Raw genomic sequence first — 112845 nt, forward strand, 5'->3', positions numbered from 1 at the left:
GAGAATCCTACCGCCGACGCTCACCGCAGTTCCCGCGCGATCGCTCGGGCCGCGCGGCGAGCCTGCTTCGCCGCGAACCCGATCTGCGACGGCCTGGGCACGAACCCGATGAAACGCAACCTCTCGGCGGCCGGCTTTTCACCGGTGGCGTGCGGCCAACCTCGCTCGTCCAGTACGCCGAGGTGCCCGACCAGCTTTTCGAGTTCTTGGCGGAACCCCGTCGCGCAGACCATCGCCTCCGGGTCGATTCGCATCCCGTCCACCAGCCACACGCTGTCCGCGTCGAGTGACTCGACTCCGCGAACGACCTCGATGGACCTGTCTCGGATCGCGGCGATGAGCTCCTTGTCGACGATCGCCGGTGCCACGCCGAGGCGGGCGCTGCGGGCGAAGATCCCCTCGTCGGGGATCGGTAATCCGAACTCGCGCAGGTCGCCGATGCTCCTCTTCCGGCCGAACCGAGCGATTGCGTCCGCGATAGGGACCGGGGCATGGTAGAGCGGCGTTGCGATGAAGTCTCCCGGTATGCCACCAGGTCCCTGGCGGAGCATGATGTTCGGCGGCGTGCGAGCCGAAAGCCAGACCTTTGCCGCGCCTCCGGTGGCGAGGTCGTAGGCAATTTCCATGCCCGAGCAGCCCGCTCCCACCACGAGGACCCGTTTCCCGTTGTACGGCGAGGGATTCCGGTACTGCGAGGAATGAACCAGTGCACCCCGCCAGTCCCCGCGTCCGGGCCAGTCCGGGACGAAGGGCTCATGATCGAAGCCGGTCGCGACCACCACCTCGGCAGCGTCGACCGAACCGGCAGCGGTGGTCAACCGCCAGCGCCCGTCAGTTCGGTCGAGCCGTTCCACCGGGCAGCCCAGGCGCAGTTCGATCCCGTCCGCGCGTGCGTGCCGCTCGAGATGCTCGATCACCTGTTCCCGCGTGGGAAAGGTCGGTGTGCCCTGCTTGTAGGGGCGGTTCGGCAGATGGGAGAATTGCCTGCCGGTGTTCAGTCGCAGCCGGTCATAACGAGAGTGCCACGACGAACCGACTTGGTCGGCTCGGTCGATCAGCAACGGGTTGATGCCACGGTCGGCGAGGGCCACCGCCGCCGCGACCCCGGAGGTGCCGGCACCGACGATTGCGACTTGATGCTCGCTCATCGTGTGCTCCTTGGGTGTTGTCTTGTTTCATGCGGTTTCGGCGACAATGACGCTCATCGTGCCGGTGAGCGAGCGATGGTCGCGGTAGCGCCAGCCAGTGTCCTGCAGCCAGGCGATGCCTTCGTCGACGCTGTAGACGTCGCCGTGTTCGAGGTGGACCGCGAATTCGCCCGCCATCAGGGCGGCCGCGACCGGCTGGGTGTGGGTGGGGTCGGTCCAGAACTCGGCAATCAGCAGCGTGGCGCCGGGTGCGGCGACGTCGCGAATGCGGTGTAGCAGCGCACGATTCTGCTCCGGTGACCAGTAATGCGCCAGGTTCGCGACCAGGAAGGCGTCGTATCCGGCGGGCAGCGGGTCGGCCCCTGCGTCGCCGGCGCATACGTCGATTCGCCCCTCCAGCCCGACCGACGCGATGCGGTCCTGCGCGGTCTGGGCAACCGCCGGCAGCTCGAACACGGTCGCGCTCAGTTGCGGGCAGTGGCGCGCCACCGCGATGGACCAGGAGCCGGTGCCGCCGCCGATGTCGAGGAGTCGACGATTGCCGGACAGATCGACCGTGTCCGGCAGGGCGAGCGAGGGGCCGGCCGAAAACGCCTCGATACCGATCGAGGCGATGGGTTGCAGGGCGGCTTCGAGGTCGAAGATCTGGTGTTTCGGCCCGCGGGCTAGTGCGTCGGCCAGATCTTCCCACGCCGGGAAGCTGATCTTGTCCCAGAACCGCAGCAGCGGACGCAGGTCGGCGGGCGATCCGCCGGCGAGGAACGCGGCCGCCGTCTCGGTATTGACGTACTGTTCGCCTCGGCGTTCGAGCATACCCAGCGCGACCATGGCGTCGGCGCTGATCCGGGTGGCTCGGGCAGTAAGCCCGGTGCGGGCGGCCAGGCCACGCAGGTCGGTGGGGCCCTCGCCCAACGCCTCGAACAAACCGAGTTCGCTGGCGGCGAAGAGGTGTTTGGCGGCCATGAACCCGGACGCCAGCTGCATGATCGGCTCCGGGTTAGGCAGGTCGTGGTCGGTTTCGGCGGAGGTATGGGCTGTCATCGTCATGAAACCAGCGTCGTTGTTGTCGGTTCTGCGTCATATCCCTGAATCCTGGGGAATTCACCCAGATTTCTGGGGTAGGCAGCCCTAACCTGCTGCGATACACTTCGGACATGGCGCAGAGCTTGCTGCCACGCGTCCGCGATCAAATCTCGCGTGCCGTCGCCGACCAGCTGGACTGGGTGGGGTACAGCGCGCGAATGAGCGAGGCCCTGCGCACGGTGATCCCACATGACCGCTGCTGCTGGCACACCGTCGACCCGGGCACCATCCTGTTCACCGGCAGCGTGAACCGGAACGTTGGGTGTTCCGGATCCTGGTTGGCGCACTACGAATACGAGGTCGAGGACGTCGACAAGTGGGCGTTTCTTGCGCACAGTGGCCGCCTGGCGGGTGCACTCAGTCTGGATACCCACGGAGATTTGTCCCGCAGTGCACGGCACCGTTCGCACGAGGCGTACGGAATCGGCGACGAGCTGCGGGTCTCCCTGGTGTCGGACGGGGTCTATTGGGGTGCAGCGGCATTCCTGCGCGATGCGGGCGCGCCGTGGTACACCGCCGAGCACGTCCGCGCAATCGCCGCGCTGGCGCCCGCGCTCGCTACCGGTCTGCGACGTTCGATGCTCCACGAGGTCGAGGTCGCCGTGACGACCGTGGACTACGGCCCCGGCGTGGTGGTCTTCGACGCCGCGGGCGACCCGGAATCGGTCTCACCCGCCGCGGAACGCTGGATCGACGAAATTGTCGAGGTCCCGGCGCCGTCGACGCCGTTCGAATCGAAGGTCGTGCAGGCCATCGCGGCCAGGGCGCGGGCGATCGAACCGGGCACCGATCCGCTGGAACTTGCCGCGCGCTCGCGGGTACGCACGCGATCCGGCGCCTGGCTGTTGCTGTACGGGACCAGGCTTTCCGGCGTCGAAGACGGACGCACTGCCGTCATCATCCAACCCGCGACGCCGCATGAGATCGCGCCCGTCATTGCCATGGCCTACGGACTGTCCCAACGCGAATGCCATCTCACTGCGCTGTGCGTCCAAGGGCGATCGACAAGGGAGATGGCGCACGCAATGTCGTTATCCGTCTACACAATTCAAGACCACATGAAGTCGATCTTCGACAAGACCGGGGTGCGCAGCCGCGGGGAACTGGTGGGGCAGATATTCCTCGAGCACTACGCGCCACGCTGGGAGCTTGCGGCATCCCCGCCAACCGGATGGTGGGCGAAGGGCATCAACTGAATTCGCCGAACTCTCAGCTGTGCGTATCTGCTTCACGACCAATGGCGCGCCAACCAAGAAGGTTCACCGCCCGAACCATCTCTCCTTCCACGACGCCGGCGCTCACCGACAGTGTGCCGTCGACCAGGAAGGTGCCCCTCGCACATTCTGTCGCCGCCGCAGCGAACGGAGGTGGCCCCGATTCCCTCAGTTCGTCCTGCAAGCCCAATCCCAATTCACACGACCAACGGCGGCTCCGCGAGTCCGGCAGGCAGCGCCATAGCGGTCGACGTCGGCCTGGGTCGCCTCGGCGAGTGTGTGATGGTAACAAGGCGCGCCGCTGAAGGGGTAGCGCCACGATCATTGCGGCATGTAAGACAACACCCACAATGCTGGTGGAATGGGCGCCGCGTGACGGCGTTCCTGGGAGTCGGGCCTCGGACTACGCTGTGACTGCGTCTTACTTCGAAAGCGTCGAATGCGTCATCGGATGCAACTCCGCCTAGTTTGCGCCTTACACGTCGCGGGCGTTCGACACGAGTTGATGGACGTCCTGATCGGTGGCGCCGAGCCCGAAGCTGATGATCCGTTCGGGGTGGATGCGAATGGTCGGTCCGCCGAGATCGTTCGCCTGGGCGGCATCGGCGTCGAGGGCCTCGGCGCGTCCGCGGATTTCGACGCAGCGCACCCGCCACGGATCGACCGACGGCACGTCGTCCACGACGAACGCCACCTTCCCGTTGTCGGCGACGTTGCGGAACTTGCGGCTCGCCGCCATGTTGTAGCCCTGGATGTCGATCGTGGACGTGCCGGCGTTGTAGTGAAAGCCGACGGGACTGACCTGCAAGGTTCCATTCGGCTGGACCGTCGCGAGCCGGCCCAGGCGTTGTGACGCCAGATACTCGAGTTCCTGCGCAGTGAAGGACATGAATTCACGCTAGAACCTGAACGGGGCTCGAGGTCAAGGATCCGGGACGTTCCTCAGCCGAGATCGTCGACTGCGCGCCGCGCTTCCTCGACGCGCAGCTCCGCCGCGTCGAGGTCTCGTTCCCCCCGGTGCACCGCCTCCGCCGAAGCCTTCTCCGCGTTCCGCGTGAACTGCCGCTCCTGCTCGGCGTGTTCGAGTTCGGCGCGCAGTTCCTCGATCCGGTGGTCGATCTCCGTCAGCGTCGACCGCGCCTTCTCCAGTTCCGTTCTCGCGTCCGTCAGTTCACCGCGGACCTCCTCGGCCCGGGACGTGACTTCCGCCAGTTCGGCCTCGGCCGCCGCGCGTTCGGCGTCGCGGTCCCGCTCCACCGGCTTCTTCTTCGCCTTCTTCCCCGGCTTGTCGGCCGGGGGCGCGGTGGCGGGTTCGGACGTCGAGGTCTTCTTCGCGGTCTTTCCCTGGACGACGGAGAGTCCGGCCGGACCGAAACCGCTGTAGCTCGCCGCCGTCACGACCCGGCCACGCCGCACCTGTTCGGCGGTCTCGGCGTCGGCGAGTGCCGCGTGCAGCGTCTGACCGACATCCCGCAGGGCGTCCTCCCCGACCGTCCGGCCTCGCTCGGCGGCGAGTTCACCGGCCTTGCGCGCCAACGCCCGCACCACCTGCTGCCGCTGCGTGTTCAGCCGCCGAAGGTCCGGGCCGGACAGGTGTCGCTGCGCGTCGCGGAGGGCTTCACCGAGAGTGAGGAGCGCGTCGACCTCGTCGGGGAGCTCGCGGGCGAGCAGATTGACGAGCCAGCCGACGACCGTCGGCTTCCGCAGCTTCCCGATCTCGGTCGCCAGCGCGCGGTCCTTGTTCTCCCGCGCCGCAGTCACCTGCGCGGTGCGCGCCTCGACGAACTCACCGGGGTCGAGGCCGTACAGTTCGTCGGCGACGTCGTCGAGGGTCACGGCCCAATACTTGCACCGTGACCGCTCCGTTCGTGCCGACTCGGGTCAGACCAGTCGTTCGGCCGCGGCCGCGATTCGTTCGTCGCTGGCCGTGAGCGCGATGCGCACGTGGGTGCCGCCGCCGGGACCGTAGAACTCCCCCGGCGCCACGAGAATGCCCCGCTCGGCGAACCACTCGACGGTGTCCCGGCAGGCTTCGCCGCGCGTCGCCCACAGGTACAGCCCGGCTTCGGAGTTGTCGACGGTGAATCCGGCGCCGCGCACCGCTGCGAGAAGGATCTCGCGGCGACGGCGGTACCGCTCACGCTGCTCGTTCTCGTGGTCGTCGTCGCTGAGCGCGGCGGTCATCGCAGACTGGATCGGCAACGGCACCATCATGCCCGCGTGCTTGCGGACCTCGAGAAGTTCGGCCACCAACGCCGGGTCACCGGTGACGAACCCCGCGCGGTAACTCGCGAGGTTGGACGTCTTCGACAACGAGTGCACCGCGAGGAGCCCGGTGAGATCGCCGTCGTTCACCCGCTCGTCGAGGATCGAGAGGGCTTCACCTTCCCAGGTCAACCCCAGGTAGCACTCGTCGGACGCCACGATGGCGCCGCGGCGACGCGCCCAGTCGACCACCTTGCGCAGATGCTCGAGACCGAGCACCTTGCCGGTGGGGTTGGACGGCGAGTTCACGAAGATCAGCGACGCACCCTCCGGACCGAGCCGGTTGAGACCGTCGGCCCGGATCACCCGCGCACCCGCGAGGAGCGCACCGACCTCGTAGGTCGGGTACGCCAGCTCCGGGATGACCACCAGGTCGTCGGCGCCGAGCCCGAGAAGGCGTGGCAGCCAGGCGATGAGCTCCTTCGTGCCGATCGCGGGCAGCACCGCAGCCGGATCGATGCCGGTGATTCCGTAGCGGCGGCGCAGCGCCTCCACCGCGGCGTTACGCAGCTCCTCGGTGCCGTGCGTCGTCGGATATCCCGGAACCGCGGCGACCGAGGTCAGCGCGTCCTGGATGATCGGGGCGACCGCATCGACGGGGGTCCCCACCGACAGGTTGACGATGCCACCCGGGTGGGCGAAGGCTTTCGCCTTCGCCGACTCGAGCGAGTCCCACGGAAAGTCGGGAAGTGCTGTGGCTACCGGGATACGAGGCACACCTAGTCCTCGCCCATGGGGGGCAGAGCCTTGACGAACGGCGGGTCGTAGTCGACCTTGCCCAGCTTCGCCGCGCCGCCGGGAGAACCGAGGTCGTCGAAGAAGTCGACGTTCGCGGCGATGTAGCCGTTCCACTGGTCCGGGACGTCGTCTTCGTAGAAGATGGCTTCGACGGGGCAGACGGGTTCACAGGCGCCGCAGTCCACGCATTCGTCCGGATGGATGTAGAGCATCCGCCCGCCCTCGTAGATGCAGTCGACAGGGCATTCCTCGATACACGCCTTGTCCAACACATCCACGCACGGTTCAGCAATCGTGTAGGGCACTGCCGCTCTCCCTGCCTTTCTGACACGAGTAGGCACGAGGTACGGGCTGCTTGTACCCCGCGGAAGAAACTATTATCGCCTGCCCGGCGGACCTCTCTGCGGTGAGGGTTACCTGACCCGGCGTACCGCCGCGGGCAGCGGCGCGTGGAACGCGATCCACTGCTCGCCCTGTTTCGCCGCTCTCACCAGCGCGCCCCGTTCGCCGAGATACCCGGCCACCACACCGACCACCGGGATGTTGCCCAGCAGCGAGTAGGTCGAGCCCGGCCCGGGACGCTTGTCGAGTTCGTCACTGAGCGCGCGCACCGTGCGGGCAGTGCGCCACAGCGCGCCGATCAGCCCGAACGGGCGCCACACGGACGCGCCGTCCGCCGAATCGGATCGCGTCGTGTCGGCGAGCACCGCGTCCGTCTCACGCCGGCAGAGCACGGACGCCAGCAGGTCCACCTGGTCGGACCGATTCGTCACGTCGTGCTCCCGGGCGACGGCGACGAGAACGACCGCCTGATTCGCGAACCCGAGCACGTCCTGGATCGGGAGCCGATTGAGAAGCACCCCGAACATGCCCGGGAATGCGACCGCGATCGTGTTCAGCGCGCCGATCCGCGTCACCCACCACCGTGCCCGCTCGTCGTCGCTCGCCTTCTCCCACGACGCCGTCCCCGGGAACTGCACGGTGTCGAGAACCCAGGCGATCCCGTCGAGCAGCGCCTCCGCGGCGCCCCGGTCCTCCGCTGTCGGGGTGAACGTCCGGCTCTTGATACCGAACGGATCCGTGAGGGCCAGATCGAGCACGGGATTGATGCCCCGGGCAGCGCGATCCAGGATGCCGACGACCGTGTCGTCGCCCAGCCGATCCGTCTCGCTCATGCCGCCGGTGTCCTTCCCTCGCGTCGGGCGTGTGTGGTGGTGCGTTCGCGTGCCGGGCGGCCGATTCCCTCGGCGATGGCCCGCAGTTCCTCGACGGTCTTCTCGGATCCGTGCTCCGAACCCGCCATCCGGGAGATGGTCTCCTCCATCAGGGTGCCGCCGAGGTCGTTGGCGCCGCCCTGCAACATCACCTGGGTACCCGTGACCCCCAGCTTGACCCAGCTGGTCTGGATGTTCGGGATCCGCCCGTGCAGCATGATCCGGGCCAGGGCGTGGACGGCCCGGTTGTCACGGTTGGTCGGGCCCGGACGCGACGCGCCCGCCAGATACAGCGGCGCGCTCTGATGCACGAAGGGCAGCGGGACGAACTCGGTGAATCCGCCTGTCCGGTCCTGGATTCCGCGCAGCACCCGCAGATGCCCGACCCAGTGCTTCGGGTTGTCGACGTGCCCGTACATCATCGTCGAACTCGACCGCAGACCCAGCTCGTGCGCCGTGGTCACCACCTCGATCCAGGTGGCGGTGGGCAGCTTCCCCTTGGTGAGCACCCAGCGCACCTCGTCGTCGAGGATTTCCGCGGCCGTGCCCGGAATGGTGTCCAGACCCGCCTCGCGCAGTTCCGTCAGCCAGTCCCGGATGCTCTGCCCACCGCGGGAGGCGCCGTTGACGATCTCCATCGGGGAGAACGCGTGCACGTGCATCGACGGCACCCGCTTCTTCACCGCGCGCACCAGATCGGCGTACCCGGTGACCGGGAGCTCCGGGTCGATGCCACCCTGCATGCAGATCTCGGTCGCGCCCGCGACGTGCGCCTCCCAGGCCCGGTCCGCGACCTCGTCGGTGGACAGGGTGAACGCGTCCGCGTCGCCCTTGCGCTGCGCGAACGCGCAGAAGCGGCAGCCGGTGTAGCAGATGTTGGTGAAGTTGATGTTCCGGTTCACCACATAGGTCACCTCGTCGCCGACGGCGTCCTTGCGGAGCGCATCCGCCAGCGCCACCATCGCCTCGAGCCCCGGACCCTCCGCCGTCGCCAACGCCAGATATTCGTCGTCGGTGCAGCCCGCCGGATCGCGCTCGGCGCTGCGCAGCGCCGCGAGGACGTCCGTGTCCACCCGCACCGGGCCGCTCAACTCCAGCACCTGCTCGCGGACGGTCTCCCAGTCCCCGAACGCGCTGCCGAGGTCGCTGCGCGTCTCGGTGTTGCGGCCGTCGGTGTCGATCTCGGTGTTCAGATCCACCCGGCCCGTCGACTCCCAGGACTCGTCCGGCTCCTGCCACGGCAACCCGACCGGCTTCGTGTCGAGCTTGGCCAGCCCGGTGTGCGGGTCCGCGAGGGCCTGCACGTGCCCGGTGATCCGCGGGTCGATCCAGGGCGAGCCGGCCAGCACGAACTGCGGCTGCGCCGCCGTGCGCTCGGTGAGCTCGAACCCGGCCTCCGCGGTGATCTCGGCCAGGGTGTCCAGGTTCGGCCACGGCCGCTCCGGGTTCACGTGGTCCGGGGTCAGCGGCGACACACCACCCCAGTCGTCGACACCCGCACCCAGCAATGCCAGGCACTCGGTGTTCGACACCAGGTTGGGCGGCGACTGGATGCGCATCCCCGGGCCGAGCAGCAACCGGGACACGGCGATGGTCGCGAGGAACTCCTCGAGACCCGCGTCCGGGGCATCGCGCATCGCGGTGTCGGGCTTGGCGAGGAAGTTCTGGACGATCACTTCCTGAACGTGGCCGAACGCCTTGTGCGACTTGCGGATCGCCATGATCGACTCCGCCCGTTCCCGCACGGTCTCGCCGATACCCACCAGAATGCCCGTCGTGAACGGCACACTCAGCCGTCCGGCGTCGGTGAGCGTGCGCAACCGCACCGCCGGATCCTTGTCGGGGCTGCCGTAGTGGCACTCGCCCTTGTCGGTGAACAACCGGGTGGACGTCGTCTCGAGCATCATGCCCATCGAGGGAGCCACCGGCTTGAGTCGGGAGATCTCCTCCCAGCTCATCACACCCGGGTTCAGGTGCGGCAGCAGCCCGGTCTCCTCGAGCACCCGGATCGACATCGCACGCAGGTAGTCCAGCGTCGAATCGTAGCCCCGCTCGTCCAGCCACTGCTTGGCCTCCGGCCACCGATCCTCGGGGCGGTCACCGAGGGTGAAGAGGGCTTCCTTGCAGCCCAATTCGGCGCCCTGCCGGGCGATCTCCAGCACCTCGTCCGGTTCCAGATACGCGCCGCGCCCCTCGGCCCGCAACTTGCCGGGCACGGTGACGAACGTGCAGTAGTGGCACTTGTCCCGGCACAACCGCGTCAGCGGAATGAACACCTTACGCGAGTACGTGACAGCCTTGGGTCTGCCCGCCGCCAGCAACCCGGCATCCCGGACCTTCGCCGCCGACGAACACAGATCGGCCAAGTCGTCGCCGCGGGCCTGCAGCAGGGTCGTCGCCTCGTCCACGTTCAGAGTGGCGCCGTCGCGGGCACGTCGCAGCACCCGCCGCATGGCGGAGGCGGAGGGGGCCACTTCCTGCGCAGAGGCGCCGGACGGAGCTGGTGCCGGAACACCGGGCATGGGAAGCATCGTGGGCCGGCCGGATTCTTCACCTGAATGGGTCACCCAGCGATCATGCGCCATCGACGACGGCTACTGCCACCCAGACTCCCGCGAACCGTGCGGATCGCTATTCGCGGGGGTAGTCCTCGTCGACCGGAACCGCCCGGCTCTGTTCGGCCACGTCCGCCTCGTTCACCTCCAGTGACGACACTTCTTCGACCTCGTCGGAACTGTCGTCGTCCACGGCGAGTTCCTGCTCGAGCCGGTCTGCCTCGGGAACCTCCGGAGAATCGGCCGCATCGAATGACGTCATGTCTGCGCTCCTTTGACTTCGGGGGGTTCTCCCACGATAGGTCGGTTCTCGACAGAATGCCGGGGCACGGCCAAAGTAGGGGCATGAGTGTGCCCACCACCGTCACGATGGCGGACCCGCTGTGGCGGCCCAGCCCCAAGGCCAAGCAACTGTGGGCGATCAACGCCGCCCTGCTCTGGCTTCCGCTGTTCGTCGTGCAAGTCGTCGCTCTCGTCTTCCACTGGTGGCCCGTGTGGGTGCACGTCACGGTCCTCGCGGTCACCGTCGTGCTCGCGGTCCTCCACGTCGCCGTCGTCCCGCTCTGGCGGTACCGGGTGCACCGCTGGGAGATCAGCGATACCGCGGTCTACACCCGCAGCGGTTGGTTCACCCAGGAACGACGCATCGCGCCCATCTCCCGCATCCAGACCGTCGACACCGAACGCGGACCCATCGACCGCATGCTCGGGCTGGCGACCGTCACCGTCACGACGGCGTCGTCCGCCGGTGCCGTCAAGATCTCCGCCCTCGATCAGGACACCGCCGACCGCACCGTCGCGCGGCTCACCGAGATCGCGGGCACCAATGTCGGTGACGCCACATGAGTGCGGCACCGGAACCGGGAATCGCTCCCCCCATCGCGCACGGCGAGGCTGCGGTCGCCGCCGAGGAGGAACAGCCCTGGTTGCGCCTGGACCGCCGGATGCTGCTCGTCCACCCCGTCAACGAGATCGTCAAACTGCTGCCCGTATTGCTGATTTCGCTGGTGATCGGCACCCAGAGCGGCAACCACGTGTGGAGTCTCGTCGCCATCGTCGTGTTCGTGGTGTTCGGCATCTCGCGCTGGTTCACGACGAGCTACCGCATCGGCCCGGTCCACGTGCAACTGCGGCAGGGCCTGTTCCGCACACGCCTGCTGTCGGTACCGCGCAACCGCATCCGGTCCGTCGACGTGGAGGCGGGGGTCCTGCATCGCCTGCTCGGGCTGTCGATCGTGCGCATCGGCACCGGCCAGCAGGTGGGTTCCAAACCCGACGCGGCGAAGTTCGAACTCAACGCCCTCTCCACCGGACTGGTTCCCGACCTGCGGGCCGCGCTCCTCGCCCGGCAGCCCTCTCCCGACGTCGAGCCGACCGCGGTCGCGCGGGAGCCAGCGGTCACCGAGATCGGCCACTGGACACCGGCCTGGGTCCGCTACGCCCCGTTCTCGGTGACGGGCGTGGTGACCATCGCGGCGATCGTCGGTCTCGCGTTCCAGTACGGGATCGGCGCGAAGATCGCCCGCTCGTCGACGGTGGCCGAAGGCATCGAATCCGCTGAGCGCGTCGGGATCGCGATCGCCGTCGTCGTCGGGATCGTCGTCCTCCTGATCGCCGCCAGCGCCCTGGCGTGCATCCGGTACCTCCTGACGTACGGCAACATGACGCTGACGGACAACGGCCGCACCCTGCACGTCAGCCACGGCCTGCTGAAGACCCGCCAGACCACCCTGGACCGCGCCCGCCTCCGTGGGACGACCCTCAAGGAACCGCTCCTCCTCCGGCTCGCCGGCGGCGCCCGACTGGATGCCGTCATGACCGGCGTCAGCGCCGAGAGACGGGAGTCGTCGCTCCTGCTCCCCCAGGCCCCGCGTGCGGAAGCGGAGCGGGTGATGGCCACCGTCATCAACGACCACCGTCAGGCCGCGGTCCCGCTCACCCAGCACGGCCCGGTCGCCCAGCGGCGGCGCTACACGCGGGCCCTGATTCCCGCCGAGATCGCGCTCGCCGTCGCCCTGGTCTTCGTGATCCTCGATCGGCCCGTGTTCTGGGCCGCGTGGGCCGCGATCGTCGCGCTCGCCGTCGGCGGTGTGCTGCTGGCGTGGGACCGGTACCGCGGCCTCGGCCATGCGGTGCTCCCCGGGTGGCTGATCACCCGCAGCGGCTCCCTCGACCGCGCCCGGGACAGCCTCGAAGCCGACGGGATCATCGGGTGGACCGTCCGGCAGACATTCTTCCAGCGGCGGGCCGGGGTGGCGACCATCATCGCCGCCACACCCGCAGGCACCGGAAAATACCTGGTGATCGATCTGCCTGCCGACCAGGCGTGGTCGCTCGTCGAGTCGGTGACACCCGGCGGAGGTGACGTGTGGGCGCGGCGCTGACCGACATCGCCGGTCTCGACGCCCAGCTGATCGAATGCCGAGCCTGCCCCCGCCTCGTCGAGTGGCGGGAAACGGTCGCACGCGAGAAGCGCGCGTCGTTCCGCGACGAAACCTACTGGGGACGTCCGGTTCCCGGATTCGGTCCACCCGACGCGTCCCTGCTGATCGTCGGTCTCGCCCCCGCCGCCCACGGCGCGAACCGCACCGGGCGCATGTTCACCGGCGACCGCAGCGGCGACTTCCTCTACGCCGCACTCCACGCCGTGGGACTCGCAAGCCAGCCCACCGCCACCCACATCGGCGACGGCCTCGAACTGTTCGGCGTCCGCATCACGTCCCCGGTGCACTGCGCACCGCCCGCGAACAAGCCCACCCCGGACGAACGCGACACCTGCCGCCACTGGCTCGACGCCGAACTGCGCATCCTGCAACCCCACCTGCGGTCGGTGATCGTGCTCGGCGGATTCGGCTGGCAGTCGCTGCTCCCCGTCCTCGACGACGCCGGCTGGGCCGTCCCCCGGCCACGACCCAAGTTCGGGCACGGCGCGCACGTCGAACTCCCCGGCGCCGAACGTCCCCTGCACCTGTTCGGCTGCTACCACGTCAGCCAGCAGAACACCTTCACCGGCCGCCTCACCCCCGCCATGCTCGAGTCGGTGCTGTCCGAGGCCGCCCGCGTCGCCGGCTTGATCGGGTGACCACACCTCGGGGGGCGAACGGTACATCCGACCTGCCTGAAGCGCCGAAGGTGCCGTTCACCCCAGCTACCGCCGGTTCGGGAGTTCCTCGATGATGTATTTGGCCATGCTGCCGAGCCGGGGGCGGGCGGGTTGCATGGTGTCGACGCCGAGGGCGGTGAGGGGCGAGGCGGTCACCGAGCCGACGCAGACGGGTGCGACCGGACCTGCGAATGCGTGCAGGAGGGGCTCGACGCGGTCGGTGTCCTTCGCGGTGCTGAGGAGCGACGACACGGCGGGTGCGCTGGTGAAGGTGACGGCGTCGACCTCGGCTCGGATGATCTGGTCGAGCAGTGTGAGCAGCGGCTGCTGGTTCTCGGGTCTGATCCACCGGTACACCGACACGGCCGTCGTCTCGGCCCCGGCGCCGGCGAGGGAGACGCTCAGGTCGGTCATCGGTTCCCATTCGGTGATGGTGCCGTGCAACTGGACCGCGACTCGTCGACCGCGCACACCCTCGGCGACGAGGTGTTGGTGCACCTCTTCGGACGATTCGGTTTCCGGCGACCACTCCTCGCGCAGGCCGACCCCGCGGACGGCGCCCTTCGCCTTGGGACCGCGGGTGATGATCCGCGCCGATTGCAGGGCGGCGAGCAGTGCGTCCTCCTCGTGCCAGGCCCGCGCCGCGTCCAGCCATCCGCGGAATCCGACGGCGGTGCTGACGACGAGTAGGTCCGGCGGCGACGCGATGATGTCGGCGGTGCGGGACCGCAGATCGGTGTCGTCGACGAGCGGCAGCACGTGGATGGCCGGTGTGTGGACGATGGCGGCCCCGTGCCGTTCGAGGAGCGTGATGAACTCGGCGGCCCGGCGTTCGGCGGTGACGGCGATGGTCAGTCCGGAAAGTTCGTCGTTCGACATTCTCCCAGTGTGACGGACGAATCGCACTAAGCTGCCCACATGATCACTGCTGTGCACACATTGGTCTACGCCGACGACGCCGAGGCGGCCCGCGACTTCTTCCGCGACGTGCTCGGCTGGTCACACGTCGACGCGGGCGGCGGTTGGCTGATTTTCCGCACCGGACCGTCCGAGATGGGTGTGCACCCCACCTCGGACGATCGGGGCGGTGAGCCGTGGTCGACGCGGCCGCACCACGAGATCTCCCTGATGTGCGACGACATCGAGTCGACCGTCGCGGAACTCGAGGCCAAGGGTGCCGAGTTCACCCGCGGAATCCGCGACGACGGGTACGGCCTCACCACGTCCGTGAAGATTCCCGGTGCGGGCGAGATGATGCTGTACCAGCCTCGGCACCCGGTGGCGTTCGAGCGTTAGGCCTTCGCCTGCGCGCTGCTGCGCGCCGCATTGGCCTGTTCGCCCGCCTTCGGGTCGGTCTCCGATTGTTTCTTCCCGACACCGTCGGCGATCCGATCGCCGAGGGTCTTGTCGACGTTGCGCCAGTACTCGAACGCCTTCGCCAGAACCGGTTCGCTGACGCCGTTCAGCAGATGGCCGACGATGTTGTCCACCAAGCGGTCCCGGGCGGCGTCGTCGAGCACTTCACGGACCATCGTCCCGGCCTGACCCCAGTCGTCGTCCTCCCTGTGGAGCGCGTACGGCGAGCGGACCATGTCGCCGGCGCTGTACCAGGTGGCGGTCTCCCCCACCTGCGACGGGTCGGCGTGCGGGCCGCCCTTGGAATTCGGCACGTAGACCGGATCCCCGGGGTTGTGGTGCCGCATGTTGCCGTCCTTCGAGTACGAGCGGACGGGCACGTGCGGCCTGTTGACGGGCAGCTCCTTGTAATTGGCGCCGATCCGGTAGCGGTGGGCGTCCGGGTAGGAGAACAGTCGGCCGATCAGCATCTTGTCCGGGCTCGGGCCGATGCCGGGGACCAGGTTGCTGGGCTCGAACGCGGCCTGTTCGATCTCACAGTGGTAGTCCGTGGGGTTGCGGTCGAGCGTCATCCGGCCGACGGGGATCAGCGGGTAGTCGCTGTGCGGCCACACCTTGGTGAGGTCGAACGGGTTGAACCGGTAGTCGTCGGCATCCGCGAACGGCATGATCTGCATGTTCAAGGTCCAGCTCGGGTACTCGCCGCCCTCGATGTGCTCCCACAGGTCTCGCGTGTGGTAATCGGTGTCCATGGACGCCATCTGGTCGCCCTCGTGCTGCGTGAAGAACTCGATGCCCTGGTCGGTCTTGAAGTGGTACTTCACCCAGAACTTGTCGCCGGCGGCGTTCACCCACATGTACGTGTGGCTGGAGTACCCGTTCATGTGCCGCCAGGTGCGCGGGATGCCGCGGTCGCCCATGAGCCACGTGACCTGGTGCGCCGACTCCGGGGACAACGTCCAGAAGTCCCACTGCATGTCGTGGTCGCGGAGGTTGTTGTCGGCACGTCGCTTCTGCGAGCGGATGAAGTCTTGGAACTTCATCGGGTCGCGCACGAAGAAAACAGGTGTGTTGTTCCCGACCATGTCGTAGTTGCCCTGGTCGGTGTAGAACTTCACGGCGAATCCACGTGGGTCGCGCCACGTGTCCGGGCTGCCGCGCTCGCCGGCCACGGACGAGAACCTGATCAGCAGGTCCGTCTTCTTGCCGGGTTGGAATAGATCGGCTTTCGTGTAGGCGGAGACATCTTCGGTAACTTCGAACCGTCCGAACGCCCCGCCTCCCTTGGCGTGCGGTTGGCGCTCCGCAACGCGTTCGCGGTTGAACTGGGCCATCTTCTCGATCAGATAGTGATCCTGGAGCAGGATCGGCCCGTCCGTCCCGATCGTGAGCGAGTGCTCGTCACTCGGTACCGGGATGCCGGCGTCGTCGGTCGTGAAGTTCTGATCTGTCATCGCGGTGCTCCTTCAGCAGACTGCTGGTCGCTACCGCGTACCCTCGCCCACCGTCGGTGAAACAGATCCGAACGCCGCCTTCGCGCTGACTTTCCACAGGTAGACCGCCGCCGGGACCAGCGATCCGATCAGGAGCAGGAGCGTCCAGGCGGACGCGAGCATGAGCACGTCGCCGCCCGGACCGCCGAACATGCAGAGCAGGAAACCGAACCCCCACCCCGTGAGCGGCAGCACTCCCGTGCCCACCCGGCCGGTCGTCGACCTGGCTGCGATCACCAGCGCCAGGTTGGCGACCGCGGCGGCGAGGATGCTGATCGGGAACGGCGTGGCGCCGAGGTAGGTGGGCAGGAAGAGCACCGAGAGGACGGCGCACAGAAAACCGTCGAACACCAGCAGCGCGAGGGTGACCCTCCCCGGAACATCGAGGTGCCCGGGTTTCGCTGCGGTGCCGACGGTCATGTGTCAATAGTGGATCAGGCGACGGGCGGGTAGCCCAGCAGGGTCAGCAAATGGCTCTGCATGTCGGCGAATCCGTACAGCACGCTGTAGTACAGGTCGTGCTGGGCCGGCCACGACGGCCGGAGCGTATCGACGAACGCGACGATGGCGTTCTGAACATCCCAGTTGTACATCTATCGCCTCTCCTGACGGGTGTCACGCGGACTCGACCGGGGCCGCTGCGTGACGTGGGCCACAGTGTAATACGTAAGGCTCGTCACAGATACCTGCAGTCAGTGACCGATGCCACCGAAGAGGTCCCGCTCCCTGCCGTCGGCGTCCCGCTCCCCGGCGGCGCCGCGGACCAGCACGAAGTGTTCCTCCGCCAGAATCGGCTGTGCGATGTCGTTGGAGAGCGCGTACTCGGTGCCGCTCGGCGCCACCGTCACCTGGGTGGCGTGCGCCGACAGCGCTTCCTTCTTCGCGTCGAGCACGCCCCGCACGTCGATCACCGTCGTCACGTCCGCGTCCGGGACGCTCGGCAACTCGCCGGGCTCCGGCAACCGCCAGCCGTCGGGGATGTCTTCGATACGGCAGATTCCCGACTCGAGCGCGCTCGCCTCGGTCACCGTCCAGTACAGCTTCGCGACCTCCCACGGTTCGCCGCAGTCCGGGTACTGCGCCGAACCCGCCGCCTCGACGGCCGCGGTGGTGACCGTGTGCACCTGGATGTGGTCGGGGTGCCCGTACCCGCCGTCCGGGTCGTAGGTGACCACGACGTGCGGCCGCAGTTCCCGGATGACGGCCACCATCGCGGCGGTCACGGAGTCGCGGTCGGCGTTGACGAAGGCGCGCGGGTTGGCTGCCGACGCCGTGCCCGCCATGCCGGAATCACGGAAGTGCCCCGCCCCCGACAGGAACCGCGGCCTTCCCGCACCGAGACACGACAGCGCGGACGTCAGTTCGCCGATCCGGAAACCGCCGAGCTGATCGGCGGCGTCGGCGACCAGCTGCGCCCACTCGTCGCCGATCACCTCGCCTTCCTCGCCGAGCGTGCACGTCAGGACGTGAACGTCGGCGCCCTCGGCGGCGTAGCGGGCGATGGTGCCGCCGGTGGTGAGGGTCTCGTCGTCGGGATGGGCATGAACCAGCAGAAGTCGCCGCTCACTCATTCCTTGATCCTGCTCCAGTCCGCTGCGTCACTGAATATTCCGACCGGCACGGCCCCCGACAGCGACACCCCGTCGACGCCGGGTCCCGCCGCGACGAGTGTGCGGTCCTGCATGATCGGTAGCACCGCGGCCAGATCCCACAGTTTGCGGTCGGCGTCGGCGAGAGCTTGCGGCACATCACCGACCCCCCGCAGCGCGGCGTCGATGGACGGCTGAAGGGTGGGGTCGCAGACTCCCGACAGATTCGACGGGGCCTCGGCCTCCGCAACCGAATCACGTTCGGGGTCGGCGGTTTCGGTGTTCGGCTGCGTTGCCGCGACCACTGCGGGCGGGCAACTGTGACGGGAGGCCAGCGCCGTCGCCGGGTCGGATCCGGCGCGCGACCAACCCACGACCGCCCCGATCTCACCCTTGCTCAGCGACTCCCCGTACAACTCCTCGGCGGGCAGCGACGTCACGGTGGCGTCGACACCGGCGCCGCGCAACTGGTCGGCGGCCGTGTTGGCGACCGCGCTGGCGGTGTCGTCACCCTCGGGTGTCCCGATGGCGAGCGTCAGCGGGACGCCGTCGCGGACGAGCCGGGTCGACGGCGCCACGCCTGTGGGAACGACGGTGCCCGTGGAAGTTTCGGCGACGTATCCGTACTCGGCCAGCTGCGCGAGCACCTGTTCGCGGCCCGGCCGTGCGGGTGCGGTCGCGGTGTAACCGGGATCGGAGGGGGCGTAGACCTGCGAGCGCGCCGGGACCGCCGCCGCCTCACTGCCGGCGCCGACGACGGCGAGCAGGTCGGTGTCCAGCAGCTCCAGAAGACTCTTCCGCACCCGGACGTCCGCGAGTTCGGGAACCCGGCCGTTCAGCGTGAGGTCGAGTCCGCGCGGTTGGAAAGACGAACCCGTCCGCACCGTCGGGATCGCCGCCAGCTGGGCGGAAGTGGCTGTGCCCCCGTGAATCTGGACGATATGCGTGTCGTTGTTGCGCATCGAGTCGGCGAGCTGCGACGGGGTGCCGTCGCGGCGCATCAGGATCTGGTCGGGCGTCGCCGGTTTGTCCCAGAACCGGTCGTTGCGTTCGAGCAGGATCTCGTCGCGTCCGCGGTCGATCGACTTGATGTGGAAGTGCCCGCCCGACACCGGGATGTTCTCGGACAGTCCGGTCGCGAAGCCGCCGGGGGAATCCTTGATGAGATGCGACGGCAGCAGGTCGGTGAAGAGTTCACGCCACGCCGGGTAGGCGGCCTTCATGACGACGCTGACCGTCTTGCCGCCACCGGACGACCTGACGTCCTCGATCAGCTCGTAGCCTGCGGGGTCGACCACGCCGGGGGCACTGATCATCTGCTGCCACAGATAGCGGAAGTCCTCGGCGGCGATGGGCGCGCCGTCGGACCACTGCGCCTCGTTCCGCAGCTGGTACGTGACGGTGAACGGTTCCTGCGACGTGACGTCCGCGGAGATCACCAGCGAGGCGTCGGGAATCCAGGTGCTGCCGCCTGGGCGGGCAGTATCGGGCACCGGCCGGAACGGGCTCGGCAGCACGAGGGCGCTGACCGCGGAATTCGCCGGCGACTGGTCCGACAGGAGGTGCGGGTTGAATCCGCTGCCCACGTCGTCGATGGCGACGACGACGGGCTGCTTCTCGGTCGGCGACACCGTCGGCTTGGGGCTGTCGGTGCTCTCGACCGGCGGGGGCGGATCGGCGGTGCACGACGTGAGCATCGCCGTCGACACTGCCAGCAGGAGCGCGGTCACCGCCGCACCGTTCCCGCGCCTACGGCCCCGTACTCCTCGAACTCTCGCGAGTCGACCCCCAGCAACCACCGCGCCGCCTTTCCTCAGAGATACCGGAAGGCTCCGGAAACCCACGAGCGAATGTACCTTCGGCCGGCGATCGACCGAAGGTACATTCGCCCGGTTGTGTATGACGTGGTCGGACGTGCCGACTACAGAGCAGCCTTGTCGCGGGCCTTGGAGCGTGAACGCTCACGGGCACGGTCGGTGGCCGACAAGTGCACCTTGCGCACGCGCACGACCTCCGGGGTGACCTCCACGCACTCGTCGCCGGCGCAGAACTCCATCGCGCCTTCGAGCTCGAGCTTGATGGGCTTGGCGAGGGTCTCCATCACGTCGGCGGAGGACTGACGCATGTTGGTCAGCTTCTTCTCGCGGGTGACGTTGATGTCGAGGTCCTCCTGGCGCGGGTTGATGCCCACGACCATGCCCTCGTAGGTGTCGGCGCCGGGCTCGACGAAGAACGTTCCGCGATCGGCGAGCTGGATCATCGCGAACGGGGTGACCGAACCGGTGCGGTCCGAGACGAGCGAGCCGGTGTGGCGGGCGCGGATCTCACCGGCCCACGGCGCGTAGCCGTGGAACACGGCGTTCGCGATGCCGGTGCCGCGGGTCTCGGTGAGGAAGTCGGTGCGGAAGCCGATCAGGCCGCGCGACGGGACGATGAATTCCATCCGGACCCAGCCCGCGCCGTGGTTGGCCATCTGCACCATCTTGCCCTTGCGGTTGGCGAGGAGCTGGGTGATGGCGCCGAGGTACTCCTCGGGACTGTCGATGGTGAGCTCTTCGAAGGGCTCGTGCACCTTGCCGTCGACCTGACGGGTGACCACCTGCGGCTTGCCGACGGTCAGCTCGAAGCCCTCGCGGCGCATCTGCTCGACCAGGATGGCGAGCGCGAGCTCACCACGGCCCTGAACCTCCCAGGCGTCGGGGCGACCGATGTCGAGGACCTTGAGCGAGACGTTTCCGACGAGTTCCTGGTCGAGACGCGACTTCACCATGCGGGCGGTCAGCTTGTGTCCGCTGACCCGGCCGACGAGCGGTGAGGTGTTGGTGCCGATGGTCACCGAGATGGCGGGCTGGTCGACGGTGATCCGCGGCAGCGGGACCGGGTTCTCCAGGTCGGCGAGGGTGTCGCCGATCATGATGTCGGGGAAACCGGCGACGGCGACGATGTCACCGGCGACGGCCTTCTCGGCGGGCTGACGCTCGACGCCCTTGGTGGCGAGCAGTTCGGTGATCTTGGCCTTGGTGACGACGGGCTCGCCGTCCACCTCGCGACACCAGGAGACGGTCTGGCCCTTGGTCAGCTCGCCGTTGTGGATACGGACCAGGGCGAGGCGGCCGAGGAACGCGGAGGCGTCGAGGTTGGTGACGTGGGCCTGCAGCGGCGCGTCGACGTTGCCCTTGGGTGCGGGCACGTAGTTGAGGAGCACCTCGAACAGGGCGTCGAGGTTCTCGGCGTCCGGTGCGTGACCGTTCTCGGGCTGAACCTTGGACGCCTTGCCCTCGCGGCCCGAGGCGTACAGAACGGGAAGGTCGAGGGCGAGCTCGGCGGCTTCCGCGGCCTCGTCGTCGAGGTCGGACGCCAGGTCGAGCAGCAGGTCGTGGCTCTCGGAGACGACCTCTTCGATGCGGGCGTCGGGACGGTCGGTCTTGTTGACCACGAGGATGACGGGCAGCGACGCGGCGAGCGCCTTGCGCAGCACGAAGCGGGTCTGGGGCAGCGGGCCCTCGGATGCGTCGACGAGCAGGACGACACCGTCGACCATGGACAGGCCGCGCTCGACCTCGCCACCGAAGTCGGCGTGACCGGGGGTGTCGATGACGTTGATGACCGTGACACTGCCGTCGGCGTGATGCTTGTGGACGGCGGTGTTCTTCGCGAGGATGGTGATGCCCTTCTCGCGTTCGAGGTCGCCGGAGTCCATGACGCGATCGACCAGTTCGGCGCGCTCCTCGAATGCCCCCGACTGACGCAACATGGCGTCGACGAGAGTGGTCTTGCCGTGGTCGACGTGTGCGACGATGGCAACGTTACGGAAGCTGGTGATGGTCACGCGGTGGCTCTCCTGGCTGAGTTGATTCGGCCACGCGAAAGTTCCCTCGCACGGCTTTCTGGCGGCCGCCTTGTCATCTCGATTCAGAATCCTCGTCGAGGCGATGGTAAATCGCCCAGTGCAGGCATCGCGGCCACGTGAATACTACCCGCCCGAGCGGCTACTTCGCGCATCGCCGGCTGCCCGAGCCCTGCCCGACCAGCGTAAAGTGATCTGCGCCACGTCGAAATTCGGCCCGAATCGCGCGTGGGTCGGGGCCGAAAGCTGAGGGGACGCTAACCTGGGTGGAGCCGGCGATACCGGTGTTCCCCGTAGTAGGAAGGCCGAGCCGAGTATGGGCAAGGTGAAGGCCAGCAAGGTCTCGGGTCTCAAGCCGAAGAAGAAGTGCTGCCGCAGCAAGACGCGCTGCATCAAGTGCCCGGTGGTCATCATGCGCATGAAGAAGCTCGAGAACGAGGGCGCGTCCAAGAAGGAACTGAAGAAGGGGCTCAAGAAGGCCCGCGCGGCCTGAGGTCAGCCCCACCCGTTCAGGTGCAGCCGCAGGTCCGGCACCCACCCGCGGTCGTTGCCGACGAGGTCGATCTCCCCCAGTTCCCGTCCGTCCACCCACCGCAGGTCAGCGTGGTCGAGCGCGACGGGTGTTCCCGACACCAGTTCCACCCGGTACGCGCGGAGCACTCGGCCGTCGGGCAGCGGCACGTCGTCGCCGATCCGGTCGCCGCCCGACACCTCGATCCCGAGTTCTTCCCGCAGTTCGCGGCGCAGCGCGTCCTCGGCGGTCTCCCCCGCCTCCGCCTTGCCGCCGGGCAGCTCCCACAGTCCCGCGAGTTCCGGTGGCCGCGTCCGCTGCGCGAGCAACAGCCGGCCGTCGACGATGATCGCGGCCGCCACCACCTCTCCGGCGTGGTCGACAGGCCTTGCACGTTCCACTGGCACCGCACCATCATGGGGTATGGCCGAGTTGCTGTCAGACGGAGAGATCGACACCGCGCTCGCAGAACTGCCCGGGTGGCGGCGGGCGGGTGATTCCCTCGTCCGCACCGTCGAGTCGCCGAGTTTCCCCGAAGCCGTCGAGCTGGTCCGGAAGGTCGCGGAGGCGGCGGAGGCCGCGAACCACCATCCGGACATCGACATCAGGTGGCGCAAGGTCACCTACACGCTGTCGACGCATTCCGCGGGCGGGCTCACGCAGCTGGATCTGGATCTTGCTGCGCAGATCGACTCACTGGCGGGCTGACCGGGGCGGCGGCCACGGCACGCTTCGGGCGGCGCCCGGCGTAGGCCACCCATGCGTAGACACCGAACGCGCCGACCACGTCGACCGTGCCCAGCCACGCGAGTACCGCGGGCCGGGAGATCAGCCAGATCGAGTCCTGGAAGAAGCTGAGCACCCACGGCACGCCGATGAGGGTGGTGACGAGCCAGTATCCGGCGAGGATCCGGGTGCCCAGCATCGATCCGTAGGGGCCGTGCAGCAGCCAGATCAGCATCGGAATGACCCACACCCAGTGGTGTGACCACGAGATCGGTGAGACGAGCAGCCCCAGGAGCTCGACGATGACGAGGGTGCCGAGCCGATCGTCCCGGGCGATCGCCCGCCAGGCCAGGACGGCGAGGACCACCGTGACCGCCACGGCCAGCAGCCAGAGGGCGCCCGTCTCGACGTCGTACCCGAGCAGCCGCGACAACGCGCCGCGCAGGGACTGATTCCACACCGAGCCGACCGGCCCGATGCGGTCGGCGTCGCCGAGCAGGTGGGTGAAGTACTCCCGCGCCTCCGAGCCGATCAGGAGATAGCTGACTCCGACGGTCGCGGCGAACGCGACACCCGAGAAGACCGCGGCCTTCCATCGGCGCTGCATCAGGAAGTAGAGGCCGGTGATCGCGGGGGTCAGCTTGATCCCGGCGGCGAAACCGACGAGCGCACCGGACAGCCACCACCGGGAGCTGCGGACCGCGGTCATCACGAGCAGCGCGAGGAACACGTTGATCTGGCCGTAGTCCAGCGTGGTGCGCACCGGTTCCACCCACACCCCCACCGTGGTCCACAGCACCGCGACCGCCCGCCAGTGTGGGCTGCGCGCGGCGTCACCGAGCACGAGCCCGAGGCTCATGCGCGCCAGCGCGTACAGGGCGAGGATGGTGAGCAGTTGCCAGCCGACCCCGACCAGCGGGAACGGCAGGTAGTGCAGGGGAAAGAAGACCAGCGCGGCGAACGGCGGGTAGGTGAACGGCAGTGGAAAGTCCGGTGTCACTTCCGAATAGGTGAAGTCGTAGAGACTGCCACCGCGGAGCGCCTCGGAACCGTCGACGTAGACGTGCAGGTCGACGAGATTCATCCCGTTGGGACTCAACAGCGTCCACGCCATTCGCCCGAGCACCGACAGCACGAGAAGTACAGGCGCGCACCGTAACAGGCCGTGCAGGGCGGACGCTCCCCGGGACGACGTGGGAGAACGCTCGGATGACGGGTCGTCGGAGGCTGCTCCGTCGTCGGACGCTGCATGGTCGGACACAGTGTGGTGCTCTCCCCGTGAGGTGTGTAGATGTCTCAGCCGATCCCGAAACGGTCCCGCACAGCGTAGACGGCGCCCGCCGCGGACCCCGAGGTGTCCGTAGCCGCGCGTAACAGTTGCATCACCAATCACACGAACCACACGTGCCACAAGCTATGGTCACCGGAAGATCACCGTCGGGGTCTGTATGCCATACACTCCCACCGGGATGCCGCAGCTATCGGTGAACGAACTCGTGAGCTGTACAACCCGGGGGCGCTGTACATAGAGTGACCCCCCGAGCCGTCAGACGTGGATTGAGTTGTCGTCCACGCTGTTATGACTAAGGATGGGGAGACTGTGCTTCGAACCCGAGGTATGCGCAGAGCAGTAACTGCTCTCGCTGTTGCCGCAGCAGCCGCAATGGCAGTGCCGGCCCAGGCGAATGCGCAGCCGACGCCGCCGCCCGTGCCCGAAGGCATCCCCGTGGAGATGCTCGCATCGTTCGCACCCGCGATCATCGGCGCAGCCGCTGGTACCGAAGACATCGCCGCAGGACCTCAGGACGCGATCCTGGACCAGGCCCGCATCCTCCTCGAGTCCCCCGGCATCCCGCCGGAGCTCAAGTCCACTCTCGAGCGCGTCATCACGTTCCTCGACGGCAGCGGCGGCGGCGGCCCCGAGATCCCGCAGGAGAACGCACCCGTCATCGCGCAGTTCCTCTACCCGACGATCGGCAAGGGCTGCATCGGAGAGGGCGCCGACTCCGTGGGCACCGCACTCGCGGTCCCCGGTCCGGCCCAGCTGCCCCCGCCCGGACCCAAGGCAGGTCAGGCCGGTTTCGTGTTCACCGCCCTCGGAACCAGTTCCGTTGCCGCCGAACAGCCCGAGCCGCTGACCGTGACGTGGATCAACCTGGACAACCAGCGCCGCGCCACCCAGAACCTCACCAACGAGGCCAAGATCAACCCCGACGGACCGGCAACCCTGTCGGCGATCGCGGACACCGGCCCCGGCCGCGTCCTCGCGGTCGTGTCGGGTGGACTGACCACGCAGAAAGAGGGCGCCGCGCCGATCACGTGCAGCTTCCTCCCTACCGTCGGCATGTTCCAGGTCGCGTAACTCCTCACAGCTGACGAGTGAAGGGCCCTCCGGAAAATTCGGAAGGGCCCTTCACTCACGTCTGCACCGGTTCACTGTTTGCCGACGGCACCACCGTGGTAGACCGAGGAATGCCCTCGACGCATCACACACCCGACCACTCACTGCGATCGCGACACGCCCGGCGTTCGATACTGTCGATCCGTTCGGAAGGGTCGATTCTCTCGATCGGCTCCGCCTACTCCATCCTGTCCATCGGGAGTGTCGGCTCAGTGCTCTCGATCGGGTCGGTCGGGTCGGCTGGCTCGGCACTGAGCACCGCCTCGTTCGCCAGCCTCGGGTCTGCGCTGTCGGGGCTGTCGCGGTGGTCCCTGATGTCCTGGAGGGGGTGGCACGACTCGCCGCCGGAACACCCTCACCTCACGGTCATCGCCGAGGAACCGGACCTCGCCCGGGACGCGACCGCGCACGTCCAGTCCTGACTCGGTCCGGTCAGGACGTCCGCCCGGTGCGCGGCCAGGAGTTGCCGTCGTACTTCTCGATTTCGCCGTTGAATTTCGTCAGCAGCCGGCGCAGCTCGCCCCGGTCGTGGTCGCTCCACTCGGCGATGATGCGCTCGACGCCTTTTCGGCCCAGCGCCCGGTCGGCGTGAAGCTGTTCGAGCCCAAGCGCGGTGGCCTCGACCTTGCGGGCCATTCCCCCGTCCGGGTCGGGGACGCGCTCGACGAGGCCGCGCTTCAGCAAGGCGCCGATCTGCCGGTTGATCGTCGAGATGTCGAGCCGGAAGGCCTCGGCGAGCTGTTTCAGGCTGAGCGGATGTTCCAGTTCCAGTCGTCCGAGGAGGAGGTAGGCGGAACGGTCGAGTTGGAATCCCGCCCGTTGCGCATGGGCGTGATAGCGCGACAGCAATGTCAATTCGTTCTCGACAGCAGCCGCCACCTCGTCGCGTTCGGACACCGACACCTCCCGTAGTTACCGTCATTCTGCCCGAGGCATTATTGTGCACCATACACAAGATGTGTAGCGTGCACATCCCGATCAGGACCCGTTGACGAACAGCGCGGTGTAGAGGACCGAGGCGACGGTGTACACGAAATTGACGAGCAGCTCCATGGGAGAACCTCCGGGTTCCAGAGTGAAAAGAGTGACAACAGGTAATCGGAGTTGCGCCGAGGAGCGTTTCACGCCGTCCCATCCACCGGAAAATGCCCCACCCACGAACTGAAACGTGTTCTTATTTCCGGAGGCGCTCGCACTCGGGTGCCGGACGAGAGAAGGGGATGCACACATGCCGTGGAGTCGTGCCGAGCTCGAAGAGGCCTTCGCGCACTACCAGCGAACCGTCAGCCGCTGCGTCGAACTCGGAGACTGGAACGGCTTCGCCGACCTCTTCACGGAGGACGCCGTGTACGTCGAGCACGCCTTCGGACACTTCGGCGGACGCGAGGCCATTCGGAAATGGGTCACGCGCACCATGTCGGCCTTCCCCGGTAGCCGGATGACCGCGTTCCCGGCGAACTGGTACGTGATCGACGAGGACCGCGGATGGGTCATCTGCGAGATCGACAACCCCATGGAGGATCCCGGCGACGGTTCGGAGCACGCCGCAGCGAACATCACGATCCTGCACTACGCCGGCGACAACCTGTGGTCGCGTGAGGAAGACGCGTACAACCCGATGAATTTCCTCGCCGCGGCCAAGAAGTGGTGTCGCGCAGCGGAAGCCGCCGGCACGCTACCCGACGACGCCCGGGAGTGGCTCACGAGGATGGGCGGGCAACCGGCGGCCTAGCGGTCACCACTGGCCGTAGTCGGGCTTGAGGATGTCGTTGAGATCGATACCGATCCCGTCGACGTTGCTCGCGTCGATCTCGTACTGGTGCAGGTGCGCCGACGGGTGGACGTACCCCTCGGGTGTGCCCCAGTCGTGCTGCCAGTACCACGACCCGAGGCCGGCGAGCACCGCCAGATCCAGCGTCGTGGAGTTGGCGTAGATGCCGGTGTTCGCCTTGCCGACCACCGACTCCCACCCGGCGAGGTACGGGGCGATCATGGTGAGGAAATCGGCGGGCGTGGGATTGTCGTCGATGGACGCGTAGATGGGTCGATCCTCGGAACCTCCTGCGGCGAGATGCAATTCGAGCCCACGCTCCGCGTGCCGCTTGCCCGCCTCGAGACCGCCGCGCCAATCGGCCGTCGGACCCTTGCCGAACTGATAGCACGAGACGACCGACAGTCCGGCGTCGAGCAACGCCTGCGCCTCGTCGGCGAGCATCGGCTTGCCTTCCATCCATTCGGCGCCGGGACGGCGGTCGGACACGTAGCGGATGGCGCCGGCATAACCGGCCTCGAGGATGGCGTCCGCCGACGGCACCCCACCGGCGTAGTCGATCAGGATGCCGAGACTGTCCGCCTTCGCGACGGCGACCGAGGACGTGGTGGACGTGAGCGCCGCGATCCCGGCCACGGCGGATCCCGCTGCCGCGTACCGGAACAGGTCTCTCCGAGAAATCTGCACTGTGGCCCCCATATCCGATCGGTCGCGCTCCGGCGTGTCTCCGACATTCACTCTCGCTCAGTCGGTATGTTGTCCGGTTTGCATTCCACCACACTCACACGGGTCCCGCCAGCCACTTGGACTACATCCGTCACATCGGACACTCGCGACCCGCGCGGCGCAACGCGTCAGCGGAAGAACACCGCAGCCTGCTCGGCCAGATCGAGTGCCCCCTGCGGCAGGATTCCGAGCACCACCGTCACCACCACTCCGACGGCGATGGCCGCGGCGGTGAACATGCTGGGCACCACGATCGTCGGGGCGTCGCTCTGCGGCTCCGAGAAGAACATCAGGACGATGACGCGGACGTAGAAGAACGCCGCGATCGCGCTGCTGACGACACCGACGAGGACGAGCGGAACGGCACCGCCCTCGATGGCGGCCTGGAAGACCGCGAACTTGCTGACGAACCCACTCGTCAGCGGGATTCCGGCGAATGCGAGCAGGAACAGTGCGAAGACCCCGCCGACCAGTGGCGAACGCCGACCCAGCCCCGCCCACCGCGACAGGTCCGTCGCCTCGCCCCGGCTGTCCCGCACCAGGGTGACGACGGCGAACGCGCCGAGTGTGCTGAATCCGTATGCCAGGAGGTAGAACATCGTGGACGACAGACCCGCCCGGTTGGCCGCGATCAGACCGGTGAGGATGAAGCCGGCGTGCGCGACCGACGAGTACGCGAGCATCCGCTTGACGTCGTTCTGCGTGACGGCCATGACCGCACCGACCACCATGGTGAGGATGGCGACGCCCCACATCACGGGCCGCCAGTCTGCGCGCAGGTCGGGCAGAGCCACGTAGAAGATGCGCAGCATCGCGCCGACGGCCGCGACCTTGGTGGCCGCCGCCATGAAGGCGGTGATCGGAGTCGGCGCACCCTGATAGACGTCGGGAATCCACGAGTGGAACGGGACGGCGCCGATCTTGAACAGCAGGCCCACCGACAGGAGCGCGGTACCGATCAGCGCCAAAGTCTTGTCGTCGGCGCCCCGGGCGAGCGCGTCCGCGATCCGCGGCAACTCGACGGTGCCCGCGTAGCCGTACAGCAAGGCCACACCGAACAGGAAGAATGCCGACGAGAACGCCCCGAGCAGAAAGTATTTGAGGGCGGCCTCCTGCGACAGGAGACGGCGACGCCGCGCCAGCCCGCACAGCAGATACAGGGGCAGCGAGAGCACCTCGAGCGCGACGAACATGGTGAGGAGGTCGTTGGACGCCGGGAACAGGAGCATCCCGCCGACCGCGAACAGGGTGAGGGGAAAGACCTCGGTATGCCCCGGGGCGTTCTTGGTGGCCTCCCATTCGGCGACACTGCCGGGGACGGCGAACGCCTGCGGGGTGAAGGCGTCGGTTCCGCCTTCCGGCTCGGCTCCGCTCGCGGCCGTGACCTCCGCGGTCGCCACTCGGACCCCACTGTCGACGCTCCGCTCGGCGATCAGCAGGATCGCGGGTATCGAGATCAGCAGGATCGTCCCCTGAAGGAACAGCGTCGGACCGTCGACGGCCACCGCGCCCCCGACTGCGGAGTCGCGGGTCCCGGCGAGCATGACGACGGCCACGAACGCGGCGGTGAGTCCCCCGAGCGCGAGGACGAGATGGCTCGAGTAGCGGCCGCGCCGGGGCAGGAACGCCTCGACGAGCACACCGGCGACGGCCACACCGAACACGATCAACATGGGTGCCAGCTGACCGTATTCGATGTCCGGCGCTCGCAGCGTCGTGGACTGGGCGAGTACGAGTTCGGAGGTACTCATCGGTGTGTGCCTCCCTCTGGGTCCTGCCCGGCGACGGTGGGTGCAGGATCGTGCTGACCGACGGTGACGAGGACGTGGCCCACCGCGGGGGTGATGACGTCCAGCACGGGCTTGGGGTAGACGCCGAGGACGAGCAGCAGGGCGATCAGCGGTGCCACCACCGCGATCTCACGGCGCACGAGATCGCGGACGGTCTCGTTGCCCTCCTTCAGCGGCCCGGTCATCATCCGCTGATAGAGCCACAGCACGTAGATCGCGGCGAGGACGAGCGCGAAAGTCGCGACCACGGCAGCGATCTGGTAGCGCGAGAACGTGCCCACCAGGACGAGGAACTCGCTGATGAACGGTGCCAGCCCCGGCAGCGACAGCGTTGCGAGGCCCGCCACGAGGAACGTCCCGGCCATCACCGGCGCGACCTTCTGCACGCCGCCGTAGTCGGCGATGAGGCGGGTGCCGCGCCGCGACACCAGGAACCCCGCGATCAGGAACAACGCCGCGGTCGAGATGCCGTGGTTGACCATGTACAGCGTCGAACCGGCCTGTCCCTGGCTCGTCATGGCGAAGATGCCGAGAATGATGAACCCGAAGTGCGAGATCGACGTGTAGGCGATCAGTCGCATCACGTCGGTCTGACCGATAGCCAGTACCGCGCCGTAGATGATTCCGATTACCGCCAGCACCGTGACGAACGGAGCGAAGTACGCGGACGCCTCCGGGAACATCTGCAGGCAGTACCGCAGCATGCCGAACGTCCCGACCTTGTCCACCACGGCCATCATGAGCACCGCACTCGCAGGGGTGGCTTCCACCGCGGCGCCCGGCAGCCACGTGTGGAACGGCCACAACGGCGCCTTGACCGCGAACGCGAACATGAAACCGAGGAACAGTGCCTTCAGCACGCCGGGGTCGGCGTCCAGCCCTTCGGCGACGATCACCCGGAAGTCGAAGGTGCCGCCGCCCAAGACGTCCTGACGCGCCGTCACCACGTACACCCCGATGACCGCGGCGAGCATGATCAGGCCGCCGAACAGGTTGTAGAGCAGGAACTTCACCGCGGCGTACGACCTCCCCACCCCGCCGAATCCTCCGATCAGGAAGTACATCGGGATGAGCATGGCCTCGAAGAAGATGTAGAAGAGCAGGACGTCGAGGGCGGTGAACGACACGATCACCATCGCCTCGACCATCAGCGTCAGCGCCACGTACGTGTGGGCCATCCGCCGCTGCCCGTAGTCGGGCGCGGTGTCACCGTCGTTCCACCCCGCCAGCAACAGCAGCGGCACCAGAACGGTGGTGAGGAGCACCAGGACGAGCGCTATTCCGTCCAGGCCCAGGATGTACCGGGTGCCGAACGCCGGGATCCAGGCGTGGGATTCCACGAACTGGTACTGCTCGCCGGTCGGATCGAACCGGATCGCCAGCACGACTGCCAGACACAGCACCACCACGGACACGCCCACGGCGACGGATTTCGCGAGGGCGCGCTTGTGGACGGGCAATGCCAGGACCACACCGGCGCCGACGAGTGGCAGTACCCAGAGGGCGGTCAGCCACGGGAAGCCGCTCACCACAGCCTCACCAGCATCGTGGCGACCAGGAGGGCCGCACCCGCGAACATGAACAGCGCGTACGACCGGACGAACCCGGTCTGCAGGCGCCGCACCCGCATCGACGTTCCGCCGACGAGCGCGGCGAACCCGTTGACGGCACCGTCGACGCCGCTGCCGTCGACGGTCACGAGTGTTCGCGTCAGTTCCTGCCCGGGACGCATCAGCGCCGCCTCGTTGAACGCGTCGCCGTACAGGTCCTTCCGGGCCGCAACAGTGAACGCGGTGACGTCGGCAGGCGCGACCTCGGGGATCGGCTGCCGGGCGTACTGCCGGTAGGCCACCGCGACTCCCGCGAGCACCACCACCAGCGTGAGTGCGGTGATCGCCCACACGGGCAGGGCGGGCTCGCCGTGGTGGGCACCGACCACCGGTTCCAGCCAGTGCTGCAGGGAGGAGCCGACGGCGAGTAGGGCGCCGGCGGCGACCGAGCCCACCGCGAGCAGGATCATCGGCACCGTCATCACCCCTGGCGATTCGTGTGGGTCGGCGACGGGAACATCCCCCTTTTCGTCGCCCGCCCCGGAAGCCCACCGCGGTTGTCCGAAGAAGGTCATCAGCATCACCCTGGTCATGTAGAAGGCGGTGAGTCCCGCGCCGAGCAACGTGACCGTTCCGAGGACGACGCCCTGGACGCCCTCGGCGGCGAACGCCGCTTCGATGATCTTGTCCTTGGAGAAGAAGCCGGAGAACGGCGGAATCCCGATGATGGCCAGGTATCCCAGCCCGAACGTGACGAACGTGATCGGCATGACGGTGCGCAGACCGCCGTAGCGGCGCATGTTCACCTCGTCGTTCATGCCGTGCATCACCGAGCCTGCGCCGAGGAACAGGCCGGCTTTGAAGAAGCCGTGGGTGAGCAGCAGCATGATCGCGAACGCGTACCCGGCCGGTCCCAGACCGGCGGCCAGCACCATGTACCCGATCTGGCTCATCGTGGAGGCCGCCAGCGCCTTCTTGATGTCGTCCTTCGCGCAGCCGATGATCGCGCCGAACAGCAGGGTCACCGCCCCGACGATCACCACGGCTAGCTGGGCATTCGGGGCCAGGTCGAAGATCGCGTTGGACCGGACGATCAGATACACACCCGCCGTGACCATGGTCGCGGCGTGGATGAGCGCCGACACCGGTGTCGGGCCCTCCATCGCGTCACCGAGCCAGGACTGCAACGGGACCTGCGCCGATTTGCCGCAGGCGGCGAGCAGCAGCGCGAGCCCGATCGCGGTGAGCACCCCCTCGCTGGCGGCGTCGGCACGCGTGAACACGTCGGCGAATTCGATCGAGCCGAAAGTCGAGAACATGATCATGATCGCGAGGACCAGGCCCATGTCGCCGACGCGGTTGACCACGAACGCCTTCTTCGCGGCCGCCGCCGCGGACGGCTTGTACTGCCAGAACCCGATGAGCAGGTACGAGGCGAGACCGACGCCCTCCCAGCCGACGTACAGGCCCAGGAAGTTGTCGGCCAGCACCAGCAGCAGCATCGCCGCGAGGAACAGGTTGAGGTAGGCGAAGAATCGCCTGCGCTCCGGATCGTGCGCCATGTAGCCGACCGAGTAGATGTGGATCAGCGAACCCACCCCGGTGATCAGCAGAACGAAGCACACGGACAGCTGGTCGAGTTGGAGACCGAAATCCACCTGGAGTTCGCCGACCGGCACCCAGCTGAACAGGGTCTGGTGCACGACCCGCTCGGCGGCGTCCCTGCCCAGCATGTCGACGAAGAAGACGACGCCGAGCGCGAAGGAGACCAATGCCGTCGCGCAGCCGAGGAGATGGCCCCACGCATCGCTGCGGCGGCCCGCCAGCAGGAGCACGGCGGCGCCGAGTAGGGGCAGAACCGGCAGCAGCCACACGGCCGACGAGAGCGTTCCGCTCATGCCGCACCGCCGATCGGGGCGTCGTCGTCGGGCAAAGTCACCTTCTCGAGGATGTGCGTCATCGGGGACCCGTCAGTTCTTGAGGAGGTTGGCGTCGTCGACGGAAGCCGAACGGCGGGAACGGAATATGGTCATGATGATCGCCAGACCGACCACGACCTCGGCGGCCGCGACGACCATCGTGAAGAACGCGAAGACCTGACCGTCGAGGTTGCCGTGCATCCGGGCGAACGTCACGAACGCCAGATTCGAGGCGTTGAGCATCAGTTCGATGCACATGAACACGATGATCGCGTTGCGCCGGATCAGCACCCCGGCCGCACCGATCGTGAACAGCAGCGCCGACAGGTAGAGATAGTTCTCGGGGTTCATCGCCGACCCTCCTCGTCTGTCGCACCGGGTTCGGGAGTCGCGACGTCCGCGGTGCCCAGCGCCCGCGCGGGCAGGCTCGGCCGCCGTTCGAGCGACCGGCTGACGGACAGCTCGGAGAATGTGCCGTCGGGCAGCAACGCCGGTATGTCGACCGCGTTGTGCCGCGCGTACACACCCGGACTGGGCAGCGGTGTGACCCGGGCCCCCTCGCGGACGCGGTCCTGGGACAGCTCGCGCTGGTCCTTCCGCCGCTCGAAACGCTCCCGGTGGGCCAGCACCATCGCACCGATGGTCGCGGTGATCAGCAACGCGCCGGTGAGTTCGAAAGCCCACACGTACCGGACGAACACGAGTTCGGCCAGCCCCTCGACGTTGCCTCCCGCGTTGGCCTGATCGAGACCGGTGAACGCGGAGACGGACGCACTGCCGATGCCGCCGATCAGCAGGAGTCCGAATCCCAGCCCCGCCGCGATCGCGGCCACCCGCTGACCGCGGAGGTTCTCGACGAGGGATTCGGAGGAATCGACACCGATGAGCATGAGCACGAACAGGAACAGCATCATGACCGCGCCGGTATACACCACGATCTGTACGACACCGAGGAAGAGCGCGCCCTGGGCTATGTAGAACACGGCCAGGATGATCATGGTCGTCGCGAGGAAGATCGCCGAGTAGACGGCCTTGGTTGCGCTGACCACCCCGAGCGCGCCGATCACAGCCACGGTCGCGAGGACCCAGAACTGCACACCCTCGCCCGTCGAGGTCTGGGTGAAGGGTTCCGCGACCAGTTGGACCGCGGACGGCACCGTGTTCACCACGTCGGCTCTCCTCCCGCGATCACGGCCTGTCCCCCGCCGTGTCCTCGACCTCGGACTCGTCCTGAGCCGCAGCCGCCGCTCCCCCGGTCACCGTGCCGCGGTAATAGTCCTCGGCGGTGGTGCCCGGGGCCATCGGGTGCGGCGACTCGACCATGCCGGGCTCGAGCGGGGCCAGCAGCCGATCCTTCTCGTAGATCAGGCCGGCCCGGTTGTCGTCGGCCATCTCGTACTCGTTGGTCATGGTCAGCGCCCGCGTCGGGCACGCCTCGATGCACAGCCCGCACCCGATGCAGCGCAGGTAGTTGATCTGGTACACCTGGCCGTACCGCTCGCCGGGCGAGAAGCGTTCCTCGTCCGTGTTGTCGGCGCCCTCCACGTAGATGGCGTCGGCGGGGCACGCCCAGGCACACAGTTCGCACCCGATGCACTTCTCCAACCCGTCCGCGTAACGGTTGAGCTGGTGCCTGCCGTGGTAGCGGGCCGCCGTCGGCACCTTCTCCTCCGGGTAGAACTCGGTATTCGATTTCTTGAACATCGTCGAGAAGGTCACGCCGAAACCCGCTATGGGGCCGAGGAATTTAGTCATCGCTGTTCTCCTGGGTCGATCCGGTGGAGTGCGCGCCGGTGACGGAGACGGGCGTGCGCCGGAACGCAGGCAGCGTCTGACCCGGCATCGGAGGAACCGGGTATCCACCGGCCATGGGGTCGAACGGTTCGAGTGTCTCCGGGGACAGTTCGGCGCGTCCGCGCGGCTCGACCGGCTTCTCGGCTGCGCGAACGCGACCCGGGCGCAGCCGCTTCCACAACAGCACCACCACGACGAGGGCCACGACGAGGCCCGCGACGACGAGCGCGATCGTCCGGGCGTCGTACCCCTCGTTGCGGAAGGCCCGGACGGTGGCGACGATCATGACCCACACCAGCGAGATCGGGATGAGGATCTTCCAGCCGAGACCCATGAATTGGTCGTACCGCAGCCTGGGCAGCGTGGCGCGCAGCCAGACGAACACGAACAGGAAGCCCCAGACCTTCAGCGTGAACCACAGCACCGGCCACCACCCGGAATTCGCGCCGTCCCACAGGCTCAGCGGGAACGGGGCGTGCCAGCCGCCGAGGAACAGCGTGGTGGCGAGCGCCGAGACCGTCACCATGTTCACGTACTCGGCGAGCATGAACATCGCGAAGCTCAGCGAGGAGTACTCGGTGTGGAACCCGCCGACCAGTTCGCCTTCGGCCTCGGGCAGGTCGAACGGCGCCCGGTTGGTCTCGCCGACCATCGACGTGACGTAGATGAGGAACGACGGCAGCAGCAGGAAGACGTACCAGGTGTGTTCCTGGGCGGCGACGATGCCCGACGTGGACATCGTTCCGGCGTCCAGGAAGACGGCCGCGAACGACAACGCCATCGCGATCTCGTACGAGATCACCTGCGCCGTCGAGCGCAGCCCTCCCAGCAACGGGTACGTGGAGCCGGACGCCCAGCCGGCGAGGACGATGCCGTAGACGCCGATCGACGTGGCCGCGAGGACGTAGAGGACGGCCACCGGGAGGTCCGTCAGCTGTAGTGGCGTGTAGTGCCCGAAGATCGACACCGCCGGGCCGAACGGGATCACGGCGAACGCCATGAACGCAGGTACCGCGGCGATGACCGGCGCCAGGATGTAGATCGGCTTGTCCACACCCTTCGGGACGATCCCCTCCTTCAGCGCGAGCTTGATGCCGTCGGCGAGACTCTGCAACATTCCCCGCGGGCCCACCCGGTTCGGGCCGACGCGCATCTGCATCCACGCCATGACCTTGCGTTCGGCCAGGATCGTCAGAAGCGGGGTGAGGACGAGGAACACGAAGATGGCCAGGGCCTTGCCGAGCACCAGCCACCACGGGTCGTGCCCGAACAGCGCCGGGTCGGGGTAGACGCCCTCGATCGTCACAGCGGACCTCCCGGAACCATCCCGTTGGTGCCGGCCGCCCGGCGGACGTTCACGACGTCCCCCGCCCGGGCAGCCAGTTGCGGGTAGACAGCCGATCCGGGCGAGTTGAGCGGCAGCCACACCACTCGATCCGGCATGTCGGTGATCACCAACGGCAGGGTGACGGCGCCCCGTTCCGTCGTCACGGTGACCGGATCTCCGTCACCGGCACCCGACTCGGCCGCCGAGGCCGCGGACATCCGCACGACCGGCGTCCGGGCAGTGCCCGCCAGGTGCGGTTCCCCGTCCTGCAGTCGTCCCGAGTCGAGCAGCATCCGCCAGGTGGCGAGCACCGCCTCCCCCGGCCCGGGTTCCCGCCGCGGCGGTTGCGGGTGGCCGGGCGGATCCGGGAAGTCACCGTCCCAGGCGCCGAGCCTCTCCAGTTCGCGCCGTGCGGTCGCGGCGTCCGGAAGACCCAGCGGAACACCCATTTCGCCGGCGATCGCGTGCAGCACCCGCTGATCGGGCATCGACCCGGTGGCGCGGAGGGCGGCGTCGAAATCGCGTGCGCGCCCTTCCCAGTCGAGGAAGGTGCCCGGCTTCTCCATGACCGGTGCGATGGGGAACACCACGTCCGCGCGCTCGCTGATCGCACTGTGCCGCAGTTCCAGACTCACCACGAAACCTGCCGTCGCGACGGCGGCCAACGCGGCCTGCGGGTCGGGGAGATCGTCGGCCTCGACACCGCCGATCAGGAGCGCCCCCAGCGTCTTCGCCTCGGCCGCGGCGAGGATGCCCGCGGTATCCCGGCCTGCCGTCTCCGGCAGGTCTGCGACGTTCCACACCGACGCGACCTGCCGCCGCGCCTCCGGATCGTCCACCGGTCGGCCACCCGGGAGCAGTCCGGGCAGCGCGCCCGCCTCGAGCGCACCGCGTTCGCCGGCCCGTCGCGGCACCCAGGCCAGCCGGGCCCCGGTCTCGTCGGCCAGCCGGACCGCTGCAGACAGGGCCCCCGGCACCCCGGCGAGTCGTTCCCCGACCACGATGACCGCACCCGGCCTGCGCAACAGCTCGGTGACACCGGAGTCCAGATCACCCGTGCGGAGTCCGTCGAGGACCTCCGCCTCCGCATTCGGCGCGGACCGGAGCAGCCGGCCGGACGTCTTCTCCAGGCCACGGGATGTGTACGGCGCGATCGAGTAGACCGGAACGGCCTTCGCCCGCGCGGCCTTGCGCAGGCGGAGGAAGACGATCGGTGATTCCTCCTCCGGCTCGAACGCGGCGAGAAGGACGACCGGCGCGGCGTCGAGATCGTCGTACGTGACCGCGAGTCGCTGTCCCGCCACCCGGGCGGCCAGGAACTCGGCCTCCTCGCCGGAGTGCGCGCGACTGCGGAAGTCGATGTCGTTGGTGCCGAGCGCTGTTCGCGCGAACTTCGCGTAGGCGTAGGCGTCCTCCCATGTCGACCGGCCCCCGACCAGAACACCCGCGTTGCCCCGCGCGGCGGCCAATCCCCGCGCCGCGACGGCCAGGGCCTCGGACCAGGAGGCGGGTGCCAGCGTGCCGTCGTCGCCGCGGACCAACGGGGCGGTGATCCGGTCGCGCTCGGTGGCGTAGGCGAATGCCCACCGCCCCTTGTCGCAATTCCACTCCTCGTTGACCTCGGGATCGTCGCCCGCCAACCGGCGCAGCACCTTCCCCCGCCGGTGATCGGTGCGCTGGGCGCACCCGCTCGCGCAGTGCTCGCAGACGCCGGGGCTGGAGACCAGGTCGAACGGGCGGGCCCGGAACCGGTACGCCGAACCCGTCAGCGCACCCACCGGGCAGATCTGGACGGTGTTGCCGGAGAAGTACGACTCGAACGGTTCCTTCGCGTAGATCCCGACCTGCTGCAGCGCGCCCCGTTCCATGAGTTCGATGAACGGGTCGCCGGCGACCTGCTGCGAGAACCGGGTACACCGCGCGCACAACACACACCGCTCGCGGTCCAGCAGGACCTCCGTGGACAGCGGAATCGGTTTGGGGAACGTGCGTTTGACCTCCCCGAAGCGCGACTCCGCGCGCCCGTTGGACATCGCCTGATTCTGCAGGGGGCACTCGCCGCCCTTGTCGCACACCGGGCAGTCCAGGGGATGGTTGATCAGCAGCAACTCCATCACACCCTTCTGCGCCTTGTCGGCGACGGGCGACGTGAGCTGGGTGTGGACGACCATGCCGTCGGTGACGGTCGTGGTGCAGGAAGCGAGCGGCTTGCGCTGCCCCTCCACGTCGACGAGGCACTGACGGCAGGCGCCGACCGGATCGAGCAGCGGGTGGTCGCAAAACCTCGGGATCTGAATGCCGATCATCTCCGCGGCACGAATCACCAACGTGCCCTTGGGAACACTGACCTCGACACCGTCGATGACAACGCTCACTGCGTCAGGGCTCGCTCCGCTCGCGGGCACCGGGGCTTTCACGCCCGCCCTTCCCTCGTCGCTCATTCGCTGCGCCCCCTCGCTCCTCGGTCCAGAACGCGCGGCCTCCGCGCCGTAACATCGCTCGCTACGCTCGCTGGCTTCATGCGTGTACTCCCGCCATGAGCGTGGACTGATGCGGGTCGAACGGGCAGCCGCCCTGCTCGAAGTGTGCGAGGTACTCGTCGCGGAAGTACTTGATGGAAGACATGATCGGGCTGGCCGCACCGTCACCGAGAGCGCAGAACGACTTGCCGAGAATGTTGTCGGCGATGTCGAGCAGCTTCTCCAGATCGGCGTCGGTCCCCTCCCCTCGCTCGAGCCGCTCCAGGATCTGCACCAGCCAATAGGTGCCTTCCCGGCAGGGCGTGCACTTGCCACAAGACTCGTGCGCATAAAACTCGGTCCAGCGCAGCACGGCACGCACCACGCACGTGGTCTCGTCGAAGATCTGCAAAGCCTTGGTGCCCAACATCGACCCGGCGGCCCCCACACCCTCGTAGTCGAGGGCGACGTCGAGGTGCTCGTCGGTGAAGATCGGTGTCGAGGAACCGCCCGGAGTCCAGAACTTCAACCGGTGCCCGGCGCGGACTCCACCCGCGTACTCGAGCAACTCCCGCAGGGTGATTCCGAGCGGGGCCTCGTACTGTCCGGGCTTCGTCACGTGCCCGGACAGGGAATACAGGGTGAAGCCGGGCGACTTCTCGCTGCCCATCGACCGGAACCACTCGATGCCGTTCACGATGATCGGCGGGACGCTCGCAATCGACTCGACGTTGTTGACGACGGTCGGTGACGCGTAGAGACCGGCCACCGCGGGGAACGGCGGACGCAACCGAGGCTGACCGCGGCGACCCTCCAGCGAATCGAGCAGCGCCGTCTCCTCCCCGCAGATGTACGCCCCCGCACCCGCATGCACGACCAGTTCGAGGTCGAAACCGCTGCCCAGGATGTTCGTGCCGAGGTAGCCCGCCGCATACGCCTCCGCGACCGCGGCCTGCAGCCGGCGCAGCACCGGCACCACCTCACCGCGCACATAGATGAAGGCGTGCCCTGCGCGGATCGCGTACGCCGCGATGATGACGCCCTCGACGAGCGCGTGCGGCGTCGCCAGCATGAGCGGCATGTCCTTGCAGGTGCCGGGTTCCGACTCGTCGGCATTGACCACGAGGTAGTGCGGCTTGTCGTCGCCCTGCGGGATGAACGACCATTTCATCCCGGTCGGGAACCCGGCACCACCACGACCCCGCAGTCCGGCCTCCTTGACGGTCGAGATGACCTCGTCCGGGTCCATGCGCAGCGCCTTCTGCAGGCCCTCGTACCCGTCGTGGCGACGGTACGTGTCGAGGGTCCACGACTCGGGCTCGTCCCAGTAGCGGCTCAGGACAGGGGTCAGCGGCATGTCAGTCTCCCTTTCGACCCGGGTCGGTGGCCGCCGGATCCGTCTCCGAGGTGGACCGCTCCGCAGGCACCGTCGCGGACGGGGCAGGCGCCGGCTGGTCCTTCGCCGATTCCGCCGCCACCGGCTCGGTGTTCCGCGACGACGGCTCCGGGATCAGCGACGTCTCCGCCGGATCCGGCGCCGTCATGCCCCGTTCGTGCGCCACACGCAGGCCGGCCAGTGTGGCGTCGCCCGCGGTGCCGCCCTCTGCCGACGCGCCGGGACGCTCGTCGGGGAACCCGGCGAGAATGCGGGCCGTCTCCCGGAACGTGCACAGCGCCGCACCGCGGCTCGGCGACACCCGCTCCCCCGAACGCAGGGAATCGACGAGTGATCGAGCCGACTCCGGGGTCTGATTGTCGAAGAACTCCCAGTTGACCATCACCACCGGGGCGTAATCGCACGCCGCATTGCACTCGATGTGCTCCAGCGTCACCTTGCCGTCCTCGGACGTGCCACCGTGCGGCAGGTCGAGATGCTCCTCCAGCGCGGCGAGGATCGCGTCGCCGCCCATGATCGCGCACAACGTGTTGGTGCACACTCCGACGTAGTAGTCGCCCGTCGGGTCGCGCCGGTACATCGAATAGAAGGTCGCCACCGCAGCCACCTCCGCGCCGGTCAACCCGAGCCGGCCGGCACAGAACTCGATCCCCGCCGGCGTTATACACCCGTCCTCCGCCTGCACCAGATGCAGCAGCGGCAGCAGCGCGGACCGCGAATTCGGGTAACGCCCGATGACGACGTCGGCATCGGCGTCCAGCCGCGCACCGACCTCCGGCGGATACTCCTCACGCGCACCCGGCCGCACCAACAGCCCGTTCTCCTCCGGCCGGGGTCCGAACTCGATGAAGACTTGTGCGCTTCGGCTCGCTACGCTCGCGGGTCCCTGGGCTTGGTCGTGCGCTCTTCCCTCGATACTCACTCGCTGCGCTCCCTCGCTCCTCGATCCAGACCACACGGCCCACCCACCGAGCTCCTTGGCAGGGGCCTCATCGGTCCACGCCCCCCATCACCGGATCGATGCTCGCAACCGCCGCAATGACATCCGCAACCATGCCGCCCTCACACGTAGCCGCCACCGACTGCAGGTTCGTGAACGACGGATCCCGGAAATGCACCCGGAACGGGCGGGTGCCGCCGTCGCTCACCATGTGCACACCGAGCTCACCCCGCGGCGACTCCACCGCCACATACACCTGCCCCGGCGGCACCCGGAAACCCTCCGTCACCAACTTGAAGTGATGAATCAGCGACTCCATCGAAGAGTCCATGATCTCGCGGACGTGCCCGGGCGAATTACCCAGACCGTCGGGACCCAACGTCAGATCCGCCGGCCACGCGATCTTTTTGTCCTCCGCCATGATCGGGCCCGGTCGCAACTTGTCGAGGCACTGCTCGACGATCTTCAGCGACTCCTTCATCTCGTCGACCCGGATCAAATAGCGGCCGTACGCGTCACACCCCGTATCGGTACTGACGTCGAACTCGTAGTTCTCGTAACCGCAATACGGCTGCGACTTCCGCAGATCGTGCGGCAGACCCGTCGCCCGCAGCATCGGACCCGTGATACCGAGCGCCATGCACCCCGTGAGATCGAGATACCCGATACCCTGCGTACGCCCCTTCCAGATGCGGTTGTCGTTGAGCAGATTCTCCATGTCCCGCAGCCGTTCCGGCATCAACGCGAGCAACTCGCGCACCTTCTCCACCGCACCCTCCGGCAGATCCTGCGACAACCCGCCCGGCCGGATATACGCATGATTCATGCGGAGACCCGTGATCATCTCGAACACGTCCAGAACCAGCTCACGTTCCCGGAAACCGAACAACATCGCCGTGACCGCCCCCAACTCCATACCACCCGTGGCCAACGCCACCAGATGCGAGGAGATGCGGTTGAGCTCCATCAACATCACCCGGATGACACTCGCCCGCTCCGGCACCTCATCCGTGATGTCCAGCAACTTCTCCACACCGAGGCAATACGCCGTCTCGTTGAAGAACGGCGACAGGTAATCCATCCGCGTCACGAACGTCACGCCCTGCGTCCACGTCCGGTACTCGAGGTTCTTCTCGATCCCCGTATGCAGATAACCGATACCGCACCGGGCCTCCGTGACCGTCTCACCCTCGATCTCCAAGATGAGCCGCAACACCCCATGCGTCGACGGATGCTGCGGACCCATATTGACGACGATCCGCTCCTCGGCGCCCTCCGAACCCGCATCACCCGACGACGCCTTCACCGCATCGACGACCTCGTCCCAATCCTGACCGGCGACAGTGAAAACCGTGTCCTCGCTCATCAGTTGTACCCCCGCCGCTCGTCCGGCGGCGCGATCTCCGCGCCCTTGTACTCGACGGGAATGCCGCCGAGCGGATAATCCTTCCGCTGCGGATGACCCGGCCAGTCATCCGGCATCTCGATCCGGGTCAACGACGGATGACCATCGAACACGATCCCGAAGAAGTCGTACGTCTCCCGCTCGTGCCAATCATTCGTCGGATACACCTCGTACAACGACGGGATGTGCGGATCCGCATCCGGTGCCGCCACCTCCAAACGAATCCGACGATTGTGCGTGATCGACAACAACGGATACACCGCATGCAACTCCCGGCCCGCATCCTGCGGGAAATGCACACCATTCACACCCAGACACATCTCGAACCGCAGATCCGGCTCATCACGCAATGCCCGCGCCACCAACGGCAAAAACTCCCGCCGCACACCGAACGTCACCTCACCCCGAAACACCACAACCGACTCGATCGCCACCTCGAAACCCACACCCGAGTCCGCCAACGCCGCCCCCAGCCCATCCGCGACCTCGTCGAAATACCCGCCATACGGCCGCGGCGTACTTCCCGGCAACAACACCGGACGCACCAACCGCCCATACCCCGACGTATCCCCACTACCCCGCACCCCGAACAGTCCCTTGCGCACACCGATCTGTTCTGTAACTCGGCTCGCTTTGCTCGCGGGTGCCGGGGCTTGGTCGTGCGGTCTTCCTTCGTCACTCACTCGCTACGCTCCCTCGCTCCTCGGTCCAGACCGCACGGCCCCGGCACCAACCGCTCGGTTCGCTTCGCTCCCTCGAACCACGGCCCGGCTCCAACCTGCCCGGTTCGCTTCGCTCCCTCGTTTCCGCGCCGGTCATCTCAGGAGGCCCTTCATCTGGATGGTGGGGGTGGCGGCCAGCGCCGCCTGCTCCGCCGCCCGCGCCACCTCCTCGCGATGAACGCCGAGCGGCATCTGCTGGATCTTCTCGTGCAAGGTGAGGATCGCGTTCAGCAACATCTCCGGCCGCGGCGGGCACCCCGGCAGATAGATGTCCACCGGCACGATGTGGTCGACGCCTTGCACGATCGCGTAGTTGTTGAACATGCCGCCCGACGACGCGCAGACGCCCATCGCCAGCACCCACTTCGGCTCGACCATCTGGTCGTAGATCTGCCGCAGCACCGGCGCCATCTTCTGGCTCACCCGGCCGGCCACGATCATCAGGTCCGCCTGCCGCGGCGACGCCCGGAACGCCTCCATGCCGAAACGGGCGATGTCGAAGCGTCCGCCTGCGGTGGCCATCATCTCGATCGCGCAGCAGGCGAGCCCGAAACTCGCCGGCCACAGCGAGCCCTTGCGGACATAGCCCGCGAGCCCTTCGACCGTGGTCAGCAGGAAGCCACTCGGCAGCTTCTCCTCGATGCCCATATCCGACTCTTCTCTTCCGACTTAGCTTTTGGATCGCTGACGGGACCGATCAGTCCCAACTGAGACCGCCACGCCGCCACTCGTACGCGTAGGCGACGGAGACGTTGAAGATGAACAGGGCCATGGCCCCGAGACCGAAGAAGCCGAGAGCATCGAAGTGAACTGCCCACGGATAGAGGAACACGATCTCGATGTCGAAAATGATGAAGAGCATGGCCGTCAGGTAATACTTCACCGGGATGCGGCCGGCACCCAGAGGCGAGAGTGTCGGCTCGATGCCGCACTCGTAGGCGTCGAGCTTGGCACGGTTGTAGCGCCTCGGACCGACGATCCTCGCCACGATCACGGAGAAGACCGCGAACGCGACCGCAATCGCCCCGAGCACGAGGATCGGCACATAGACATTCATGCCGTCTCAGCTCCCCTCTTCCCGAGCCTGTCCGCCCGATTCCCGGACGGTCGTTTCCGAAGCTACGCTCTTGTGAGTTATGCCACAGCGTACAAGGGAAGTCGTCGAGCCCGGTCGATTTGACCGTGCGAGTTCCAGGCGATCTCGAAGCACGGAAAACCCCTGCGGCACAGGCGCTCGATGCACCTTCACGCGGCGGGAAACGGAGTCAGGCGAGCCTAAGCTGAGAGGCGGGTGCGCAGCAGCGCTATGACCGCTTCGGACAACCGGATCGGGTCGAGCGGGTGCGGCACCGCGGCCTCGGCCCGCGACCAGGTGGCCAGCCAGGCGTCGTCCGGGCGGCCGGTCAGGACCAGGATCGGGGGGCAGTCGTCGATCTCGTCCTTCAACTGCTTCGCGATCCCCATCCCGCCCGCGGGCACCGCTTCCCCATCGAGGACGGCAAGGTCGATACCGCCGGCATCCATCTGCCGGATCACCACGGCTGCGGTCGCCACCTCGACGTACTCCAACTTCGGAAGGTCGGGGTGCGGACGCGTCCCCAGCGCCAGAACGACCTTCTGGCGGGTGTTCGCATCGTCGCTGTAGACGAGGACACGCAACCGATCAGGACGGCTGGTGTGGGCGGTCGCGTCGGTCACGGACCCGATGCTACCGGTACCCCGCCCTCCAGACCGGCGGCTCGCGTCGATCGAAAAACGGCGCGTCGACATCGAATTGGTTCCACCGGCGGCGCGAGCGGCCCGGCTACAGCTTCTCGGCGATGGCGAGCGCCGTCGAGCCGAGCTTCGGCAGGCGGAGATCGGCGATGGGGGTCAGCATGTTGCCGAGCCGGTTGGTGACGAAGGCGATCGACAGCCCGGAGTCGGCGTCGGCGAACGCACCCGACCCACCCAACCCGTAGTGCCCGAAAGTATTCGACGGCTGCCTGCGACGTGCCACCATCCCCGCGTGGTAGCCGAGCCGCCAGTTCATCGGAATGCCCAGGACGTAGTCGCGGGCCGTCGTCTGCACCTGACTCAGCTGCGCCACGACGTCCGGTGGGAGGAACTCCCCACCGCCGACGGTTCCGCCGTTCGCCAGCGCCCCGTACATCCGCGCCAGCGCGCGGGCGCTGAACACGCCGTTCCACCCGGGCATCACGCTGTCGTGGATCGCGGGGTTGCGGACGAGGGCATCGAATCCGGCGGGCATGCCGGCGTCGGCCACGTTGCGCAGACCGGGCAGCCGCGACATCGCGAACGACGTGGCACCCCACGGAACGCCGAACGGGTTGATGTGCGGGAAGGTCCTCGCGATCCGGGCACGCTCGGCCGGCGGCACCTCGTACCAGAACTCCTTCACCCCGAGCGGTTCGGCGACCTCGGTGCGGACCAGTTCCGTGAAGGGTTTCCCGGCCGCGCGGGACGTCAGTTCGGCGACGAGCGAACCGAACGTCACCGCGTGATAGCCGGGGACCTTCAGCCGCCGCTGATCCGGGGTTGCCGCGGCCAGTGCGGCGCTGACCAGGGAATGGTCCATCAGACTCAGCGGTCCGGGCACGAGCCCGCGTACCCGGTGCAGCCCGGCGCGATGCGACAGCAGTTCGCGCACCGTGATCTCGTCCTTGCCCTCGGCGGCGAACTCGGGCCAGTACTGCGCCACCGGCGTGTCGTAGTCGACGATCCCGCGTCCCGCGAGACGGTGCAGCACGGTGGACGCGACACCCTTGCCGGTGGAGAACGTGAGGGTGACGGTGTCGTCCTGCCAGAACGTGTCGCGGCTGGCCCATCCTGCCCACACGTCGACGACCGGTTCACCGTGGAGATAGACGGCCAGCGCGCCGCCGCCCTGGCTGCTGTCGTGGAAAAGTCGGAAGAACTGGTCGACGAGCATCCCGAAGCGACGGTCCGCGAGCATCCCGGCGGGCGGCCGTGCCCTGTGGCCCTTCAACGGCCACGGCGCCGTGGTCGTCATTACGACTTCCCTCGATCGTCTTTCACGTCAGCGACATGTGTATTTAACTTCCTCTTTACACACGAGAAGACGGTGTCGGCACCGCTTCAGGGCCTGCGTGATCGCTTCGTGGCCATACCGCAACGGGAAAGAGTGTCCGGGCGCCGGGTAGGTGACCCGGCGCTCATCATTTCGGCTCCAGCGAGTGGAAATAATCGGACCTGACCTCGACGTCCTCGACGAGACGCGTGGTGGTCTGGACACCCAGTGAATGCTCCTTCAACAGGTCGCACAGCCGGTCGCCGTCGATGAGGTCGATCGGCGGCGCACCGTCCCTCTTGGACTCCGTGCGGGCGTCACCGGTGAAGGTTCCGGTGGTGATGAGCAGGCCCTTCTCGCCGCGGCCCGCCATCGCGCCGCGGAAATCGCGCACCGCACCCGCCCCGACGCTGCCGCTGTAGCGCTTGCACTGGAAGAACACGGGGAAACTGAGCAGCGACAACTGGTACACGCCGAGTCCCTCGATGTCCCCGTCGCCGCCGCGACCGGTGACGGATGCGCTCGAGAACCCGGCCTCCCGCAGCAACCGCTGAGTCAGCCGCTCGAACGCGGGCGGCGACATCTTCAGGACCGTGTCGAGCAGGAGGTCCTTCCAGTCGGCGTCGTTCTCGGCCTCGGCGATGTTGGCATCCGGTTCGTCGTTGCGTCGGGACGCCGCCTTCGCCGATTTGCGGGCAGCATTCTTCTTGCGGTTCTCGGCGGAGAACTCGGCGTGCAGGGGGCGGATCTCGCTCTCGGCGACCTCGCGGCCCTTCTCCGTCACGCTCCACACCCCGCGCCGGCTGTTCGTGAGCAGACCCATCCCCTTGAGGTAGGTGCGTGCCCACGCCAAGCGGTACTCGATCTCGGTGCTCGGACCGTCACCGTGCAGCACCCCCTGCACGTCGGACGAAAGTCCTTCTCGCTCAACGACGGCGCTGTCGAGTTCCTCGTTGGACGCCGAACCACCGAGAGCAATGGCAGCCTGAAGCGCTGGCCAGAGGAGGTCGACGTACTGAGGAACGTGAACAGTCATGGCCACAAGCATGCCGGAATCCACCCGGCCCTCCACACACGGACCCCGATCCGATCATCCCGGGGCGAGCCGAGCCTCCGCGCGGTTCTCGAGCTGCGCCCGGTAGATCGTCTTCCCCGATCGGCGCACGATGAGATAGGCGAGGCCGACGGCGATCATCCCCGGCACCAGCACACCGACGCTTCCCGTCATCTCCGCGACCATCAGCATCACCGCGAGCGGCGCGCGGGCGATGCTCCCGAAGCAGGCCATCATTCCGACGATGACGAAGGGCGCCGGATTGTCGGGGACGCCCGGGGCGATCGGTTCCAGCAGTCGCCACACCGCGGCGCCGGTGAACGCCCCGATCACCATTCCCGGTCCGAAGATGCCGCCCGATCCCCCCGAGCCGATGGACAGCGACGTCGCGAGGATCTTCGCGAACGGCAACAGCAGCACCACCCACAACGGGATGGCAGTGAGGTCGCCGCGGGCCATCGACTGCTGGATCCAGCCGTAACCGCTGCCCAGCACCTCCGGCAACACGAGCGCCATCAGCCCGACGAGCAGCCCGCCGACCGCCGGTTTGACGATCCGGCTGCCGGGCAGACGGTGGGTGAGATCGACGGCCGTGTAGAACGTCCCGCTGTACAGCAATCCGATCAGGCCGCCGAGCACACCGATGAGCGCGAACCACACCAGCTGGACCGGGGTGTCGAAGACGTAGTCCTGAGCGGCATACCCGAACAGTGGACCGAAACCGAGGAAGCTGCCGAACACGGTGTAGCTGACGATCGACGTGACCAGCGCCGGCACGAGCACCTCGAAATCGAAGTCTTCCTTGTAGGGAATCGTGCAGCACAACACCGCGCCGCCGAGCGGGGCCCCGAAGATCGCGCCGATGCCGGAGCCGATCCCGATCGCCACGGCGATCCGACCGTCCCGTGGGGACAGGTCCAGCCTGCGGGCGAGAAGCGATCCGAAACCCGCCGAGATCTGCGCGGTGGGTCCCTCGCGACCGCCGGACCCGCCGGACCCGATCGTGATCGCGGACGCGACCAGCTTCACGAGCACGACGCGGACACGGATCATCCGAGGGTCCCGGTGAACGGCGTCGATCGCCGCGTCGGTGCCGTGCCCCTCGGCCTCCGGCGCCAGCGTGAACACGATGATGCCCGACACCAGACCACCCAGGCACACCACGAGCGGGATCGCCCACGGTCTCGTGAACTCCCGGCTGCCGACCGCCCCACCATCGCCCGCCGCAGTGGGCGGGGTGTAGCCCCCGATGCCGACGATCAGCAGTTGCGTCGCCTCCCTCAGCGCGACGTAGAACACGACCGCTCCGAGCCCGGCGACGATCCCGATCACGACGCCGAGAACCAGCCATTTGCGGGTGTAACCCGAAGTCCGGATCCACTTTCCGGCTGACGTCCCGATCGACCGCAGAGCCCTCGACCCGGGCGCCACCCGGATCACTCCAGCTTTCCGAAGACCGTCCGACCCTCCAGGATCGTGGCGAGCACCTCGAGGTCCGCGATGTCGTCGGGATCCACCAGCAGTGGATTGGCCGACAACACGACGAGATCGGCGTGCATACCGGGGACGATCGCCCCGATGGCGTCCTCACTCCGGAGGTGCCACGCCGAGTTGATCGTCTCGGCCCGCAGGGCGTCCGGGACGGAGATCCGTTCCTCGGGAGCGAGCACACGTCCCGACCGGGTGCGGCGGGTGACGGCGTCGGCGATGTTGCGCAGCGGGTTTGTCGGGGTGACCGGGCCGTCGTTGTGGAACGAGATCCGCTGCCCCGCCTTGATCGCGGAACCTGCAGCCGCCCAACGTGCTCCGCGCTCGGGACCGAACAGATCGTCGACGAGGACGTCGCCCCAGTAGTAGAGGTGGTCGACGAAAATGCTGCACGTGACGCCGAGTTCGGTCGCTCGGCGGAACTGGTCCGGGGTCATCGCACCGACGTGCTCGAGCCGGAGCCGGTGATCTTCACGTGGGGAGTCGGCCAGCATCCGCTCCCATGCATCGAGCACCAGGGTGACCGCGCCGTCGCCGTTGGCGTGACAGGAGATCTGCCAGCCTTTCTCGAAGTACGGCTTGCTGATCTCGAGAATCTCGTCCGTCGTGTAATTGGCCTCACCACGCGTTCCGGCGAGGCCGAGCGACCGGGTGACGTCCGTGTCGAGGTACGGAAAGCTGGTGGCGGCGTTGCCCACCCACGGCGAGCCGTCCGACCAGATCTTGATGCCCACCTGGCGCAGCAGGTCGTTTCCGACTCCGGGTGACACGTCCGTGGCGCGCTCCGGGTTCGACATCTCGTACAGCCGCAGCCGGGTGGTGAGAGCGCCGGACCGCGCGAACGCGGTCAGGGCGCTACGGAAGCGTGGGTCGAACGCCATCTCACTGGCGGTGGTGATCCCTGCCGCGTTCATCCGCGCGCATTCCGCGGCGAGGAGCTCCGGGAGCCGGGTGCTGGCGCCGGCGAGGATCGTGGCGGCCACTGCCATCACTGCGGGCGCCTCGAACGCCGAACCGTCCAGTTCACCCGACTCGTCGCGGCCGAAACTACCGCCCTCGGGGTCCGGCGTGTCCTTGGTCAATCCGGAATCCCGCGCGGCGACGTCGTTGAAGTAGGCCACGTGGCCGGTGTTGTGCAGGATCACCAGGGACGTGTCGGGAGCGATCGAATTGAGCCATTCACGGGTCGGTTCGGGCAGTCCCTTCTGGAGCAGGGGATCCCAGCCGTTGAGGACGGCGCCGTCGGGGTGTTCGTCGACGGCGCGGCGCACGGCGTCGACCACCTCCCCCGCATCGGCGATGGTCACCGGCCTGATGTCCACCACCGGTTCGCCGAGCAACACCGCGGAGTTCAGCGGGTGGCCGTGCGCCTCGATGAAGCCCGGGAGTATGCATGCGCGGTGCAGGTCGACCGTGATCGTTGCCGGTCCGATCAGCGGGAACACCGCGGAATCGTTGCCGACGGCGGCGATCCGCCCGTCGCGCACCGCGACTGCCCGAGCGCGTGGCGCGGCGTCGTTCATGGTGACCACGTCACCGAACAGCACCAGATCGGCAGGTTTTCCGTCGTTCGTGCCCATCAGTGCACCCTCCCGTCAGACCGGGCGTGGGCGAGAGCCCACGCGCCGGCAGCGAGTGTCGACTGTGACTTCAGATTACAACTACACAGCAGGCCGTACGCAGGAATAGTGCGTAACCAAGATCAGTTGCAGACAGGCATGACCGAAACACCGCTACCCGTGGACGGGCTCTTCGAGTCGTTCGCCGTCAAATCTCTCCGGCTACGGAACCGCTTCGCGATGGCACCCATGACCAGAGCTTTCTCCCCCGGCGGCGTTCCCGGGGACGATGTGGCGGCGTACTACCGCCGACGCGCGGCGGGCGGGGTCGGACTCGTCATCACAGAGGGCACGTACATTCCCGACCCGGCCGCCGGATCGCACACCCGGGTGCCGGTCCTCTACGGGCGGGACAGCCTTGCGGGCTGGAAATCGGTGGTGGACGCGGTCCACGACGAGGGCGGGCAGATCATCCCGCAGCTGTGGCATCTGGGCGTCGAACGCGGCCCGCAGCCCCGCATGAATCCGGACGTGATCACCGCCAGCCCGTCCGGACTCGCCCTGGACGGGACCCACCTGGGACGCGAATTCACCGCGTCCGATCTCGACGCGCTGCGCGAGGCCTGGGTGGCGGCCGCCGTCAACGCGCGCGACGTGGGCTTCGACGGCATCGAACTGCACGGGGCGCACGGCTACCTCCTCGACCAGTTCCTGTGGGATCGGACGAACGTCCGCTCCGACGGCTACGGCGGATCCCTCGAGGCCCGCACCCGATTCCCCGTCGAGGTGGTTGCAGCGATTCGCGAGGCCGTCGGCGAGGACTTCGCGATGGTCTACCGCTTCAGCCAGTGGAAGTCGAACCACTACGACTCGCGGATCGCGCAGTCCCCCGACGAACTCGCGGCCGTGCTCGCACCCCTCGTCGACGCCGGTGTCGACGTGCTGCACCCCTCCACCCGCAGGCACTGGGAACCTGCCTTCCCCGAGCTGGCCGGTGACGACGGGGAACTCGGTCTGGCGGGTTGGACCAAACGGCTGACCGGACTACCCACCATCACGGTCGGTTCGGTGGGTCTCGACGACGTGTTCACGACGGCCTTCACCTCGGACGGCGCGTCGAACACCGCCGGTATCGACCGCCTGCTCGCGCAGTACGAGAACGGCGAGTTCGATCTCGTGGCCGTCGGCCGCGCACTGCTGTCCGATCCCGAGTGGGTGCTCAAACTCCGCGAAGGCAGAACCGCCGAGCACATCCCGTACAGCAACGAGCACCGGGCGGTCCTGCACTGACCGGGCCGGTCAGCTGTCCTCGACGGTGATCTTCGCCTGATCGACGTTGACACCTTCGGGCGGGTTGGCCGTTCCGTCGACCGAGATGCGGCCCTTGTCGACGCCCTGCGCTTCGAGCGCGTTGGCGACGGCCTGGGCGCGCTGATCGGCGAGTAGTTCGGCGGCCGCTTCGTCCGAGTTGGTGGCGTACGCCTCGATCTCGATCTTGCTGTCGCCGGCCTTCATCGCGGCGGCCACCGCCTTGATCGTCACGTCCGAGACGGCGTTGAGCTCGGCGGTTCCCGACTCGAATCCGATCGGGACCGCCGCGATGGCCGAGTTGATCGCGTTCTGGGTGGCCTCGCGCGCGGTGTTGACGGCGGACGACGCCGTGGCTTGCACGCTGCTGATCGCGCCCTCCACCCGTTCGGACGCCGACGAGGTCGTCGTGGTCGCGATCGGGGCCTCGTTCGAGTCGTCGGAACAGCCGGCGGCGCCGAGCAGCGCGATGGCCGCGACCGCGATACCGGTGACGATTGTCTTGCGCATGATGGATTCCCCTATACGTCGGTATGTCCGGAAGGCGCTACACGTCGTGGGACGAGGATAGCCCCGCCGACGCTCGTCGACGGCGGTATTCGGGCAGTGTCCCGGCTCCCACATCGTGGGATCCGAGTCGTCGGATGTGAATCCGGACACGGGCTTCTCACCTGGTCGGAACCCGGTAATTCAGCCCGCGTTTCATTTCGGTTAAACCTTCGGATTGCGATCTCATTTCAATAACGGTAGGAATGAATCCGGCGCCCGCTCAGCGCCGACATAAATGCCCACAACCGAGCAAGGAGTTAAAAGCATGGATCTCGCCTTCCTGTCCGAATTCTTCTCCGCCTTCTCCGACCTCGCCGGTGCCCTGGACTTCTTCTCGGGTTCCGCCGATGCATTGGGCGGTGGCGCAGACGCCGCAACCGCGGCCTCGGCCACGATTGGCTAGCATTTCCGCTGGCACAAGACTTGAACACCCGAGACGGGGTTCGCACGCTCCAGGCGCGCGAACCCCGTCACGGCGTTGCGGGCGCCCTTCGATCGACTCAATCACGTATCTATCACGACGAGTAATCCCAGGGTGAACATGTTCATTATCCGCGTCACCAGCATTTTCGCCGGAATTGGTCGGGCGACCAATTGAGCCGAGCGTCGAAGATCAGGTTTTCCGCTTCACGGTTGATTTATTCTCGAAATAATCGACTGCACTGCATATTCTCGACACTTCCGTAACACGCGCACATCTCAGTGCACATGCGTACACTCAAATTTCGTGACCGATGCGCAGATTAGACGCCGCTCCGAGGTACGGGCCCTCGCCCGGCTGGCCCTCGAGGAAATCGGAGGCGCCGCCACCGGCATCGGCAGCATCCACCGCGCGATCTCGGATCGCGTCTTCGCCGGCGTCCGGCTCGGCGTCGGCTCCCACGCCCTTCCTGCCAAGCTGCTCCACGACGAGATCTCGGGCGCCGTGTACGCACTTGTCGCCGACACCGCGCGTCTCGGCGGCTCCCTCGCAGGTCGGTTCTTCGACCTCCCGTCGTCGGAGAACCTCGCCCCGTCCCAGACACGCCGCGGAGCCCAGGCCATCGCCGCGATCCAGGGGCTGATCGGTGACGTATTGGAAGCCGAGGGATCGCCGCTCGCCGAACCCCTGGCGATACGGGTGAACGGTGTCGCGCTCGCGCCGGACAGATCCGCGCTCGCCGACGCCTTCCCGCACGCCGGCGGCCGCATCGTCGTCTTCCTGCACGGACTCGTCGAGACCGAGGACGCGTGGGCGCTGGGCCGCCGTCCCACCTACGGTGAACGGCTCGGAACCGACCTGGGGTACACGGCGCTACAGATCCGGTACAACTCCGGCAGGCACATCTCGGGCAACGGCAGGAGCCTGTCCGAACTTCTGGACGCGGTCACCGAGAACTGGCCGGTCGAGGTCGAGTCGATCGCACTCGTCGGGCATTCCATGGGAGGCCTCGTGGCCCGCAGCGCCTGCCGGATCGCCTTCCTCGACGACCGGCCGTGGGTGGACCGGGTTCGGCACGTCGTGAGTCTCGGCTCACCCCACCTCGGCGCCCCGTTGGAGCAGGCCGTCCACTATGCGAGTGCCGGCCTGGCCGCACTGCCGGAGACGCGTGCGATCTCCGGGCTCCTGCGCAGAAGGAGCGCCGGCATCCGGGATCTGAACCAGGGTTCACTCGTCGACGAGGACTGGCGCGATCGCGATCCGGACGCACTCCGCGCCGCGGCGTGCAGCGAGGTCCCACTCCTCGACGGCGTGACGTACTACTTCGTCTCCGCGACCATCACGCGCAGCCCGAGGCATCCGCTGGGTCGCCTGCTCGGCGACGGCATGGTGCTCGTGCCGAGCGCGTCCGGCCGGAACAGGACGCGGATGATCGGCTTCCGCGCCGAGCACGGCATGCACCTCGCGCCCGCGAACCATTTCACGATGCTCAACCACGAGTCGGTGTACGAGAAGCTGCTCGAATGGCTGGGCACGCCGCAAGCCGGCTGACGTCCGGACTCAGGCCATGGTCGTGTGCCACACGATGGCGGCGGCGAGCGCGCCCGCACCGTTCAGTGACCAGTGCAGCGCGATGGGCGCGATCAGACTGCCGCTGCGGCGGCGGAGCCAGGTGAACACGACGCCCGCGGCGGCGGTGGCGACGACCGCCCCCAGGATGCCCAGCACCTGACCGGCAACCCCGCCTCCGAGGAACCCGGACAGCCCCTTGTTACCCGACGTCAGTCCCAGCGACGACGCGATGTGCCAGAGACCGAACATCAGCGATCCGGCCGCGAACACGCCACGTGCGCCGTAGACCCGGCCGAGGGTGCCCTGCAGCACGCCGCGGAACGCGAGCTCCTCGGGGATGACGGTCTGCAACGGGATGACGATCATCGACGCGACGAGCGCACCGGACAGGGTGGCGTACCGGTCGGCCATGAAGAAGGGGCGGGTGATCGGCAGGGCCGCGCCGATCGCCACGACGCCGATCACGAGTCCCATCGCCGCCAGCGCGTACAACGAACCCTTTCGCCAGTGCCGGGGCGAGAGCCCCAGTTCGACCCAGCCGAGTCCGCGGCGGCGGGTGAGCACGAGCAGCACGACAGCGGCGATGGGAACGGTGGCGATGCTCGCCCACGCGGTGGTGAAGTGTGCGATCAGATTCGTGGTCACGAGGACGACCACCACGATCGCGATGTCGAGGTAGGCATGCAGCACGGGCCGCTTCGCGCGTGCACCGGACGTCTCGCCGTCGACAGCTCCGGCGTACTGGACTTCAAGGGTCATTCGGCCGGCCGATCTGGTTCGTGAACACGCATCAAGTCAAGTGTACGGATTCGTCTGTGAAACCTCTGTGAGCCACGCCACTGCGCAGGTCGAAGCATGCCCCCGCGTCACAGGGCCGCCGGAGCCCGCGTCTAGCCTGGATACGAACTTCACACAACCCGCTGTCCAGGAGATAGAATGGCCGACTTCCTCTACGAGGACTTGCTGCCCATCGGTGAGGACCCCACCGAATATCGGCTGCTGACCACCGAGGGGGTGTCGACCGTCGAAGGACCCGACGGCCGCACCTTCCTGTCCGTCGAGCCCGAGGCGCTGCGCCTGCTCACCGAGACCGCACTCCACGACATCTCGCACTACCTGCGCAGCGACCATCTGACGCAGCTCGCGAGCATCCTCGACGACCCCGAGGCATCGGGCAACGACAAGTTCGTGGCACTGGATCTGCTCAAGAACGCCAACATCTCCGCGGCCGGCGTGCTGCCGATGTGCCAGGACACCGGCACCGCGATCGTCATGGGCAAGCGCGGCCAGCACGTCCTCACCCCCGGCGACGACGAGAAGGCCATCGCCCGGGGCGTCTACGATGCCTACACCCGGCTCAACCTGCGGTACTCGCAGAACGCGCCGATCACGATGTGGGACGAGAAGAACACCGGAAGCAACCTCCCCGCCCAGATCGAGCTCTACGCCGACACGGCGACCGGCCACGAGAACGCCTACAAGTTCCTGTACATGGCCAAGGGCGGCGGCAGCGCCAACAAGTCCTACCTGTTCCAGGAGACCAAGGCGATCCTGAACCCGGACGGCATGATGCGGTTCCTCGAGGAGAAGATCCGCGCCCTCGGCACCGCAGCCTGCCCGCCGTACCACCTCGCGATCGTCGTCGGCGGCACGTCCGCGGAGTTCGCGCTCAAGACGGCCAAGTACGCGTCCGCGCACTACCTCGACGAACTCCCCAACGAGGGAGCGATCACGGGCCGCGGCTTCCGCGACCTGGAACTCGAGGAGAAGGTGCTCGAGCTGACCCGTCAGATCGGCATCGGCGCACAGTTCGGCGGCAAGTACTTCTGCCACGACGTCCGCGTCATCCGCCTGCCCCGCCACGGCGCGTCACTGCCCGTCGCTCTCGCCGTGTCCTGCTCGGCGGACCGCCAGGCCAAGGCGAAGATCACCCCCGAGGGCGTCTTCCTCGAGCAGCTCGAATTCAACCCCGGCCGGTTCCTCCCCGAGGTCACCGACGCCCAACTCGACGCCGAGACCGACGGCGTCTCCGGCACCGGCAAGGGCGCCGCCGTGAAGATCGACCTCACCAAGCCGATGCCGGAGATCCTCGCCGAGCTGTCCAAGCACCCAGTGAAGACACGGCTGTCACTGACCGGCCCGCTCGTCGTCGCACGCGACATCGCCCACGCCAAGATCAAGGAACGGCTCGACGCCGGCGAGGACATGCCGCAGTACCTCAAGGACCACCCGGTGTACTACGCCGGTCCGGCCAAGACCCCCGACGGCATGGCGTCCGGTTCCTTCGGACCCACCACCGCCGGTCGCATGGACTCCTACGTGGAGCAGTTCCAGGCCGCGGGCGGCTCGATGGTGATGCTCGCGAAGGGCAACCGCTCCAAGCAGGTCACCGACGCGTGCAAGTCGTACGGCGGCTTCTACCTCGGGTCCATCGGCGGTCCCGCGGCGCGTCTCGCCCTCGACTGCATCAAGAAGGTCGAGATCGTCGAGTACGAAGAACTCGGCATGGAAGCGGTCTGGAAGATCGAGGTCGAGGACTTCCCCGCGTTCATCGTGGTCGACGACAAGGGCGAGGACTTCTTCGCCGGTGTCTCCACCCCCACCCTCACCATCGGCAAGCGTCCCGGCCTGTAGGCGGCTCCGCCGCCCGTGCGCCTTTTTGGTAGCTGGAGCAACCAGAAAGGCGCACGGGCGCTACGCGCCTACGGCGATCTCGATGACGGGGTTCTTCGCCGGGTCGAGCCAGCCGAGGAGTGAGGTCAGCGTGTCGCGGTCGATGGCGACGCACCCTTCGGTGGTGGTGCCGTCCGTGACGTGCAGGAACATCGCCGAACCGAGGCCGGGAACGCGGGCGGCGTTGTAGCCGATCGCGACCGCGTAGTCGTACAGCGGTCCGGCCGCGTAGAGGTTCTCGCTGTTCCCACCGGGGCTCGCGTCCTGACGGACGTGCGTGTTGTAGGTCGGCGAGAGCGGATTCGCATCCCACCAGTCACGTCGATCGGACTGGAAGTACGGCATCGCCGTCTCGGGTGCGGGCTGCCGGCCGAATGCCTGCGACAGCGGGAAGACACCGGCAGGCGTGCGGGTGGAGAATTCGTTCGCCGCGCCGATTCCTTCCGCGCCGACGTCGGCGGGGACGGGGCCCGCGAACACCTTCCACGTGCCGTCCGCATTCCGTTCCCAGGCGGTCAGTTCGGCGACCACTGCCCCCGCGGACGGGGCGTAGACGGTGATCACCTGGTCCGAGCCGCCGGAGAAGACTGCTCGGTCCGGTGCCGCGGAGGCGCCGGGTACGAGCATTAGCCCGATCAGAGCCACCATCAGTCCCGCCAACCACAGTCGACCCACCCGTAACGTCGTCATGGGGCGAGTGTTCCATCCTCGGGCACTCGTCGCGAGATTTTCCCCCCGCGCTGCTACACGCGGCAGAGGATCTCGCTGTGCAGGAGCGCGAACCAGCCGTCGTCCTCCCGCACCCACGAACGCCAGCCCGCCGCGATGCGTTCCAGGTCCGCCTCGCTGGCGAGCCCCAGTTCGAGCGCCCGGTCCGCGTAGTTCGACTGCACCGAGCGATCGGCCCAGGATCCTCCCCACCATTCGCGGTCCTCGTCGGAGGAGAAACACCACGTGCTCGCGGTGTTCACGACGTCGCCGAGACCCGCCCCATGTGCCCAGGCCCGCAGGCGTCGACCGGCGTCCGGTTCACCACCGTTCGCCCGAGCGATCTTCTTGTAGAGCGTCAGCCATTCGTCGAGTTCCGGTGTCGCCGGAAACCACGTGAAGGTGCCGTAGTCCGCGTCGCGGGCGGCGACGATCCCACCGGGCTTGCACACTCGCTTCATCTCGCGCAGTGCCTGCACCGGGTCACCGACGTGTTGCAGGACCTGATGCGCGTGCACGATGTCGAAGCTGTCGTCGGGAAAGTCGAGGGCGTGGACATCCGACACCACGGTCAAGGCGTTCGGGACTCCCCGCTTCGCGAACTCGTTCCGGGCGAGGGACAGCGCCTCGTCGTTCATCTCGACGGCGGTGACGACTCCGGGTGCGACGAGTCCGGCGAGGTCGGCGGTGATCGTGCCCGGCCCACACCCGACGTCGAGCAAGGTCATGCCTGCGCGCAGGTGCGGGAGCAGATAACCGGCGGAGTTCTCGGCGGTGCGCCACCGATGGTTCCGCAGCACCGATTCGTCGTGACCGTGGGTGTAGACCGTCTCGTCGCCGTTCATGTCTTCGACGCTAGCAATGTCGACCAGATAATGGGATAGTCCTCTCACCCTTCAAGATATCGTGAATTCCGGTAGCGGCGAGTCGTGAGTGTTACGTTGTTGCACACCAACGCGGCAACCGAGGGACTGCCATGACTTTCAGCCTCGCTCTCACACCGGCGCAGAAAGACCTCGTCGAGCGGACGCACGCCTTCGCGGAGAATGTCATCCGGCCGGTGGCGGCCGAGCACGACCGCGCGCAGGAGTTCCCCTGGGACGTTCTCGAGAAGGCCGCGCAAGAGGGCTTCTACAGTCCGCTGTTCTACCGCGACCTCATCGGCGACCCGACCGGGCTGTCCCTCCCGCTGTTCATGGAGGAGTTGTTCTGGGGTTGCGCCGGAATCGGGCTGGCCGTCGTGATGCCCGCGCTGGCGCTGTCGTCGATCGGGCAGGCCGCCACGCCGGAGCAGATGCTGCGGTGGGCACCGGAATGCTTCGGCGAGCCCGGCAACCTGAAACTCGCCGCACTGTGTATCTCGGAACCCGAGGGCGGCAGCGACGTCCGCAATCTGCGGACCACCGCGACGCGCGACGGCGACGAGTGGGTGATCGAGGGCCACAAGATGTGGATCGGCAATGGGGGCATCGCCGACGTGCACGTCGTGAACGCGACCGTCGATCCGGATCTGGGCCATCGCGGGCAGGCGCTCTTCGTGATCCCCGGAGGAAGCCCGGGTATCGAACTCGTCCGCAAGCTCGACAAGCTGGGCTGCCGCGCGTCGCACACGGCGGAGCTGAAATTCCATCAGGTGCGGGTCCCCTCCGACCATCTGCTCGGCGGCGACGACAAGCTGCAAAACCGCATGCGGAAGGCCCGTGAGGTGCAGGAGGAGGTGGCCACCGGCGCGCCCCGGCGGAAATCGGCCACCCTCGGCACGTTCGAGCAGACACGCCCCATGGTCGCCGCTCAGGCGCTGGGCATCGCCCGCGCCGCGCTCGAATACGCCACCGAGTACGCGAACCGCCGCGAGGCGTTCGGCGGCCCGATAATCGACAACCAGGGCATCGCGTTTCCGCTGGCCGACCTCGCAACCCAGATCGACGCCGCGCGACTGCTCACGTGGCGGGCGTCGTGGATGGCGGCGGCGGGCGTGGAGTTCCGCCACGGCGAGGGCTCGATGGCGAAACTCGCGGCGTCGGAGGTCGCGGTGAAGACCACGGAACGCGCACTGCAGACGATGGGCGGGTGGGGATACATCAGCGACCACCCCGTCGAGAAGTGGTACCGGGACGCCAAGCTGTACACCATCTTCGAGGGCACCAGCGAGATTCAGCGGATGGTGATCGGGCGCGCACTCGGCGCCGCGGACGGGGCCCCGCCCCTCCACTTCGATCAGCCGACCGAGGGATCCGCCTTCAACCGGCGGTTCGGCAGGGGCACGTCCGTGCGCACGAAGGCGGGCGAGTTCGCGATGTCGATGAAAGACCGGATGCCCGAGTCCGCGCAGCGACTGGCGATGAAAATCCTTGCCCCGCCGAAGAAGTGATACCCGCCCGAGATCAGGTCCAGAGGGCGGCCACCAAGACGGTGACGATGCCGAGCCCACCGGTCACGTGGACCAGGTTCGGGTTCTCCTGCCCCTTCTTCTGCTTGCCCCGGACGATCTCGGCGAGCGCGACCACCACCAGTGAGAGCAGAAGCTTCACGCCGATCTTGACGTGGTTGTAGTCCTTGTCCAGCACTGCCTCCCCGAGCCCGACCAGGATCAGTCCCGTCACGAACTGGAGCCGCGCACCCCACACCATCACCTCGGAGATCCGCGGCGCTCCGAGCACCGCGAAATAACCGCCGACGAGGGCAGCCATGCCGAGCAGGTGGCAGACGAGGAAGAGGTTGTAGACGACGGTCATCTCCGCAGCCTAGCGATCTGCCCAGTCAACCGGAGACGATTCCCGCCTCGATGGCCGCCTCCCGGTACGACGCGGCCAGCGTGGCGACTGTTTCGTGAGCGTTGAGCCCGCTGGGATTGGGCACCAGCCACAACTCCACGCCCTCGAGATCGCGGGGTTGCCTACCCTTCTTCGCGGCACGCTCCCCGAAAGCCGTGCGATAGGCGGTGATTCCGGCGACGGCGACCACTCGGGGAGCGGTGTCGCGGACCACCGCGCGCAGGCGCTCGGCGCCGACGGCCAGTTCCTCACCAGACAACTCGTCCGCCTTCGCCGTGGCCCGCGGGGCCAGGTTGGTGATGCCGACGCCCCGCCCGATCAGGTGATCGCGATCCGCGTCCGACATCCCGGCCGTCGGATCGATCGGACGCTCGATGATTCCGGCGGCCAGCAGGGCCGGATAGAAGCGGTTGCCCGGGCGTGCGAAATGTGCCCCGGTCGCGGCCGTCCACAGTCCCGGGTTGATGCCGACGAACAGCAGACGGCAGCCCGGTCCGATGAGGTCCGGAACCTCGGCGTCGCGGAACGACTCCAACTCCGCACGCGTAAAGCTCACAGCCGGCCCGCCTCCGCTAATCCCGCGACGGTGTCGGCCAGGGTTTCCGCCGAATCGCGGTACTTCACACCCAGTTCGCTCTCGCTCGGCCGGTCGTCGGTGTCCGGCATCCGCGTGTAGTACTCCATCGCGGCCTCCGAGATCGGGGTGTCGATAGGGACGAACCGGTCGACGGCGTCGACCAGCCTGCCCACCAGGCGCAACGCGGCGTCCGGAATCGGGAACACCCCCATCCACTTGCCGGTGATCACGCCCAGCATCTCGGCGATCCCCGCGATCGGAATCCGGGGACCACCGAGCATGTACCGGCGGGCCCCACGTCCCGGCTCGAGGAGGGCGGCGTGCGCGCTCGCCACCTCCCGGACGTCGACCATCGTCCACGCGGCTCCCCGCCCGGGCAGACCCCGCAGGTGGACGGCGGCCTCGACCGCCTGGGCGGCCTCACCGAACTGGGTCCCCGCCGGCGGGCCGACGATCATGCCCGGATAGGTGACCGCGATCGGTGCGCCGTTGGCCTGAAGATCGCGGGCGTACTGCTCCACACGTGCCTTGCTCCGGCCGTACGCGTCGGGAGGCCCGCACACCGGCAGTTCGGGAGTGAGCAGCCGGGCCCCCGGCTGGAACAGCGCGGCGATACTCGAGACGTAGACGATCGGATCGAGGCCCAGCTCGACCGCGGTTCCCAGCACGTTCTGCGCACCTGCCAGGTTGGTCTCCAGCATCTCCTCCGCCCGTCGCGGGTCGACCGCGACCACGGCCGCGGCGTGGATGACGGCGTCGCAGCCGTCGAGCGCGCGGCGCACGGACACGGTGTCCGTGATGTCACCGACCACGTGATCGGACGTGTCGAGTCCGAGTGCCGCGGCACTGGTCACGAGGCGAGCAGGATCCCGCACGAGGAAGCGCACCCGGTGACCGGCGTCCACCGCCGCCTTCGCGCTCCACGCCCCGACGAACCCTGTTCCCCCCGTGACCAATACCAGCAAGGTGAACTACACCGTCCTGGCGAGACGGTTGGCGAGCATGGTGGTGAACCGGGCCGGATCCTCGAGTTCGCCGCCTTCGGCCAGCAACGCCATCCCGTAGAGGAGCTCCGCGGTCTCCCCCAGCGCCGGATCCTCGTTGCGTTCGCCGTGCGCCTCCCGTAGCCCGGTGACGAGCGGGTGGGTCGGGTTCAGCTCGAGGATGCGCTTCGCGACGGGGACGGGCTGCCCGGACGCCCGGTACATCCGCTCCAGTGCCGGCGACATACTGAACGCGTCGCCGACGATGCAGGCCGGGGACGTGGTCAGCCGCGTCGACAGTCGCACCTCCTTGACCTGCTCGCTCAGGGCGTCGGCCATCCAGGAGAGCAGGCCGGCGAAGTCCTTCTCCTGCTCCTCCCGCTCCGACTCGTGCGCCTTCTTGTCTTCCTCGGTGTCGAGATCGACCTCGCCCTTGGCGATCGACTGGAACGACTTGCCGTCGAATTCCGGTACGGCGCCGACCCACATCTCGTCCACGGGATCGGTGAGCAGCAGCACCTCGAAGCCCTTCGCGCGGAAGGCCTCCATGTGCGGTGAGCTCTCGAGCAGCTGCCGGGATTCGCCGGTCGCGTAGAAGATCTGCTCCTGACCGTCCTTCATCCGTGCCACGTAGTCTTCGAGCGAGGTCAGCTCCTCCTCGCTGTGGGTGGACGCGAACGACGAGATTCCCAGCAGCACATCCCGATTGTCGGTGTCCGACATCAGGCCTTCCTTGACCGCGCGGCCGAACTCCGCCCAGAACGTGCGGTAGTCCTCGGGCCGGTCGGCCTTCAGGTCCTTGATCGTGGTGAGGACCTTCTTGGTGAGCCTGCGCCGGATGGCACGAATCTGCCGGTCCTGCTGAAGGATCTCACGAGACACGTTGAGGGACAGGTCCTGAGCGTCGACCACACCCTTGACGAAGCGGAGGTACTCCGGCATCAGCTGGTCGCAGTCGTCCATGATGAAGACGCGCTTGACGTACAGCTGCACACCCGTCTTCCCGTCCCGCATGAACAGGTCGAACGGGGCGTGGGACGGGATGAACAGCAATGCCTGGAACTCGAACGTGCCCTCCGCCTTCATCGGGATGACCTCGAGCGGATCGTCCCAGGCGTGGGCGATGTGCTTGTAGAACTCCTTGTACTCGTCCTCGGAGACGTCGTCCTTCGAGCGCGCCCACAGCGCCTTCATCGAGTTGATCGTCTCGGACGTCGTGGTGACCTCGTCCTCGCCGTCACCCTCCGCGGGAACCGTGCGCTCGACGTTCATCCGGATCGGCCACGCGATGAAGTCGGAGTAGCGCTTGACGAGTTCCTTGATCTTCCGTTCCGACGTGTAGTCGTGCAGGTGATCCTCGGCGTCCTCGGGCTTGAGGTGCAGGGTGACGGAACTGCCTTGCGGGGCGTCGTCGACCGCCTCGATCGTGTAGGTGGCCTCGCCGCTCGACTCCCAGCGCGTGGCCTCGCTCTCGCCGGCCTTCCGCGTCAGCAGCGTCACCTTGTCGGCGACCATGAACGTCGAGTAGAAGCCGATGCCGAACTGTCCGATCAGTTCCTCGGAGGCGGCGGCGTCCTTCGCTTCCTTCAACTTGCGGCGCAGGTCTGCGGTGCCGGACTTGGCCAGCGTGCCGATGAGGTCGACGACCTCGTCGTGCGACATGCCGATGCCGTTGTCGCGGACGGTCAGCGTGCGCTGCTCCGCGTCCACCTCGATCTCGATGTGCAGATCCGACGTGTCGACGTGGAGCTCCTTGTTGCGGAAGGCTTCGAGCCGCAACTTGTCCAGCGCATCCGACGCGTTGGAGATGAGCTCCCGCAGGAACGAGTCCTTGTTGGAGTACACCGAGTGGATCATGAGGTCCAGGAGCTGGCGGGTCTCCGCCTGGAACTCCAGTTGTTCGATTTTCGTGCTCACTTCGATTCCCTTCGACAGCAGAACCCTCGACACCAGATTCGTCGTCGGAATGATAGCCCGCGGCCGAATACCGGATTCATCGCGGCGAGAGGTCCGGATCCCGCTGCGCCAGGGCGGCGAGGACCTCCGGCGCCGACCTGGACCGAGACCGTCAGCCGGCGGCGTCCTCCTTCAGGGTGTGCGCGACCAGCGCGTTGGCGTGGCCGTGACCGAGGCCGTGCTCGGACTTCAGCCAGCTCACCAACTCCATGTGCTTGGTCAGCTCGGACGACCGGATGAGCGTATGCCATTCACTGATCGGCCGACCGTACTTCTCCTCGATCGACGGGAAATAGGACGCGGGGCCCTTCACTGGTTCAGCCATGCGCGACAGGCTACCGGCACGCGCCGACACATAATGTCCGACAAGCATCTTCGGATGTCGCGCCCTTGCCGACGCCGACGTCCGTAAGCTGACTGCATGGAACGAACATCGGCAGGGTGACGTCATGGCAGAGCTGACTCTGGGGCCACTGCTGAGACATGTCGGCACGTGCGACGCGACGGTGTGGGTCGAGACGTCGGAGGCGTGCACCGTCCGGGTCCTCGGCCACGAGGAACGCACGTGGAACGTGTCGGGTCACCACTATGCGCTCGTCGTCGTGGAGGGTCTGGAGCCCGGGTCGACCACCCCGTACGAGGTGACGCTCGACGGCCGCCCGGTGTGGCCGTTGCCGAGTGCCGTCCCGTCGATGATCCGCACGCTCCGGGAGGACGACGACACGCTGGTTCTCACGTTCGGGTCGTGCCGGTTCGCCACGATGTCCACGACGGAGGGCAACCGGCACCTCGGCGCCGACGCCCTGGACGCGTATGCGGTGCGGATGGCCGAACAGTCCCCGGACCAGTGGCCCGACGCCCTGCTGCTGCTCGGGGATCAGGTGTACGCCGACGAACTCTCCCCCGAGACCGAGGCCCGGGTCGCCGAGATCCACGACGTGAACGAGCCACCGGGGCCGCAGGTGCGCAATTTCGAGGAGTACACCTGGCTCTACGCCGAATCGTGGACGGACCCTCAGGTGCGCTGGCTGATGTCCACCGTGCCGACGTCGATGATCTTCGACGATCATGACGTCCGGGACGACTGGAACACCTCGGAATCCTGGCGCGACGAACTCGAGGCCACGTCGTGGTGGGAGGAGCGCATCGTCGGCGCGTTGTCCTCGTACTGGGTGTACCAGCACCTCGGGAACCTGGCGCCGAGCCACCTAGCCGAAAACGAACTGTATCAACGGGTTCGGAAGCACGGTGGCGACGTCGAGCCGATGCTCCGCGAATTCGCGTCTGCCGCCGACGAGGAAGCGGACGGGGCCAAGGGCACGCAATGGTCGTATCGCCGGGACCTCGGGGTCGCGCGGCTGCTCGTCATCGACTCGCGGTGCGGGCGTGTCCTCTCCGGCGGTCGCCGCGAGATGGTGTCCGACCCCGAATTCTCCTGGATCGAACGTCAGACCGAGGGCGACTACGACCACCTGCTCGTCGGGACGTCTCTGCCGTGGTTGCTGCCCCGCGCCCTTCACGACCTGGAGTCCTGGGACGAACGGCTCGCCGCCGGGTCCCGCGGCCCGCGGGTGGCGGCCGTGGCGGAGAAGATCCGGCGGGGGGCGGACCTCGAGCACTGGGCGGCGTTCCGTGACTCGTTCGACCGGTTGGCCCGCCTCTTCGCCGAGGTCGGCGCAGGCCGCAAGGCCGGGCCGGCCGGGCGGGCGCCGTCCACCATCTCGGTGCTGTCCGGGGACGTCCACCACGCCTACGTCGCGCAGGCGCACTACGCCGAGAAGCTGCAGTCACTGGTGTATCAGCTGACGTGCTCTCCCCTGCACAACTACGTTCCGGCCGCCATGAAAGTGGCATTCCGGATCTCGTGGCGGCGCGCCACCGAGCGGACCGTGCGTTTCATCCTCGGCCGGGTGTCGCGAGTGCCACCCGTACCCATCCACTGGTCGAAGGTCGCAGGACCGTTCTTCGGCGATCAGGTCGCGACGCTCCACCTGAACGGACGGACCGCCCGCCTCGTGATGGAACAGGCACGCAACGACCGCGACGGCACGCCGCGGTTCAAGACCATGACCGACCTCGAGTTGACGACGGGAAACGACTACTGACGCTGCTCGGCCGCCGCCTTCAGCTGGGCGAGCCCCTTCTCGAAGTCCTTGCCCACCATCTTGTCCATCGGGAAGAGGACGCCCACGATCTTGAAGAAGCGGTTGGTCTTGCCGGTCATCTGCCAGCGGACGGTGGTCCCGGCGCTGTTCGGTTCGAGGAGGAACGTCGTGACGTTGTCCGCCTTGAACGGTTTGAGGAACTTCAGGTCGAGCACGACCTTCGAACCGGGCACCGACTCGGTGATCACCATCGACCCCGCCCCCGCCTTGCGATTGCCCTCCCAGGCGTAGGCGGCGCCGACACCCGAGGCCGGGCCGGAGTACGTGCGCTTCAGGTCGGGATCGACGTTCTCCCACGGCGACCACGACTGCCACAGCCGGAAGTTGTCGAGGAGCGGCTGAACGGCGTCGGGGCTCGCATCGATGACGGTGGAACGCTCGACGAGGAAGTCGTCCGAAGCCATGCCGGTCTCCATTCGGTGTCGGGTGTGGTGGAACGGGGTCGCGCCCACCTGTCCAGGTGGAAGATAACGCCTCACCGGCGGTCGCTCGCGCGGTATCGTCGGGAGCGACCCAACGACAGTGCTGTGGTGGGGGTAGCAGTGACGACCGAGACGGATCTGATCCGCAATATCGCTCTGATGGGACATCAGGGTAACGGGAAGACGACGCTCGCGGAGGCGATGCTCTTCCGCGCCGGTGTCGTCACCCGGCCCGGACGCGTCGAGAGCGGTAACACCGTGCTCGACACCCAGCCGGAAGAACACGACCGCACGCAGTCGCTGGCGCTCGGCCTGGCCTCCTTCTCGTGGGGCGACTACCGGATCAACCTGCTCGACCCGCCGGGCTACGCCGATTTCGTCGGCGACGCGATGACCGCGCTCCGGGTCGCGGACGTCGCCGTGTTCGTGATCGACGGCGTCAGCGGTCTGCAGGTGAACGACGAATTGCTGTGGCAGGCGGCCGGTGAGCGTTCCATTCCGCGCATCCTGTTCGTGAACAAGATGGACAAGGAGCGGGCGTCGTTCGACGTCGTCCTGGCCGGGATCCGCGACCATTTCGGGTCCGGGGTCGAGCCGGTCGACCTGCCCGTCGGCGAAGCGTCGGCGTTCACCGGGGTCGCGGATCTCCTCACCGAGCACGTCATCCTCTACGACAGCGGGTCCGCGAACACGAGCGACGAATTGCCCGCCGACATCGCCGACCGCGAGCACGAACAGCACGAGCATCTCGTGGAGGACGTGGTCGAGATCGAGGACGACCTGCTCTCGAAGTATCTCGACGGGGAGGACATCTCCGTGGCCGAACTCGAGCACGCGCTCCGCGCGGGTTTCGCGGCGGGCTCGCTGTGGCCGGTGCTGTGCGGGTCGGCTGTCGATGCGATCGCCGTCGACCGGTTACTCGACTTCGTGTGCCGGATCGCGCCCGCACCGTCGGAGGTCCCGGGCATCGAGGTTCACGGCGACGGGGTCGCCGAGGTGCGGTGCGATCCGTCCGGCGACCCGCTCGCGTACGTCTTCAAGACGCAAACCGACGAATACGTCGGGCAGGTGGCGTTGGTGAAGATCCTGTCCGGCACCGTGCACGCCGACGACATTCTCGTCAACCAGCGCACCGGCGCGAAGGAGCGCCTGCACAACCTCCTTCGCGTCCTCGGTAGCAAACACACGGCGATCGACACCGCGGAAGCAGGCGACATCGTCGGCGCCATCAAGCTGACCGACGTCTCGACAGGCGACACCCTCGCCCCGATCGGCTCGTCCCTCACCGTGCCTCCGATCGTGCACCGGCGTCCCGTCTACGGGATCGCCGTGGCCGCCGAGAGCGCGGGCGACGAGGACAAACTGGCGACGGCCCTCGCCGAGCTCGTCAGCGACGACCCGACGCTGGAGGTGACCCGCGACAGCGAAACCCACCAGACGGTGGTCCGGGGCGCCGGCGACGTGCACGTGCAGGTCGCGCTGACCCGGCTGAAGCGGCGGTACGGCATCACCCTCCAGACCGAACCTGTCAAGATCGCGTACCGCGAGACGCTGCTCGGCACCGTGGAGACGGAGGGCCGCCACAAGAAGCAGAGCGGCGGCCACGGCCAGTTCGGGGTGGCGACGGTCCGCTTCGAGCCGCTCCCCCGCAACGAGGGCTACGAGTTCGTCGACGAGACCCGCGGTGGAGTGATACCCAAATCCCTCATCCCCGCGGTCGGCAAGGGGATCGCCGAATCGATGGGACGCGGAGGCCGGCACGGGTTTCCGCTCGTCGACCTGCGGGCCACCGTTCTCGACGGCAAGCATCACTCGGTCGACTCCGACGATTTCAGTTTCCGGATGGCGGGGGCACTCGCCCTCCGTGCGGCCATCGACAAGGTGGGCACCCTCGTCCTCGAACCCGTCGACCACGTCGAAGTCACGGTGCCGTCGGCGCTTCAGGGTGACGTGATGGCGGATCTCGGACGGCGCCGCGGCCAGATCGAGGGCACCGAACCGGCAGGGGACGGCGAGGTCACCGTGATCGCGTCGGTGCCGACGAGCGAGGTCACCGACTATCCGGTCGCCCTGCGCTCGATGACACACGGGCGTGGCCGTCTCGCACTGAGTTTCAAGTGTTACCAGGAGCGGCCCGAACCGCGCTGAGTCGCCGTGGAGGGCGGGGCCGGTTCGTGAGCCGCCGCTAGTGCTCTCGACCGGTCCGCAGCCGAGCGGCGAGTTCCGCGCGACTGCGGACCCCGGCCTTCGCGTACACCGATTTCAGGTGGTCCTGGACGGTGTTCACCGTGATGCCGCGGCGGTCCGCGATCTCGGATGTCGCGTAGCCGGCCATCACATCGGCGCACACGTCACGCTCGCGTGCGGTCACCGCATACGCCGCGAGCAGCAGTCCCGTCAGCTCGCCGTCGACGGCGGGTTCGAGGGTGACCACCGTCTGCGGTTCGTCGCCGCCGATCAAGGCCGTGGCGCGCACCAGAATCCAGCCACCTTCCGCGTCGCGCACCCGCGCCTTGAAGATCCCCGACCCGCTCGACCGCGCCCCGAACGTCGCGGCCCGCAGCACCACGGTCAGCCTGCCCGGGGCGACCTCGTCGAAGCGGTCCTGCCAGCCGCGGGCAGCGGCCGTGAGCGCAATCGGATCGCCGGCGGCGTCGGTGACCACCACCGCGGGACCCTGGTCGCCGCGACCGGAGACCGCCGGGGCGTGCACGGACGCGGCCCGCGTCGCGACCGCCAAGCCGGGAGCCACGAGTGTGAGGAACTCGAGCTCACGGTCGGTGAAATCCGGCCCGGACCGCACGAATCCGGCTGCACCCCAGCACACGCCATCGACGCGAAACACGATTCGGACCTCCCTGCCCAGCCCCAGCGGCGCCCACACCGCGCCGTGGCGGAGGCTGTGCGCGACCTCGTCCGCGGGTAGGTCCGAGGCCCGCGCGACGGTTCGGCCACTGCGGGCGAGTTCGGCGAACGTGCCCGGATCGTCGCCGTTGTACTCGGATTCGGCGAGCAGCGGTTCGTACTGCTGCGGTATCCGGCTGCGCCCACTGGTCATCGAACTGATCGCGAGTGTCTCCGGGTCGAGCATCGCCCAGCACGTCAGGTCGCTGCGCACCGTCTCACCGACCAGTTCGATGGCGCGCTCGTGCAGCTGCGTGACACCGGCGCCCGATCCCGCGACCGCGAGCACCTCCCGGCGCAGCTTTTCCGCCCGGACCTCCAGCATGAACACAGTATGCGCTGGTCACAGGCACACCACCATCCCAGATTCCGGGGATGGGCAGCGGGGTGCACCGGTCCTACCGTCGCAGTATGTCCACCCACGTTCACGTAAACAGAGCAGGCGACGGCAGGCGCCTCACCGCGCCGGACGCCGACATCACGATCCTGGTCGGCGGCGATCACACCGGCGGGGCGTACGAAGTCTTCCTCGTCGAAGCGTCCCGGACCGCACCGGACGGCCCACTGCACGCCGAGCCGTGGTCGAAGTCCTACCACGTGCTGCGCGGCCGGATACTGGTCCAGGCCGGAGACACCGGGTACGAACTCGCGGCGGGGGAAACCCTCGCCATCGAGGCGGGAACGATGAATACGTTCACGGTCCTCTCCGAGTCCGCCGACTTCCTCCTCGTCTCCGCCGGGGCATCCCACAGCCGCTTCTTCGGTGATCTCGACGCAGTCGGCCGTGACAGGCACGCGCCGGGGGAAATGGACCGGCTGCTGCACGAGGTCATCGAGCGGTACGGCGTCGAACTCACGGCCGGGTCGGGTGCGCCGTGACCATCGTCGCGCAGATCGCCACACTGGTCGCCGCGGGCGTGCACCTGCTGGCGTTCGTGTGGGAATCGGTCCTGTTCCGCAGGCCGTCGGTGCACGAGGGCATCTTCCGCATCCCCGGCAGCGATGTGCCCGCCGCCCATCTGTGGGCGTTCAACGTCGGCTTCTACAACCTGTTCCTCGGTTCCGGCGCCATCGCCGGCGTCATCCTGTGGTGGGCGGGTCACGACACTCCGGGTCGCACCCTCGTCGTCTACACCTGCCTCTTCATGTTCCTCGCCGGCATCGCCCTGGCCTTGTCGGACCGGATGGCGCTCAGCCGACAGCGCGGGGACGGCGTCGTCGGCGCACTGTCGCAGAGTGTGCCCCCGCTGGTGGCCTTGATCGCGCTGGCGATCGGGTGACAACCCACGGCGTCCGATTGCCAGGAACTTCTCAGGGTCGACCGAACGGATCCTTACTCGCGGTCGGCATGATGGGAGCCATGTTCCAGGTGACCGTTCTCGCCGTCGGTGGCACCGGAGAGTCCCACCCCGATGACCACCGACGCCACGTCTCCGGACTGTTGCGTGACGTCACCGATGCCCTCGACGACCGGTTCGTGTCGCGGTGGGTCGGCTATCCGGCGTCGTACGGGCCGGTCGCCGCGGGCGGGCTCAGCTACCGGCAGAGCACCGAGGTCGGCGTCCGCCGCTTGATCGACGCCATGGAGGACGCTCCGGGACCGGTCATGCTGATCGGCTACTCGCAGGGATGCACCGTGATCCGTGAGGTGCTCGGGCAGATCGCCACCGGCGCCCTGCGCGCCGACAACCTCTCCGCGGTGGGTCTCGTCTCCGACCCCGAGCAACCCGCAGGGGTGGTGCCGGGCTGCCGCGGGCGCGGTGTCGCGGGCGACGGCGCCCCGATCCCCGACTCCGTTCCGGTCCAGTGGATCGCGCACCCGGACGACATGATCTGCAATGCCAGCGAAGACAGCTACGTCCGCGACATCGCGGACCTCACCCGGTGGATGTCGTTTCGCGCGCTGCGGACGTGGCTCGCCCAAACGTGGGAACTGATCCGCAACAACAGCTTCCAGAACGCGACCAAGACCCGCGTCAGCCCTCGGCAGTGGCGCACCGACCTGCGTCGACTGCGGACCGCGGCGATCGAGGTGCTCGGCTACCTACCGCCGCGCCTCGCCTGGCGCGGTGTGCGCGTCGTCAATGCGCGGGGCGGGCGGCACGTCGCGTACGCCAGCGAACCCCTCGATGCGAGCGGGCTCACCGGATGCCAGATCCTCGCCCAATGGCTGCAGGTGCGGGCGACGTTCGAACCGGCCCTGCCCGTCGCGGCGTAAGGGTCGCGCCGATCAGGCGTCGCTGCGCGGACGCAGCGGAGTGAGCATCCGGCGCGGTGCACGCAGGGCCACGGCGACGGCGTCGCTCCGGGGACGGACGGCCTCCCCCGGCCCGGGCGCGACCACCAGGTCCTCGGGACCCGGGATCGTGCCGCAGTCGGGACATCGCCCGAAACGATCGAGTTGCGTTCCGCACTCCGCGTGCGAGAACACGCGGCCCGGGTAACTGCCGGGCGACACGTACTGCTCACCCCATTGCGACAGCGCATAGATGCTCGGCCACAGCGCCTTTCCGGCCTCGGTGAGCTCGTACTCGGGATGACCGCCGTCGGCGACACGGACGAGGACACCGGCCTCGACGAGAGCGGTCAGCCGATCCGTCAGGACGGCACGCGAGATGTCGAGATGGGCGAGCAGATCACTGAAGCGGCGGACCCCGTAGAAACAGTCGCGCAGCACGAGCATCGTCCACCGCTCACCCACCACTTCGAGGGCGCGAGCGAGGTTGCAGTTCTGCTGCGAATACCCGGTTCCCAGTGCCACGCCCACATGCTATCGCAATTCAGTCTTGTCACCAGACCAAATTGGTTCTAAGTTCAGTCTTGTGAACAGACCAACTGTGGTTGCCCCACCGATCCGCGCACGCACACCCCGCCCGGGGACCACGCTGGCCGTCGCGTCGCTCGGGACGTTCGTCGCCCTGGTCGCGTTCTGCGCCCCGCTCGGCAACATGCCCACCGTTGCCGCGGCACTGTCGGCAGGGCCGGCAGCGCAGACGTGGATTCTCAGTTCGATGAGCGTCGGCCTCGCCGCGGTCCTATTGACTGCGGGCGCACTCGCCGACGACTACGGCAGGCGCCGGGTGTTCCACTGGGGTGCCTGGCTTCTCGCCCTGGGCGCGGTGGTCGGCGCGGTCAGTCAGGAACCCGTCCTGTTCATCGTCGGACGACTGCTCCAGGGAGTGGCGGGCGCGGCACTGATCGCGGCCAGCCTCGGCGCCGTCGCACACGCCTTCACCACGCCGGCGGCAAGGGCGACGGCGAGTGGAATTTGGGGCGCGAGCGTCGGCGCCGGCATCACCGTCGGTCCGGTCCTCGCCGGCCTCCTCGACCTCGCCGGGTGGTGGCGCGGCCTGTACTGGGCACTCGCCGTCGCATCGCTCGTGATCGGACAGGTCGCGACGCGTGCGCTCGCGGAGTCACGCTCCGCCGTCCCGAAGCGGATCGATGTCCCGGGAGCGGTCACGCTGTGCGCCGCGATGGTTCTGGTGCTCGTCGCACTCGTCGAGGGCAGGCAGGGCAACCTCGCCGCCACCGTGCTCTGCGGCGTCGGCGCTGCCGTGTTCACCCTCGCCTTCGTCGTGGTCGAGCTGCGGCGACCGTTCCCGATGCTCGACCTCGCGTTGTTCCGCCGAGGCGACTTCCTGGCCGCCACCCTCGCGGCCCTCGCGACCGGGGCGGGCATCATCGGCCTGATGTCGTTCGCATGCACGTTCCTGGTCAAGACGATGCACGTCAGCACCCTGACCGCAGCCGGGGTGATCGGACTGTGGTCGGGCACGAGCGTCGTGGCATCGCTGCTCGCCCGCACACTCCCGGCGCGGCTCGCCGGCTCACCACAACTCGTCATCGGACTCGCCGGCGTCGGCGTCGCCATGCTCACGATGACGGGCCTCACCCCCGACTCGTCCCTGCTGCGCCTCGTCCCGGGACTGCTACTCGCCGGCGTCGCCAGCGGGCTCCTCAACGCCGGCCTCGGCCGCCAAGCAGTCGCCAGCGTGCCCGCCGATCAGGGCGGACTCGGCAGCGGCGCCAACAACACCGCCCGCTACCTCGGCTCGTCCATCGGCGTCACCGTCGTCAGCATCATCGCTCTCGACCCGGTAGGCACCGTCGACGGCATGGTGTCGGGCTGGAACTACGCCGCCGTCACCACGGGGCTGATCTCACTCGTCGGCGCAGGGGTGGTCGGCGTGCTCGTGCGAGGAACCGCCGTCAGACGTTGAAGCGGAACTCCACCACGTCGCCGTCGGCCATGATGTAGTCCTTGCCCTCCATGCGGACCTTGCCTGCGGCCTTGGCGGCGGCCATGGATCCGGCGGCGACGAGGTCGTCGAAGGAGACGATCTCGGCCTTGATGAAGCCGCGCTCGAAGTCGGTGTGGATGACGCCGGCGGCCTGCGGGGCGGTGTCGCCTTTGTGGATGGTCCAGGCGCGGGATTCCTTGGGGCCGGCGGTGAGGTAGGTCTGCAGGCCGAGGGTGTGGAAGCCGGTGCGGGCGAGTGCGTGCAGGCCGGGCTCGGACTGTCCGATGGAGTCGAGCATCTCCTGCCGGTCCTCTTCGTCCAGCTCCAGCAGCTCCTGCTCGACCTTGGCGTCGAGGAACACGGCGTCCGCGGGGGCGACGGAGGCGCGCAGTTCGGCGACCTTCGCGTCGTCGGTGAGCACGGCCTCGTCGGCGTTGAACACATACAGGAACGGCTTGGTGGTGAGCAGGCTCAGCTCGCGCAGCAGCGAGAAGTCCAGCTTGTCCTTCGCGCTGAACAGGGTCTTGCCCTCGTCGAGGACTTCCTGCGCCTTCAGCGCCTCCTCGTGGATGGGCTTGAGTTCCTTGTTCTTCTTCGCTTCCTTCTCCAGGCGCGGCAGGGCCTTCTCCAGCGTCTGCATGTCGGCGATGACGAGCTCGGTCTCGATCACCTCGATGTCGGATGCCGGGTCGACGCGGCCGTCGACGTGCACGACGTCGTCGTCGTTGAACACGCGAACCACCTGGCAGATGGCGTCGGCCTCGCGGATGTTGGCGAGGAATTTGTTGCCGAGGCCGGCGCCCTCGGAGGCGCCCTTGACGATGCCGGCGATGTCGACGAACGACACCGTGGCGGGCAGGATGCGCTCGGAACCGAAGATCCGGGCGAGCTCGGACAGCCGCGGATCGGGCAGTTCGACCAGGCCGACGTTGGGTTCGATGGTCGCGAACGGGTAGTTCGCGGCCAGCACGTCGTTGTTGGTCAGCGCGTTGAACAAGGTGGACTTGCCGACGTTGGGCAGTCCGACGATTCCGAGGGTAAGGCTCACGGTCGTTGGATTCTACGGCGTCGGCGTCCGATCAACGACCATCGGCCTCACCAGCTGGAGGTATTGCTGTTCGCGACGAGGGCGATGATCAGGATGGCGTACCCGATGACGAAGACGACGATCAGCGCCACCCAGATCCACAGGGCGATCTTGCCGAGCGTCTTGGCGCGGTCGGACGCGTACTGGGCGCCCTGGTAGTCGCCCATCGCCCACTTCGGGTACACGTCGTGGACGTGGTTGAACGCGGCGAACGCGAGCGGCCAGAAGAAGAGGACGGCGGCCACCGCCCACCCGGCGTTCGAGGGCGGCAGCGGCGGTGGGCCGTACTGGCCCGGGTACGCCTGCGACTGCGTCGGCTGCTGTTGCGTGGGGTACTGGTAGCCGTACGCACCCGTGTCGCCGGGCTTCGGCGGCACCGGATTGCTCGACGATTCCGGATTGCTCGGTGACTCCGACATGACATCCCCCTGTCGTGGCAGCTGACCTCGTGCGTCCACTATCCCACCTGTCTCCCCCGTGAGTGGGAAAGTGCGCCGGAGTACGCGTCGGCACTCACGTGAGGTTCTAGTCTCAGCGAGTGACCCGCTGGTTGATCGTCCTCGCGTTATGGATCCTCGGACTGGGCGCGCTCGCCCTGACCCTCGGTGTGGCCACCGGGTGGTGGTTCGCCGCGGTCGTCCTCCTCGCACTCGCAGCCCTCGGGACATGGGATCTGCTGCAACGACGGCACAGCATTCTGCGGAACTACCCGGTGCTGGGGCACGCACGGTTCCTGCTCGAAAAGATCCGCCCCGAGATCCAGCAGTACTTCATCGAATCGTCCACGGATGGAACGCCCTTCGACCGCGACACCCGCGACCTCGTCTACGAGCGGGCCAAGGGGACCCTCGCCGAGGAGCCGTTCGGCACCGAGCGGGACGTGCACGCCGTCGGCTACGAGTTCATGGCCCATTCGCTGCGCGCCCGGATGGCACCGCCCGAGCCGCCGACCGTCCGCGTCGGCGGCCCCGACTGCGAACGGCCCTACGACATCGCGCTTCTCAACGTGTCGGCGATGAGCTTCGGCTCGCTCTCCGCGAACGCCATCGAAGCCCTCAACGCCGGGGCCGCGCGCGGCGGGTTCGCGCACGACACCGGCGAGGGCGCGATCAGCCCGTACCACCGCAAGCACGGCGGCGACCTGATCTGGGAGATCGCGTCCGGCTACTTCGGCTGCCGGACGAACGACGGCCACTTCGATCCCGGCAAGTTCGCCGAACATGCAGCCTCAGAGCAGGTGAAGGCGATTTCGATCAAGTTGTCGCAGGGCGCGAAACCCGGGCTCGGCGGAGTGCTGCCCGGGGCGAAGGTGTCGCGGGAGATTGCCGAGACGCGCGGCGTGCCGGTCGGGAAGACGGTGATCTCCCCGCCCGCGCACACCGCGTTCTCCACCCCGAACGAGCTGATCGACTTCATCGTCACCCTGCGAAAGCTCTCCGGCGGCAAACCCGTCGGGTTCAAATTGTGCGTCGGATCGCGCACCGAGTTCCTCGGCATCTGCAAGGCGATGCTCGAACGCGACGTCACCCCGGACTTCGTCATCGTCGACGGCTCCGAGGGCGGAACCGGCGCAGGTCCAGTGGAATTCGAGGACAACATGGGCATGCCCCTCACCGAGGGGCTGATGCTCGTGCACAACGCGCTCACCGGCGCCGGACTGCGGAACCGCATCAAGATCGGCGCGTCCGGGAAGGTCGCCAGCGCATCCGACATCGTCAAACGGATCATCCAGGGCGCCGACTTCACCCTGGCCGCCCGCGCGATGATGTTCGCCGTCGGGTGCATCCAGGCGCAGATGTGCCACACCAACCGCTGCCCCGTCGGGGTGACGACGCAGGACCCGGCGCGGACCCGCGCGCTCGACGTCCCCGACAAGGCGGCCAGGGTGTTCCGGTTCCAGAAGTCGACGGTGGCCGGCGCCCAGCAGATGGTGGCATCGATGGGTCTCGACAGCTTCGACCAACTGACGCCGTCGATGCTCAACCGCCGGATCGACGGCGTCACCACGCGCACCTACGCGGAACTGTACGAGTGGCTGATGCCCGGTGAACTGCTCGAGGATCCGCCGTCGGATTGGCTCACCGACTGGATCGACGCCGATTCATCTCGCTTCTGACGTCGTTTTTTCGTCGAACCGAACGTCGGCGCAATAGGGTGACGGGGGCCACAAAAGATGTGGCATCTATCGACGGCGTCACCCCTGGCACACAATGACGACGGGGGCGCTGGGAAGGAGTTCGCGATGGCCCTGAGAGCCGCCCCCGAATCCGAGATCGAGTACCTGAAAACGGATCCGGATCTGCCAGCGGTCGGCGTCGTGGACCGCACCCCCATCTCACCGGCGGCGCGGATCACGTTCGCCGTCCTCGGCCTCCTCGGTGGCATCGCATGGGTGATGATCGCGTTCATCCGCGGCGAGAACATCAACGCCGTCTGGTTCGTGGTGGCCGCCGTCTGCACGTACCTCATCGCCTACCGCTTCTACGCGCGGCTGATCGAACGCAAACTCGTCCAGCCCCGTGACGACCGGGCCACCCCCGCCGAGATCCTGGAGAACGGCAAGGACTACATGCCGACGGACCGGCGGGTGCTGTTCGGGCACCACTTCGCCGCCATCGCCGGCGCAGGTCCCCTCGTCGGTCCCGTCCTCGCCGCGCAGATGGGCTACCTGCCCGGCACGCTGTGGATCATCATCGGAGTCGTCTTCGCCGGAGCGGTCCAGGACTTCCTCGTCCTGTGGATCTCGACGAAACGCCGCGGACGCAGCCTCGGTCAGATGGCCCGCGACGAACTCGGCCTCGTCGGCGGTGTGGCCGCCATGATCGGCGTCTTCGTCATCATGATCATCCTCATCGCGGTGCTCGCCCTCGTCGTCGTCAACGCGCTCGCGGAAAGCCCGTGGGGCGTCTTCTCGATCGCCATGACCATCCCGATCGCCCTGTTCATGGGCGTCTACCTGCGGTACCTGCGCCCGGGCAAGGTCGCGGAGGTGTCGCTGATCGGCGTCGTGCTGCTGCTCCTCGCCATCGTGTCCGGCGGCTGGGTCGCCGACACCGGTTGGGGCGCCGACTGGTTCACGCTCTCCAAGGTGACCATCGCCTGGCTGATGATCGCCTACGGTTTCGCCGCATCCGTCCTGCCCGTGTGGCTGCTGCTGGCCCCGCGCGACTACCTGTCGACGTTCATGAAGATCGGCACGATCATCCTGCTGGCCATCGGCATCCTGGTCGCGCAACCCACCATCAAGATGCCCGACGTCACGACGTTCGCCATCCAGGGCAACGGCCCCGCGTTCGCGGGCTCCCTGTTCCCGTTCCTGTTCATCACGATCGCGTGCGGCGCGCTGTCCGGCTTCCACGCCCTCATCTCCTCCGGCACCACGCCCAAGCTGCTGGCGAAGGAAAAGCAGATGCGGCTGATCGGATACGGGGGCATGCTCACCGAGTCGTTCGTCGCGATCATGGCGCTCGTCACCGCGTGCATCATCGACCAGCACCTGTACTTCGCGCTCAACGCGCCGGCCACCCTCACCGGCGGGACCCCCGAAACGGCCGCCGCATACGTGAACGGCCTCGGACTGTCCAGCCCGAACATCAACCCCGACACCCTCTCGCAGGCCGCGGAGAACGTGGGCGAGGAGTCGATCATCTCCCGCACCGGCGGTGCCCCGACGCTCGCGTTCGGCATGTCGGAAGTGCTCAGCCAGTTCCTCGGCGGCGCCGCCCTCAAGTCGTTCTGGTATCACTTCGCGATCATGTTCGAGGCGCTGTTCATCCTCACCACCGTCGACGCAGGCACCCGTGTCGCCCGGTTCATGCTGTCGGACTCGCTCGGCAACTTCGGTGGACCCGCCCGCAAGTTCAAGGATCCGTCGTGGCGCGTCGGAGCCTGGGTGTGCTCGCTGGCCGTCGTCGGACTGTGGGGCGCCATCCTGCTCATGGGCGTCACCGACCCGCTCGGCGGCATCAACACCCTGTTCCCGCTCTTCGGCATCGCGAACCAGCTGCTCGCCGCGATCGCCCTGACGGTGGTCCTCGCCATCGTCATGAAGAGGGGTCTCTTCAAATGGGCATGGATTCCCGGCGTTCCCCTCGTCTGGGATCTGATCGTCACCATGACGGCGTCCTGGCAGAAGATCTTCTCCGGCAACACCGCCGTCGGCTACTGGTCCCAGCACGCCGCGTTCAAGGAAGCGAAGGAAGCCGGCAAGACCAGCTTCGGTTCCGCCAAGACCCCCGAGGCCATCGACGCCGTCATCCGCAACACCTTCATCCAGGGCACCCTGTCGATCGTGTTCGCCGCACTCGTCCTCGTCGTCGTGGTGGCCGGAGCGCTCGTCTGCATCAAGGCATTCCGGGCAGGTGGACTGCCGACCACCGAGTCACCCGAGCAGCCGTCGAAAATCTTCGCTCCCGCCGGGTTCGTCCCCACCGCCGCCGAGAAGGAACTCGACAAGGAATGGAACGAACTCATCGCGTCGGGCGTCGTGCGCGCACCCGGTGCTGCACACACTCACACGGACAGGGCACATCACCATGATGAATAGGGTTGTGGGGGCCGTCCGGACCGCCTGGTGGTGGACGGGGTCGCTGATGGGCGACCACGACTACAGCAGGTATGTCGAACACCTTCGCCGGAACCATCCGGACGCCGAGGTGCCGACCGAGCGCGAGTACTGGAAGGCGCGCTACGCGGACGCCGACGCGAACCCGGGCGCCCGCTGCTGCTGACCTCACCGGGCCGTCCCGGCGTCCCCCAGTACTGTCAGTACTGATCGGCTGAGCAGACACGGCAGGGAGGACCATCTGTGACGGAGAAGGAAGCCCCGGCGCCGTCCGGGACCGCAATCACGAAACCGGACCGCGGGCATCTCATCGGGGTGGGTGCGATGTGGGTGGCCAAGTGGTCGCTGGTCCTCGTGGCCATCTCGCTGGGCGCGTTGTTGTTCGGGTGGATCATCGAAAAGCTGTGGGTGATCGTCCTCCCCGTGCTGCTGGCCGTCGTGGTGTGCACGGTGCTGTGGCCGCCGACGCGGGCGATGACGAGACGGCGTATCCCCCCGGCGGCGGCCGCCGCGACGTCGCTCGTCGTGTTCATCGCCGTCGTCGCCGGAATCATCGCGGGCATCGTGCCGTCCGTCGTCAACCAGGCACCCGAGCTGGCCAACAAGGCCACCCAGGGCATCAACCAGGTGCAGGACTGGTTGAAGGGTCCGCCGATCAACCTGCAGGACGATCAGATCGACCAGGGCATCCACACGATCGTCGTGAAGGTGCAGGAAAGTGGGACGGTCATCGCGTCCGGTGTGTTCACCGGGGTCAGCACCGCCAGCTCCCTGCTGCTCACGCTCGGCCTCGTGCTGGTGCTGTCGTTCTTCTTCATCAAGGACGGCCCGCGGTTCATCCCGTGGCTGCACTCCGTCGGCGGCGGCCGCGCGGGCCGTCACCTCGAAGTGGTGCTGGGCCGCATGTGGGACACGCTCGGAGGGTTCATCCGGACGCAGGCACTGGTCAGCCTCATCGACGCCGTCTTCATCGGCGCCGGACTGCTCATTCTCGGTGTGCCGCTTGCACCGGTCCTCGCGATCCTGACGTTCATCGGTGGCTTCGTCCCGATCGTCGGTGCGTTCGTCGCCGGTGCTCTCGCCGTGCTCGTCGCGTTGGTGGCCAACGGTCTCACCACCGCCGTGATCGTGCTGATCATCATCCTCGTGGTGCAGCAGATCGAGGGCAACGTGCTGCAGCCCGTTCTCCAGAGCAAGAGCATGAAACTTCACGCCGTCGTGGTTCTGCTCGCCGTGACCGCCGGTGGCTCCGTGTTCGGGATCGTCGGCGCCTTCCTCGCGGTGCCCACCGCCGCCGTCGCCGCCGTGGTGGTGCGCTACATCGGTGAGCAGATCGACGAGCACAGCGCCGAAAGCAACATCGCCGACGCCGTCGCCGCGAACGACGACCTCGACGACGCCGAACGGGAGGGCGTCACCGTCGACGAGGCCGCCGTCGCGCCCAAGGCGGACTGACCGGCACTCAACCCGCGACGACCTCCACCGTGGAGCCGGTGCGTCCGCGAATCACGTGCAGCCGGCTCGGGATTCGCTGACGCATCTCGTCGACGTGACTGACGATCCCGACCACCCGGCCACCGTCACGAAGCTCGTCGAGGACGCCCATCACCGAGTCGAGGGTGTCCGCGTCGAGGGTGCCGAATCCCTCGTCGATGAACATCGTGTCGAGGACGACGCCTCCCGACTCCGCCGCGACGACATCGGCGAGACCGAGCGCCAGCGACAGCGACGCCAGGAACGACTCACCGCCGGACAGGGTCTTGGCCGAACGCACCACTCCGGTGTAGTCGTCGCGGATGTCCAGCCCCAGGCCACCGCGGCGGCCTCGCGGACCGGCCTCGTCGCTGTGGACGAACTCGTACCGTCCCGCCGACATCCGGCCGAGCCGCGCGGATGCCGAGACGGCCACCTCTTCCAGCCGGGCCGCCAGCACATACGACCGCAGCGACATCTTCCTGGCGTTCTGGCCACGGCCCGCGATCACCTCGGCGAGGGCGGCCAACTCCTCGTGCGCGGCCTGCATCGGCGCAATCGCCTCGGCGGCCTTGTCGAGTTGACCGACGAACCGTTCCAGATCGAGCAGTCGGCGCTCGGCGTCGGATGCCGCCGCGACGGCGACGTTCACGACCTCCGCGGCCACGTCGTGCGCGTGCTGGACGGACGCCAGTTCCACGGGATCTGCCTCGGCGACGGCAACGACCTCGGGGTCGTCGAGCACGCTGCGCGCCCCGACCTCGGCGTCGCGCGCCGACGTGAGGAGGGCCTCGATCTCACCCTGACGGGCGGCCGTCCGGACCGCGGCCACGGCGTCGGCAGAGCTGTCGAAACCGGCGTCCCCGGCCAGTGTTTCGGCCTTGGCCGCGAGTTCACGGGCCGCCGACTCGGCTCCGGCACCGGCGTCCCGAGCGTCGAGCAGTTCGGATGCGGACTCCGCAAGCGCGTCGAGTCGTGCGCGGCGTGCCTCCACGCTCGGGTCGTCGCCCGCCGCCTCGCTCACCCGGGCCCGGATCTCCCCGAGCTGTGTCGTGCTCGCCGTGATTCTCTCGGCCACGGTGGCGGCGTCGACGCCCAGGTCCCGCAACCGTTCCTGCAGGTGACTCTCGCGGTCCCGCAGCTCGGTGAGTGATGCGGACCGACGCTCGACCTCGTCGCCGAGCGCAGTCGCCTCCCCCACCGCCGCCTCCGCGGTCGTGAGTGCCTGCGCGAGTTCGTCCGCGTCACCGTCGCCGCCGCGCTGGACGAGCACGTCGATCGCGCGCTCCACCGCGCCCAGCTTCTCGGTCGCGGTCGTCAGCGCCGCCGCAGCCTTCTGCTCCGCCGCGAGGGCCTTGTCCTCGTCGGCCTTCGTGACCGACAGCTCGGACGGTTCGGCAGGCTGCGGGTGCTCGGGCGAACCGCACACCTGGCACGGGACACCGTCCTCGAGCGTGCCCGCCAATTCGGCGGCCATGCCCGCGATCCGACGTTGCAGCAGGTCGAGCCAGTGCTCGCGCGCGTCCTGGTGCTGTCGCCGGGCATCGAGCACGCCGCGCTCGAGCCGATCACGCTCGGCCCGGCGGGTGCGGAGATCCGCCGCCGCCGAGGCAGCGTCGGCCGCCCGGTCCCGGGCATCGACGAGCGCGGGCACTGCGTCGCGGGCCTTCTGCGCCGAGTCGAGCGCCTTCTCCGCTTCCCTCAGAGCGAGCGGCAATTGTTCCCGCTCCCGGGACAGCGCGTCGCCGGCCTCGGCGAGTTCGACCTGCCGGGCACGTAGCCGCTTCAATTCGACAGCGAGCCGGTCGGCAGCGACGGATTCGGCGAGTGCCCCGTCGAGGCGCACGATCTCGTCACGCCAGGCCCGGATACTCGACCGGATGTGCTCCCGTTCGTCGGCGGTCGGAGGCCACGACAACTCCGCCACGAGATCGGCGCCGCCCAACGTCGAACGCAATCCGTCCGTGATCGCCTCGACGTTCCGCGCGGCGGCTGCGGCCTTGGCCCGGGCGGCGTCGGCGTCGCGTGCCACGGTCGCGACCGGTGCGGCCCGGCGCGCATCCGCCAATTCGGCGACGAGGACCGCCCGCCGGTCCGCCTCCGCTGCGTGGGCCTCGAGTTCCGCCTCGGCTCGCCGCCTGCGGTTCTGCAGTTCGAGGACACGGCGCGCCTCCGCGAGCGCATCTTGGGTCACCTTCGCCTGGCTCTTGGCCTTCTGCAGGTCGTCCGCGGCCAGGTCGCGGGTCTCGCGCGCCTCGGCCTCGAGCTTGTGGGCCCAGGTCACCGGATCGGCGTCGGCGCCCCCCTCGATGCCTGCGGCCGTCCCGACCCGCGCCAGCAGGACGTCGACGGCCCGTTGATGCTCGTCCAGGTCGTGGGCGCTGGTACGCCTGCGGTCGAGGAACCACTCCTCCACCGTCCCGAATCGGGTGGTGTCGAACAGCCTCTCCAGAAGCTGACCGCGTTCCTCGTTGTCGGCTCGCAGGAACTTCGCGAACTCTCCCTGCGGCAGCAGGACGACCTGGAAGAACTGGTCGGCGCTCATGCCCATCAGCCGCCCGACCTCGTCGGCGATGTCGGGGATCCGTGACAGGTTCTCCCCGCGGCCGTCGAGCCAGGTGAGCATGGCCTTCGCGTTCTCCTTGATGGTCCCCGACCCACGGCGCTTGGGACGCTCGAACTCCGGGCTGCGGACGAGTCGCAGATGCCGGCCCGCGATCGTCGCCTCGAGCGTCACCGTCGGAACGGAACCGGCGGGCGCGTGGTCGGACAGGAGGCGCTTGCCGTCCTTCCGTGCCCCGGGCACCGTGCCGTACAGCGCGAACGCCACCGCGTCGAGGACTGTCGTCTTACCGGCGCCGGTATGACCGTGCAGCAGAAAGAGCCCGTCCGCGCCGAGCCGATCGAAGTCGACTTCCACGGATCCTGCGAACGGCCCGAAGGCTTCGACCTCGAGTCGATGCAGCCTCATGCCGTCTGTTCCAGCGCGACGACCTCGGCGGTGTCTTCGCCGGACCGGCCGGCGAAGCCGAGTGCGGCCTCCACCAATCGGATCTCGCCGGTCGACGGTTCGCTGCGCACGTCGGTGAGGAAGCTGCGCGTGATCTGCAGATCGCTGCGCCCGTGGACCTTGTCGCGGTAGCGCAGATCGTCGCCGCCTTCGGGGCGTTGCCACTCGAGGTGCACGGCGAACGGGAATCGCGTCTGGAGCGAGCGCATGGCGTCGACCGGGCGTTCCGGGTCGGTGAGCACCGCCGACACGTAGCAGTCCTCGGCGTCGCGGAACGCGTCGTCCTCGAGCAACGCCTGCACCGTCCCGGTCAGTTGCCGCAGACCACGGACCACCGGCAGGTCGACCCGCTCGACGGCCCGCAGTCCGTCGGCGTCGAGATCCACGAGGTAGACCGCCTTGCTGTGGGTGCGCTCGCCGAAGGAGTACGGCAGCGGCGAACCCGAGTACCGGATGTTCTCGGTGAGAGTCTGCGGCGAGTGCAGGTGGCCGAGCGCGACGTAGTCGACCCCGCCGAAGGCCGACGCCGACACCGTCTCGACGCCGCCGACGGAGATGGACCTCTCCGATCCGGTGGCCTCCGCGCCCACGACGAACGCGTGCGCCAGGACGACGGACCTGGTGCACGGACCGGTGTCGTTCCGCCCGTCGAGGTCGGCACGGACACGGTCCATCGCGGCGTCGAGGATCTCGGCGTGCGAGCGGGCGGTCGGCACGTCCAGTTGCGCGCGGGTGATCTCGGGCTCGAGATAGGGAATGCCGTAGAACGAGACGGGACCGTGCGCGTCCTCGAGCACGACGGGCGAGCCGATCCCGGCGACCGTCGTCATGAGGTGCAGCCCGCCCGCGCGGGAGAACGCGGCACCCGCCCCGAGCCGCGCCGCGGAGTCGTGGTTCCCGGACGTGGCGACGATGACCGCACCGGCGTCCCGGATCGCTTCGAATCCGCGGTTGCACACGGTGACGGCGTCGGCGCTGGGGATCGACCGGTCGTACACGTCACCGGGAACGACGACGACGTCCACGCCGTGCTCGGCGACGAGGGCGGCGATCGCGTCGAGCACACGGGCCTGGTCGGTGAGCAGGTCCACCCCGTGGAACGTGCGTCCGATGTGCCAGTCCGAAGTGTGCAAGATCCTCATGTCCCGAGACCGTAGAGCACCGTGCCGACAACCTCGAACACCTCGGCCGCGTGGCGTCCGAGCGATTCGACATGTCGGTGGGGCGGTGCACCGTGAGCCACATGAATGCACTCGCTGCACTCGGAATGCTCCTGGCGCTGGCCGCGGGCACCGCCCTCGGGTGGCTGCTGCACGCGGCGCGGAGCGGTGATCGGGCGGCGCGTGCGGAGGCACAGCTCGTCGCGCTGCGCGAGAACGAGGCCCTGCTGCAGCAGTCGCTCGGCGCGGTCAGCGAGGATTCCGCCCGCCGCCACTTGGGTGCGATCGGCGAGCAGATCTCACGGCTGGTTGCGCCGCTGCACGAGGCCGTCGGCGCCCTGGCGGAACAGGCGTTGAACAACGACGAGGTGGTCATGACGTCGCTGTGTACCCGCCAGTACGGGCAGCGCAGTGCCCGTCGCCGTGCCACCGCTGCCGTGACCGCCGCGGCGGACCGCCCATGACGGCCGCTGCTGTAGTTGCTGATCGGACTGCTGACGTCGATGCGCCGGATCTGTCTCGGTTGGTGATCCGGGCGTTCGTGTATGTTCTCGATCCCAAGCCGGGGCAGGTCGAGGCGTTGTGGTCGCATTGCGGGGCGCAGCGTTTCGCCTATAACTGGGCGCTGTCGCGGGTGAAAGCGAACCTCGACCAACGCGCTGCGGAGCGGTCGTATGAGATCCTGAACTCGGAGTTGACGCCGCTGGTGTCGTGGTCCGCGTACAGCCTGCGCAAACACTGGAACACCGTGAAAAACGACGTCACGATCAACTCCGAGACCGGGCAGCCGTGGTGGCCGGAGAACTCGAAAGAGGCGTACAGTTCCGGACTCGCGAACTGCGCTGCAGCCCTATCGAACTGGTCCGATGCCCGGTCCGGGAAACGGAAAGGGTCGATGGGGTTTCCGCGGTTCCGAAGCAAACGAGCGGTGCCCTCCTGCCGATTCACAACGGGCAGTTTCGGGCTAGTCACCGACGGCGGCGACCGCCGTCATGTGCAGTTGCCTCGGATCGGGGCGATCCGGACGTGTGAATCCACCCGCAAACTGGCCCGCAAGACGATCGCGGGGTCGGCTCGGATCCGGTCGGCGACCATCTCGTATCGCCGCGGCCGGTGGCAGGTGTCGTTCTCCGTCGAGACCACGGTCCCCGCCAGGGCACTCCCACCCACCGGTGCCGCCGCGGTCGGCGATGGCGGTGTGGGCCGTTCGGTGGTTGGGATCGATGTCGGAGTGAAGCACCTCGCGGTCCTCTCGACCGGGGAGATGATCGAGAACCCGAAGCACGGACGTAAGCAGGCAAAACAACTTCGTCGTCTGGGCCGCCGCGCATCGCGGCGGGTCGGCCCGGATCGCCGCACCGGTCAACAACCGTCCCGGCGTTGGCTGCGCACACAGGAACAGATCCGGGCGCTGCACACCCGCATCGCCGCCGCGCGCCGCGATCACCTGCACAAACTCACCACCCGGTTGGTGCGGGACTTCGACACCGTCGTCGTCGAAGACCTCAACATCGCAGGGATGACCCGTTCCGGTGGCGCCTACAAACGGGGGTTAAACCGCGCCCTGCATGATGCGGCGCTCGCCGAGATCCGGCGGCAACTGACCTACAAGACCGATTGGACCGGCACCGGCCTGCATGTGGCAGACCGGTGGTATCCGTCGAGTAAGACCTGCTCGGACTGCCAGGTAATGAAAAACAAGCTACCTCTGAATGTTCGGGTGTTCACCTGCGATGCGTGCGGATTCCGCGCGGATCGTGATCACAACGCCGCCCTCAACCTCGCTGCACTCGCAGCGGTTGTTGACGGTGGTGCGTCTTCGGCGAGTTGCGGACGAGACGTAAAAGAAGCCCGACAGAAACCAACCATAAGACCCGCCACTCGGCGGGCAGACGGTATCGCTGCGGGAACACCACCGAGTGGTGAACGTGACCGGGATAACCCGGACACTCATGCCGAGTGCACTAAACAACACTCAGCCTGAACGGCGAGATCCAGCTGGAGCGGGTGGTCGAACTGGCCGGGATGGTCCGGCACTGCGACTTCGACACCCGGGTGTCGAAGGACGGTGTCCGCCCCGACCTGCTGGTGTACCTCGCGGGCGGCAAGCAGATCGTGGTCGACGCCAAGGTCCCGTTCGCGGCATACCTGGACGCTGCGCAGACCGAAGACCCGATCGCAAGGGAACAGCACCTCACCCGGCACGCCCGGCAGCTGCGCACGCACGTCGACCAGTTGGCCGACAAGACGTATTGGGAGTCGTTCGACCCGACGCCGGAGTTCGTGGTGCTGTTCGTGCCCGGCGACCCGTTCCTGGACGCGGCGCTGACCGCCGACTCCGGGCTGCTCGAGCACGCGTTCTCACGGAACGTGATCCTCGCCACCCCACCACTCTCATCGCCTTGCTGCGGACCATCGCGCACACCTGGCGCCAGGAGGCGCTGTCGCAGGACGCCGCGAAGATCCACCAACTCGGCCGGGAGCTGTATTCGCGGCTGGGCACGGTCGGTGCGCATCTCGACCGCCTCGGCTCACAACTCGGCAAGGCCGTCGACTCGTTCAATCTCACTGTCGCGTCGATGGAGTCCCGGGTCACAGTCACCGCCCGCAAGCTCCACGACCTCGATGTGTTCGACGGCGATGTCACCGAGGTCAGCGCCGTCGATTCGTGGCCGCGACGCACAAATCTCGAGGATCTCTCAGGCTCTACCGGTCACGCCAACGAGGCTAGTTAACAAGTTGCCGCTACTGTCGTTGTGTGTCTGCAACCCAACGTGCTCGCTCTGGGGTGCCGCTCGACAGGCGGTCGATTGTCCCTACGGTCCCCGGTCTCCCCTGGTGGGGTGTCATTCTCCTGGCCGTCGGAGTCACCTTTGTCGGATTCGCTGTCGATGCGGCTCGTGGCACGGAACTCACGGCTGCGTTCTCCACGTTCTATTTCCTCGGCTGCGTTCTGGCCGTGGCGGCTGCCGGCAATCGGGCGCTGTTCACCGCGATCGTCCAGCCGCCGCTGATCCTGTTCGTCGCGGTGCCGCTCGGGCAGAGTCTCATCGCGGAGGAGAACAGCACCGCACTGAAAGACCTGGCGATCAACGTCGCATATCCGCTGGTCAACCGTTTCCCGGTAATGCTCGCCGCCACCGTGGTGACCCTGCTGATCGGTGGCCTCCGCCTCTTCCTGCTGCAGCAACGCAAGACCGGTCCCGCCCGCACCTCCGAGCGGCGACGCGCGCAGCGGGCGCCACGCGCCGCCCGCCCTCGACGCGCAGCCGAGGAGTCCGAGCTGTCTCCGCCGTCGCGCCGGGCGCGTGACAGGGACGCTGCGCGGGAACACCCCCGCTCGGGGCGACGGGCAGCCACCCCACCGCCTCGCCGATCGTCGTCGTCGGGGGGACGCACCACGCCCCCACCACCGATGGTCGACCGGGCAGCGCAGGCACCCCGCTCGGCGCCTCCGCGCACCAGTCAGGCGCCGCGTTCGGTCCCGCCGCGGACGACGCCGCGACCCCGGCCGAACCCCGACGTGCCGGCCCACCCCATTCCGCAGGTGCGTTACCGCGACCGGTACGAGCCGCCGTTCGAGACGGAGCAGCCCCGCTAGAGCAGGGACGCGGCAGGTAGCGGGCCGATCAGGTCCGCGCGGCGCGCAGCTCGCGCGGCAGTGCGAAGACCAGCGTCTCGTTGGCCGTGGTGACCGGCTGGACGTCGTGGAATCCGTGCTCGTCGAGCAGATCGATCACACCGCGCACCAGGATCTCCGGCACGGACGCACCGGACGTGATCCCGACCGTCCGGACGCCGTCGAGCCAGGCCGGATCCACTTCGCGCGCGTAGTCGACCAGGTACGACGCCTTCGCGCCCGCGTTCAGTGCGACCTCGACGAGACGAACGGAGTTCGAGGAGTTGCGGGATCCGACGACGATGACGAGGTCGCATTCGGGTGCCATCGCCTTGACCGCCACCTGACGGTTCTGGGTGGCGTAGCAGATGTCGTCGCTCGGCGGGTCCTGCAGATTGGGGAAACGCTCCCGCAGCCGGGCGACCGTCTGCATCGTCTCGTCGACGCTCAACGTGGTCTGCGACAACCAGATGACCTTCGATTCGTCGCGGACCGTCACGGCGTCGACGGAGTCGGGTCCGTCGACCAGTTGCACGTGATCGGGGGCCTCACCGGCGGTGCCCTCCACTTCCTCGTGGCCCTCGTGGCCGATCAGGAGGATGTCGAAGTCGTCGCGGGCGAAGCGCTTGGCTTCCTGGTGGACCTTCGTGACCAGCGGGCACGTGGCGTCGATGGTGCGCAGGTTGCGCGCCGCGGCCGATTCGTGGACCGCGGGAGACACGCCGTGGGCGGAGAACACCAGCAGCGCGCCCTCCGGAACCTCGTCCGTCTCGTCGACGAAGACGACACCCTGATCGGTGAGCGTCTCGACGACGTGCCGGTTGTGGACGATCTCCTTGCGGACGTAGATCGGGGCGCCGTGCTTCTCGAGCGCCTTCTCCACCGTCTCGACGGCGCGGTCCACGCCGGCGCAGTAGCCGCGGGGCTCCGCGAGCAGTACCCGCTTCTCGCCGTCGGCACGCGACGCCCCCGAATCTGCCGAACGTGTGATACCCACATTGAGTGGAACAGCCGAAGACATGGTTCCAGACTACGGGTCACCCCGAACGGACGACACTTTCGCGGGGTCTCGGCCGGGTAGTGTGCGCATCGTCGCACCGAAGTCGTCGGCGCTGTGGGCACGTCGGCTACCCAAACGTGCCGTTGTCAGGCAGGCTGTGGGAATGATTCGTCCCCCCTTCATGGCGCGTGTCGCCGCTGGAATCGCCGTGACGGCCGTCGAAGAGGCCAGGAAGCTGCCGACCACCGCAGCGACCCTGCCCATGACCGCGGTCAGTCAGGTGCTGCAGACCACGATGCGTGTTCAGCAGTCCATGACGGCGCTGGCCATCAAGGGCGACCAGGCTTTCGCACTGATCAACTGGACCCACGACGACGAGCAGCCGGCCTGGGCCGTCTTCGACGACGACACCGATCCGGAACCTGTTGTCGACGGCGTGACTGACGAGCGGCCGGCCGGACCGGGCCGGTTCGCCCTGTACTCGCTGAGCCCGCAGGAAGAGAGCACTCCCGAGAAGGTCTCGACCCCGAAGGCTGCTCCCGCCGCCACGACCAACGGCTCGGCCCCCGTGACGTCGGCGAGCAAGAAGGCCGCGACCTCCGCGCCGACGGTGGCCGAACCCGAGATCGCCGTCGTACTCGACTACGGCACGCTGACGCTCGCCCAGCTGCGGGCGCGCCTGCGCAGCCTGTCCGTCGAAGACCTCACGACGCTGCTGGACTACGAGAACGCGACCCTGGCACGCGCGCCGTTCCAGACCATGCTGACCAACCGCATCACCTCCGCCAAGGCCAAGTGACCTCCGCACAGCCCCGCGCAGCCAGTACCGGACCGAGTACCGCCGAGCAGCCCTGGCCGGTCCGCACCGTGTCGGCCAAGGTCGCACAGTGGATCGACCGGCTCGGGAGTGTCTGGGTCGAGGGGCAGATCACCCAGATCAACGCGCGTCCGGGAACCCGGACCGCGTTTCTTGTGCTGCGGGATCCGTCCGTGGACATGTCGTTGTCGGTGACCTGTTCCCCGCAGCTGTTGCAGAACTCCCCCGTCCCGCTCACCGAGGGCAGCCGGGTGGTGATGTTCGGCAAGTTGTCGTTCTACACGGGCCGAGGGTCGGTCTCGCTGCGGGTGACGGAGATCCGCGCGATCGGGATCGGTGAACTCCTCGCCCGAATCGAGCGGTTGCGCGCGCTGCTGGCCGCGGAGGGTCTGTTCGACCCTCGGCTGAAGCGTCCGTTGCCGTTCCTGCCGGGCACCATCGGGCTGATCACCGGTCGCGCGAGCGCCGCCGAGCACGACGTCCTCAGTGTGTCGCAGCGCCGCTGGCCCGCCGTGCGCTTCGAGGTGCGCAACACCCCGGTGCAGGGCGCGACCGCCGTGCCGCAGATCCTCGACGCATTGAAGGAACTGGACGCCGACCCGCACGTCGACGTGATCATCCTCGCGCGCGGCGGCGGCAGTGTGGAGGATCTGCTGCCGTTCTCCGACGAGACGCTGTGCCGCGCGATCGTTGCCTGCCGAACACCGGTGGTCAGCGCCATCGGCCACGAGCCGGACAGTCCGCTCAGCGATCACGTCGCCGACCTGCGGGCCGCGACACCGACGGATGCCGCCAAGCGGGTGGTGCCGGACGCGGTCGCCGAGCAGGCACTCGTCGGCGAATTGCGGTCGCGGAGCGCGGCTGCGCTGCGCAACTGGGTGCAGCGCGAGTCGCACCTGATCTCCCAGCTGCGGAGCCGGCCGGTACTCGCCGACCCGCTGCGCGCACTCGACCACCGGTCGGACGAGGTCGAGCGACTGCGGGAGGCCGGGCGACGCGATGTCAGCCGGGCGATCGCCGCGGAGAGCACCACGATCGAGCACCTTCGTGCACGGCTGACGACCCTCGGGCCCGCCGCGACCCTGGCCCGCGGCTACTCCGTGGTTCAGCGGATCGTGCCCGACGGCGATCCCGAGGTACTGCGTTCGGTCGACGACGCCCCACCGGGCACCCAGATTCGCGTTCGAGTCGCCGACGGCGCAATCCGTGCCGCGGTGATGGGAAAGGACAAGTAGGACATGAGTAAGCCCACCGGAAACGACACCGACATCGCGGAGCTCGGTTACGAGGCGGCGCGCGACGAACTCGTCGACGTGGTCAAGGTGCTCGAACAGGGCGGCCTCGACCTCGACGCGTCACTCGCACTGTGGGAGCGGGGCGAGGCCCTGGCCAAACGCTGCGAGGAACACCTCGCCGGGGCGCGCAAGCGCGTCGAGACGGCCCTCGCCCACGCCGAGGACGAGGGCTGACCCTCCCTCGATCGTCAGGCGGCGAGGATCGGGGCGTCGGCCGCGGCGGTGGTGAGCTGCTCGAACGCCTCGGGTGACGCACTGCCCGTCACGAGGAGCCGGACGTCGCCGAAGTCGGAGACCCAGATCGGCTCGACACCCTCCCCGCCGTACACGATCCAGCTGTGACCTGCGACGTCCTCGGTTCCCGTCGCCGTACGCGGACCACCGGCGACGAACGGCACGAGCACCGTCTCGACGGCATTGCTCTGCGTCAGCTGGATGTAGCGGCCGGCCTCGGTAATGAATCCGACGGTGCTCGAATCGCCGCCGCCGTCGCCGCTGACGATGCTGCGGCTGCCCGAGTTGGGCGTCCAGCCCTCCGGCGTCTCCGGCTTGCGCACCGGGAACGGCAGGTCCTGGGCGTCGTACTTCAGCGCCGCGTCGACGTCGAAGCTGGGGATCGGGCCACTGGTGGGCCCGCCCGGGCTGAACGTGCACTGGCTGGCGATACCCGCGATCAGTACGCAGAACAGGACAAGGGGTACGAGCGACCACACCATGTCGCGGTTGTTGTGCAGGATGCGGGGTTTATCGGATGCCACGCCCACCAGTATCCAGGGTCGGTCCCGGAACAACGATTCTCGGTCCCGTGATTCGCGCCCCAGCAGCGCACGTCACACTTCTTTCTGGGAGAATCAGCAGGCGAGATCCACCCGACACTCGGCGGCCGACGGCCACCGACACAGCGTCGACGTACAACGTCGACCGTGACTGCACCAGGAGGCACTGCCCATGACGGCTAGCACCACTTCGAGTCGCCGCGAGGCCCCGGACCGAAATCTTGCTCTTGAATTGGTCCGAGTCACCGAGGCTGGTGCGATGGCTGCCGGTCGCTGGGTCGGCCGTGGCGACAAGGAGGGTGGCGACGGCGCCGCCGTCGACGCCATGCGCCAGCTCGTGAGCTCGGTCTCGATGCGCGGCGTCGTCGTCATCGGCGAGGGCGAGAAGGACGAAGCCCCGATGCTGTTCAACGGCGAAGAGGTCGGCAACGGCGACGGACCCGAATGCGATTTCGCCGTCGACCCGGTCGACGGAACCACCCTGATGGCGAAGGGCATGCCCAACGCGATCGCCGTCCTCGCGGTCGCCGAGCGCGGCGCGATGTTCGACCCGTCTGCCGTGTTCTACATGGAGAAGATCGCCGTCGGCCCCGACGCCGCCGATGTCATCGACATCACAGCGCCCGTCGCCGAGAACATCAAACGCGTCGCGAAGGTCCGCAAGGCGTCCCCCTCCGACGTGACGGTCTGCATCCTCGACCGTCCGCGGCACGCCCGGCTCATCCAGGAGGTCCGGGACACCGGCGCCCGGATCCGTCTCATCTCCGACGGCGACGTCGCGGGTGCGATCGCCGCCGCGCGTCCGGAGTCGGGCACCGACATCCTGATCGGCACCGGTGGCACGCCCGAGGGCATCATCGCCGCCGCCGCCATGCGCTGTATGGGTGGTTCGCTGCAGGGCCGGCTGGCCCCGACCGACGACGCCGAGCGTCAGAAGGCCATCGACGCAGGCCACGACCTGGACCGTGTGCTCACCACCGAAGATCTCGTGTCGGGTGAGAACGTCTTCTTCTGCGCCACCGGCGTCACGGACGGCGACCTGCTCCGCGGCGTCCGCTACTACGGCGGCGGCGCCTCGACCCAGTCGATCGTGATGCGGTCGAAGTCGGGCACCGTCCGCATGATCGACGCGTACCACCGTCTCGAGAAGCTGCGCGAGTACTCGTCCGTGGACTTCACGGGCGAAGACGGCGCCGTTCCGCCGACGTTCTAGGCAGCTCCGCTGCCCGTGCGCCTTTCCGGTAGCTCCGGCTACCGGAAAGGCGCACGGGGAGCGCCCCACGACGCGCTCGGAAGTGGCATGTTTGACGCATGACCGAGAGCAACGAGCAGCAGTACCGGATCGAACACGACACCATGGGCGAGGTGCGGGTGCCCGTGGATGCCCTGTGGCGCGCGCAAACTCAGCGCGCCGTCGAGAACTTCCCGATCAGCGGTCGAGGTCTCGAGCGCACCCAGATACGTGCGATGGGTCTGCTGAAGGCAGCCTGTGCGCAGGTCAACAAGGATCTCGGCCTCCTCGACGCCGAGAAGGCGGATGCCATCATCGCGGCGGCGGGCGAGATCGCCGAAGGCAAGCACGACGATCAGTTCCCCATCGACGTCTTCCAAACGGGCTCGGGCACCAGTTCCAACATGAACGCCAACGAGGTGATCGCGTCGATCGCCGCGGCGAACGGTGTGGTCGTCCACCCCAACGACGATGTCAACATGTCGCAGTCGTCCAACGATACGTTTCCCACCGCGACGCACGTCGCGGCCACCGAGTCCGCGGTGAAGGACCTCCTCCCCGCCCTCGACCACCTGCGCCTGGCCCTGCTCGACAAGTCCACCGAGTGGAAGACCGTCGTGAAGTCGGGCCGCACCCACCTCATGGACGCCGTCCCGGTGACCCTCGGCCAGGAGTTCGGCGGTTACGCCCGTCAGATGGAGGCGGGGATGGAGCGGGTCGTGGCCTGCCTTCCCCGGCTCGGTGAGCTGCCCATCGGCGGCACCGCGGTCGGAACGGGGCTCAATGCCCCCGACGGGTTCGGCCCGAAGGTCGTCGCCGAACTGGTCAAGGCGACGGGAGTCGACGCCCTCACACCGGCGAAGAACAGTTTCGAGGCGCAGGCGGCGCGGGACGGGCTGGTGGAGGCGTCCGGCGCGCTGCGCACGATCGCGGTGTCCCTGACCAAGATCGCCAACGACATCCGCTGGATGGGATCGGGGCCGCTCACCGGTCTCGGCGAGATCCGTCTCCCCGACCTGCAGCCCGGCAGTTCGATCATGCCCGGCAAGGTCAATCCGGTGCTCCCGGAGGCGGCCACCCAGGTCGCCGCTCAGGTGGTCGGCAACGATGCCGCGGTCGCGTGGGGCGGCGCCGCGGGCGCGTTCGAGCTCAACGTCTACATCCCGATGATGGCGCGGAACCTGCTCGAATCGTTGACGTTGCTGGCCAACGTCACGCGGCTGTTCGCCGACCGGTGCGTCGTGGGGCTCGTCGCGAACACCGAGCACCTCAAGACCCTCGCGGAATCGTCGCCGTCCATCGTGACGCCACTGAACTCCGCGATCGGGTACGAGGAGGCCGCGGCTGTCGCCAAGCAGGCGCTGAAGGAGAAGAAGACCATCCGCGAGACCGTCGCCGCCCGCGGTCTGATCGGCGACAAGCTGAGCGAGGAGGAACTCGACAAGCGTCTCGACGTGCTGGCGATGGCGAAGGTCAAGGACTGACCCGGCCGACGGAGAGGGCCCGCACTCGCCGGAGTGCGGGCCCTCTCGCGCAGAAGTCTTACAGCAGCGCGGACAGCTCGTCGCGGGCCTTCTCGCCCTCCGGGCCGAGATCGGTGCGCCCAGCGATGTTCCAGGAGCGAAGCAGCGGCGCGAACACCTTCTCCCCCTGCTGGGCGGGGTCGTAGATGCCGGCCTCGGCGAGCACGGCGGTGCTGTCGGTTCCGCCGGGCAGGGCCACGCTCGGCACGTCGAAGGCCTCGATCCGCGATGCGATGGCCCGCATCGTCTGGTCGGGTACCAGCTCGAACGCGGCCTCGACGAGGTTCCGGTAGAACAGCGACTGCAGTTCGTCGTCCGTGGCCAGCCGCTCGGCGATCACGGCCACCAGCGGGTCCTCGCCGAGTGCTGCCGTGTTGTGATGACGCACCGCCGCGGCCTTCTCCTCGAACGCGGAGTTCGCGAGCATCTCGAGCAGGTGCATCGGCGGCATCGCGTAGCCGCGGACCATCTCGTCCATCCGGGCGCGCTCGAGGGCGACGGGGTCGACGGCGCGCGTCACCATCAGGTAGTTCCGGAGCACGATGGAGTGCCGGTTCTCCTCCGCGGTCCAGCGGCCCACCCAGCGCCACCACGGGCCCACCTGGGCGAGGTGCTTGGCGATCTCCCGGTGGTACGCGGGGACGTTGTCCGCCACCAGCACACCCACCGTCAGTGCGAGCGCCTCGACGTCGCTCAGGGTCGACTGATCTGCCGACCAATCCGTTCCACCCATGAACGCGAAGTTCTTGCCCTGGTCCCACGGGACCAGATCGTGCGGCTGCCAGCCGTCCGCCTCGGCGATGTGACGTGTGAGGTTTTCGTCCACCACCGGGGCCAGCTCACTGAGCAGCTGCGAGTCATTCTTTTCAATCGGCATCCGCACACCGTAGCGTCCGCGCCCGGGCGCCGGGTCGACCACTGGTGAATTCGACGGGAACAACGGCGGCGTTGTGACGAAAACAGCCTGGTCATGGGCTTGCAGTCGTTACGCTGGCAGTTCACGGTTACCCCGGGCCCGAGCAGAGGATCACCCATGCGCAGACAGCGGAACCTGACGATACTTCTGTCGGCTCTCGCGCTCGGCGGGTCACTGGTGACGGGTTGCGGCTCCGACGCAGACGACGCCGGTTCCGCCTCGACGTCCGGCGCGAACCCCACCTCGGAGTCGTCGCAACCGAACCCGGGGACGGTCGCGGGCGTCGATATCCCGGACGGTCAGATCGACGACGCCGTGGGCCGTCTCGACGACCTGGCGAACGAGCTGATGGAGAGTTCCGGACTGCCGGGCATGGCGGTCGCCGTCGTCCACGGTGGGCAGACCGTGTACGCGAAGGGATTCGGCGTGCGCGAGGCCGGCACCGATCAGAAGGTGGACGCCGACACCGTGTTCCAGCTGGCGTCGATGTCGAAATCGGTGGGGTCCACGGTGGTGGCCCACCAGGTCGATGCCGGTGTCGTCGGCTGGGACACTCCCGTGGTGTCCAAGTCGCCCGGTTTCGCCCTCGCGGACCCGTGGGTCACCGAGCACGTCACGGTGGGCGATCTGTACTCGCACCGGTCCGGGTTGCCCGACCATGCCGGCGATCTGCTCGAGGACCTGGGTTACAACCAGCAGCAGGTGCTCGACAAGCTCCGGCTCGAACCGCTGAACCCGTTCCGGATCACCTACGAGTACACCAACTTCGGCCTCACCGCGGCGGCGGAGGCCGTCGCGGCGGCGTCCGGGACGGACTGGGCCACGCTGTCCGAGCAGACGATCTACCAGCCGCTGGGGATGTCGTCCACGAGTTCGCGATTCGCCGAGTATCAGGCCCGCAGCGACCGCGCTGTCGCGCACCAACTCGTCGACGGCAAGTACGTCGCCGACGCGGTACGCGACCCCGACGCCCAGTCCCCCGCAGGCGGGGTGAGCTCCTCCGTCAACGACATGGGCAAATGGCTGGCGATGCTGCTGGCCGACGGAACGTTCGAGGGCAAGGAGATCGTGTCACCCGAGGCACTGCTCCCCGCGGTCAGTCCTCAGATGGTGTCCAGCCCACCGCGGTCGATGGACAGCCGTCCGGGGTCGTACGGGTACGGGTTCAACGTCTCGACCACCCCGGCAGGGCGGGTTTCCCTCAGCCATTCGGGCGGGTTCCAGCTCGGGGTGGCGACGAATTTCGTCGCGATACCGTCCGCCGACGTCGCCATCGTCGCGCTGACCAACGGGTCGCCCATCGGCATCCCCGAGTCCCTCACCGCCGAGTTCGCCGACCTCGTGCAGTTCGGGGAGATCCGCGAGGACTGGAGGTCGTTGTACCGGCAGGCCATCGCGCCGATGGACGAGCCCGAGGGCAGTCTCGTCGGCCAGACGGCCCCCGCGAACCCGGCACCGCCGCAGCCCCTCCCGACCTACGCGGGCACCTACGGCAACCCGTACTGGGGTCCCGCCGTCGTCACCGAGAGCAACGGTGCGCTGACGCTCCAGCTCGGACCCGCCGGGCAGACCTTCCCACTCACCCACTGGGACGGCGACACCTTCACTTTCACACCCCGCGGTGAGAACGCCCCACCCGGAACCATCTCGAAGGCCACGTTCGCCGGCAACAACGTCACACTCGAGTTCTACGACACGGAAGGCCGGGGGACATTCGTCCGCTGAGCCGACACATCGACGGGAAGAAGATCATGAGCACGAACTCGCACGCACCCACGGGAACCGCTCGAACGGACACGGCAGATGTCCAGGCGGTCCGGGCATTCCTGGACGCACTCGTCGCCGGCGACCCGGACGCCGCGCAGCAGTATCTGCACCAGGACATCGTGTGGCACAACGTGTCCCTGCCCAAGATCCGCGGACTCGGCTCCGTCATGCGGATACTCCGCGGAATGAGCCGCCCCGGTGTCGGATTCGACGTGCGGCTGCACCACATCGCCGGCGACGGTACGGCCGTGCTGACCGAACGCACCGACGTCCTGATCTACAAGCGGCTGCGCAGCGAATTCTGGGTGTGCGGCACGTTCGAGATGAAGGACGGCAAGATCGCCGTCTGGCGCGACTACTTCAGCAGCCGAGACTTCCTGTGGGGCACGCTCAAAGGTATCGTGCGCGCCTTCTGACGTTTCCGCCCGATGCCGCACGGACCGTGCGGCATCGGGCGGATCACGCTGCGGGGCAGGCGCCTACGGCGTCGGCCCGAACTCCTCCAGCATCTCCGTCACGAGCGCCGCGATCGGCGAACGCTCACTGCGCGTCAACGTGACGTGCGCGAACAGCGGATGCCCCTTGAGCTTCTCGATCACCGCGGCCACACCGTCGTGACGTCCGACCCTCAGGTTGTCGCGCTGCGCGACGTCGTGAGTGAGGATCACCCGGGAGCCGGTGCCGAGCCGGGACAGCACCGTGAGCAGCACGTTGCGTTCCAGCGACTGCGCCTCGTCCACGATCACGAACGAATCGTGCAGTGACCGGCCGCGAATATGCGTGAGTGGCAACACTTCCAGCATGCCGCGGCTGATCACCTCGTCCATCACCTCGGTGCTGGCGAGGCCGTCGAGAGTGTCGAAGACCGCCTGGGCCCACGGGCCCATCTTCTCGCTCTCACTACCCGGCAGGTAGCCGAGTTCCTGCCCGCCCACCGCGTAGAGCGGCCGGAAGACAACGACTTTCCGCTGGGTACGGCGCTCGAGCACCGCCTCCAGCCCCGCCGTCAACGCCAGCGCCGACTTGCCGGTGCCCGCCTTGCCGCCCAGCGACACGATGCCCACACTGTCGTCCAGCAGGATGTCCAGGGCGATCCGCTGCTCGGCCGAACGTCCGTGCAGACCGAATGCCTCACGCTCCCCCCGCACCAACTGCACCCGCTTGTCGGCGTTCACCCGGCCCAGTGCGCTCGACGAACCGCCCAGCAGCCGAATACCCGTGTGGCACGGAAGTTCCCGAGCCTCCTCCAGATCGACGACACCCTCGGAGAACAGTTCGTCGATCGATGAGGACGCCACATCCAGTTCGGTCATACCCGTCCAACCGGACGGAACGACGTCGTGGGCGTGGTACTCGTCGGCGGGAAGACCCACCGCCCCGGCCTTCACACGCAGCGGGATGTCCTTGCTGACCAGGACGACGTCACCGCCCTCGGCCTCGAGGTTCAGGGCGCAGGCCAGGATCCTCGAATCGTTGCTGTCCGTGCGGAATCCGACCGGGAGAACCGACGGGTCGGTGTGGTTCAGCTCGACCTGCAGGGTGCCGCCCTCGGTGCCGATCGGCACGGGCTGGTCGAGACGACCGTATTCCAGACGGAGGTCGTCGAGCATGCGCAGCGATTCTCTTGCGAACCATCCCAACTCGTGGTGGTGCCGCTTCCCTTCGAGCTCGCTGATCACGACGAGGGGAAGCACCACACGGTGCTCGGCGAACCTGGTGACGGCCCAGGGGTCGGACAGCAGTACGGAGGTGTCGAGTACGAATGTACGAACTGCAGAATCCGACGATTTCCTGGGGGCGGCGGACGAACGTCCGACGCGGGCTGAGACGGAGCGTGAAGCAGTCACGTTGGCTCCTAGGTCTGCGTGGCACCCACGCAAACTCGGTTCGCTGGACCGGTCCGTCCCTGGTGTGTCACCACACGAGGGCCGGGCGCCGGCCCCCTCGCACTGAGTGTGTCAGCCACGATCAGGACCTCCCGTACAAGCAACTTCCCCGCTGCCTGTTACCCCCGACGGTACTGCCAAACACGCCGGACGGCCGTGCGAGCGGCGGGCGTGTCGGTGAACATCAAGTTACGCGGAGGCGCCTGCGGCGCCCGTGCGTGGTTAACGAGTCCTTGCACTCGCAGGCCACGCACGGGCGGTGGAGCCGCCTAGATCAGGCGCCAGTCCTCGAGTCCCTCGTACAGCGGGAAGTCGGCGGCGAGCTTGGACACGCGGGACTTCAGCGTCTCGACGTCGGACGATCCGGCGAGTGCGGTGCCGATGATGTCGGCGACCTCGGTGAACTGCTCGTCCCCGAATCCACGCGATGCGAGCGCCGCGGTGCCGATCCGGAGGCCGGACGTGACCATCGGCGGGCGCGGGTCGAACGGCACCGCGTTGCGGTTGACGGTGATGCCGACCTCGTGGAGGAGGTCCTCACCCTGCTGGCCGTCGAGCTGCGAGTTGCGCAGGTCGACGAGCACGAGGTGGACGTCGGTGCCGCCGGTGAGGACGCTGACGCCCTTGTCGACGACATCGGCGCCGGTCAGGCGCTCGGCGAGGATCTTGGCGCCGGTCAGGGTGCGCTGCTGGCGGTCCTTGAACTCCTCGGTGCCCGCGATCTTCAGGGAGACGGCCTTGGCGGCGATGGCGTGCATCAGCGGCCCGCCCTGCTGGCCGGGGAAGACGGCGGAGTTGAGCTTCTTCGCCCATTCCTGCTTGGCGAGGATCAGGCCGGAGCGCGGCCCGCCGAGCGTCTTGTGGACGGTGCTGGACACGACGTCGGCGTAGGGCACGGGCGACGGGTGCAGCCCGGCAGCGACCAGGCCCGCGAAGTGCGCCATGTCGACCCACAGGTACGCGCCGACCTCGTCGGCGATGGAACGGAACGCGGCGAAGTCCTCGTGACGCGGGTATGCGGACCAGCCGGCGACGATGACCTTCGGCTGCGCGGCGACGGCGATCTTGCGGACCTCGTCCATGTCGATGCGGTGGTCTTCCTTGCTGACCCCGTACGACTCGACGTCGTAGAGCTTGCCGGAGAAGTTCAGCTTCATGCCGTGCGTGAGGTGGCCGCCGTGCGCCAGGTCGAGGCCGAGGAGCTTCTCACCCGGGTTCATCAGGGCCATCAGGACCGCCGCGTTGGCCTGTGCGCCGGAGTGCGGCTGGACGTTCGCGAAGTCGGCGCCGAACAGTTCCTTGGCGCGGGTGCGGGCGAGATCCTCGATGACGTCGACGTGCTCGCAGCCGCCGTAGTAGCGGCGTCCCGGGTATCCCTCGGCGTACTTGTTGGTGAGGACGCTGCCCTGAGCCTGGAGGACCGCGCGGGGAACGAAGTTCTCCGACGCGATCATCTCCAGCGTGTCGCGCTGACGGGCCAGCTCACCTGCCATGGCCTGGGCGACTTCGGGGTCGAGTTCGGCGAGGGGGGCCGTGTTGACGTCGGTACCGGGCACAGCGGTCATCGAGGGATCTCCAAGCTGGATGCGGAAACGAATGCTCCCAGTCTACGAAGTATCCGTGAGGACTTCCTAACCGCCCGCGGTGAGGTACCCCTCACCGGCGCGCAGGACGCTGGGAACGAGCGGCTCGTCGAGCAGTCGACGGAACCGCTCCGACCGCTCCGCGCCGACGGGCACCTCGGCCAGCCAGCCGCCGAGCAGGCGGTATCCCTCCACGTAGGTGCTGGTGTACGCCCGCCACAGCGGCGAGGACAGGAACCGCAGCGACTGCCGGGCCCGCTCAGGGGTCGACAGACTCCACCGCTGCAGGAACGCCGCGACGTCGTCGTGGCTGCGACCCTCGTCGTGCAGCATCATCGCCGCGTCCTGCCGCACACCGAGCAGCTGCCCGGACGCCCCGGACAAACGTTGCGCCTGCTCACCGTCGAATCGCAGGCCGAGGTCGGCGTAGATTTCCTGCGCCCACAGCCCCCAGTCGGACCCGACGATCGATTCGAGCGCGAGGTCCGCGAGGCCCTCGGCCATCAGGCACTGCGGGGTGTTGACGACGAACAACGTCTGCTCGAGCTGTCCCGACCCGACGAGTCCGGCTTCCTTGCGGCAGTGCTCGGTGTGGTGGCCGGGGTACGACTCGTGCGCGATCAGCCGCGGCAGGTTCGACATGTGCTGCTCGAGGTCGGAGTTGATCGCGACCCGGGACCGGTAGTCGCCGAGGTAGTAGTTGAACCCCGACCACGGCTTGTCGCCCACCACCTCGTACTCCACGACCTCCGAGTCGGGCAGTGCGTAATCCTCCCGCACGAGGTCGCGCAGGGCACTCGAGAAGGCGTCGACACATTCCTGCAACCGGTCCGCGGGGATCTCGTCCTTCGCGCGGTGGGCCTGGATGCGTTCGGCGAGCGGCCCCGTTCCGGGCAGCACGGCGTCCATCTTGCGGTGCGCCTCCCGGTACTGCTCCTCGTCGCCGCGTTCGATGCGGACGTCGAAGTACGCCTCGACCTCGTCGACGAAACCGACGTCGTCGCCCGCGAACTTTCGCCCCGAGCATTCGAGGGCACGGAGATGGACGTCGAGGAACCGGGTCCGCTCCTCGGACAATCCGGCCGACGGCAATTCCGCGCGGAGGTTCGCCGCCGTGCGCGCGAGGTCGCGCGGATCGGGCTTCGGCGCGTTCTCCACCTGCCTGCGCAGCGCGGGATCGCCGGTATACGCGTCGACGAATCCTTCCTCCAGCCGGTCGAAACCCAGCCCGAGCAGCAAGTATTCGCGTACGAACGAAACGGATTCCATGCCGTCCGACCTTAGTCGCAGACGCGTGTTCCCGACCCGCCGACAGCGCAGCCTGTGGCACCAAGCACAATCCGACTATGCAACCGCTACTCGCCAGCGCAACGACGACGGCAGAGATTCTGGGCATGGACCGCTCACTCCCCCGTGTACCCGAGTGTGAGCGGAACTGATGGCGCGGACGAGCGAACCCAGTCCGTACGTCGAATTCGACCGGAAGCAGTGGCGCACACTGCGTAAGTCGACGCCACTCGTCCTGACCGAGGAAGAGCTGTACGGACTGCGGGGCCTCGGCGAGCAGATCGACCTCGAAGAGGTCGCGGAGGTGTACCTGCCGCTGTCGCGTCTCATCCACCTGCAGGTCGCGGCCAGGCAGCGACTGTTCGCAGCGACCGCGACGTTCCTCGGCGAGAAGCACCCCGACCAGCAGGTGCCGTTCGTGATCGGCGTCGCCGGCAGTGTGGCGGTCGGCAAATCCACGACGGCCCGTGTCCTCCAGGCCCTCCTCGCGCGGTGGGAGCACCACCCGCGCGTCGACCTGGTGACGACGGACGGCTTCCTGTATCCGACGGCCGAACTGAACCGCCGTGGGATCATGCACCGCAAGGGCTTTCCCGAGAGTTACGACCGCCGGAAGTTGCTGCGGTTCGTCACCGAGGTGAAGTCGGGGGCCGAGGAAGTGGCCGCACCGGTCTATTCACACATCTCGTACGACATCATCCCGGGCCAGTACCACCTGATCCGGCAGCCCGACATCCTCATCATCGAGGGTCTCAACGTGCTGCAGACCGGACCACGGCTGATGGTGTCGGATCTGTTCGACTTCTCGATCTACGTCGACGCCCGCATCGAGGACATCGAGAACTGGTACATCCAGCGTTTTCTCGCGCTGCGGAAGACGTCGTTCTCCGACCCCGACGCGCACTTCCACCACTATGCGGGATTGTCCGACCGGGACGCGACGGCTGCCGCTCAGGAGATCTGGCACAACATCAACCGGCCGAACCTCGTGGAGAACATCCTGCCGACGCGTCCGCGTGCCACGCTCGTGCTGCGCAAGGACGCCAATCATTCGATCAACCGGCTGCGGCTGCGGAAGCTGTAGGTGAGTGGCGAAGTGTGTTCCGGCACGCTTCGCCACTCACGTCAGACGCCGAAGCGGCGGTGCCGGGCGGCGTAGTCGCGGAGCGCGCGGAGGAAGTCGACGCGGCGGAACTCGGGCCAGTACGCCTCCGTGAACCAGATCTCGGAATAGGCGCTCTGCCACAGCAGGAACCCCGACAGCCGCTGCTCCCCCGACGTGCGGATCACGAGGTCGGGGTCGGGCTGGCCGGACGTGTAGAGGTGACCGTCGATGCCGTCGACTGTGATCGATTTCACCAGTTCGTCCCCCGACAGTCCCGCGAGGAGTTTCTCGCTCAGCAGCGACTGCACGGCGTCGGCGATCTCCTGGCGGCCGCCGTAGCCGATCGCGACGTTGACGTGGGTGCCGGTGCGCCCCTCGGTCCCGGCAGCCGCGTCACGCAGACGGCGGGACTGTTCAGAGGGCAGGAGGTCGAGGGCGCCGACGATCTTGACGCTCCAGTTCTTGTCGGGGCCGGAGATCTCCTCGACGACGTCCGTGATGATCTCGAGCAGGGTGTCGAGTTCCCCGGGGTCGCGGCGCAGGTTCTCGGTGGACAGCAGGTAGATGGTGGCCATCTCGATGCCCGCGGCGTCGCACCACCCGAGCATCTCGGAGATCTTCAGGGCACCCATGCGGTGGCCGTGACTGACGTCCTCGAAGCCGTTTTCCCGGGCCCACCGCCGGTTGCCGTCGCACATCACGGCAATGTGCCGAGGGTGCTGTAGACCGTCGAGCCGCTTCAGTAGCCGACGCTCGTAGATGCTGTACAGCAGTCCTCGCGCACTCACCTGGAGATCACCATGACACGCAAGAGTACGCCGCACCCGAAGGTGCTCCGCGACGGCCGTCACACAGCACACGGCTTGCCGCTACCGACGGGTACGCTCTCACCACAGGCTAACCTACGGTTGCGTAGGTTAGCGCCACGCACAGCGAGAAGAGGTGTTCAGTGACCGCTTTCGGCCTCGACGAACTGCCCGTCAAGCCCCGACTGCGAGGGTGGATCCACCTGTGGGCGTTCGGCGTCTCCGTGATCGCCGGCATCGTCCTCGTCACACTGTCGGGCACCCAGGTGTCCGGGGAAGCGGCGCTCGCCACCGCCGTCTACAGCCTCACGGTGTGCGGTGTGTTCGGGGTCAGCGCCACCTACCACCGCATCCACTGGAACACCGTCAAGGCCCGCACGTGGATGAAGCGCGCGGACCACTCGATGATCTTCCTGTTCATCGCCGGCAGTTACACCCCGTTCGCGGTGCTGGGGCTTCCGCCCGACACGGGCCGGACGCTGCTGATCGTCGTGTGGGCGGGGGCGCTCGCCGGGGTCGCACTGAAAATGCTGTGGCCGACGGCGCCGCGCTGGGTCGGGGTGCCGCTCTACCTGCTGCTCGGCTGGGCCATCGTGCCGGTCGCACCCGAACTGACGCACGAGGTCGGTGTCGTCCCGATGGTGCTGCTGCTGATCGGCGGCATCCTGTACTCGGTGGGCGCGATCCTCTACGCCACCAAGTGGCCCAATCCCTGGCCGACCACGTTCGGGCATCACGAGTTCTTCCACGCCGCCACCGTCATCGCGGCCCTGTGCCACTACATCGCCGTGTGGCTGGTGGTGTTCCGGTAGGCCGGACTACCGGCTCAACGCAGCACCCAGGTCCTCGATCGTCGTCACCGGGCGGTCGCACACGAACCCGCGGCACACGTACGCCGCGGACGCGCCGCCGACCAGCGGCCGGTCGGCGAGCAGCGGTGACGAGTCCGGTGCGCCGCCTACCACGACGGCACCACCGGGAGCGAGTCTGCGCGCCTCCCGGAGCAGGGCGGAATCGCCGTCGGTTGCGACGGCCACCTGGATCGGGCCGCGCACCGACGCCGCCGCCACTGCGAGCCAGTGCCCGGCCGATCGCGGTGCGCGCTCCAGAAGCAGTGCCACCCGGTCGAGCGATTCGGCGGCCGCGGTCGCGTACCGTCCCGACGCCTCCGCGTCGGCCACCGCAGCCGCGGTGAGCAGCGCCTCGACCAGACACGACGCCCCGGACGGCGTCGCACCGTCGACCGGGTCGCGGGGACGGGTCACCAGGGACTCGGCGTCGTCGGCGGTGTCGAACCAGCTTCCCGGCCGCTCGTCGTCGGCGAAATGGATCAGGGCGCGGTCCAGCAGCGCCTGCGCGTGCGTCAGCCACTCACTGTCGCCGGTCGCCTGATACAGCGCGAGGAGGCCCGTCGCCAGGCAGGCGTAGTCCTCGAGTACCCCGGCCGATTCGCCCACCGACGTTCCCAGGGACGCCCTCCGCAGGCGCCCGTCGACGACGTGCAATCCCAGCACCGCACGCGCGCAGTCGGCGGCCGCGGCCACCCACTCCGGCCTGCCGAGCCCGGCACCGGCCTCGGCGAGCGCGGTGATCGTGAGTCCGTTCCAGGCGGTGACCACCTTGTCGTCGCGTCCCGGCTGCGGCCGCATCGCACGCCGGGCGAGCAGCGTGCCCCGGATCCGGCGCCAGCGGTCCCAGTCGTCCGGATCGTGCGGAAGCTGCAGGACGGACGTGCCCGCCTCGAACGTCCCGTCCGCAGTCACCGCGAACACCCGGGCCGCCCACTCCCCGTCCTCGGTCCCGAGGATCTCGACGAGCTGCCCAGGGGTCCACACGTACGTGAGTCCCTCGACACCCTCCGTGTCGGCGTCGAGGGCGGACGCGAACGACCCGTTGTCGGTGCGCAGATCGCGCAGCAGGAACTCGACGGTCTCCTCGGTGACCCGGACGGCCAGGTCCGAGCCCGTGCGCCGGCCCAGGTGCGCGTACGCGCGCAGCAGCTGGGCGTTGTCGTAGAGCATCTTCTCGAAGTGCGGCACCACCCACGCGGCGTCGACCGAATAGCGGGCGAAACCGCCGCCGAGCTGGTCGTAGATGCCGCCGCGCGCCATCGCCGACGCCGTCCGCGCCACGACGCCGAGCACCTCCTCGTCACCGGACCGCTCGTACGTGCGCAGCAGGCCTTCCATCAGCGCGGACGGCGGAAACTTGGGGGCTCCGCCGAACCCGCCGCGGTCGGCGTCCTCGTCCCGCAGCACGGCTCCGGCGGCCGCATCCAGCAGGGCCGCGTCCACTCGGACATCACCCTCGGGGATGCCGCCGGCTCCCCGCCGCAGTTCGGCGACCACCGAGGCGGCCGCGTCGTCGACGTCACCGCGGCGGTCCCGCCACGTGTCGGCGATGGCGCTCAGCAGCTGGGTGAACGACGGCATGCCGCCGCGCGGCTCGGCCGGGTAGTAGGTGCCGCAGTAGAACGGGGCGCCGTCGGGAGTGAGGAAGCACGTCATCGGCCAGCCACCCTGACCGGTCATCGCGACGGTGGCGTTCATGTACACGGCATCGAGGTCGGGACGCTCCTCACGGTCGACCTTGACGCACACGAAATGCTCGTTCATCAGCGACGCCACCGCCGCGTCCTCGAAGGACTCGTGGGCCATCACGTGGCACCAGTGGCACGCCGAATATCCGATCGACAACAGGATCGGGACGTCCCGCTCGCGCGCCCACTCGGTCGCCTCCGGACCCCACTGCTGCCAGTGCACGGGGTTGGCGGCGTGCTGTCGCAGATAGGGGCTGGTGGACCCACCGAGTGTGTTCTGTGCGCGTGGGTCCATCTCCAGCTCCTGTTCGACTACTTCTGCAGGTTGGGTGGGGTGTCCGTGGGCTTCGGCGGCTCGGTGCTGCTCGCCCCGCCACCGTGGATCGCGCCGCGGTCGGTGCCCTCGTCCACTTCCTGGTCCGGTTCGGGATGCTCCGGCTCGAACGTCTCGGGCAGATTCTTGAGCTTCTTGTTCATCGAACGCACCAGCAGCACCACACCCGCGAGCAGCGCGAGAATGACGACGAGGCCGATGGGCGACGCCTTGCCGAACTCGGGACCCGACGGGGTGCTCGGCGTCTGCGCCAGGACGTCCGCCGTGCCGGCCAACAGGTTCACGGTCAACGCATTCACGGCTGTCCGTCCTCGGTGATGCCCGCGAACAGGTCGTTCTCCGGGATGGAGGTGGTGACCCGGGTCTTGGCGAGTTCGAATTCCTCGGTCGGCCAGATCTTCTGCTGGATTTCCAGCGGAACCGCGAAGAACGAGCCGTTCGGGTCGATCTGCGTCGCGTGGGCCCGCAACGCGTCGTCACGCTGCGGGAAGTAGTCGCCGCACGTGATCTGGGTGGTGACGCGTGCCATCAGGTCGCCCTGCTCGGTCTTCCACTTCTTGAGCCACTCGGCCATCGGGAACTCTTCGCCGCGGCGGTCGTACTCCTCCTGGAACTGCAGCAGACGCTTCCGGATGAAGCCGTGCGAGTAGTAGACCTTCTGCACCTTCCACGGTTCCCCGGCGTCGGGGAACCGCTCCGAGTCGGCAGCGGCCTCGTACGCGGCCATCGACACCTCATGGCAGCGGATGTGATCGGGGTGCGGGTAGCCGCCGTTCTCGTCGTACGTGGTCATGACGTGCGGACGGAACTCGCGGATCACCCGCACCAGGGCCTCGGTCGACTCCTCGAGCGGAACGAGCGCGAAGCAGCCCTCCGGCAGCGGCGGCTTCGGGTCGCCCTCGGGCAGACCGGAGTCGACGAATCCCAGCCACTGGTGCTGGACTCCGAGGATGCGCGCGGCCTCGGCCATCTCCTCGATGCGGACCTCGTGGATGCGGTCACGCACCCCGGGCACGTCCATCGCGGGGTTGAGGATGTCGCCACGTTCACCCCCGGTCAACGTCACGACCTTCACTTCGTTGCCCTCTGCGGCGTAACGGGCCGTTGTCGCGGCACCCTTGCTCGACTCGTCGTCGGGATGGGCATGGACGGCCATGAGCCGGAATCCGCTCACGTATTCGTTCACCTCAACTTCGCCAGTAGCCGTTGCCGGCTTGTCCGTGTCGCGCGCTCTCGCCCTCCGCCATCACTGACGGCGCACTGACGCACGTCCTCTATAGTTCCACCCGAGAGTTCCGCTTGCAGCCGTGCCCCCGCTCGAGTGCTGTGAGTTACGTGGAACCGGAGCTGTACGAGAGTTGAGAGATGACGAGAACGCTTCCCCCGGGCCGATACACAGCCGCAGCAAAGCCTGCGCGCCCGAAGCGCTGGCTCGTGTGGGCGCTGACCGCGGCGGTCGTGGTCGTCGGTGTGATCGTGGCGTTCGTCGCCTACGACAAGTTCGCCGTCTCCGAGATCGACAGTGAGGCCACGTCGTTCGATCTGGTGAGTGATTCGCAGCTGGACATCACGTTCACCGTCACCCGCGAGGATCCGTCACAGGCGGTGGTCTGCATCGTCCGCTCCCGGTCCAAGGACGGTTCCGAGACCGGTCGGCGCGAGGTCTACATCGCCGGCGGCGAGGACCAGACGGTGAAAGTCACCGCCCCCGTCTACACGTCCCGCCCGCCCGCGATGGGCGACATCTACGGCTGCAGCCTGGACGTTCCTGCCTATCTGACCCGCGGCTGACACCGGCGCACCCGAGCGACCGTTCGGGTTATTCGGGGTTTGCGCTCCCCGATCGTGCTAGAATCGCCTGGTACACGGTTCCGGTTTGGAACCGTGTATTGCTGCATTGGCGGCAAGGCGGAAATCGAACGGCCCCGGCCGTCGAATTCCGCCGAGCCGTTGATCACTGCTGTTGCAGTGGTCTGTCGAGGGAGCCCGGCGGCTCCAACTACGAGGGAGTGATCGAGATGACCGAGACCCAGGTGACCTGGCTGACCCAGGAGTCACATGACAGGCTCAAGAGCGAACTCGACCAGCTCATTGCCAACCGTCCGGTCATCGCCGCCGAGATCAACGAGCGTCGCGAAGAGGGCGATCTGAAGGAGAACGGTGGCTACCACGCGGCCCGCGAAGAGCAGGGCCAGCAGGAGGCACGCATCCGCCAGCTTCAGGAACTCCTGAACAGCGCGAAGGTCGGCGAAGCGCCCACCCAGTCCGGTGTCGCACTGCCCGGCTCCGTGGTGAAGGTGTACTACGACGGCGACGAGAAAGACACCGAAACGTTCCTGATCGCCACCCGCGAAGAGGGTGCACGCGACAACAAACTCGAGGTCTACTCCCCCAACTCCCCGCTGGGTGGGGCACTGCTCGAGGCGAAGGTCGGCGAAACCCGCGAATACACGCTGCCCAACGGCAGCAGCATGAAGGTGACGCTCGTCAGCGCGGAGCCGTACCACAGCTGATCTCGGATCCACCGCCGAAAACTCCGGTCCGGGCCCAGTGCCCGGGCCGGAGTTTTCTGCTGTGACGCCCGGGATCGGGATCAGAAGACCCTGCGGGCCTTCATGTCGGCGAACACGGGGCCGATGCGCACCACGTCACCCGTCGTCGGGGCGTGCAGCATCTGGCCGTTCCCGACATAGATCGCCACGTGTCCCGGACCACCCGACTGCCAGTTACCGAACAGCAGGTCACCGGGCCTGGCCTGCGACAGCGGCACCTCCACACCCACATGCCACTGCGTTTCCGACGTGCGGGGCAGTTTGACGCCGGTTGCGGCGTACACGGCGAACGAGGTCAGCCCCGAGCAGTCGAAACCGCCGCCGGACGGTCCGTTGATGTTGCCGCCGCCCCACACGTACGGCAGCCCGATGAACCGCATGGCCGCCTCGACGACGCGGCTCGTGTCACCGGCGGCCGCACCGTAGAAGAACGGCGACAGCATCCGCGCGAACGACTCCTCCAGCGATCGGATCCGCGCGACGTACGGCTGCGTTTCGTGCTCGTAGTCGAACTTGCCCGCGGGCATGCCACCGGCGGTCCGGACCGCACCCGCCCCGGCGTTGTAGGCGGCGATCGTGAGGTCGAGGGTGTCACCCTTGACCACACCTTCCTTCTTCCAGCCCTCGATCTGCCCGAACAGGTCGCACAGCATCTGACCGGACGCCATCATCGGGTCGGCGACGCCGTTGATGTCGACCTTGCCGTCGCCGTCCGCGTCCTTGCCGTACTTGGCCCAGGCCGGGGGCATGAACTGGCCGGGTCCGCGGGCGCCCGCCCGGGACACCGGTGAGTTCGCGCCGTAGCGGAAACCGTTCTCGACGGAGTACAGGGCCGCCAGGGTCGGCGGCTTGATGCCCTCGCACAATGACCCGGCCTTGCGGATCCACGGAGCGAAGACGGCGATGGCGCCGACCGGCGCGAGCGAGACACCGGGGAAGCCGGCGGGGACGGACGGGATCAGCGATCCGAGTCCGCTGATCAGGGCCGGGACCCCGGGCAGAGCGGCGAGGCCCCCGATCGCCGTGCCGACGTCGGGGGCGCTCATCGCGGGCGGCTGGTCGAGTGGTGTGTCCGGGAGTGCCAGTGGGGGAACCGGGGCGGGCGGCGGCGCCGCCTCGACGGCGGGCGGCGGTGGAATGTAGGGGTCGGTTGCCTGCTTCACCACATCCGAGGCCTGGGCCACCATCTGCTCGGCCTGCACGCGGGCCGGTTCCGGGAGGGTCGATATCGCGTCGTTTACTTGTTTCTGAACGTCGGGTGAGGCCTGCTCGACCACCTGAATTGCTTCGGCTGCTTGATCTTTCACCGGCTGCGGTATGTCCGCTCCCTGAACGATTGCCCCCGCTGCGGTGGTGATCGCCACGATGATCGCCGCTGCATCAACTGACATACGTGCGCTCCTCCTCCTCGGTGCACCTAACCGAGTGAGTTCACGTTACGACGGGGCACAGCAGGTGCGAGGCGATTCTGCGGGATTGATCCGTTTCCTACCGTGACCTGCGGGAGCGCGGCACCTGGCGAATCACGTCGCCTCGGTCACCCACGCACCGGCACGAAACGTTCGCTGAGGATCGCGACCAGGTCGGCCGGATCCGTGGTCTCGTCGTCCAACATCTCGAGGAGTGTCGTGCGCTGAGCCGGCGCGATCGGTTCGATTTCTCCGAAGATCTGCCATGTGTCACCCGCAGGGACGACGCGGGCACAGATCAGATTCCCGACGTGCAATTGCCGGCTCGCGGTACGTTCCCTGATCGCGTGCAGGTCACCGGTGCGCAGGTCCCGCGGTGTCAGACCCACACCCGGCCGGACCTCCTCCACCTCGTGCACCGACCGTTCGATCTCCTGCCACTGCCGTGCGAGTGCTAACTCGTCCGGGGGCAGCAAGTCGCCACGGCTGTCGACGAAGTCGGTGAACGCACCGCCTTCGAACAGCGCGACGTCGGCAACCAGCGGGTCGTCCAACGCCTCGAACAGCGCTTCCTCACCCACCCAGTACTCGGACCGAATTTCGGCGAACTCCAAGATCCGATCCCGCCAGCCGAGCTCCTCCGCGTGCAGCTTCGACTTCTGGTACAGCCACGCGGCCCGCTCGGACAACGGATGGTCACCCTTTCCGAGGTGACATATCTTGTACTTCTTCCCCGACCCGCACCAGCAGGGATGGTTTCGGCCCAGTCCCGGCCTGGGAGTCGGCTGACTGTCTCGTCCGCGAACCTGTCCGCGCCCTCGTCCGCGACCGAGAACTCGAATCCATCGACGTCGGGCTCCCCGGATGCGAGGTGCAGGATCGGCTCGAAATCCTCCACCTCCACGACGTCGGCCGAGATCTCCCGCGCGGTGAGGCGGTGTGTGAGGACGCGGCCCGCGAGCAGAACGTCGAGTGCGACCTTTCGGTCGTCGGGGAGAATCCCGAGAAGCGGCGCGTCGAAGTCCTCGACGAATTCGATCAGCTCGTCGATGTCTCCCCTACCCGAATCCGCAAGCGCGACCGTCAGCTCCCGGTCGGAAAGGGGGCCGCGCTCCCGCAGCAAACCCATAGCGGCATCGAGCAGTTCGTCATGGTCTGCGATCACGGATCCGGTCGTAGTGACGACTCCGTCACGCCGACGGCTGTCCGGCACGACTGCGCACAACTGCATGTGACACGCCGGGCGTGCGCTGCACTAGTGCGCACTCGGCGAGGAGAGACAGATTCTTCCCAGGTTGTTCTAAGGTTCTTCGGGGAAGCTGGTCGGCATGAGTGAAGACCGACGGATTTCCCGCCTGCTTCCCGTTCGCCGCGTCCTGGCGGCAGCCGGAATCGCCGGACTGGTCGCCGGTGGTGGTATGGCGGCGGCAGCGGACCCCGCGACCCCCGATTCGACGATGGCCGCGCCCCTCGTCTCGGCCGGATTCGGCACTCCGGACGCCGTGTCCAGCGGTTCCTGACATCGCGCGACCGGAGAACCACCACATGACCAGCGCACGCAGCGCAACCGAATGGTCCACCTGGGGTGTGCACGCACGCATCGTCGTCACCGACCCCGACGCCCTGAGCTCGGCGTCGAACTTGATCCGCGGTTACCTCGCGGCCGCCGATGCCGC

Annotated in this window: 108 protein-coding genes and 3 pseudogenes (1 of these 111 only partly in view); 42 read left to right on the top strand and 69 right to left on the bottom strand. The window is 67.9% G+C overall.

Features of this window, described 5'->3' with window-relative positions:
- Positions 1-20 precede the first annotated feature (20 nt).
- A complete protein-coding gene (locus ACNJ7E_RS36410) occupies positions 21-1148 on the bottom strand; it encodes a flavin-containing monooxygenase (protein ID WP_072950264.1) in 1128 nt (375 codons plus the stop codon).
- Between the two features lie 27 nt (positions 1149-1175).
- Positions 1176-2195, bottom strand: a complete 1020-nt coding sequence (locus ACNJ7E_RS36415; RefSeq protein WP_418342127.1) for a methyltransferase — start codon at positions 2193-2195, stop codon at positions 1176-1178.
- A 107-nt stretch (positions 2196-2302) separates the two neighbouring features.
- Between ACNJ7E_RS36415 and ACNJ7E_RS36420 the strand changes: the two genes are divergently transcribed.
- Positions 2303-3427 carry a helix-turn-helix transcriptional regulator gene (locus ACNJ7E_RS36420; RefSeq protein WP_418342145.1) on the top strand — a complete coding sequence of 375 codons (1125 nt, stop codon included), beginning with the start codon at positions 2303-2305 and terminating at the stop codon, positions 3425-3427.
- A gap of 493 nt (positions 3428-3920) precedes the next feature.
- On the opposite strand, the gene ACNJ7E_RS36425 is transcribed toward ACNJ7E_RS36420, so the two are convergent.
- The 7 genes from ACNJ7E_RS36425 to ACNJ7E_RS36455 all read right to left on the bottom strand — a co-directional run bounded on the left by ACNJ7E_RS36425 (position 3921) and on the right by ACNJ7E_RS36455 (position 10479).
- On the bottom strand, positions 3921-4334 hold the full coding sequence (locus ACNJ7E_RS36425; protein ID WP_283352408.1) for a PPOX class F420-dependent oxidoreductase: 414 nt from the start codon (positions 4332-4334) through the stop codon (positions 3921-3923).
- Positions 4335-4387: 53 nt separating this feature from the next.
- Entirely contained in the window at positions 4388-5281 is an 894-nt protein-coding gene (locus tag ACNJ7E_RS36430) for a hypothetical protein (RefSeq protein WP_418342146.1), read from the bottom strand.
- Between the two features lie 45 nt (positions 5282-5326).
- Entirely contained in the window at positions 5327-6427 is a 1101-nt protein-coding gene (gene dapC, locus ACNJ7E_RS36435; RefSeq protein ID WP_280785103.1) for a succinyldiaminopimelate transaminase, read from the bottom strand.
- 2 nt (positions 6428-6429) lie between these two features.
- On the bottom strand, positions 6430-6753 hold the full coding sequence (gene fdxA, locus ACNJ7E_RS36440; RefSeq protein ID WP_005263360.1) for a ferredoxin: 324 nt from the start codon (positions 6751-6753) through the stop codon (positions 6430-6432).
- A 108-nt stretch (positions 6754-6861) separates the two neighbouring features.
- Positions 6862-7623 (bottom strand): hypothetical protein, encoded by a 762-nt coding sequence (locus tag ACNJ7E_RS36445; RefSeq protein ID WP_418342147.1) that lies wholly within the window; start codon positions 7621-7623, stop codon positions 6862-6864.
- On the bottom strand, positions 7620-10247 hold the full coding sequence (locus ACNJ7E_RS36450) for a bifunctional FO biosynthesis protein CofGH (RefSeq protein WP_418342148.1): 2628 nt from the start codon (positions 10245-10247) through the stop codon (positions 7620-7622). Before ACNJ7E_RS36450 ends, ACNJ7E_RS36445 begins: the two co-directional genes overlap by 4 nt.
- Positions 10248-10293: 46 nt before the next feature.
- Positions 10294-10479 carry a hypothetical protein gene (locus ACNJ7E_RS36455; protein WP_005566848.1) on the bottom strand — a complete coding sequence of 62 codons (186 nt, stop codon included), beginning with the start codon at positions 10477-10479 and terminating at the stop codon, positions 10294-10296.
- Positions 10480-10562: 83 nt separating this feature from the next.
- Here ACNJ7E_RS36455 and ACNJ7E_RS36460 point away from each other — a divergent pair, with 83 nt between their 5' ends.
- From ACNJ7E_RS36460 to ACNJ7E_RS36470, 3 genes are read left to right on the top strand one after another with little or no spacing between them, the layout of a single operon-like run.
- Positions 10563-11063 (top strand): PH domain-containing protein, encoded by a 501-nt coding sequence (locus ACNJ7E_RS36460; protein ID WP_280781606.1) that lies wholly within the window; start codon positions 10563-10565, stop codon positions 11061-11063.
- A complete protein-coding gene (locus ACNJ7E_RS36465) occupies positions 11060-12601 on the top strand; it encodes a PH domain-containing protein (protein ID WP_418342149.1) in 1542 nt (513 codons plus the stop codon). Before ACNJ7E_RS36460 ends, ACNJ7E_RS36465 begins: the two co-directional genes overlap by 4 nt.
- Positions 12586-13299, top strand: coding sequence for a uracil-DNA glycosylase (locus ACNJ7E_RS36470; RefSeq protein ID WP_418342150.1), 714 nt, complete (start codon positions 12586-12588; stop codon positions 13297-13299). Before ACNJ7E_RS36465 ends, ACNJ7E_RS36470 begins: the two co-directional genes overlap by 16 nt.
- Before the next feature lie 66 nt (positions 13300-13365).
- Here the strand turns inward: ACNJ7E_RS36470 and ACNJ7E_RS36475 are convergent, their stop codons facing one another.
- A complete protein-coding gene (locus tag ACNJ7E_RS36475) occupies positions 13366-14199 on the bottom strand; it encodes a uroporphyrinogen-III synthase (RefSeq protein WP_280781603.1) in 834 nt (277 codons plus the stop codon).
- A gap of 39 nt (positions 14200-14238) precedes the next feature.
- On the opposite strand from ACNJ7E_RS36475, the gene ACNJ7E_RS36480 reads away from it, so the two are divergent.
- Positions 14239-14616, top strand: coding sequence for a VOC family protein (locus tag ACNJ7E_RS36480; protein WP_280781602.1), 378 nt, complete (start codon positions 14239-14241; stop codon positions 14614-14616).
- On the opposite strand, the gene ACNJ7E_RS36485 is transcribed toward ACNJ7E_RS36480, so the two are convergent.
- The 6 genes from ACNJ7E_RS36485 to typA form a co-directional block, all read right to left on the bottom strand.
- Positions 14613-16130, bottom strand: coding sequence for a catalase (locus ACNJ7E_RS36485; protein ID WP_280781601.1), 1518 nt, complete (start codon positions 16128-16130; stop codon positions 14613-14615). The two genes, ACNJ7E_RS36480 and ACNJ7E_RS36485, sit on opposite strands and share 4 nt — an antisense overlap.
- 30 nt (positions 16131-16160) lie before the next feature.
- Positions 16161-16589: a hypothetical protein gene (locus ACNJ7E_RS36490; protein WP_280781600.1), complete on the bottom strand. Its 429-nt coding sequence runs from the start codon at positions 16587-16589 to the stop codon at positions 16161-16163.
- Positions 16590-16603: 14 nt separating this feature from the next.
- Complete coding sequence (locus ACNJ7E_RS36495; RefSeq protein ID WP_005239161.1) at positions 16604-16762, bottom strand: hypothetical protein; 159 nt, start codon at positions 16760-16762, stop codon at positions 16604-16606.
- Between the two features lie 99 nt (positions 16763-16861).
- The gene (mshB, locus tag ACNJ7E_RS36500) at positions 16862-17740 is read right to left on the bottom strand and encodes an N-acetyl-1-D-myo-inositol-2-amino-2-deoxy-alpha-D-glucopyranoside deacetylase (protein WP_280781599.1); all 879 of its coding nucleotides are present in this window, start codon (positions 17738-17740) and stop codon (positions 16862-16864) included.
- On the bottom strand, positions 17737-19557 hold the full coding sequence (locus ACNJ7E_RS36505) for an ABC transporter family substrate-binding protein (protein ID WP_418342151.1): 1821 nt from the start codon (positions 19555-19557) through the stop codon (positions 17737-17739). The genes mshB and ACNJ7E_RS36505 overlap by 4 nt, the downstream gene beginning before the upstream one ends.
- A gap of 122 nt (positions 19558-19679) precedes the next feature.
- Positions 19680-21587: a translational GTPase TypA gene (typA, locus tag ACNJ7E_RS36510; protein ID WP_009479182.1), complete on the bottom strand. Its 1908-nt coding sequence runs from the start codon at positions 21585-21587 to the stop codon at positions 19680-19682.
- Between the two features lie 343 nt (positions 21588-21930).
- Between typA and ACNJ7E_RS36515 the strand changes: the two genes are divergently transcribed.
- The gene (locus ACNJ7E_RS36515) at positions 21931-22098 is read left to right on the top strand and encodes a hypothetical protein (RefSeq protein ID WP_162130660.1); all 168 of its coding nucleotides are present in this window, start codon (positions 21931-21933) and stop codon (positions 22096-22098) included.
- Between the two features lie 2 nt (positions 22099-22100).
- On the opposite strand, the gene ACNJ7E_RS36520 is transcribed toward ACNJ7E_RS36515, so the two are convergent.
- Entirely contained in the window at positions 22101-22481 is a 381-nt protein-coding gene (locus tag ACNJ7E_RS36520; protein WP_280781620.1) for a (deoxy)nucleoside triphosphate pyrophosphohydrolase, read from the bottom strand.
- A 58-nt stretch (positions 22482-22539) separates the two neighbouring features.
- Here ACNJ7E_RS36520 and ACNJ7E_RS36525 point away from each other — a divergent pair, with 58 nt between their 5' ends.
- Entirely contained in the window at positions 22540-22824 is a 285-nt protein-coding gene (locus tag ACNJ7E_RS36525) for a 4a-hydroxytetrahydrobiopterin dehydratase (protein WP_005239148.1), read from the top strand.
- On the opposite strand, the gene ACNJ7E_RS36530 is transcribed toward ACNJ7E_RS36525, so the two are convergent.
- Positions 22772-24103 carry a mannosyltransferase gene (locus ACNJ7E_RS36530; RefSeq protein ID WP_280781597.1) on the bottom strand — a complete coding sequence of 444 codons (1332 nt, stop codon included), beginning with the start codon at positions 24101-24103 and terminating at the stop codon, positions 22772-22774. The two genes, ACNJ7E_RS36525 and ACNJ7E_RS36530, sit on opposite strands and share 53 nt — an antisense overlap.
- 318 nt (positions 24104-24421) lie before the next feature.
- Between ACNJ7E_RS36530 and ACNJ7E_RS36535 the strand changes: the two genes are divergently transcribed.
- Together ACNJ7E_RS36535 and ACNJ7E_RS36540 are read left to right on the top strand one after the other, a co-directional pair.
- Positions 24422-25204, top strand: a complete 783-nt coding sequence (locus tag ACNJ7E_RS36535) for an Rv1157c family protein (RefSeq protein WP_198602241.1) — start codon at positions 24422-24424, stop codon at positions 25202-25204.
- 110 nt (positions 25205-25314) lie between these two features.
- The gene (locus ACNJ7E_RS36540; protein WP_280781596.1) at positions 25315-25665 is read left to right on the top strand and encodes a hypothetical protein; all 351 of its coding nucleotides are present in this window, start codon (positions 25315-25317) and stop codon (positions 25663-25665) included.
- A 10-nt stretch (positions 25666-25675) separates the two neighbouring features.
- On the opposite strand, the gene ACNJ7E_RS36545 is transcribed toward ACNJ7E_RS36540, so the two are convergent.
- Positions 25676-26146 (bottom strand): MarR family winged helix-turn-helix transcriptional regulator, encoded by a 471-nt coding sequence (locus ACNJ7E_RS36545; RefSeq protein WP_280781595.1) that lies wholly within the window; start codon positions 26144-26146, stop codon positions 25676-25678.
- Between the two features lie 75 nt (positions 26147-26221).
- Positions 26222-26368 carry a hypothetical protein gene (locus tag ACNJ7E_RS36550; protein WP_009479175.1) on the bottom strand — a complete coding sequence of 49 codons (147 nt, stop codon included), beginning with the start codon at positions 26366-26368 and terminating at the stop codon, positions 26222-26224.
- Positions 26369-26471: 103 nt separating this feature from the next.
- Here ACNJ7E_RS36550 and ACNJ7E_RS36555 point away from each other — a divergent pair, with 103 nt between their 5' ends.
- Positions 26472-26975, top strand: a complete 504-nt coding sequence (locus ACNJ7E_RS36555; protein ID WP_418342152.1) for a nuclear transport factor 2 family protein — start codon at positions 26472-26474, stop codon at positions 26973-26975.
- A 3-nt stretch (positions 26976-26978) separates the two neighbouring features.
- Here the strand turns inward: ACNJ7E_RS36555 and ACNJ7E_RS36560 are convergent, their stop codons facing one another.
- The 20 genes from ACNJ7E_RS36560 to ACNJ7E_RS36655 form a co-directional block, all read right to left on the bottom strand.
- Entirely contained in the window at positions 26979-27713 is a 735-nt protein-coding gene (locus ACNJ7E_RS36560; RefSeq protein WP_280781593.1) for a DUF1906 domain-containing protein, read from the bottom strand.
- Between the two features lie 155 nt (positions 27714-27868).
- Positions 27869-29491 (bottom strand): NADH-quinone oxidoreductase subunit NuoN, encoded by a 1623-nt coding sequence (nuoN, locus tag ACNJ7E_RS36565; RefSeq protein ID WP_418342153.1) that lies wholly within the window; start codon positions 29489-29491, stop codon positions 27869-27871.
- A complete protein-coding gene (locus ACNJ7E_RS36570) occupies positions 29488-31059 on the bottom strand; it encodes an NADH-quinone oxidoreductase subunit M (protein ID WP_418342154.1) in 1572 nt (523 codons plus the stop codon). The genes nuoN and ACNJ7E_RS36570 overlap by 4 nt, the downstream gene beginning before the upstream one ends.
- Positions 31056-32978 carry an NADH-quinone oxidoreductase subunit L gene (gene nuoL / locus ACNJ7E_RS36575; protein ID WP_418342155.1) on the bottom strand — a complete coding sequence of 641 codons (1923 nt, stop codon included), beginning with the start codon at positions 32976-32978 and terminating at the stop codon, positions 31056-31058. Before nuoL ends, ACNJ7E_RS36570 begins: the two co-directional genes overlap by 4 nt.
- Before the next feature lie 72 nt (positions 32979-33050).
- A complete protein-coding gene (gene nuoK / locus ACNJ7E_RS36580; protein ID WP_005239116.1) occupies positions 33051-33350 on the bottom strand; it encodes an NADH-quinone oxidoreductase subunit NuoK in 300 nt (99 codons plus the stop codon).
- Complete coding sequence (locus tag ACNJ7E_RS36585) at positions 33347-34168, bottom strand: NADH-quinone oxidoreductase subunit J (RefSeq protein WP_283331321.1); 822 nt, start codon at positions 34166-34168, stop codon at positions 33347-33349. The genes nuoK and ACNJ7E_RS36585 overlap by 4 nt, the downstream gene beginning before the upstream one ends.
- A 19-nt stretch (positions 34169-34187) precedes the next feature.
- The gene (gene nuoI / locus ACNJ7E_RS36590; RefSeq protein WP_164061114.1) at positions 34188-34754 is read right to left on the bottom strand and encodes an NADH-quinone oxidoreductase subunit NuoI; all 567 of its coding nucleotides are present in this window, start codon (positions 34752-34754) and stop codon (positions 34188-34190) included.
- Positions 34747-36099: an NADH-quinone oxidoreductase subunit NuoH gene (gene nuoH, locus ACNJ7E_RS36595; protein WP_280781588.1), complete on the bottom strand. Its 1353-nt coding sequence runs from the start codon at positions 36097-36099 to the stop codon at positions 34747-34749. Before nuoH ends, nuoI begins: the two co-directional genes overlap by 8 nt.
- Positions 36096-38561, bottom strand: coding sequence for an NADH-quinone oxidoreductase subunit G (locus ACNJ7E_RS36600; RefSeq protein WP_418342156.1), 2466 nt, complete (start codon positions 38559-38561; stop codon positions 36096-36098). Before ACNJ7E_RS36600 ends, nuoH begins: the two co-directional genes overlap by 4 nt.
- 76 nt (positions 38562-38637) lie before the next feature.
- Positions 38638-39936 (bottom strand): NADH-quinone oxidoreductase subunit NuoF, encoded by a 1299-nt coding sequence (nuoF, locus tag ACNJ7E_RS36605; RefSeq protein WP_280781586.1) that lies wholly within the window; start codon positions 39934-39936, stop codon positions 38638-38640.
- Position 39937: 1 nt separating this feature from the next.
- Positions 39938-40897, bottom strand: coding sequence for an NADH-quinone oxidoreductase subunit NuoE (nuoE, locus tag ACNJ7E_RS36610; protein ID WP_418342157.1), 960 nt, complete (start codon positions 40895-40897; stop codon positions 39938-39940).
- 67 nt (positions 40898-40964) lie between these two features.
- Positions 40965-42281, bottom strand: coding sequence for an NADH dehydrogenase (quinone) subunit D (nuoD, locus tag ACNJ7E_RS36615; RefSeq protein ID WP_280781585.1), 1317 nt, complete (start codon positions 42279-42281; stop codon positions 40965-40967).
- Positions 42281-43003, bottom strand: coding sequence for an NADH-quinone oxidoreductase subunit C (locus ACNJ7E_RS36620; RefSeq protein WP_418342158.1), 723 nt, complete (start codon positions 43001-43003; stop codon positions 42281-42283). The genes nuoD and ACNJ7E_RS36620 overlap by 1 nt, the downstream gene beginning before the upstream one ends.
- A gap of 132 nt (positions 43004-43135) precedes the next feature.
- Positions 43136-43690, bottom strand: a complete 555-nt coding sequence (locus ACNJ7E_RS36625; RefSeq protein ID WP_005239105.1) for a NuoB/complex I 20 kDa subunit family protein — start codon at positions 43688-43690, stop codon at positions 43136-43138.
- 49 nt (positions 43691-43739) lie between these two features.
- Positions 43740-44099 carry an NADH-quinone oxidoreductase subunit A gene (locus ACNJ7E_RS36630; RefSeq protein ID WP_005239104.1) on the bottom strand — a complete coding sequence of 120 codons (360 nt, stop codon included), beginning with the start codon at positions 44097-44099 and terminating at the stop codon, positions 43740-43742.
- Positions 44100-44317: 218 nt separating this feature from the next.
- Positions 44318-44740 carry an Rv3143 family two-component system response regulator gene (locus ACNJ7E_RS36635; protein ID WP_418342159.1) on the bottom strand — a complete coding sequence of 141 codons (423 nt, stop codon included), beginning with the start codon at positions 44738-44740 and terminating at the stop codon, positions 44318-44320.
- A 106-nt stretch (positions 44741-44846) separates the two neighbouring features.
- Positions 44847-46055, bottom strand: a complete 1209-nt coding sequence (locus tag ACNJ7E_RS36640; RefSeq protein WP_280781583.1) for a serine hydrolase domain-containing protein — start codon at positions 46053-46055, stop codon at positions 44847-44849.
- 166 nt (positions 46056-46221) lie between these two features.
- Positions 46222-47121 carry a restriction endonuclease gene (locus ACNJ7E_RS36645; protein WP_005253670.1) on the bottom strand — a complete coding sequence of 300 codons (900 nt, stop codon included), beginning with the start codon at positions 47119-47121 and terminating at the stop codon, positions 46222-46224.
- A gap of 42 nt (positions 47122-47163) precedes the next feature.
- A complete protein-coding gene (locus ACNJ7E_RS36650; RefSeq protein WP_105421383.1) occupies positions 47164-48567 on the bottom strand; it encodes a chloride channel protein in 1404 nt (467 codons plus the stop codon).
- Positions 48564-50195 carry an amidohydrolase gene (locus ACNJ7E_RS36655; protein WP_280781581.1) on the bottom strand — a complete coding sequence of 544 codons (1632 nt, stop codon included), beginning with the start codon at positions 50193-50195 and terminating at the stop codon, positions 48564-48566. Before ACNJ7E_RS36655 ends, ACNJ7E_RS36650 begins: the two co-directional genes overlap by 4 nt.
- Positions 50196-50333: 138 nt before the next feature.
- Here ACNJ7E_RS36655 and ACNJ7E_RS36660 point away from each other — a divergent pair, with 138 nt between their 5' ends.
- The gene (locus tag ACNJ7E_RS36660) at positions 50334-51464 is read left to right on the top strand and encodes an NADH:flavin oxidoreductase (RefSeq protein ID WP_418342160.1); all 1131 of its coding nucleotides are present in this window, start codon (positions 50334-50336) and stop codon (positions 51462-51464) included.
- Positions 51465-51473: 9 nt separating this feature from the next.
- Here ACNJ7E_RS36660 and ACNJ7E_RS36665 read toward each other — a convergent pair whose 3' ends face one another.
- Positions 51474-51992 (bottom strand): OmpA family protein, encoded by a 519-nt coding sequence (locus ACNJ7E_RS36665; RefSeq protein WP_280781579.1) that lies wholly within the window; start codon positions 51990-51992, stop codon positions 51474-51476.
- Between the two features lie 304 nt (positions 51993-52296).
- On the opposite strand from ACNJ7E_RS36665, the gene ACNJ7E_RS36670 reads away from it, so the two are divergent.
- On the top strand, positions 52297-52434 hold the full coding sequence (locus ACNJ7E_RS36670; RefSeq protein ID WP_280781578.1) for a hypothetical protein: 138 nt from the start codon (positions 52297-52299) through the stop codon (positions 52432-52434).
- Positions 52435-52758: 324 nt separating this feature from the next.
- Entirely contained in the window at positions 52759-54003 is a 1245-nt protein-coding gene (locus ACNJ7E_RS36675) for an esterase/lipase family protein (RefSeq protein WP_280781577.1), read from the top strand.
- A gap of 9 nt (positions 54004-54012) precedes the next feature.
- Here ACNJ7E_RS36675 and ACNJ7E_RS36680 read toward each other — a convergent pair whose 3' ends face one another.
- Positions 54013-54783 carry a CPBP family intramembrane glutamic endopeptidase gene (locus tag ACNJ7E_RS36680; RefSeq protein WP_418342161.1) on the bottom strand — a complete coding sequence of 257 codons (771 nt, stop codon included), beginning with the start codon at positions 54781-54783 and terminating at the stop codon, positions 54013-54015.
- Positions 54784-54960: 177 nt separating this feature from the next.
- On the opposite strand from ACNJ7E_RS36680, the gene ACNJ7E_RS36685 reads away from it, so the two are divergent.
- Entirely contained in the window at positions 54961-56658 is a 1698-nt protein-coding gene (locus tag ACNJ7E_RS36685) for a fumarate hydratase (protein ID WP_005239073.1), read from the top strand.
- A 60-nt stretch (positions 56659-56718) separates the two neighbouring features.
- Here ACNJ7E_RS36685 and ACNJ7E_RS36690 read toward each other — a convergent pair whose 3' ends face one another.
- Positions 56719-57387, bottom strand: coding sequence for a L,D-transpeptidase family protein (locus ACNJ7E_RS36690; protein WP_280781574.1), 669 nt, complete (start codon positions 57385-57387; stop codon positions 56719-56721).
- Between the two features lie 53 nt (positions 57388-57440).
- Entirely contained in the window at positions 57441-58250 is an 810-nt protein-coding gene (locus ACNJ7E_RS36695) for a class I SAM-dependent methyltransferase (protein WP_418342162.1), read from the bottom strand.
- Positions 58251-58381: 131 nt separating this feature from the next.
- On the opposite strand from ACNJ7E_RS36695, the gene ACNJ7E_RS36700 reads away from it, so the two are divergent.
- Positions 58382-59776 carry an acyl-CoA dehydrogenase family protein gene (locus tag ACNJ7E_RS36700; RefSeq protein WP_280781572.1) on the top strand — a complete coding sequence of 465 codons (1395 nt, stop codon included), beginning with the start codon at positions 58382-58384 and terminating at the stop codon, positions 59774-59776.
- Positions 59777-59789: 13 nt separating this feature from the next.
- Here the strand turns inward: ACNJ7E_RS36700 and ACNJ7E_RS36705 are convergent, their stop codons facing one another.
- The 5 genes from ACNJ7E_RS36705 to ACNJ7E_RS36725 form a co-directional block, all read right to left on the bottom strand.
- Positions 59790-60140 carry a hypothetical protein gene (locus ACNJ7E_RS36705; RefSeq protein WP_280781571.1) on the bottom strand — a complete coding sequence of 117 codons (351 nt, stop codon included), beginning with the start codon at positions 60138-60140 and terminating at the stop codon, positions 59790-59792.
- A gap of 25 nt (positions 60141-60165) precedes the next feature.
- Entirely contained in the window at positions 60166-60735 is a 570-nt protein-coding gene (locus ACNJ7E_RS36710; RefSeq protein ID WP_280781570.1) for a mismatch-specific DNA-glycosylase, read from the bottom strand.
- Entirely contained in the window at positions 60732-61721 is a 990-nt protein-coding gene (locus ACNJ7E_RS36715; protein WP_418342163.1) for an NAD-dependent epimerase/dehydratase family protein, read from the bottom strand. The genes ACNJ7E_RS36710 and ACNJ7E_RS36715 overlap by 4 nt, the downstream gene beginning before the upstream one ends.
- Before the next feature lie 6 nt (positions 61722-61727).
- Positions 61728-63656: a molecular chaperone HtpG gene (gene htpG / locus ACNJ7E_RS36720; protein ID WP_280781568.1), complete on the bottom strand. Its 1929-nt coding sequence runs from the start codon at positions 63654-63656 to the stop codon at positions 61728-61730.
- 151 nt (positions 63657-63807) lie between these two features.
- Positions 63808-64020, bottom strand: a complete 213-nt coding sequence (locus tag ACNJ7E_RS36725) for a DUF4287 domain-containing protein (RefSeq protein WP_418342164.1) — start codon at positions 64018-64020, stop codon at positions 63808-63810.
- A 124-nt stretch (positions 64021-64144) separates the two neighbouring features.
- On the opposite strand from ACNJ7E_RS36725, the gene ACNJ7E_RS36730 reads away from it, so the two are divergent.
- Positions 64145-65800 (top strand): alkaline phosphatase D family protein, encoded by a 1656-nt coding sequence (locus ACNJ7E_RS36730; RefSeq protein ID WP_280781566.1) that lies wholly within the window; start codon positions 64145-64147, stop codon positions 65798-65800.
- Here ACNJ7E_RS36730 and ACNJ7E_RS36735 read toward each other — a convergent pair.
- Positions 65794-66264: an SRPBCC family protein gene (locus ACNJ7E_RS36735; protein WP_280781565.1), complete on the bottom strand. Its 471-nt coding sequence runs from the start codon at positions 66262-66264 to the stop codon at positions 65794-65796. The genes ACNJ7E_RS36730 and ACNJ7E_RS36735 overlap by 7 nt on opposite strands.
- A gap of 138 nt (positions 66265-66402) precedes the next feature.
- Here ACNJ7E_RS36735 and ACNJ7E_RS36740 point away from each other — a divergent pair, with 138 nt between their 5' ends.
- The gene (locus tag ACNJ7E_RS36740; RefSeq protein WP_280781564.1) at positions 66403-68430 is read left to right on the top strand and encodes an elongation factor G; all 2028 of its coding nucleotides are present in this window, start codon (positions 66403-66405) and stop codon (positions 68428-68430) included.
- A 37-nt stretch (positions 68431-68467) separates the two neighbouring features.
- On the opposite strand, the gene ACNJ7E_RS36745 is transcribed toward ACNJ7E_RS36740, so the two are convergent.
- The gene (locus tag ACNJ7E_RS36745) at positions 68468-69511 is read right to left on the bottom strand and encodes a helix-turn-helix transcriptional regulator (protein WP_418342165.1); all 1044 of its coding nucleotides are present in this window, start codon (positions 69509-69511) and stop codon (positions 68468-68470) included.
- Between the two features lie 86 nt (positions 69512-69597).
- Between ACNJ7E_RS36745 and ACNJ7E_RS36750 the strand changes: the two genes are divergently transcribed.
- The 3 genes from ACNJ7E_RS36750 to ACNJ7E_RS36760 all read left to right on the top strand — a co-directional run bounded on the left by ACNJ7E_RS36750 (position 69598) and on the right by ACNJ7E_RS36760 (position 71404).
- Positions 69598-70065, top strand: a complete 468-nt coding sequence (locus ACNJ7E_RS36750) for a cupin domain-containing protein (RefSeq protein WP_280781562.1) — start codon at positions 69598-69600, stop codon at positions 70063-70065.
- Entirely contained in the window at positions 70062-70466 is a 405-nt protein-coding gene (locus ACNJ7E_RS36755) for a DUF1304 domain-containing protein (RefSeq protein ID WP_280781561.1), read from the top strand. The genes ACNJ7E_RS36750 and ACNJ7E_RS36755 overlap by 4 nt, the downstream gene beginning before the upstream one ends.
- A gap of 68 nt (positions 70467-70534) precedes the next feature.
- Entirely contained in the window at positions 70535-71404 is an 870-nt protein-coding gene (locus ACNJ7E_RS36760) for a cutinase family protein (RefSeq protein WP_280781560.1), read from the top strand.
- A gap of 12 nt (positions 71405-71416) precedes the next feature.
- Here ACNJ7E_RS36760 and ACNJ7E_RS36765 read toward each other — a convergent pair whose 3' ends face one another.
- Positions 71417-71953: a winged helix-turn-helix transcriptional regulator gene (locus tag ACNJ7E_RS36765; protein WP_280781559.1), complete on the bottom strand. Its 537-nt coding sequence runs from the start codon at positions 71951-71953 to the stop codon at positions 71417-71419.
- A gap of 55 nt (positions 71954-72008) precedes the next feature.
- Between ACNJ7E_RS36765 and ACNJ7E_RS36770 the strand changes: the two genes are divergently transcribed.
- The gene (locus tag ACNJ7E_RS36770) at positions 72009-73409 is read left to right on the top strand and encodes an MFS transporter (protein WP_348539627.1); all 1401 of its coding nucleotides are present in this window, start codon (positions 72009-72011) and stop codon (positions 73407-73409) included.
- Here ACNJ7E_RS36770 and ychF read toward each other — a convergent pair.
- Together ychF and ACNJ7E_RS36780 are read right to left on the bottom strand one after the other, a co-directional pair.
- Positions 73399-74478 carry a redox-regulated ATPase YchF gene (gene ychF / locus ACNJ7E_RS36775; RefSeq protein WP_280781557.1) on the bottom strand — a complete coding sequence of 360 codons (1080 nt, stop codon included), beginning with the start codon at positions 74476-74478 and terminating at the stop codon, positions 73399-73401. The genes ACNJ7E_RS36770 and ychF overlap by 11 nt on opposite strands.
- Positions 74479-74525: 47 nt before the next feature.
- The gene (locus tag ACNJ7E_RS36780; protein ID WP_280781556.1) at positions 74526-74936 is read right to left on the bottom strand and encodes a CD225/dispanin family protein; all 411 of its coding nucleotides are present in this window, start codon (positions 74934-74936) and stop codon (positions 74526-74528) included.
- A 119-nt stretch (positions 74937-75055) separates the two neighbouring features.
- Here ACNJ7E_RS36780 and ACNJ7E_RS36785 point away from each other — a divergent pair, with 119 nt between their 5' ends.
- The 4 genes from ACNJ7E_RS36785 (at position 75056) to ACNJ7E_RS36800 (ending at position 80536) form a co-directional block, all read left to right on the top strand.
- Entirely contained in the window at positions 75056-76633 is a 1578-nt protein-coding gene (locus ACNJ7E_RS36785; RefSeq protein ID WP_418342166.1) for an FMN-binding glutamate synthase family protein, read from the top strand.
- A gap of 126 nt (positions 76634-76759) precedes the next feature.
- A complete protein-coding gene (locus ACNJ7E_RS36790) occupies positions 76760-79063 on the top strand; it encodes a carbon starvation CstA family protein (protein ID WP_280781554.1) in 2304 nt (767 codons plus the stop codon).
- Positions 79056-79247, top strand: a complete 192-nt coding sequence (locus ACNJ7E_RS36795; RefSeq protein WP_005239019.1) for a YbdD/YjiX family protein — start codon at positions 79056-79058, stop codon at positions 79245-79247. The genes ACNJ7E_RS36790 and ACNJ7E_RS36795 overlap by 8 nt, the downstream gene beginning before the upstream one ends.
- A gap of 77 nt (positions 79248-79324) precedes the next feature.
- A complete protein-coding gene (locus tag ACNJ7E_RS36800; RefSeq protein WP_009479123.1) occupies positions 79325-80536 on the top strand; it encodes an AI-2E family transporter in 1212 nt (403 codons plus the stop codon).
- Positions 80537-80543: 7 nt separating this feature from the next.
- Here ACNJ7E_RS36800 and ACNJ7E_RS36805 read toward each other — a convergent pair whose 3' ends face one another.
- Both ACNJ7E_RS36805 and ACNJ7E_RS36810 read right to left on the bottom strand, forming a co-directional pair.
- Positions 80544-83525 (bottom strand): AAA family ATPase, encoded by a 2982-nt coding sequence (locus tag ACNJ7E_RS36805; protein WP_280781553.1) that lies wholly within the window; start codon positions 83523-83525, stop codon positions 80544-80546.
- Positions 83522-84706, bottom strand: a complete 1185-nt coding sequence (locus ACNJ7E_RS36810) for an exonuclease SbcCD subunit D (protein WP_280781552.1) — start codon at positions 84704-84706, stop codon at positions 83522-83524. Before ACNJ7E_RS36810 ends, ACNJ7E_RS36805 begins: the two co-directional genes overlap by 4 nt.
- 101 nt (positions 84707-84807) lie before the next feature.
- Between ACNJ7E_RS36810 and ACNJ7E_RS36815 the strand changes: the two are divergent.
- The 4 genes and pseudogenes from ACNJ7E_RS36815 to ACNJ7E_RS36830 all read left to right on the top strand — a co-directional run.
- Positions 84808-85074 (top strand): annotated as a pseudogene (locus tag ACNJ7E_RS36815) (DNA recombination protein RmuC); the annotation flags it as partial.
- Positions 85075-85184: 110 nt separating this feature from the next.
- Entirely contained in the window at positions 85185-86708 is a 1524-nt protein-coding gene (tnpB, locus tag ACNJ7E_RS36820) for an IS607 family element RNA-guided endonuclease TnpB (protein WP_280781551.1), read from the top strand.
- A gap of 2 nt (positions 86709-86710) precedes the next feature.
- Positions 86711-87459 (top strand): annotated as a pseudogene (locus ACNJ7E_RS36825) (DNA recombination protein RmuC); the annotation flags it as partial.
- 23 nt (positions 87460-87482) lie between these two features.
- Positions 87483-88325 (top strand): DUF6542 domain-containing protein, encoded by an 843-nt coding sequence (locus tag ACNJ7E_RS36830; protein ID WP_418342167.1) that lies wholly within the window; start codon positions 87483-87485, stop codon positions 88323-88325.
- Between the two features lie 28 nt (positions 88326-88353).
- Here ACNJ7E_RS36830 and ACNJ7E_RS36835 read toward each other — a convergent pair whose 3' ends face one another.
- The gene (locus ACNJ7E_RS36835; protein ID WP_280781549.1) at positions 88354-89364 is read right to left on the bottom strand and encodes a 4-hydroxy-3-methylbut-2-enyl diphosphate reductase; all 1011 of its coding nucleotides are present in this window, start codon (positions 89362-89364) and stop codon (positions 88354-88356) included.
- Positions 89365-89506: 142 nt separating this feature from the next.
- Here ACNJ7E_RS36835 and ACNJ7E_RS36840 point away from each other — a divergent pair, with 142 nt between their 5' ends.
- From ACNJ7E_RS36840 to ACNJ7E_RS36850, 3 genes are read left to right on the top strand one after another with little or no spacing between them, the layout of a single operon-like run.
- On the top strand, positions 89507-90142 hold the full coding sequence (locus ACNJ7E_RS36840; protein WP_280781548.1) for a lipid droplet-associated protein: 636 nt from the start codon (positions 89507-89509) through the stop codon (positions 90140-90142).
- On the top strand, positions 90139-91395 hold the full coding sequence (gene xseA / locus ACNJ7E_RS36845; protein WP_280781547.1) for an exodeoxyribonuclease VII large subunit: 1257 nt from the start codon (positions 90139-90141) through the stop codon (positions 91393-91395). The genes ACNJ7E_RS36840 and xseA overlap by 4 nt, the downstream gene beginning before the upstream one ends.
- Before the next feature lie 3 nt (positions 91396-91398).
- Positions 91399-91629, top strand: coding sequence for an exodeoxyribonuclease VII small subunit (locus ACNJ7E_RS36850; RefSeq protein WP_280781546.1), 231 nt, complete (start codon positions 91399-91401; stop codon positions 91627-91629).
- A 14-nt stretch (positions 91630-91643) separates the two neighbouring features.
- Here ACNJ7E_RS36850 and ACNJ7E_RS36855 read toward each other — a convergent pair whose 3' ends face one another.
- Positions 91644-92213: a DUF4245 domain-containing protein gene (locus ACNJ7E_RS36855; RefSeq protein ID WP_009479114.1), complete on the bottom strand. Its 570-nt coding sequence runs from the start codon at positions 92211-92213 to the stop codon at positions 91644-91646.
- Positions 92214-92403: 190 nt separating this feature from the next.
- Here ACNJ7E_RS36855 and glpX point away from each other — a divergent pair, with 190 nt between their 5' ends.
- Both glpX and ACNJ7E_RS36865 read left to right on the top strand, forming a co-directional pair.
- The gene (glpX, locus tag ACNJ7E_RS36860; RefSeq protein WP_280781545.1) at positions 92404-93444 is read left to right on the top strand and encodes a class II fructose-bisphosphatase; all 1041 of its coding nucleotides are present in this window, start codon (positions 92404-92406) and stop codon (positions 93442-93444) included.
- A 98-nt stretch (positions 93445-93542) separates the two neighbouring features.
- Complete coding sequence (locus tag ACNJ7E_RS36865) at positions 93543-94946, top strand: class II fumarate hydratase (RefSeq protein WP_418342168.1); 1404 nt, start codon at positions 93543-93545, stop codon at positions 94944-94946.
- 58 nt (positions 94947-95004) lie between these two features.
- Here the strand turns inward: ACNJ7E_RS36865 and ACNJ7E_RS36870 are convergent, their stop codons facing one another.
- A complete protein-coding gene (locus tag ACNJ7E_RS36870) occupies positions 95005-95862 on the bottom strand; it encodes an acyl-ACP desaturase (protein ID WP_418342169.1) in 858 nt (285 codons plus the stop codon).
- 156 nt (positions 95863-96018) lie between these two features.
- Here ACNJ7E_RS36870 and ACNJ7E_RS36875 point away from each other — a divergent pair, with 156 nt between their 5' ends.
- Together ACNJ7E_RS36875 and ACNJ7E_RS36880 are read left to right on the top strand one after the other, a co-directional pair.
- A complete protein-coding gene (locus ACNJ7E_RS36875) occupies positions 96019-97626 on the top strand; it encodes a serine hydrolase (protein ID WP_418342170.1) in 1608 nt (535 codons plus the stop codon).
- A 26-nt stretch (positions 97627-97652) separates the two neighbouring features.
- The gene (locus ACNJ7E_RS36880; protein WP_280781541.1) at positions 97653-98084 is read left to right on the top strand and encodes a limonene-1,2-epoxide hydrolase family protein; all 432 of its coding nucleotides are present in this window, start codon (positions 97653-97655) and stop codon (positions 98082-98084) included.
- A 63-nt stretch (positions 98085-98147) separates the two neighbouring features.
- Here the strand turns inward: ACNJ7E_RS36880 and phoH2 are convergent, their stop codons facing one another.
- The 3 genes from phoH2 to ACNJ7E_RS36895 all read right to left on the bottom strand — a co-directional run bounded on the left by phoH2 (position 98148) and on the right by ACNJ7E_RS36895 (position 102406).
- Positions 98148-99515, bottom strand: a complete 1368-nt coding sequence (phoH2, locus tag ACNJ7E_RS36885; RefSeq protein ID WP_418342171.1) for an RNA 5'-3' helicase PhoH2 — start codon at positions 99513-99515, stop codon at positions 98148-98150.
- Between the two features lie 308 nt (positions 99516-99823).
- Positions 99824-101119 carry a serine hydroxymethyltransferase gene (gene glyA / locus ACNJ7E_RS36890; RefSeq protein ID WP_005253714.1) on the bottom strand — a complete coding sequence of 432 codons (1296 nt, stop codon included), beginning with the start codon at positions 101117-101119 and terminating at the stop codon, positions 99824-99826.
- A gap of 66 nt (positions 101120-101185) precedes the next feature.
- Positions 101186-102406, bottom strand: coding sequence for a DUF885 domain-containing protein (locus ACNJ7E_RS36895; protein WP_418342172.1), 1221 nt, complete (start codon positions 102404-102406; stop codon positions 101186-101188).
- Between the two features lie 169 nt (positions 102407-102575).
- Between ACNJ7E_RS36895 and coaA the strand changes: the two genes are divergently transcribed.
- The gene (gene coaA / locus ACNJ7E_RS36900) at positions 102576-103508 is read left to right on the top strand and encodes a type I pantothenate kinase (RefSeq protein WP_280781538.1); all 933 of its coding nucleotides are present in this window, start codon (positions 102576-102578) and stop codon (positions 103506-103508) included.
- Positions 103509-103549: 41 nt separating this feature from the next.
- Here the strand turns inward: coaA and ACNJ7E_RS36905 are convergent, their stop codons facing one another.
- Complete coding sequence (locus ACNJ7E_RS36905) at positions 103550-104317, bottom strand: isoprenyl transferase (protein ID WP_247252984.1); 768 nt, start codon at positions 104315-104317, stop codon at positions 103550-103552.
- Positions 104318-104478: 161 nt separating this feature from the next.
- On the opposite strand from ACNJ7E_RS36905, the gene trhA reads away from it, so the two are divergent.
- A complete protein-coding gene (trhA, locus tag ACNJ7E_RS36910; protein WP_005253718.1) occupies positions 104479-105147 on the top strand; it encodes a PAQR family membrane homeostasis protein TrhA in 669 nt (222 codons plus the stop codon).
- Positions 105148-105153: 6 nt separating this feature from the next.
- On the opposite strand, the gene ACNJ7E_RS36915 is transcribed toward trhA, so the two are convergent.
- Genes ACNJ7E_RS36915 through mca form a run of 3 tightly spaced genes read right to left on the bottom strand, consistent with a single transcriptional unit; the run spans position 105154 to position 108382 of the window.
- Positions 105154-107169 (bottom strand): thioredoxin domain-containing protein, encoded by a 2016-nt coding sequence (locus ACNJ7E_RS36915; RefSeq protein ID WP_418342173.1) that lies wholly within the window; start codon positions 107167-107169, stop codon positions 105154-105156.
- Between the two features lie 17 nt (positions 107170-107186).
- On the bottom strand, positions 107187-107507 hold the full coding sequence (locus ACNJ7E_RS36920; protein ID WP_009479102.1) for a hypothetical protein: 321 nt from the start codon (positions 107505-107507) through the stop codon (positions 107187-107189).
- Positions 107504-108382: a mycothiol conjugate amidase Mca gene (mca, locus tag ACNJ7E_RS36925; RefSeq protein WP_418342174.1), complete on the bottom strand. Its 879-nt coding sequence runs from the start codon at positions 108380-108382 to the stop codon at positions 107504-107506. Before mca ends, ACNJ7E_RS36920 begins: the two co-directional genes overlap by 4 nt.
- Before the next feature lie 191 nt (positions 108383-108573).
- Between mca and ACNJ7E_RS36930 the strand changes: the two genes are divergently transcribed.
- Positions 108574-108999 carry a DUF4307 domain-containing protein gene (locus ACNJ7E_RS36930; protein WP_418342175.1) on the top strand — a complete coding sequence of 142 codons (426 nt, stop codon included), beginning with the start codon at positions 108574-108576 and terminating at the stop codon, positions 108997-108999.
- A 227-nt stretch (positions 109000-109226) separates the two neighbouring features.
- Positions 109227-109721: a transcription elongation factor GreA gene (gene greA, locus ACNJ7E_RS36935; protein WP_005238978.1), complete on the top strand. Its 495-nt coding sequence runs from the start codon at positions 109227-109229 to the stop codon at positions 109719-109721.
- Positions 109722-109801: 80 nt separating this feature from the next.
- Here greA and ACNJ7E_RS36940 read toward each other — a convergent pair whose 3' ends face one another.
- From ACNJ7E_RS36940 to ACNJ7E_RS36950, 3 genes and pseudogenes are all read right to left on the bottom strand, one after another.
- Positions 109802-111151 carry a C40 family peptidase gene (locus tag ACNJ7E_RS36940; RefSeq protein ID WP_105421467.1) on the bottom strand — a complete coding sequence of 450 codons (1350 nt, stop codon included), beginning with the start codon at positions 111149-111151 and terminating at the stop codon, positions 109802-109804.
- Between the two features lie 146 nt (positions 111152-111297).
- The gene (locus tag ACNJ7E_RS36945) at positions 111298-111858 is read right to left on the bottom strand and encodes a hypothetical protein (RefSeq protein ID WP_280781534.1); all 561 of its coding nucleotides are present in this window, start codon (positions 111856-111858) and stop codon (positions 111298-111300) included.
- A 42-nt stretch (positions 111859-111900) separates the two neighbouring features.
- Positions 111901-112203, bottom strand: a pseudogene (locus ACNJ7E_RS36950) (hypothetical protein); the annotation flags it as partial.
- Positions 112204-112497: 294 nt separating this feature from the next.
- On the opposite strand from ACNJ7E_RS36950, the gene ACNJ7E_RS36955 reads away from it, so the two are divergent.
- A complete protein-coding gene (locus ACNJ7E_RS36955) occupies positions 112498-112689 on the top strand; it encodes a hypothetical protein (protein WP_418342176.1) in 192 nt (63 codons plus the stop codon).
- A gap of 25 nt (positions 112690-112714) precedes the next feature.
- Positions 112715-112845, top strand: partial view of an FAD:protein FMN transferase gene (locus ACNJ7E_RS36960; protein WP_418342177.1) — the 5' portion only. Its footprint extends 640 nt past the window's final position; the window shows 131 of its 771 coding nt (coding positions 1-131); its start codon is at positions 112715-112717; the stop codon falls past the right edge of the window.

The organism is Rhodococcus mengyinensis (assembly GCF_048381435.1).
GTDB lineage: Bacteria > Actinomycetota > Actinomycetes > Mycobacteriales > Mycobacteriaceae > Rhodococcus_F > Rhodococcus_F opacus_D.

Excerpts from the sequence above, each read along its gene's own strand:
- ACNJ7E_RS36410 (WP_072950264.1), bottom strand. The coding sequence starts at position 1,148 with ATGAGCGAGCATCAAGTCGCAATCGTCGGTGCCGGCACCTCCGGGGTC.
- ACNJ7E_RS36415 (WP_418342127.1), bottom strand. The coding sequence starts at position 2,195 with ATGACGATGACAGCCCATACCTCCGCCGAAACCGACCACGACCTGCCT.
- ACNJ7E_RS36420 (WP_418342145.1), top strand. The coding sequence starts at position 2,303 with ATGGCGCAGAGCTTGCTGCCACGCGTCCGCGATCAAATCTCGCGTGCC.
- ACNJ7E_RS36425 (WP_283352408.1), bottom strand. The coding sequence starts at position 4,334 with ATGTCCTTCACTGCGCAGGAACTCGAGTATCTGGCGTCACAACGCCTG.
- ACNJ7E_RS36445 (WP_418342147.1), bottom strand. The coding sequence starts at position 7,623 with ATGAGCGAGACGGATCGGCTGGGCGACGACACGGTCGTCGGCATCCTG.
- ACNJ7E_RS36450 (WP_418342148.1), bottom strand. The coding sequence starts at position 10,247 with ATGGCGCATGATCGCTGGGTGACCCATTCAGGTGAAGAATCCGGCCGG.
- ACNJ7E_RS36455 (WP_005566848.1), bottom strand. The coding sequence starts at position 10,479 with ATGACGTCATTCGATGCGGCCGATTCTCCGGAGGTTCCCGAGGCAGAC.
- ACNJ7E_RS36460 (WP_280781606.1), top strand. The coding sequence starts at position 10,563 with ATGAGTGTGCCCACCACCGTCACGATGGCGGACCCGCTGTGGCGGCCC.
- ACNJ7E_RS36465 (WP_418342149.1), top strand. The coding sequence starts at position 11,060 with ATGAGTGCGGCACCGGAACCGGGAATCGCTCCCCCCATCGCGCACGGC.
- ACNJ7E_RS36475 (WP_280781603.1), bottom strand. The coding sequence starts at position 14,199 with ATGTCGAACGACGAACTTTCCGGACTGACCATCGCCGTCACCGCCGAA.
- ACNJ7E_RS36480 (WP_280781602.1), top strand. The coding sequence starts at position 14,239 with ATGATCACTGCTGTGCACACATTGGTCTACGCCGACGACGCCGAGGCG.
- ACNJ7E_RS36485 (WP_280781601.1), bottom strand. The coding sequence starts at position 16,130 with ATGACAGATCAGAACTTCACGACCGACGACGCCGGCATCCCGGTACCG.
- ACNJ7E_RS36490 (WP_280781600.1), bottom strand. The coding sequence starts at position 16,589 with ATGACCGTCGGCACCGCAGCGAAACCCGGGCACCTCGATGTTCCGGGG.
- ACNJ7E_RS36495 (WP_005239161.1), bottom strand. The coding sequence starts at position 16,762 with ATGTACAACTGGGATGTTCAGAACGCCATCGTCGCGTTCGTCGATACG.
- mshB (WP_280781599.1), bottom strand. The coding sequence starts at position 17,740 with ATGAGTGAGCGGCGACTTCTGCTGGTTCATGCCCATCCCGACGACGAG.
- ACNJ7E_RS36525 (WP_005239148.1), top strand. The coding sequence starts at position 22,540 with ATGGCCGAGTTGCTGTCAGACGGAGAGATCGACACCGCGCTCGCAGAA.
- ACNJ7E_RS36535 (WP_198602241.1), top strand. The coding sequence starts at position 24,422 with ATGACTAAGGATGGGGAGACTGTGCTTCGAACCCGAGGTATGCGCAGA.
- ACNJ7E_RS36540 (WP_280781596.1), top strand. The coding sequence starts at position 25,315 with ATGCCCTCGACGCATCACACACCCGACCACTCACTGCGATCGCGACAC.
- ACNJ7E_RS36555 (WP_418342152.1), top strand. The coding sequence starts at position 26,472 with ATGCCGTGGAGTCGTGCCGAGCTCGAAGAGGCCTTCGCGCACTACCAG.
- ACNJ7E_RS36560 (WP_280781593.1), bottom strand. The coding sequence starts at position 27,713 with ATGGGGGCCACAGTGCAGATTTCTCGGAGAGACCTGTTCCGGTACGCG.
- nuoN (WP_418342153.1), bottom strand. The coding sequence starts at position 29,491 with ATGAGTACCTCCGAACTCGTACTCGCCCAGTCCACGACGCTGCGAGCG.
- nuoL (WP_418342155.1), bottom strand. The coding sequence starts at position 32,978 with ATGAGCGGAACGCTCTCGTCGGCCGTGTGGCTGCTGCCGGTTCTGCCC.
- nuoK (WP_005239116.1), bottom strand. The coding sequence starts at position 33,350 with ATGAACCCCGAGAACTATCTCTACCTGTCGGCGCTGCTGTTCACGATC.
- nuoI (WP_164061114.1), bottom strand. The coding sequence starts at position 34,754 with ATGACTAAATTCCTCGGCCCCATAGCGGGTTTCGGCGTGACCTTCTCG.
- ACNJ7E_RS36600 (WP_418342156.1), bottom strand. The coding sequence starts at position 38,561 with ATGAGCGACGAGGGAAGGGCGGGCGTGAAAGCCCCGGTGCCCGCGAGC.
- nuoF (WP_280781586.1), bottom strand. The coding sequence starts at position 39,936 with ATGCCGCTGACCCCTGTCCTGAGCCGCTACTGGGACGAGCCCGAGTCG.
- nuoD (WP_280781585.1), bottom strand. The coding sequence starts at position 42,281 with ATGAGCGAGGACACGGTTTTCACTGTCGCCGGTCAGGATTGGGACGAG.
- ACNJ7E_RS36625 (WP_005239105.1), bottom strand. The coding sequence starts at position 43,690 with ATGGGCATCGAGGAGAAGCTGCCGAGTGGCTTCCTGCTGACCACGGTC.
- ACNJ7E_RS36630 (WP_005239104.1), bottom strand. The coding sequence starts at position 44,099 with ATGAATGTCTATGTGCCGATCCTCGTGCTCGGGGCGATTGCGGTCGCG.
- ACNJ7E_RS36640 (WP_280781583.1), bottom strand. The coding sequence starts at position 46,055 with ATGACGACCACGGCGCCGTGGCCGTTGAAGGGCCACAGGGCACGGCCG.
- ACNJ7E_RS36645 (WP_005253670.1), bottom strand. The coding sequence starts at position 47,121 with ATGCTTGTGGCCATGACTGTTCACGTTCCTCAGTACGTCGACCTCCTC.
- ACNJ7E_RS36655 (WP_280781581.1), bottom strand. The coding sequence starts at position 50,195 with ATGGGCACGAACGACGGAAAACCTGCCGATCTGGTGCTGTTCGGTGAC.
- ACNJ7E_RS36660 (WP_418342160.1), top strand. The coding sequence starts at position 50,334 with ATGACCGAAACACCGCTACCCGTGGACGGGCTCTTCGAGTCGTTCGCC.
- ACNJ7E_RS36665 (WP_280781579.1), bottom strand. The coding sequence starts at position 51,992 with ATGCGCAAGACAATCGTCACCGGTATCGCGGTCGCGGCCATCGCGCTG.
- ACNJ7E_RS36670 (WP_280781578.1), top strand. The coding sequence starts at position 52,297 with ATGGATCTCGCCTTCCTGTCCGAATTCTTCTCCGCCTTCTCCGACCTC.
- ACNJ7E_RS36680 (WP_418342161.1), bottom strand. The coding sequence starts at position 54,783 with ATGACCCTTGAAGTCCAGTACGCCGGAGCTGTCGACGGCGAGACGTCC.
- ACNJ7E_RS36685 (WP_005239073.1), top strand. The coding sequence starts at position 54,961 with ATGGCCGACTTCCTCTACGAGGACTTGCTGCCCATCGGTGAGGACCCC.
- ACNJ7E_RS36690 (WP_280781574.1), bottom strand. The coding sequence starts at position 57,387 with ATGACGACGTTACGGGTGGGTCGACTGTGGTTGGCGGGACTGATGGTG.
- ACNJ7E_RS36695 (WP_418342162.1), bottom strand. The coding sequence starts at position 58,250 with ATGAACGGCGACGAGACGGTCTACACCCACGGTCACGACGAATCGGTG.
- ACNJ7E_RS36700 (WP_280781572.1), top strand. The coding sequence starts at position 58,382 with ATGACTTTCAGCCTCGCTCTCACACCGGCGCAGAAAGACCTCGTCGAG.
- ACNJ7E_RS36705 (WP_280781571.1), bottom strand. The coding sequence starts at position 60,140 with ATGACCGTCGTCTACAACCTCTTCCTCGTCTGCCACCTGCTCGGCATG.
- ACNJ7E_RS36725 (WP_418342164.1), bottom strand. The coding sequence starts at position 64,020 with ATGGCTGAACCAGTGAAGGGCCCCGCGTCCTATTTCCCGTCGATCGAG.
- ACNJ7E_RS36730 (WP_280781566.1), top strand. The coding sequence starts at position 64,145 with ATGGCAGAGCTGACTCTGGGGCCACTGCTGAGACATGTCGGCACGTGC.
- ACNJ7E_RS36735 (WP_280781565.1), bottom strand. The coding sequence starts at position 66,264 with ATGGCTTCGGACGACTTCCTCGTCGAGCGTTCCACCGTCATCGATGCG.
- ACNJ7E_RS36745 (WP_418342165.1), bottom strand. The coding sequence starts at position 69,511 with ATGCTGGAGGTCCGGGCGGAAAAGCTGCGCCGGGAGGTGCTCGCGGTC.
- ACNJ7E_RS36750 (WP_280781562.1), top strand. The coding sequence starts at position 69,598 with ATGTCCACCCACGTTCACGTAAACAGAGCAGGCGACGGCAGGCGCCTC.
- ACNJ7E_RS36760 (WP_280781560.1), top strand. The coding sequence starts at position 70,535 with ATGATGGGAGCCATGTTCCAGGTGACCGTTCTCGCCGTCGGTGGCACC.
- ACNJ7E_RS36780 (WP_280781556.1), bottom strand. The coding sequence starts at position 74,936 with ATGTCGGAGTCACCGAGCAATCCGGAATCGTCGAGCAATCCGGTGCCG.
- ACNJ7E_RS36790 (WP_280781554.1), top strand. The coding sequence starts at position 76,760 with ATGGCCCTGAGAGCCGCCCCCGAATCCGAGATCGAGTACCTGAAAACG.
- ACNJ7E_RS36795 (WP_005239019.1), top strand. The coding sequence starts at position 79,056 with ATGAATAGGGTTGTGGGGGCCGTCCGGACCGCCTGGTGGTGGACGGGG.
- ACNJ7E_RS36805 (WP_280781553.1), bottom strand. The coding sequence starts at position 83,525 with ATGAGGCTGCATCGACTCGAGGTCGAAGCCTTCGGGCCGTTCGCAGGA.
- ACNJ7E_RS36810 (WP_280781552.1), bottom strand. The coding sequence starts at position 84,706 with ATGAGGATCTTGCACACTTCGGACTGGCACATCGGACGCACGTTCCAC.
- tnpB (WP_280781551.1), top strand. The coding sequence starts at position 85,185 with ATGACGGCCGCTGCTGTAGTTGCTGATCGGACTGCTGACGTCGATGCG.
- ACNJ7E_RS36835 (WP_280781549.1), bottom strand. The coding sequence starts at position 89,364 with ATGTCTTCGGCTGTTCCACTCAATGTGGGTATCACACGTTCGGCAGAT.
- ACNJ7E_RS36840 (WP_280781548.1), top strand. The coding sequence starts at position 89,507 with ATGATTCGTCCCCCCTTCATGGCGCGTGTCGCCGCTGGAATCGCCGTG.
- ACNJ7E_RS36850 (WP_280781546.1), top strand. The coding sequence starts at position 91,399 with ATGAGTAAGCCCACCGGAAACGACACCGACATCGCGGAGCTCGGTTAC.
- glpX (WP_280781545.1), top strand. The coding sequence starts at position 92,404 with ATGACGGCTAGCACCACTTCGAGTCGCCGCGAGGCCCCGGACCGAAAT.
- ACNJ7E_RS36865 (WP_418342168.1), top strand. The coding sequence starts at position 93,543 with ATGACCGAGAGCAACGAGCAGCAGTACCGGATCGAACACGACACCATG.
- ACNJ7E_RS36870 (WP_418342169.1), bottom strand. The coding sequence starts at position 95,862 with ATGCCGATTGAAAAGAATGACTCGCAGCTGCTCAGTGAGCTGGCCCCG.
- ACNJ7E_RS36875 (WP_418342170.1), top strand. The coding sequence starts at position 96,019 with ATGCGCAGACAGCGGAACCTGACGATACTTCTGTCGGCTCTCGCGCTC.
- ACNJ7E_RS36880 (WP_280781541.1), top strand. The coding sequence starts at position 97,653 with ATGAGCACGAACTCGCACGCACCCACGGGAACCGCTCGAACGGACACG.
- glyA (WP_005253714.1), bottom strand. The coding sequence starts at position 101,119 with ATGACCGCTGTGCCCGGTACCGACGTCAACACGGCCCCCCTCGCCGAA.
- ACNJ7E_RS36895 (WP_418342172.1), bottom strand. The coding sequence starts at position 102,406 with ATGGAATCCGTTTCGTTCGTACGCGAATACTTGCTGCTCGGGCTGGGT.
- coaA (WP_280781538.1), top strand. The coding sequence starts at position 102,576 with ATGGCGCGGACGAGCGAACCCAGTCCGTACGTCGAATTCGACCGGAAG.
- ACNJ7E_RS36915 (WP_418342173.1), bottom strand. The coding sequence starts at position 107,169 with ATGGACCCACGCGCACAGAACACACTCGGTGGGTCCACCAGCCCCTAT.
- ACNJ7E_RS36930 (WP_418342175.1), top strand. The coding sequence starts at position 108,574 with ATGACGAGAACGCTTCCCCCGGGCCGATACACAGCCGCAGCAAAGCCT.
- greA (WP_005238978.1), top strand. The coding sequence starts at position 109,227 with ATGACCGAGACCCAGGTGACCTGGCTGACCCAGGAGTCACATGACAGG.
- ACNJ7E_RS36940 (WP_105421467.1), bottom strand. The coding sequence starts at position 111,151 with ATGTCAGTTGATGCAGCGGCGATCATCGTGGCGATCACCACCGCAGCG.
- ACNJ7E_RS36955 (WP_418342176.1), top strand. The coding sequence starts at position 112,498 with ATGAGTGAAGACCGACGGATTTCCCGCCTGCTTCCCGTTCGCCGCGTC.